Annotated in this window: 102 protein-coding genes and 1 pseudogene (1 of these 103 cut by a window edge); 45 read left to right on the top strand and 58 right to left on the bottom strand. The window is 72.5% G+C overall.

What is annotated here, in order from left to right; genetic code table 11:
• Positions 1-349: 349 nt before the first annotated feature.
• Positions 350-1009, bottom strand: coding sequence for a response regulator transcription factor (locus ACFZB3_RS00425; protein ID WP_089104714.1), 660 nt, complete (start codon positions 1007-1009; stop codon positions 350-352).
• A 323-nt stretch (positions 1010-1332) separates the two neighbouring features.
• Positions 1333-2019 carry a DUF3000 family protein gene (locus tag ACFZB3_RS00430; RefSeq protein WP_391367362.1) on the bottom strand — a complete coding sequence of 229 codons (687 nt, stop codon included), beginning with the start codon at positions 2017-2019 and terminating at the stop codon, positions 1333-1335.
• 108 nt (positions 2020-2127) lie between these two features.
• On the opposite strand from ACFZB3_RS00430, the gene hemE reads away from it, so the two are divergent.
• Positions 2128-3195, top strand: coding sequence for a uroporphyrinogen decarboxylase (gene hemE, locus ACFZB3_RS00435; protein WP_391367365.1), 1068 nt, complete (start codon positions 2128-2130; stop codon positions 3193-3195).
• A 9-nt stretch (positions 3196-3204) separates the two neighbouring features.
• Here the strand turns inward: hemE and ACFZB3_RS00440 are convergent, their stop codons facing one another.
• Positions 3205-4029 (bottom strand): rhomboid family intramembrane serine protease, encoded by an 825-nt coding sequence (locus ACFZB3_RS00440; protein WP_391367368.1) that lies wholly within the window; start codon positions 4027-4029, stop codon positions 3205-3207.
• Positions 4030-4150: 121 nt separating this feature from the next.
• Here ACFZB3_RS00440 and ACFZB3_RS00445 point away from each other — a divergent pair, with 121 nt between their 5' ends.
• On the top strand, positions 4151-4453 hold the full coding sequence (locus ACFZB3_RS00445; RefSeq protein ID WP_391367371.1) for a hypothetical protein: 303 nt from the start codon (positions 4151-4153) through the stop codon (positions 4451-4453).
• 78 nt (positions 4454-4531) lie between these two features.
• On the opposite strand, the gene ACFZB3_RS00450 is transcribed toward ACFZB3_RS00445, so the two are convergent.
• Together ACFZB3_RS00450 and ACFZB3_RS00455 are read right to left on the bottom strand one after the other, a co-directional pair.
• Positions 4532-5917, bottom strand: a complete 1386-nt coding sequence (locus tag ACFZB3_RS00450) for an FAD-dependent oxidoreductase (RefSeq protein WP_391367374.1) — start codon at positions 5915-5917, stop codon at positions 4532-4534.
• 70 nt (positions 5918-5987) lie between these two features.
• The gene (locus ACFZB3_RS00455; protein WP_391367377.1) at positions 5988-6890 is read right to left on the bottom strand and encodes a DUF4349 domain-containing protein; all 903 of its coding nucleotides are present in this window, start codon (positions 6888-6890) and stop codon (positions 5988-5990) included.
• Positions 6891-7044: 154 nt separating this feature from the next.
• Between ACFZB3_RS00455 and hemG the strand changes: the two genes are divergently transcribed.
• Both hemG and hemQ read left to right on the top strand, forming a co-directional pair.
• Complete coding sequence (gene hemG, locus ACFZB3_RS00460) at positions 7045-8496, top strand: protoporphyrinogen oxidase (RefSeq protein ID WP_391367380.1); 1452 nt, start codon at positions 7045-7047, stop codon at positions 8494-8496.
• Positions 8497-8501: 5 nt separating this feature from the next.
• Entirely contained in the window at positions 8502-9248 is a 747-nt protein-coding gene (gene hemQ / locus ACFZB3_RS00465; protein ID WP_391367383.1) for a hydrogen peroxide-dependent heme synthase, read from the top strand.
• A 6-nt stretch (positions 9249-9254) separates the two neighbouring features.
• Here hemQ and ACFZB3_RS00470 read toward each other — a convergent pair whose 3' ends face one another.
• From ACFZB3_RS00470 to ACFZB3_RS00495, 6 genes are all read right to left on the bottom strand, one after another.
• The gene (locus ACFZB3_RS00470; protein WP_391367385.1) at positions 9255-10901 is read right to left on the bottom strand and encodes an alpha/beta fold hydrolase; all 1647 of its coding nucleotides are present in this window, start codon (positions 10899-10901) and stop codon (positions 9255-9257) included.
• A 153-nt stretch (positions 10902-11054) separates the two neighbouring features.
• Positions 11055-11834, bottom strand: coding sequence for a TIGR04222 domain-containing membrane protein (locus tag ACFZB3_RS00475; RefSeq protein ID WP_391367388.1), 780 nt, complete (start codon positions 11832-11834; stop codon positions 11055-11057).
• Positions 11835-11930: 96 nt separating this feature from the next.
• The gene (locus tag ACFZB3_RS00480; RefSeq protein ID WP_391367391.1) at positions 11931-12728 is read right to left on the bottom strand and encodes a DUF4142 domain-containing protein; all 798 of its coding nucleotides are present in this window, start codon (positions 12726-12728) and stop codon (positions 11931-11933) included.
• A 175-nt stretch (positions 12729-12903) separates the two neighbouring features.
• The gene (locus ACFZB3_RS00485; protein ID WP_391369659.1) at positions 12904-14172 is read right to left on the bottom strand and encodes a DUF692 family multinuclear iron-containing protein; all 1269 of its coding nucleotides are present in this window, start codon (positions 14170-14172) and stop codon (positions 12904-12906) included.
• Positions 14173-14310: 138 nt separating this feature from the next.
• The gene (locus tag ACFZB3_RS00490) at positions 14311-15105 is read right to left on the bottom strand and encodes a DUF4142 domain-containing protein (RefSeq protein WP_391367394.1); all 795 of its coding nucleotides are present in this window, start codon (positions 15103-15105) and stop codon (positions 14311-14313) included.
• A gap of 106 nt (positions 15106-15211) precedes the next feature.
• The gene (locus tag ACFZB3_RS00495; RefSeq protein WP_391367397.1) at positions 15212-15973 is read right to left on the bottom strand and encodes a peptidyl-tRNA hydrolase; all 762 of its coding nucleotides are present in this window, start codon (positions 15971-15973) and stop codon (positions 15212-15214) included.
• Between the two features lie 60 nt (positions 15974-16033).
• On the opposite strand from ACFZB3_RS00495, the gene ACFZB3_RS00500 reads away from it, so the two are divergent.
• Together ACFZB3_RS00500 and ACFZB3_RS00505 are read left to right on the top strand one after the other, a co-directional pair.
• A complete protein-coding gene (locus tag ACFZB3_RS00500) occupies positions 16034-16906 on the top strand; it encodes an ATP-binding cassette domain-containing protein (protein ID WP_391367400.1) in 873 nt (290 codons plus the stop codon).
• Positions 16903-17574, top strand: coding sequence for an ABC transporter (locus tag ACFZB3_RS00505; protein ID WP_391367402.1), 672 nt, complete (start codon positions 16903-16905; stop codon positions 17572-17574). The genes ACFZB3_RS00500 and ACFZB3_RS00505 overlap by 4 nt, the downstream gene beginning before the upstream one ends.
• Here the strand turns inward: ACFZB3_RS00505 and ACFZB3_RS00510 are convergent.
• From ACFZB3_RS00510 to zapE, 7 genes are all read right to left on the bottom strand, one after another.
• On the bottom strand, positions 17566-17748 hold the full coding sequence (locus tag ACFZB3_RS00510; RefSeq protein WP_391367404.1) for a hypothetical protein: 183 nt from the start codon (positions 17746-17748) through the stop codon (positions 17566-17568). The two genes, ACFZB3_RS00505 and ACFZB3_RS00510, sit on opposite strands and share 9 nt — an antisense overlap.
• A gap of 19 nt (positions 17749-17767) precedes the next feature.
• Positions 17768-18622: a polysaccharide deacetylase family protein gene (locus ACFZB3_RS00515; protein ID WP_391367407.1), complete on the bottom strand. Its 855-nt coding sequence runs from the start codon at positions 18620-18622 to the stop codon at positions 17768-17770.
• 64 nt (positions 18623-18686) lie between these two features.
• Positions 18687-19526, bottom strand: a complete 840-nt coding sequence (locus ACFZB3_RS00520; protein WP_391369661.1) for an SPFH domain-containing protein — start codon at positions 19524-19526, stop codon at positions 18687-18689.
• Between the two features lie 156 nt (positions 19527-19682).
• Positions 19683-21137, bottom strand: a complete 1455-nt coding sequence (locus ACFZB3_RS00525; RefSeq protein WP_391367410.1) for a SulP family inorganic anion transporter — start codon at positions 21135-21137, stop codon at positions 19683-19685.
• Between the two features lie 8 nt (positions 21138-21145).
• The gene (locus ACFZB3_RS00530) at positions 21146-21724 is read right to left on the bottom strand and encodes a carbonic anhydrase (RefSeq protein WP_391367413.1); all 579 of its coding nucleotides are present in this window, start codon (positions 21722-21724) and stop codon (positions 21146-21148) included.
• 114 nt (positions 21725-21838) lie between these two features.
• Positions 21839-22237 carry a hypothetical protein gene (locus ACFZB3_RS00535; protein WP_391367415.1) on the bottom strand — a complete coding sequence of 133 codons (399 nt, stop codon included), beginning with the start codon at positions 22235-22237 and terminating at the stop codon, positions 21839-21841.
• A gap of 202 nt (positions 22238-22439) precedes the next feature.
• Complete coding sequence (gene zapE, locus ACFZB3_RS00540) at positions 22440-23546, bottom strand: cell division protein ZapE (protein WP_391367418.1); 1107 nt, start codon at positions 23544-23546, stop codon at positions 22440-22442.
• 163 nt (positions 23547-23709) lie between these two features.
• Here zapE and ACFZB3_RS00545 point away from each other — a divergent pair, with 163 nt between their 5' ends.
• The 4 genes from ACFZB3_RS00545 (at position 23710) to msrB (ending at position 27141) form a co-directional block, all read left to right on the top strand.
• On the top strand, positions 23710-24516 hold the full coding sequence (locus ACFZB3_RS00545) for a dihydrofolate reductase family protein (RefSeq protein ID WP_391367421.1): 807 nt from the start codon (positions 23710-23712) through the stop codon (positions 24514-24516).
• A 152-nt stretch (positions 24517-24668) separates the two neighbouring features.
• A complete protein-coding gene (locus ACFZB3_RS00550; RefSeq protein WP_089104693.1) occupies positions 24669-25142 on the top strand; it encodes an indole-3-glycerol phosphate synthase in 474 nt (157 codons plus the stop codon).
• A gap of 189 nt (positions 25143-25331) precedes the next feature.
• Positions 25332-26720, top strand: coding sequence for a UDP-N-acetylmuramate--L-alanine ligase (murC, locus tag ACFZB3_RS00555; protein ID WP_391367425.1), 1389 nt, complete (start codon positions 25332-25334; stop codon positions 26718-26720).
• A 13-nt stretch (positions 26721-26733) separates the two neighbouring features.
• Complete coding sequence (msrB, locus tag ACFZB3_RS00560; RefSeq protein ID WP_089104691.1) at positions 26734-27141, top strand: peptide-methionine (R)-S-oxide reductase MsrB; 408 nt, start codon at positions 26734-26736, stop codon at positions 27139-27141.
• Between the two features lie 15 nt (positions 27142-27156).
• Here the strand turns inward: msrB and ACFZB3_RS00565 are convergent, their stop codons facing one another.
• The gene (locus ACFZB3_RS00565) at positions 27157-27300 is read right to left on the bottom strand and encodes a hypothetical protein (protein ID WP_391367428.1); all 144 of its coding nucleotides are present in this window, start codon (positions 27298-27300) and stop codon (positions 27157-27159) included.
• A 32-nt stretch (positions 27301-27332) separates the two neighbouring features.
• Here ACFZB3_RS00565 and ACFZB3_RS00570 point away from each other — a divergent pair.
• Both ACFZB3_RS00570 and ACFZB3_RS00575 read left to right on the top strand, forming a co-directional pair.
• A pseudogene (locus ACFZB3_RS00570) lies at positions 27333-27483 on the top strand (ArsR family transcriptional regulator); the annotation flags it as partial.
• 58 nt (positions 27484-27541) lie between these two features.
• A complete protein-coding gene (locus ACFZB3_RS00575) occupies positions 27542-28813 on the top strand; it encodes a SpoIIE family protein phosphatase (RefSeq protein WP_391367431.1) in 1272 nt (423 codons plus the stop codon).
• Between the two features lie 20 nt (positions 28814-28833).
• Here ACFZB3_RS00575 and ACFZB3_RS00580 read toward each other — a convergent pair whose 3' ends face one another.
• Together ACFZB3_RS00580 and ACFZB3_RS00585 are read right to left on the bottom strand one after the other, a co-directional pair.
• Positions 28834-30312, bottom strand: a complete 1479-nt coding sequence (locus ACFZB3_RS00580) for an ATP-binding protein (RefSeq protein ID WP_391369664.1) — start codon at positions 30310-30312, stop codon at positions 28834-28836.
• A gap of 59 nt (positions 30313-30371) precedes the next feature.
• The gene (locus tag ACFZB3_RS00585) at positions 30372-31067 is read right to left on the bottom strand and encodes a response regulator (RefSeq protein ID WP_391367434.1); all 696 of its coding nucleotides are present in this window, start codon (positions 31065-31067) and stop codon (positions 30372-30374) included.
• Positions 31068-31218: 151 nt separating this feature from the next.
• Here ACFZB3_RS00585 and ACFZB3_RS00590 point away from each other — a divergent pair, with 151 nt between their 5' ends.
• The 3 genes from ACFZB3_RS00590 to ACFZB3_RS00600 are packed head-to-tail and all read left to right on the top strand — an operon-like array spanning position 31219 to position 33728.
• Positions 31219-32556: a ferric reductase-like transmembrane domain-containing protein gene (locus ACFZB3_RS00590; RefSeq protein WP_391367436.1), complete on the top strand. Its 1338-nt coding sequence runs from the start codon at positions 31219-31221 to the stop codon at positions 32554-32556.
• A 10-nt stretch (positions 32557-32566) separates the two neighbouring features.
• On the top strand, positions 32567-32983 hold the full coding sequence (locus ACFZB3_RS00595; RefSeq protein WP_391367439.1) for an FMN-binding protein: 417 nt from the start codon (positions 32567-32569) through the stop codon (positions 32981-32983).
• Between the two features lie 4 nt (positions 32984-32987).
• Positions 32988-33728 (top strand): FAD:protein FMN transferase, encoded by a 741-nt coding sequence (locus tag ACFZB3_RS00600; protein ID WP_391367442.1) that lies wholly within the window; start codon positions 32988-32990, stop codon positions 33726-33728.
• Between the two features lie 14 nt (positions 33729-33742).
• Here the strand turns inward: ACFZB3_RS00600 and ACFZB3_RS00605 are convergent, their stop codons facing one another.
• The 4 genes from ACFZB3_RS00605 to ACFZB3_RS00620 all read right to left on the bottom strand — a co-directional run bounded on the left by ACFZB3_RS00605 (position 33743) and on the right by ACFZB3_RS00620 (position 37897).
• Positions 33743-34432, bottom strand: coding sequence for an NAD(P)H-dependent oxidoreductase (locus ACFZB3_RS00605; protein WP_391367445.1), 690 nt, complete (start codon positions 34430-34432; stop codon positions 33743-33745).
• Between the two features lie 83 nt (positions 34433-34515).
• Complete coding sequence (locus ACFZB3_RS00610) at positions 34516-34848, bottom strand: helix-turn-helix domain-containing protein (RefSeq protein ID WP_391367448.1); 333 nt, start codon at positions 34846-34848, stop codon at positions 34516-34518.
• Positions 34849-34961: 113 nt separating this feature from the next.
• Positions 34962-37055 (bottom strand): glycosyltransferase family 39 protein, encoded by a 2094-nt coding sequence (locus ACFZB3_RS00615; RefSeq protein WP_391367452.1) that lies wholly within the window; start codon positions 37053-37055, stop codon positions 34962-34964.
• Positions 37052-37897, bottom strand: coding sequence for a glycosyltransferase (locus tag ACFZB3_RS00620; protein WP_391367455.1), 846 nt, complete (start codon positions 37895-37897; stop codon positions 37052-37054). Before ACFZB3_RS00620 ends, ACFZB3_RS00615 begins: the two co-directional genes overlap by 4 nt.
• A gap of 243 nt (positions 37898-38140) precedes the next feature.
• Here ACFZB3_RS00620 and ACFZB3_RS00625 point away from each other — a divergent pair, with 243 nt between their 5' ends.
• Genes ACFZB3_RS00625 through ACFZB3_RS00635 form a run of 3 tightly spaced genes read left to right on the top strand, consistent with a single transcriptional unit; the run spans position 38141 to position 40580 of the window.
• Positions 38141-39271, top strand: a complete 1131-nt coding sequence (locus ACFZB3_RS00625) for an ATP-binding cassette domain-containing protein (RefSeq protein WP_391367458.1) — start codon at positions 38141-38143, stop codon at positions 39269-39271.
• Complete coding sequence (locus ACFZB3_RS00630; protein WP_351497229.1) at positions 39268-39918, top strand: ABC transporter permease subunit; 651 nt, start codon at positions 39268-39270, stop codon at positions 39916-39918. The genes ACFZB3_RS00625 and ACFZB3_RS00630 overlap by 4 nt, the downstream gene beginning before the upstream one ends.
• Positions 39915-40580 carry an ABC transporter permease subunit gene (locus tag ACFZB3_RS00635; protein ID WP_391367462.1) on the top strand — a complete coding sequence of 222 codons (666 nt, stop codon included), beginning with the start codon at positions 39915-39917 and terminating at the stop codon, positions 40578-40580. Before ACFZB3_RS00630 ends, ACFZB3_RS00635 begins: the two co-directional genes overlap by 4 nt.
• A gap of 73 nt (positions 40581-40653) precedes the next feature.
• Here the strand turns inward: ACFZB3_RS00635 and ACFZB3_RS00640 are convergent, their stop codons facing one another.
• From ACFZB3_RS00640 to ACFZB3_RS00655, 4 genes are read right to left on the bottom strand one after another with little or no spacing between them, the layout of a single operon-like run.
• Entirely contained in the window at positions 40654-41250 is a 597-nt protein-coding gene (locus ACFZB3_RS00640; protein WP_217547088.1) for an ATP/GTP-binding protein, read from the bottom strand.
• Positions 41237-41647, bottom strand: coding sequence for a DUF742 domain-containing protein (locus tag ACFZB3_RS00645; RefSeq protein ID WP_391367466.1), 411 nt, complete (start codon positions 41645-41647; stop codon positions 41237-41239). The genes ACFZB3_RS00640 and ACFZB3_RS00645 overlap by 14 nt, the downstream gene beginning before the upstream one ends.
• A gap of 51 nt (positions 41648-41698) precedes the next feature.
• The gene (locus ACFZB3_RS00650; protein ID WP_351712298.1) at positions 41699-42175 is read right to left on the bottom strand and encodes a roadblock/LC7 domain-containing protein; all 477 of its coding nucleotides are present in this window, start codon (positions 42173-42175) and stop codon (positions 41699-41701) included.
• Complete coding sequence (locus ACFZB3_RS00655) at positions 42172-44682, bottom strand: ATP-binding protein (RefSeq protein ID WP_391367469.1); 2511 nt, start codon at positions 44680-44682, stop codon at positions 42172-42174. The genes ACFZB3_RS00650 and ACFZB3_RS00655 overlap by 4 nt, the downstream gene beginning before the upstream one ends.
• Positions 44683-45040: 358 nt before the next feature.
• On the opposite strand from ACFZB3_RS00655, the gene ACFZB3_RS00660 reads away from it, so the two are divergent.
• Both ACFZB3_RS00660 and ACFZB3_RS00665 read left to right on the top strand, forming a co-directional pair.
• Positions 45041-46003, top strand: coding sequence for a glycine betaine ABC transporter substrate-binding protein (locus ACFZB3_RS00660; RefSeq protein WP_391367472.1), 963 nt, complete (start codon positions 45041-45043; stop codon positions 46001-46003).
• A 39-nt stretch (positions 46004-46042) separates the two neighbouring features.
• The gene (locus ACFZB3_RS00665) at positions 46043-47488 is read left to right on the top strand and encodes an aromatic amino acid lyase (RefSeq protein ID WP_391367475.1); all 1446 of its coding nucleotides are present in this window, start codon (positions 46043-46045) and stop codon (positions 47486-47488) included.
• Positions 47489-47529: 41 nt separating this feature from the next.
• On the opposite strand, the gene ACFZB3_RS00670 is transcribed toward ACFZB3_RS00665, so the two are convergent.
• Positions 47530-48615, bottom strand: coding sequence for a DUF5937 family protein (locus ACFZB3_RS00670; RefSeq protein ID WP_391367477.1), 1086 nt, complete (start codon positions 48613-48615; stop codon positions 47530-47532).
• Between the two features lie 99 nt (positions 48616-48714).
• Between ACFZB3_RS00670 and ACFZB3_RS00675 the strand changes: the two genes are divergently transcribed.
• Entirely contained in the window at positions 48715-50004 is a 1290-nt protein-coding gene (locus tag ACFZB3_RS00675) for an MFS transporter (protein ID WP_391367479.1), read from the top strand.
• 101 nt (positions 50005-50105) lie between these two features.
• Positions 50106-51467, top strand: coding sequence for an MFS transporter (locus ACFZB3_RS00680; RefSeq protein WP_391367483.1), 1362 nt, complete (start codon positions 50106-50108; stop codon positions 51465-51467).
• Between the two features lie 40 nt (positions 51468-51507).
• Here the strand turns inward: ACFZB3_RS00680 and ACFZB3_RS00685 are convergent, their stop codons facing one another.
• Positions 51508-51963, bottom strand: coding sequence for a tellurite resistance TerB family protein (locus ACFZB3_RS00685; protein WP_132890095.1), 456 nt, complete (start codon positions 51961-51963; stop codon positions 51508-51510).
• Positions 51964-52137: 174 nt separating this feature from the next.
• Here ACFZB3_RS00685 and ACFZB3_RS00690 point away from each other — a divergent pair, with 174 nt between their 5' ends.
• From ACFZB3_RS00690 to tatA, 3 genes are all read left to right on the top strand, one after another.
• Positions 52138-52500, top strand: coding sequence for a metalloregulator ArsR/SmtB family transcription factor (locus tag ACFZB3_RS00690; protein ID WP_391367487.1), 363 nt, complete (start codon positions 52138-52140; stop codon positions 52498-52500).
• On the top strand, positions 52490-55009 hold the full coding sequence (gene mgtA / locus ACFZB3_RS00695; RefSeq protein ID WP_391367490.1) for a magnesium-translocating P-type ATPase: 2520 nt from the start codon (positions 52490-52492) through the stop codon (positions 55007-55009). Before ACFZB3_RS00690 ends, mgtA begins: the two co-directional genes overlap by 11 nt.
• Before the next feature lie 138 nt (positions 55010-55147).
• Entirely contained in the window at positions 55148-55420 is a 273-nt protein-coding gene (gene tatA, locus ACFZB3_RS00700; RefSeq protein ID WP_391367493.1) for a Sec-independent protein translocase subunit TatA, read from the top strand.
• 13 nt (positions 55421-55433) lie between these two features.
• On the opposite strand, the gene ACFZB3_RS00705 is transcribed toward tatA, so the two are convergent.
• From ACFZB3_RS00705 to ACFZB3_RS00715, 3 genes are all read right to left on the bottom strand, one after another.
• Complete coding sequence (locus tag ACFZB3_RS00705) at positions 55434-56435, bottom strand: sporulation protein (protein WP_391367496.1); 1002 nt, start codon at positions 56433-56435, stop codon at positions 55434-55436.
• Between the two features lie 242 nt (positions 56436-56677).
• Complete coding sequence (locus ACFZB3_RS00710) at positions 56678-57130, bottom strand: DUF6114 domain-containing protein (protein WP_391367499.1); 453 nt, start codon at positions 57128-57130, stop codon at positions 56678-56680.
• Complete coding sequence (locus tag ACFZB3_RS00715) at positions 57130-57828, bottom strand: DUF6230 family protein (protein WP_391367501.1); 699 nt, start codon at positions 57826-57828, stop codon at positions 57130-57132. The genes ACFZB3_RS00710 and ACFZB3_RS00715 overlap by 1 nt, the downstream gene beginning before the upstream one ends.
• Positions 57829-58437: 609 nt before the next feature.
• Between ACFZB3_RS00715 and ACFZB3_RS00720 the strand changes: the two genes are divergently transcribed.
• A complete protein-coding gene (locus tag ACFZB3_RS00720) occupies positions 58438-59082 on the top strand; it encodes a Tat pathway signal sequence domain protein (protein ID WP_391367504.1) in 645 nt (214 codons plus the stop codon).
• A 17-nt stretch (positions 59083-59099) separates the two neighbouring features.
• On the opposite strand, the gene ACFZB3_RS00725 is transcribed toward ACFZB3_RS00720, so the two are convergent.
• The gene (locus tag ACFZB3_RS00725) at positions 59100-60074 is read right to left on the bottom strand and encodes a lytic polysaccharide monooxygenase (RefSeq protein WP_391367507.1); all 975 of its coding nucleotides are present in this window, start codon (positions 60072-60074) and stop codon (positions 59100-59102) included.
• A 471-nt stretch (positions 60075-60545) separates the two neighbouring features.
• On the opposite strand from ACFZB3_RS00725, the gene ACFZB3_RS00730 reads away from it, so the two are divergent.
• Together ACFZB3_RS00730 and ACFZB3_RS00735 are read left to right on the top strand one after the other, a co-directional pair.
• Positions 60546-61193, top strand: coding sequence for a ScbR family autoregulator-binding transcription factor (locus ACFZB3_RS00730; RefSeq protein ID WP_391367511.1), 648 nt, complete (start codon positions 60546-60548; stop codon positions 61191-61193).
• 86 nt (positions 61194-61279) lie between these two features.
• Complete coding sequence (locus ACFZB3_RS00735; RefSeq protein WP_391367513.1) at positions 61280-62437, top strand: ARMT1-like domain-containing protein; 1158 nt, start codon at positions 61280-61282, stop codon at positions 62435-62437.
• Here the strand turns inward: ACFZB3_RS00735 and ACFZB3_RS00740 are convergent.
• Positions 62409-63674 carry a cytochrome P450 gene (locus tag ACFZB3_RS00740; RefSeq protein WP_391367516.1) on the bottom strand — a complete coding sequence of 422 codons (1266 nt, stop codon included), beginning with the start codon at positions 63672-63674 and terminating at the stop codon, positions 62409-62411. The genes ACFZB3_RS00735 and ACFZB3_RS00740 overlap by 29 nt on opposite strands.
• Before the next feature lie 196 nt (positions 63675-63870).
• On the opposite strand from ACFZB3_RS00740, the gene cyc2 reads away from it, so the two are divergent.
• Complete coding sequence (gene cyc2 / locus ACFZB3_RS00745) at positions 63871-66033, top strand: germacradienol/geosmin synthase Cyc2 (RefSeq protein ID WP_391367519.1); 2163 nt, start codon at positions 63871-63873, stop codon at positions 66031-66033.
• Between the two features lie 39 nt (positions 66034-66072).
• Here cyc2 and ACFZB3_RS00750 read toward each other — a convergent pair whose 3' ends face one another.
• The gene (locus tag ACFZB3_RS00750) at positions 66073-66807 is read right to left on the bottom strand and encodes a hypothetical protein (RefSeq protein WP_391367522.1); all 735 of its coding nucleotides are present in this window, start codon (positions 66805-66807) and stop codon (positions 66073-66075) included.
• Positions 66808-66894: 87 nt separating this feature from the next.
• On the opposite strand from ACFZB3_RS00750, the gene ACFZB3_RS00755 reads away from it, so the two are divergent.
• From ACFZB3_RS00755 to ACFZB3_RS00770, 4 genes are all read left to right on the top strand, one after another.
• Positions 66895-67779: a LysR family transcriptional regulator gene (locus ACFZB3_RS00755; RefSeq protein ID WP_391367525.1), complete on the top strand. Its 885-nt coding sequence runs from the start codon at positions 66895-66897 to the stop codon at positions 67777-67779.
• Between the two features lie 91 nt (positions 67780-67870).
• Positions 67871-68425, top strand: coding sequence for a PDZ domain-containing protein (locus ACFZB3_RS00760; RefSeq protein WP_391367528.1), 555 nt, complete (start codon positions 67871-67873; stop codon positions 68423-68425).
• Between the two features lie 219 nt (positions 68426-68644).
• Entirely contained in the window at positions 68645-69769 is a 1125-nt protein-coding gene (locus tag ACFZB3_RS00765) for a M24 family metallopeptidase (RefSeq protein ID WP_391367530.1), read from the top strand.
• 63 nt (positions 69770-69832) lie between these two features.
• Positions 69833-70780: a phosphotransferase gene (locus ACFZB3_RS00770; protein WP_391367533.1), complete on the top strand. Its 948-nt coding sequence runs from the start codon at positions 69833-69835 to the stop codon at positions 70778-70780.
• A 43-nt stretch (positions 70781-70823) separates the two neighbouring features.
• Here the strand turns inward: ACFZB3_RS00770 and treZ are convergent, their stop codons facing one another.
• Positions 70824-72569, bottom strand: a complete 1746-nt coding sequence (gene treZ / locus ACFZB3_RS00775; RefSeq protein WP_391367536.1) for a malto-oligosyltrehalose trehalohydrolase — start codon at positions 72567-72569, stop codon at positions 70824-70826.
• 176 nt (positions 72570-72745) lie between these two features.
• Here treZ and ACFZB3_RS00780 point away from each other — a divergent pair, with 176 nt between their 5' ends.
• The 3 genes from ACFZB3_RS00780 to ACFZB3_RS00790 all read left to right on the top strand — a co-directional run bounded on the left by ACFZB3_RS00780 (position 72746) and on the right by ACFZB3_RS00790 (position 75218).
• Positions 72746-73297 (top strand): FHA domain-containing protein, encoded by a 552-nt coding sequence (locus ACFZB3_RS00780; RefSeq protein ID WP_391367539.1) that lies wholly within the window; start codon positions 72746-72748, stop codon positions 73295-73297.
• A 140-nt stretch (positions 73298-73437) separates the two neighbouring features.
• Positions 73438-74805, top strand: a complete 1368-nt coding sequence (locus ACFZB3_RS00785) for a M14 family zinc carboxypeptidase (protein WP_391369667.1) — start codon at positions 73438-73440, stop codon at positions 74803-74805.
• On the top strand, positions 74802-75218 hold the full coding sequence (locus tag ACFZB3_RS00790; protein WP_391367542.1) for an SSI family serine proteinase inhibitor: 417 nt from the start codon (positions 74802-74804) through the stop codon (positions 75216-75218). Before ACFZB3_RS00785 ends, ACFZB3_RS00790 begins: the two co-directional genes overlap by 4 nt.
• A 64-nt stretch (positions 75219-75282) precedes the next feature.
• Here the strand turns inward: ACFZB3_RS00790 and ACFZB3_RS00795 are convergent, their stop codons facing one another.
• The 3 genes from ACFZB3_RS00795 to glgX all read right to left on the bottom strand — a co-directional run bounded on the left by ACFZB3_RS00795 (position 75283) and on the right by glgX (position 81482).
• Complete coding sequence (locus ACFZB3_RS00795) at positions 75283-76542, bottom strand: M14 family zinc carboxypeptidase (protein ID WP_391369669.1); 1260 nt, start codon at positions 76540-76542, stop codon at positions 75283-75285.
• Positions 76543-76805: 263 nt separating this feature from the next.
• Entirely contained in the window at positions 76806-79211 is a 2406-nt protein-coding gene (treY, locus tag ACFZB3_RS00800) for a malto-oligosyltrehalose synthase (protein WP_391367545.1), read from the bottom strand.
• A gap of 162 nt (positions 79212-79373) precedes the next feature.
• On the bottom strand, positions 79374-81482 hold the full coding sequence (gene glgX, locus ACFZB3_RS00805; RefSeq protein WP_391367548.1) for a glycogen debranching protein GlgX: 2109 nt from the start codon (positions 81480-81482) through the stop codon (positions 79374-79376).
• A gap of 196 nt (positions 81483-81678) precedes the next feature.
• Between glgX and ACFZB3_RS00810 the strand changes: the two genes are divergently transcribed.
• The 4 genes from ACFZB3_RS00810 to ACFZB3_RS00825 all read left to right on the top strand — a co-directional run bounded on the left by ACFZB3_RS00810 (position 81679) and on the right by ACFZB3_RS00825 (position 86046).
• Positions 81679-82494: a Tat pathway signal sequence domain protein gene (locus ACFZB3_RS00810; RefSeq protein WP_391367551.1), complete on the top strand. Its 816-nt coding sequence runs from the start codon at positions 81679-81681 to the stop codon at positions 82492-82494.
• A gap of 58 nt (positions 82495-82552) precedes the next feature.
• A complete protein-coding gene (locus ACFZB3_RS00815) occupies positions 82553-83869 on the top strand; it encodes a copper amine oxidase (RefSeq protein WP_391367554.1) in 1317 nt (438 codons plus the stop codon).
• Positions 83870-83971: 102 nt separating this feature from the next.
• Positions 83972-85213, top strand: coding sequence for an SAV2148 family HEPN domain-containing protein (locus tag ACFZB3_RS00820; RefSeq protein ID WP_391367557.1), 1242 nt, complete (start codon positions 83972-83974; stop codon positions 85211-85213).
• A gap of 113 nt (positions 85214-85326) precedes the next feature.
• Positions 85327-86046, top strand: a complete 720-nt coding sequence (locus ACFZB3_RS00825) for an exonuclease domain-containing protein (RefSeq protein ID WP_391367559.1) — start codon at positions 85327-85329, stop codon at positions 86044-86046.
• Between the two features lie 125 nt (positions 86047-86171).
• Here the strand turns inward: ACFZB3_RS00825 and ACFZB3_RS00830 are convergent, their stop codons facing one another.
• Positions 86172-87035: a phosphotransferase gene (locus tag ACFZB3_RS00830; RefSeq protein ID WP_391367562.1), complete on the bottom strand. Its 864-nt coding sequence runs from the start codon at positions 87033-87035 to the stop codon at positions 86172-86174.
• A 369-nt stretch (positions 87036-87404) separates the two neighbouring features.
• On the opposite strand from ACFZB3_RS00830, the gene ACFZB3_RS00835 reads away from it, so the two are divergent.
• Together ACFZB3_RS00835 and ACFZB3_RS00840 are read left to right on the top strand one after the other, a co-directional pair.
• Entirely contained in the window at positions 87405-87623 is a 219-nt protein-coding gene (locus ACFZB3_RS00835) for a helix-turn-helix domain-containing protein (protein ID WP_391367565.1), read from the top strand.
• A gap of 656 nt (positions 87624-88279) precedes the next feature.
• Positions 88280-89497, top strand: a complete 1218-nt coding sequence (locus ACFZB3_RS00840) for an RNA-guided endonuclease TnpB family protein (protein ID WP_391367568.1) — start codon at positions 88280-88282, stop codon at positions 89495-89497.
• Positions 89498-89763: 266 nt separating this feature from the next.
• On the opposite strand, the gene ACFZB3_RS00845 is transcribed toward ACFZB3_RS00840, so the two are convergent.
• Positions 89764-92010, bottom strand: a complete 2247-nt coding sequence (locus ACFZB3_RS00845; RefSeq protein ID WP_391367571.1) for an MMPL family transporter — start codon at positions 92008-92010, stop codon at positions 89764-89766.
• Between the two features lie 394 nt (positions 92011-92404).
• Between ACFZB3_RS00845 and ACFZB3_RS00850 the strand changes: the two genes are divergently transcribed.
• Together ACFZB3_RS00850 and ACFZB3_RS00855 are read left to right on the top strand one after the other, a co-directional pair.
• Positions 92405-92956: a DUF1697 domain-containing protein gene (locus tag ACFZB3_RS00850; protein WP_391367573.1), complete on the top strand. Its 552-nt coding sequence runs from the start codon at positions 92405-92407 to the stop codon at positions 92954-92956.
• A 51-nt stretch (positions 92957-93007) separates the two neighbouring features.
• Positions 93008-94024, top strand: a complete 1017-nt coding sequence (locus ACFZB3_RS00855; protein WP_391367576.1) for a 2-dehydropantoate 2-reductase N-terminal domain-containing protein — start codon at positions 93008-93010, stop codon at positions 94022-94024.
• A gap of 268 nt (positions 94025-94292) precedes the next feature.
• Here ACFZB3_RS00855 and ACFZB3_RS00860 read toward each other — a convergent pair whose 3' ends face one another.
• From ACFZB3_RS00860 to ACFZB3_RS00930, 15 genes are all read right to left on the bottom strand, one after another.
• The gene (locus ACFZB3_RS00860; RefSeq protein WP_391367578.1) at positions 94293-95033 is read right to left on the bottom strand and encodes a CbiX/SirB N-terminal domain-containing protein; all 741 of its coding nucleotides are present in this window, start codon (positions 95031-95033) and stop codon (positions 94293-94295) included.
• Between the two features lie 5 nt (positions 95034-95038).
• Positions 95039-95917, bottom strand: a complete 879-nt coding sequence (locus ACFZB3_RS00865; protein WP_391367581.1) for an ABC transporter permease subunit — start codon at positions 95915-95917, stop codon at positions 95039-95041.
• Positions 95904-96689 carry an ATP-binding cassette domain-containing protein gene (locus ACFZB3_RS00870; protein WP_391367583.1) on the bottom strand — a complete coding sequence of 262 codons (786 nt, stop codon included), beginning with the start codon at positions 96687-96689 and terminating at the stop codon, positions 95904-95906. Before ACFZB3_RS00870 ends, ACFZB3_RS00865 begins: the two co-directional genes overlap by 14 nt.
• A gap of 35 nt (positions 96690-96724) precedes the next feature.
• Positions 96725-97834, bottom strand: coding sequence for an aliphatic sulfonate ABC transporter substrate-binding protein (locus tag ACFZB3_RS00875; protein ID WP_391367586.1), 1110 nt, complete (start codon positions 97832-97834; stop codon positions 96725-96727).
• A gap of 231 nt (positions 97835-98065) precedes the next feature.
• The gene (locus ACFZB3_RS00880) at positions 98066-99403 is read right to left on the bottom strand and encodes a GTP-binding protein (RefSeq protein ID WP_391367589.1); all 1338 of its coding nucleotides are present in this window, start codon (positions 99401-99403) and stop codon (positions 98066-98068) included.
• Positions 99404-99405: 2 nt separating this feature from the next.
• Complete coding sequence (gene cysD, locus ACFZB3_RS00885) at positions 99406-100344, bottom strand: sulfate adenylyltransferase subunit CysD (protein WP_391367592.1); 939 nt, start codon at positions 100342-100344, stop codon at positions 99406-99408.
• Entirely contained in the window at positions 100341-100973 is a 633-nt protein-coding gene (gene cysC, locus ACFZB3_RS00890; RefSeq protein WP_391367595.1) for an adenylyl-sulfate kinase, read from the bottom strand. The genes cysD and cysC overlap by 4 nt, the downstream gene beginning before the upstream one ends.
• Positions 100970-101680, bottom strand: a complete 711-nt coding sequence (locus tag ACFZB3_RS00895) for a phosphoadenylyl-sulfate reductase (protein WP_391367598.1) — start codon at positions 101678-101680, stop codon at positions 100970-100972. Before ACFZB3_RS00895 ends, cysC begins: the two co-directional genes overlap by 4 nt.
• Complete coding sequence (locus ACFZB3_RS00900; RefSeq protein WP_391367600.1) at positions 101677-101856, bottom strand: hypothetical protein; 180 nt, start codon at positions 101854-101856, stop codon at positions 101677-101679. Before ACFZB3_RS00900 ends, ACFZB3_RS00895 begins: the two co-directional genes overlap by 4 nt.
• On the bottom strand, positions 101853-103550 hold the full coding sequence (locus ACFZB3_RS00905; protein WP_391367603.1) for a nitrite/sulfite reductase: 1698 nt from the start codon (positions 103548-103550) through the stop codon (positions 101853-101855). The genes ACFZB3_RS00900 and ACFZB3_RS00905 overlap by 4 nt, the downstream gene beginning before the upstream one ends.
• A 127-nt stretch (positions 103551-103677) precedes the next feature.
• Positions 103678-103761, bottom strand: coding sequence for a putative leader peptide (locus ACFZB3_RS00910; RefSeq protein ID WP_309500612.1), 84 nt, complete (start codon positions 103759-103761; stop codon positions 103678-103680).
• 92 nt (positions 103762-103853) lie between these two features.
• Positions 103854-104444, bottom strand: a complete 591-nt coding sequence (locus ACFZB3_RS00915; protein WP_391367605.1) for a GNAT family N-acetyltransferase — start codon at positions 104442-104444, stop codon at positions 103854-103856.
• A 42-nt stretch (positions 104445-104486) separates the two neighbouring features.
• Complete coding sequence (locus ACFZB3_RS00920; protein WP_391367608.1) at positions 104487-105821, bottom strand: hypothetical protein; 1335 nt, start codon at positions 105819-105821, stop codon at positions 104487-104489.
• A 157-nt stretch (positions 105822-105978) separates the two neighbouring features.
• The gene (locus tag ACFZB3_RS00925; RefSeq protein WP_391367611.1) at positions 105979-107250 is read right to left on the bottom strand and encodes a GAF domain-containing protein; all 1272 of its coding nucleotides are present in this window, start codon (positions 107248-107250) and stop codon (positions 105979-105981) included.
• A gap of 408 nt (positions 107251-107658) precedes the next feature.
• Positions 107659-109296, bottom strand: a complete 1638-nt coding sequence (locus tag ACFZB3_RS00930) for an acyl-CoA dehydrogenase family protein (protein ID WP_391367615.1) — start codon at positions 109294-109296, stop codon at positions 107659-107661.
• Positions 109297-109423: 127 nt separating this feature from the next.
• Here ACFZB3_RS00930 and ACFZB3_RS00935 point away from each other — a divergent pair, with 127 nt between their 5' ends.
• A protein-coding gene (locus tag ACFZB3_RS00935) for a YhjD/YihY/BrkB family envelope integrity protein (RefSeq protein ID WP_391367617.1) crosses the window boundary here: on the top strand, positions 109424-110262 show its 5' portion. The gene runs 310 nt beyond the window's last position; 839 of the gene's 1149 nt are visible here — the first part of the coding sequence; it begins with the start codon at positions 109424-109426; the stop codon falls past the right edge of the window.

The following is a 110262-nucleotide window of genomic DNA, read 5'->3' on the forward strand; positions in this document are numbered from 1 at the left end:
GGGGGGGCGGCTTTCTGTTTGGGGGGGGGGTTTGGGGGGCGGGGAAAACTTGCGGTGTTTTTGTTGGTGGGGGGGGGCCCGGCCGGGGGCCGGGGCCGCCCCGCCACGCCGGAGGGTCGTAAACCAGTCAGGCCGGTGAAAGATCAGGTCCACGAACGGGGGACATCAGGTTACGGCGTGATGCCGGACCAGCGGCCGGTCCGGTCATGTCGGTGAACGTATGACCGGTCGGTGACGGACGATCAGCGAGACCGGTCGGCGACCTCGGAGAGGGGGGAGCGGCGATCGGCCATCAGTGGTCGTGGGCCGGTGATCGGCCGTCGGTGACCGGCCGGCCGGTGCCGGTCGGTCAGTGGATGATGCCGGTGCGCAGGGCGACGGCGACCATCCCGGCGCGGTCGCCCGTGCCGAGCTTGCGGGCGATGCGGGCGAGGTGGCTCTTGACGGTGAGGGCGGACAGTCCCATCGAGACGCCGATCGCCTTGTTCGACTGGCCCTCCGCGACCAGCCGGAGCACCTCGACCTCGCGGCCGGAGAGCTCGCGGTAGCCGCCCGGGTGGCTCGGGGCACCCGGGGGGCGGCGGTGCATGCGGGAGGCGGCGCCGATGGGGGCGGCACCGGGTCGGGTGGGGAGCCCGATGTTGGTGCGGGTGCCGGTGACGACGTAGCCCTTGACGCCGCCGGCCAGGGCGTTGCGCACGGCGCCGATGTCGTCGGCGGCGGACAGGGCCAGGCCGTTGGGCCAGCCCGCCGCCCGGGTCTCGGACAGGAGGGTCAGGCCGGAGCCGTCGGGGAGGTGGACGTCGGCGACGCAGATGTCGCGGGGGTTGCCGATGCGGGGACGAGCCTCCGCGATGGACGAGGCCTCGATGACATCGCGCACGCCGAGCGCCCACAGGTGGCGGGTGACGGTGGAGCGGACGCGCGGGTCGGCCACGACCACCATGGCGGTGGGCTTGTTCGGGCGGTAGGCGACCAGGCTTGCGGGCTGCTCTAGGAGAACGGACACCAGGCCTCCTGGGGTGGGGGACGGGGCCGGCTTGCGGGGAAGAAGCCGGGACGAACCGTGCTTTCAAGGTCACAGTCGTCTTCGGCACCAAACCCGTCCGCCTTTAGAGAATGATCACGATCTGGTGAGTAACAATACGTGCAATTCGGACACGCGATCGATCATCCGAAGATCGAATCGGTTCGGGCCGTTGCCGTACGGGACAGAAAGTGGCCGTATCGACAAAGAGATGGTCAACGAAGGGTGAGTCGGCGGGACTCGGGTGGACGGGGTGAGCCGACGGGACCCGGGTGGACGGGTCCCTGATCTGCGACGGTGCGGGCTCAGCGCGCCTGCGGGTCGCGGCGCTGCGGCAGGGTGACCACCGAGGCGTCGCCGGGCGCGGCCGGCGGCAGGCCCGCCACCTGCGCCAGCAGGTCGCACCACGAGGCGAGGTGGGCGGCGGTGTCCGGGACGCCGGCGCGGCCCTCGCGGGGCGTCCAGGAGGCCCGGATCTCGATCTGCGAGGCGGCGGGGCGCGCGGACAGCCCGCCGAAGTAGTGCGAACTGGCGCGCGTCACGGTCCCGCTCGGCTCGCCGTACGACAGGCCGCGCGCCTGGAGTGCGCCGGTCAGCCATGCCCAGCAGACGTCCGGCAGCAGCGGATCGGCCGCCATCTCCGGCTCCAGCTCCGCCCGCACCAGCGTGACCAGCCGGAACGTGCCGTGCCAGGCCTCGTGCCCGGCCGGGTCGTGCAGCAGTACGAGACGCCCGTCGGCGAGATCCTGGTCGCCGTCGACGACCGCGGCCTCCACGGCGTACGCGAACGGGGCGAGACGCTGCGGGGCGGGCGTCGGCTCCACCTCGACCTGCGGCCGCAGCCGGGCACCGCGCAGCGCGTCGACCGCGGCCCGGAAGGCCGGCGGTACCGGTGGCGCCGTACTCCCGGTATGTCCTTCGTCCTCCTCGGTGTCCTTCCCCTCGCCCATCCCGCCAGCGCCGTCCGACAGTCGTCCCTGAGCCGCAGCCATGCGGGGAAGAGTAAGGGGAACGACGCCTTCGCGCAGGGAGAGACACCACCTAAGGACCATGTAAGGGCGCCGCGATGCCGGGTTCCGGGGCGTGCGAGACTTGCCGTCGTGAGTGCGAACGGAAGCCCCACGGGCCAGCAGCCGACAGCGACGTACGACAGTGCCTTCCTGAAGGCGTGCAGGCGCGAACCCGTGCCGCACACCCCTGTGTGGTTCATGCGCCAGGCCGGCCGTTCGCTGCCGGAGTACCACAAGGTGCGCGAGGGCGTCCCGATGCTGGAGTCGTGCACGCGGCCCGAACTGATCGCCGAGATCACCCTCCAGCCCGTCCGCCGGCACCACGTGGACGCGGCGATCTACTTCAGCGACATCGTCGTCCCGCTCAAGGCCATCGGCATCGACGTCGACATCAAGCCCGGCGTCGGCCCGGTCATCGCGCACCCGATCCGCACCCGCGCCGACCTCGCCCGGCTCCGCGACCTCACCCCCGAGGACGTCTGGTACGTCACCGAGGCGATCGGCCTGCTCACCGCCGAGCTCGGCCCGACCCCGCTGATCGGCTTCGCCGGCGCCCCGTTCACCCTCGCGAGCTACCTGATCGAGGGCGGCCCCTCGCGCACCTACGAGAACGCCAAGGCGATGATGTACGGCGACCCGGAGCTCTGGGCCGACCTGATCGACCGCCTCGCCGAGATCACGGCCGTGTTCCTCAAGGTGCAGATCGAGGCCGGCGCCTCCGCCGTCCAGCTCTTCGACTCCTGGGCCGGGGCGCTGGCCCCCGCCGACTACCGCCGCTCGGTGCTGTCCGCCTCCGCGAAGATCTTCGAGTCCGTCGCCGGTTACGGTGTCCCGCGCATCCACTTCGGGGTCGGCACCGGCGAACTGCTGAAGCTCATGGGCGAGGCCGGCGCGGACGTCGTCGGCGTCGACTACCGGGTCCCGCTCGACGAGGCCGCCCGCCGGATCGGCCCCGGCAAGGCGCTCCAGGGCAACCTCGACCCGACCGTCCTGTTCGCCGGCAAGGACGTGGTGGAGACCAAGGCCCGCGAGGTGCTCGACGCGGCCGCCGGTCTCGAAGGCCACGTCTTCAACCTGGGCCACGGCGTGATGCCGTCCACCGACCCGGACGCGCTGACCCGCCTCGTCGAGTTCGTCCACACCGAGAGCGAGCGCTGACCCGGTCCGCTACCAGCCGTGCCGGGGCCGGGCCCGCCTGCCGAACAGCAGGCCGCGCGGTTCCGGCGGCGGGGGTGTGCCCGGCTTGAGCGGCCAGGCGAGCACCATGCCCACCAGGAAGCCGACGATGTGCGCCGCGTACGCCACGGTCCCGGCGTCCGAGACGCCCTCGCCGGACGAGTACACGGCCTGGAGCACGAACCAGAAGCCCAGCACCAGCCAGGCCGGCAGCCGCAGCGGCAGGAAGACCAGGAACGGGACCAGCACCCAGACCCTGGCCGTCGGGTAGAGGACCAGATACGCGCCCAGGACGCCGGCGATCGCGCCGGAGGCGCCGATCAGCGGGTCGCCCGACGAGGCGTTGACGAGCGCGAAGCCGTAGCCGGCCGCGTACCCGCAGAACACGTAGAAGAGGAAGTACCGGATGTGGCCCATCCGGTCCTCGACGTTGTTGCCGAAGATCAGCAGGAAGAGCATGTTGCCCAGCAGGTGCAGCCAGCTGCCGTGCAGGAACATCGCCGTGAAGACCGACAGCACGGGCGACTTGTCGTAGCCGGGCGGCCCGACCACGCAGCCGGGGCCGTTCCGGCCGATGCCGACCTGGCCGGTCGGGACCAGCTGCGGCATCTGATGGTGGATCAGCTCCTTGGGAACCGCCGCGTAGTGGTCCATGAAGGCCTGGAGATGACACAGCTGCGACAGATCGCTGCCGCCGGCCACGGAGCCGGCTATGCCGGGCGTGAAGAGGAAGACGAGCACGTTCGCGGCGATCAGCGCGTACGTCACGTACGGCGTGCGACGCACCGGGTTCACGTCATGAACGGGGATGACCACAGCTGACTAGTGCCCAGGGAGGGGGCGCTCGATGCGCGGGGAGCTCCGGTGAACGTCGTCACGCGCGCGTGCGTATGTCCTTGCGACCGACGTGAGGTTCAGGCGACGTGAGGAACAGGCGATGAACGAGCGGGTTTCCCCCCAGGCATTCCCTCCCATGCAGGCCCTGCCCGACGGTGAGGCCGAGATCTCCCTTGTCGTACGGCTGCCCTGGGAGGACGTGGCGCGGCTCGGCCAGGAGGCGGGGCGGCTCGCCGCGCAGATGCAGCGGCCGGTGACGCTGGACGAGGCGGTGAGCAACCGGCTGCGGTCGACGCGACCGGTTGCTGCGCATGCCCGGCCGGGAACCGAGCAGCCCGCGGCGGCGGCTGCGCCGGGAGGGGCCGGGGTCACTTCGCTGCCGCGGATCAGCGGGACGGCTTAGGACGCGTTGCGGGGTGCGGGTGCGTGGGGGCTGGTCGCGCAGTTCCCCGCGCCCCTGGGTTGGTGACCTGGGCGCCCCTCAGAAAGCTCGCACCTTTGCTGTGGCTTTCCTCGCCGCGACCAGTACCGGGTCCCACACGGGGGAGAACGGTGGTGCGTAGCCCAGGTCCAGGGCCGTCATCTGTTCCACCGTCATGTTCGCCGTGAGGGCGACCGCCGCGATGTCGACGCGTTTGCCGGCGCCCTCGCGGCCGACGATCTGGACGCCCAGCAGGCGGCCCGTGCGGCGTTCCGCGAGCATCTTGACCGTCATGAGGGTCGCGCCGGGGTAGTAGCCGGCGCGGCTCGTGGACTCGATGGTGACCGTCTCGAACTGCAGGCCGACCCGGAGGGCGTCCTTCTCGCGCAGGCCGGTGCGGGCGATCTCCAGGTCGCAGACCTTGCTCACCGCCGTGCCGACGACACCCGGGAACGTGGCGTAACCGCCGCCCACGTTGGTGCCGATGACCTGGCCGTGCTTGTTGGCGTGGGTGCCCAGCGGGATGTACTGCTCCTGGCCGGAGACCAGGTTCAGGACCTCCACGCAGTCGCCGCCCGCCCAGATGTCCTCGTGCCCGCGCACCCGCATCGCCTGGTCGGTGAGGAGGCCGCCGTGCCCGCCGACGGGCAGGCCCGCCACCTGGGCCAGGCCGGTCTCCGGGCGGACGCCGATGCCCAGGATCACCACGTCCGCCGGGTACTCGGCGTCCTCGGTGGCCACCGCGCGCACCCTGCCGTCCTGGCCGGTGAGCACCTCGGTGACCGCCGCGTCGTTCACCATGGTGATGCCGAGGCCCTCCATGGCCTTGTGCACCAGGCGGCCCATGTCCGGGTCGAGCGTGGACATCGGCTCGCTGCCGCGGTTGACCACCGTCACCTCGTAGCCCCGGTTGATCAGCGCCTCGGCCATCTCGACGCCGATGTAGCCGGCGCCGACCACCACGGCCCGGCGGCCACGCGTGCGTGCCAGCGTGTCGAGGAGGGCCTGGCCGTCGTCCAGGGTCTGCACGCCGTGCACCCCCGGCGCGCCCGCGCCCGGCATGTCGGGGCGGATCGGGCGCGCGCCGGTGCCGATGACGAGCTTGTCGTACGACGTCCAGGACTCGGCGCCGGAATCGACGTCACGCGCGCGTACCCGCTGCCCGGCCACGTCGATCTCCGTGACCTCGGTGCGCATCCGCAGGTCGATGGCGCGGGCGCGGTGTTCGTCGGGGGAGCGGGCGATCAGATGGTCCCGCTCCCCGACGTCGCCGCCGACCCAGTACGGGATCCCGCACGCCGAGTAGGAGGTGAAGTGGCCGCGCTCGAAGGCCACGATCTCCAGTTCGTCCGGTCCCCGCAGCCGACGCGCCTGGGACGCCGCGGACATGCCCGCGGCGTCACCGCCGATGACGACCAGTCGTTCCCGCCCACCGTTCATGCTCATGCGAACACGCTACGGGGCACGGGCATTTCGGGCTCGCTCAGGGCTCGCTCAGGGCTCGCTCAGGACCGGCTCAGGTCTCGCTGCCGGGCTGCGCGGTGGTACGGCGCCGGCGGGCGAGCCGCCACCACAGCAGCGCCAGGACGGCCGCCAGGGCGGCGAACGGCAGGGCCGCGCCCAGCGCCAGGGCGATCCAGCGCAGCATGGTGACGAAGACGTGCCAGCCGCCGGACACGGCGTCCACGAACCCCGGGGAGTCGTCCTTCGCGGCTGCCTTCTTCGCGGGCGTCTGGGTGAGGGACAGCGTGATCGTGGCCATGCTCGTGCGGTCCTTCAGGGACGCCTGCTGGGCCAGCAGCGACTCCAGGTCGGCCTCCCGGCTGCTCAACTCCCCTTCCAGGGTGACCACGTCACTGAGCTTGGCCGCCCGGTCCATCAGCTCGCGGATCCGGGCCACGCTGGCCCGCTGCGAGGCGACCCGGCTGTCCACGTCGACCACCTGGTCGGTGACGTCCTGCGCCTTCGCGGTGCGGTCGATCAGCTTGCCGGCGCCCTGGAGGGCGCCGAGCACCTCGTCGTACTTCGCGGTGGGGACCCGGAGGACCACACGGGTGCGTTCACGGCCCCCGGAATCGCGGGTGGTGGTTTCGTTGCCGACGTAGCCGCCGGCGTCCTCGGCCGTGGTGCGGGCCGCGTCGAGGGCCTTGGGCACGTCCTTGACCTGCACGGTCAGGGAGGCGGTGCGGATGATCCGGGCCACCGTGAGGTCGGGCGCGGTCCTGCCGGTCCCGCTGCCGCTGTCCTTGGCGCCCGCCGAGCCCGCCGCCTCCTGGGCGGCGGTGCCGACATCGGCCTTGGCATCGCTGGCGGAGCCGCCGTCGGCGCTGTCGTTCGCCCCGCATCCGGTGAGGACGAGGGCGGCGGCGAGCAGGAGGCCGGCGAGGGCGGGTCGTACGGGTCGTACGGGATGGCGCATGGTTCCCCCCGGGGGTGGTGATGACTGACGCGACTTCGACGCCGGGGCGGGGCGGGACGTTCGGCGGCGGCGGTTCCGGTGCGGTCACGGTCCGGACGCGTACGGGTCACCGGGCCGGGGCGGGGGTGCCGGTGCCGTCTGAGAGAGTGAGGACATGAGCGCAACGGGTACGGGCACGGGCCAGGTCGTCGTCGTCGGAGCCGGGATCGCGGGGCTGGCCGCGGCGCACCGGCTGCTGGAGCGCGGCGCGCGCGTGACCGTGCTGGAGGCCTCGGAGAGAGTCGGCGGCAAGCTGCTGCCCGGTGAGATCGCGGGCGTCCGGGTCGACCTGGGCGCCGAGTCGATGCTGGCCCGCCGCCCCGAGGCGGTCGCCCTCGCCCGCGAGACCGGGCTCGGCGAGCGGCTGCGGACGCCCGCCACCGCCACCGCCGCCATCTGGACCCGGGACGCGCTGCGCCCCATGCCCAAGGGCCATGTCATGGGCGTCCCCGGCACCGCCGCCGCGCTGTCCGGGGTGCTGTCCGAGGAGGGCCTCGCCCGTGTCGAGCGCGACGCCGACCTGCCCCGCACCGAGGTCGGCGACGACGTGGCGGTGGGGGAGTACGTGGCCGCGCGCCTCGGCCGGGAGGTCGTCGACCGGCTGGTCGAGCCCCTGCTCGGCGGGGTCTACGCGGGCGACGCCTACCGCATCTCGATGCGCTCCGCGGTCCCGCAGCTCTACCAGGCCGCGCGGACCCACGACTCGCTGACCGAGGCCGTCCGCGAGATCCAGGCCAGGGCGGCCGCCGCCCAGCAGACCGGGCCGGTGTTCATGGGCATCGAGGGCGGCGTCGGCACCCTGCCGCTCGCGGTGGCCGAGTCGGTGCGGGCCCGCGGCGGCGAGATCCTCACCGGCACTCCCGTGACCGGACTGCGCAGGGAACCCCGGGGCTGGCGGATCACCACGGCCGACCGCGAGCTGCACGCCGACGCCGTGATCGTCGCCGTACCGGCGCCCGTCGCCGCCGGCCTGCTGCGTGCCGAGGCGCCCGCCGCCGCGGCCGAACTGGCCGCCGTCGAGTACGCCTCGATGGCCCTGATCACCCTCGCCTACCGCCGCGCCGAGGCCGGCCTCCCGGCCGGCAGCGGCTTCCTCGTCCCGCCCGTCGACGGCCGCACCATCAAGGCGTCCACCTTCGCCTCCCAGAAGTGGGGCTGGATCGCCGAGGAGGACCCGGACGTCGTCGTCCTGCGCACCTCGGTCGGCCGGTACGGCGAGACCGCGGTCCTCGGCCGCGAGGACGCCGACCTCGTGGACCTTTCCCGGCACGACCTGCGCGCGGCCACCGGCCTGGCCGCGGCCCCCGTCGCCACCCGCGTCACCCGCTGGACCGACGGCCTGCCCCAGTACCCGGTCGGCCACCACGCGCGCGTGGCCCGCGTCCGCGAGCACGTCGGCAAACTCCCGGGCCTCGCGGTGTGCGGCGCGCAGTACGACGGTGTCGGCATCCCCGCCTGCATCGCGAGCGCCTACGCCGCGGTGGACCAGCTGGCGGGCGACCTCGGCGGGGTCGAGGAGCTGACGGCCAACCCGGTGCAGAGCCTGCACGGCGGAGCGGGAGAATAGGGACCATGAGTGACGACGCCTCCACCACCGAGTCCGGCACCACCGAGTCCGGCAGGATCCCGAACAAGGGCAAGCTGGCCAAGGACCTCAACGAGGTCATCCGCTACACCCTGTGGTCGGTCTTCAAGCTGAAGGACGTGCTGCCCGAGGACCGCGCGGGCTACGCCGACGAGGTCCAGGAGCTGTTCGACCAGCTCGCCGCCAAGGACGTGACCGTCCGCGGCACCTACGACGTCTCCGGGCTGCGCGCCGACGCCGACCTGATGATCTGGTGGCACGCCGAGACCAGCGACCAGCTGCAGGAGGCGTACAACCTCTTCCGCCGCACGAAGCTGGGCCGCGCCCTCACGCCGGTGTGGTCGAACATGGCCCTGCACCGCCCCGCCGAGTTCAACCGCTCGCACATCCCGGCGTTCCTCGCCGACGAGACCCCGCGCAACTACGTCAGCGTCTACCCGTTCGTGCGGTCGTACGACTGGTACCTGCTGCCCGACGAGGACCGCCGCCGGATGCTCGCGGACCACGGCAAGATGGCCCGCGGCTACCCGGACGTGCGGGCCAACACGGTCGCCTCGTTCTCGCTCGGCGACTACGAGTGGATGCTGGCCTTCGAGGCCGACGAGCTGTACCGCATCGTCGACCTCATGCGTCACCTGCGCGGTTCCGAGGCCCGCCGGCACGTCCGCGAGGAGGTCCCGTTCTACACCGGGCGCCGCAAGTCGGTGGCCGAACTGGTCGCGGGCCTCGCCTGACGGTCGTCAGCGCTGGTCGGCCTTGCCCTTCAGGGAGTCCCGCAGGTTCTTCCGCCGGGCATGGTCGGCCGGTGCCGTCGCCTTCGGTTCCGGGTGCCCCGCGCACGAGGCGCGCCGGTGCGGGAGCCGGCCCTCCAGCAGGTAGGCCTCCAGGTAGCCGTTCACGCACTTGTTGGGGCCGCCGCCGATGCCGTGCGTGCCCGCGTCCCGCTCGGTCACCAGCACCGAGTCGGACAGGCGCCGGTTCATCTCCAGCGCGCCCGCGTACGGGGTGGCCGCGTCCCGCTCGGCCTGCAGGATGAGCGTCGGCGGCAGCTCACCGGGGCCCGTCCGCACGTCGAGTGGCTGCTGCCGGGGCACCGGCCAGTAGGCGCACGGCAGGTTCATGAAGGCGTTGTCCCAGGTCTCGAAGGGCGCCACGCGCGCGAGCCGGGTGTTGTCCCGGTCCCAGGTCCGCCACTTCGCCGGCCAGGACGCGTCGTTGCACTCGACGGCCGTGTACACCGCGTTGCCGTTCTCCGCCTCGGCGGCCGTCTCCGCCGTCGGTGCCGCCAGCCGGATCAGCGGCTTGGCATCCCCCTTCAGGAACTTCGACAGCGCCTCCGCCCGGCTCGGCCAGAAGTCGTCGTAGTACCCGGCCGACAGGAACGCGCCCTGCAGCTGTCCCGGCCCGACCTTCCCGCCGGCCGCCTTCTTCGCCAGCCGCTTGCTCGCCTTGTCGTAACTCGTCTGCACCTGCTCGGCCGTGTTGCCGAGCCGGTACACGGCGTCGTGCCTGGCGATCCACTCCCGGAAGTCCGCCCAGCGGCTCTCGAACGCGGCCGACTGCTCCAGGTTGTTCCGGTACCAGATCTGCGCCGGGTCCGGGTTCACCGCCGAGTCCAGCACCATCCGCCGTACGTGCGAGGGAAAGAGGGTCGCGAACAGCGCGCCGAAGTAGGTGCCGTACGAGGCACCCATGAAGGTCAGCCGGTTCTCGCCGAGCGCCGCGCGCAGCACGTCCAGGTCACGGGCGTTGTTGAGCGAGGTGTAGTGGCGGAGCCTGCTCCCGGAGCGCTTCAGACAGCCCTTGGCGTACGCCTTCGCCTCCTTGATCCGGGCCTTCTTGTACGCCTCGGAGGGATGCGCCGGGGACTGCGAGGGCGCCCTGTAGAAGTGCTTGGGGTCGACGCAGGACAGCGGGGCGGAGCGGTCGACGCCGCGCGGGGCGTAGCCGACCAGGTCGTAGGCGGCGGCGATGCGCTTCCACTCGGGCAGCACGCCGACCATCGGGAAGAGCATGCCGGAGGCGCCGGGGCCGCCCGGGTTGTAGACCAGGACGCCCTGCCGGGGCACCCTGCGCTTGCTGTTGTGCGGGTCCTTGTGGGTGGCCGCCACCCGGCTGACGGTCAGTCTGATCTGCTTGCCGTCCGGGTGCGCGTAGTCCAGCGGGACGCTCACCGTGCCGCACCGGAAGGTGTCCGGCGCCTCCAGGTCGGTGGCACACCTGCCGAAGTCGATGCCCGCCGCGCGCGCCCGCGCGGCGGCCACGGCGGTGCCGTGCAGTTCGGCCGCCGCCGTGTCCGGGACGCGAGGGGCGCTCCCGGCCGGGGCGGCGGCCAGGGTGGTCAGGATCAGGGACCCGGCGGCCGAGTACAGGGCGGGGGCTCTCATGGCGTATCCCTTCGGTGCAACGGCTGCGGTGGCGTGGCGGCAAGGCACCGCGGCGACTGCACGGCAGCAATAAAAGGGATATTTCGATCGGTTGTCGGCGAAGGCAAGCACCATCGGGCCGGTGTCGGCGCATTGCCCCCTATGCGCCCCCGCTCACTCCCGTGGCAGCTGGTCCCGGTGTGCGAAGGCCGCACGCAGCTCCGGCTCGCCGATCGCGCGGATGCCCCGGACGGCGACGGAGGCCAGCAGCGAGTGGTCGTCGGCCGCGCGGTTCGCCCGCCGGTTCAGCGTGCCGAGCAGCCGCAGGCCGGCCGGCGAGGCCCAGCGCGAATACGGGTGCGCCTCGACGCGGGCGATGGCCAGACAGCTGAGCGTCAGGGTGAGGGGCAGCGCGAACCAGACGGCGACCAGGTCGCGCGGCATCCCGGTCGGAGCGGGCAGCGTGAGCGCGACGACGCCGAGCCCGAGGACCGCCACCGCGGCGGCCCGGACCTGCCGGACACCGGAGGCGACCGTCGTCCGTGCCGCCGCGTCCGGCACCGCGAGCCCCGCCCGCACCAGCCCCTCGCCGAGACTGCGCACGGCGTCCGTGTCGGCCGCCGCCGAGCGCACCGGCGCTATCCGCGACTGCCCCTCGGGCCCGATGGCCCCTATCACCGACCGCTCCATGTCGTCCCGCCCCCGCGGGTCCACCACGGTCGCCCAGCCGGTGTGGGCGAGCAGCAGCCGCCGTTGCCGGGCCATGGACACCAGCGTCAGATCGGCGACCCGGGCGGGCCCGCCGGACAGGAACGCGGCCTCGTACAGCGTCAGATCGTGTCCGTGGCCCGTGCCCGTGTCGACGGCCGCCGTCCGTACGGCGGCCAGGCACAGCCGGGTGCAGGCGGTGCCGGCGACGGCCCAGGCCAGGAGCAGGAGAAGGACCCAGAACATGACTCGTTTCTATGCCAGGGTCCTGGCCACCGCCATGCCCTGTTCACATTCCGGACCGAGTGTTGTCGGTATGTGACGTTCCGCTTCCCGCGCAGGTCAGGGGGTCCCGGACGCCGGATCCGGGCTGGCGGTGGCGGGCGGCAGCGTGTACGTCGGGGACGGCGACGCCGCCGGGGCCGGCCCCGCCGCGACCGGGGTCGCATCGGCCGGGGCGACGACGGGAGGCGAGGGGACGGGGGAGGGGGTGGTGGCCAACTGCTGTGCCAGCGTGCCGAAGTCGACGTAGCCGGTCGCCTCCAGGACCTTGATGTGGTCCAGGACGGTGGTGTTGGCGTCGTCGGCGAGATCGCGGACCAGGGTGTTCTGGGTGGCGGCGCGGACCTGGGCGACCACGGAGAAGACCCGGCCGTGCGCCAGCCGCACGATGTTCGCGAACTCCCGGTCGAAGTCCTGCCCCTGCGCGGCGTTCAGCGTGGCGAGCCACTGCTGCTGCTGGACGTTCGGCGCGTTCGGGATCGGCACGCCGAGCTGGGTGGCGACGGTGCGGACGTGGGCGTCGAGGGAGGTGTGCCCGTCGACGAGGTGCTGCCCGGCCGTCCGTACGGCGGCCGTGGTGCCCTTCTGCTCCGCCATCTCCCCGGCCGGCAGCTCCCAGAGCCCGGCGAGCCGGACCTTGACGACGAAGTCGCGGTCCTGCGCGGACAGCGGGCCGTACGCCGTGGACACGGTCTGGGCGCTGAGCACGTTCACCGAGCCGGTGGGGTCCGAGCGGTCGGCGTACGACCAGATCGGGAACACCAGGGCGGCGAGGGTCGCCGCGAGACAGACGATGATCAGCCCGGTACCGCTGAACATGCCTCGTCCCTGGACGGGGGGTCGGGGTCGCGCGCGCATGATGCCTCCTGCACCGCACGGTGGGGCTTCGCCGTGCGGGACTGGCATATTACCGAGGGAGTCAGGACGGTCCTTCGGCCGCGGCCCGGAGGGGGCTGGTCGCGCAGTTCCTCCCCCGGCCGAAGGCTGGGGGAGGCACCCTGCAAGCGCCGGTAAGCGACCCCACCCCCGGCCGCTACCCCCGCCGCGGCAGCACCCTCCGGGTCAGTGATCGGCGGGGTGCCGTCCCCGCGCGCTCCAGCCACCACTGCTCCAGCCGCCGATGAGAGGGACCGCCTCCCGACCGCAGCAGCGTGCCCGCGAACTCCAGGGCGTCCCGCCGGTAGCCCCCGGCCATCGGCCGCTCCTGCGCGTACGCCAGGAACGCCGCCCGGTACCCCGCCCCCAGGATCTCCGGCAGCTCGGGCGCCACCTTCGCCACCACGTCCGCCCGCTTCGCCGCCAGCGCCCGCGCCTGCACCCCCATCCGCACCCGGTCGAACCCCTCGGGCACCGGCGTCCCCGCGACCAGCGACGACAGCACCGCGGTCTGCGCGAGCCCGACCCGCTGCCGGGCGGCGTCGGAGACCGCGGGCGCGGGAGCCGCCGGCGCGGGCTGCCACGGGCCGTCGGCCACCGCACCCCCTGCCGAGACCGCGGCCCGGATCGCCGCCACCTCCCGCTCCAGCTCGGCCGGCTCCGGGAAGTTCTCGTCCCGCTCCAGCAGCACACCCGGCGGCGCCACCCGCGAGGCGAGGCCGGCCAGGATGTCCAGGACCGCCGGGGGCACCGGGTGGGCGTGGCTGTCGTGCCAGACGCCGTCCCGCTCGAAGCCGCCCGCGACATGGACGTAGGCGATCGCCTCGACGGGGAGCTCGGCGAGCGCCTCGGCCGGGTCCTCGCCCCGGTTGACGTGGTTGGTGTGCAGGTTCGCCACGTCGATCAGCAGCCGTACCCCGGTGCGGTCCACGAGGTCGTACAGGAACTGCCCCTCGGTCATCTCCTCGCCCGGCCACGAGATGAGCGCGGCGATGTTCTCGACGGCGAGCGGCACGGGCAGCGCGGCCTGCGCGATGCGGACGTTCTCGCAGAGCACGTCGAGGGCGTCCCGGGTGCGGGGGACGGGCAGCAGGTGGCCCGCTTCCAGGACGGGCGAGGCCGTGCGCGGGCCGCCCGCGCGGACGAACGCGATGTGCTCGGTGACCAGCGGCGAGCCCAGCGCCGTCACCCGCTCCGCGAGTGCGGCGAGCCGGTCCTCGTCCGGCCGGTCCGCGCCGCCGAGACCCAGCGAGACACCGTGCGGCACGACGGTGACCCCGCGCTCGCGCAGCCGCCGCAGCGAGTCGGGGAGGTGGCCCGGACAGGTGTTCTCGGCCACGACCTCGACCCAGTCGATGCCCGGCATGCGTTCCACGGCGTCCGCGATCTCCGGCCGCCAGCCGATGCCCGTACCCAGCCGCGTCAGGGTCATGGTCCTCCCCCTCCTGCTCCGGCCTGTTCCGAATGACGGGGGTATGGCCCCGGAACGCGGCCGCGAACCGTGTTGTCTGCCGCTTCAGAGCAACATTTGAGGTTCGCGGCCGCGCTCCGGGGAGCTGGCGGGCTACCGGCCGAGGACGCCGCCCTCGGAGTCCTCCGGGTCCGGGCGCCCGGTGTTCACCGTGCCCGGCGCGCCGGGCGAGGGCTTGGACGTGGTCTGCACGTTGCCGCTGGCCTGGGCGGCCGGCGCGGAGGGCGCCACCACCCCGGGCGCCGGCACCGCCGGGCCGGTCGGGCTGGCCGTGCTCGCGTTGGCCACCTCGTTGGCGATCGCCTCGAAGTCGACCTTGCCGGTCTTCTCCAGGATCGTGATGTGGTCGAGCACGGTCTGGTTGGTGTCCGAGGCGAGCTGCCGCACCAGGGTGTTGCGGGTGGAGTTCCGCACCGCCCCGACCGCCGGGAAGATCTTGCCGTGCGCGGCCCGCAGCAGGTTCACGAACTTGTACTCGTACTCCGCGCCGGTCGCGGCCGACATCTCGTCGAGCCAGCCCTGCTGCTGCTCGTTCGGCACGTTGGGCAGCTCGACGCCCAGTTGCGCCGCGACGATCCGGACGCGTCGGTCGAGGTCCGTGTGGCCCACGATGAGGTGGTCGCCGGCCTCCTTGATCGCCGCGCTCGGCGCCCGCTGGATCGCCTGCTGACCGGCCGGCAGTTCCCACAGCCCGGCCAGCCGGACCCGCACGATCAGGTCGCGGTCGGAGGCCGTCAACGGACCCCACTCGGTCATCACGGTCCCCGCCGCAACATTGGCCTGCCCGGTGCCGGAGCGGTCGGCGTACGACCACACGGGGTACACGAGCGCGCCGACGGTACCGGCGAGGGTCGCCAGAATGAGGGCCGTTCCGTTCAAACGCCGCAAGGGAAGCCTCCCCGTGTCGCTGGTTCAGTGCCAGGACGTACGGGTGCCACGGCGGCGGTGTTCAAACAAACGGCAAAGTTTGTCAGGGGAGTCAAAAAAGCCCAGTTCAGCGCAGTGCCGGATGGTCCGCGACCACCGTGCAGCTGCCCGGCGCGATCTCGGTGAACCCGGCGTCCCGCACCAACGGCAGCCCGCTGTCCGTCAGTTCACGCCACTCGGCCGGATCGGCGGTCCGCACGGCGAGCGGGAACCCGGCGTCGCGCCACGCCTCCCGCTCCTCCTCCGGCAGCGCCCACCAGGCCAGTTGGGCCCCGTGCCCGGCCTGCGCCATCGCCTTGCCCGCCGACATCTCCAACTCCGGGTTCAGCCACAGCACGGGCGCGGACCGGTCGGCGCCCGTGGGCGGCTCGGGGTCGTCCAACTCGGTCCCGGACACCTGCAGCTTGGCCAGCTCCCTGGGCCACCCGTCCAGGGGAACCGGCGGAAACACCCGTACCTCCGCGGACTTCCCCGTGAGGGTGATCCCGGGCAGCTCCCCGGCCCGCCGCCACTCGGCCCCCCGAGCCCGCCGCACGACCTTCCGGATCCGCGCGTCCTCCCAGTCCCGGACGGCCTGCGCCCACTCGCCGTCCCCGAGGGCCCGCGGGTCACCGAGCAGCGTCAGGACAGCCCGAGCAGCCGTTTCGAGTGCATCGGTCCGGTCCGGCGGAGCCGACTTCTCTATCCGCACGACGAGAGGCAGCACAAACTGGGGTGCGTCGTCCCGGCTGTTGGCCGAGACCTGAAAAGGAGCGCTCACTGCACCAACCTTAAGGGGCGCGGGCCGTGTCGATTTGCGGCTCCGCCGCGTGGGCGCGACCAGCCACATACGACCCGCACCCCGCGGTGATGCGCATTACCCGCCCCTTCCCGGCACGACAATGTCCCCATGCACCGTGATCTTGAACTGGCCCGCGTAGGCCGCCGCTACGGCATACGCGGCCCCTGGGTGTTACGAGGCGTCGACCTCACTCTCACCCCCGGCTCCCTCACCCGCGTGGAAGGAGCGAACGGCACCGGCAAGTCCACCCTGCTGCGCATCGTCGCCGGCATAGACACCCCCACCGAGGGCCGTGTCACCGGCCGCCCCCGCACCGCGTACGTCCCCGAGCGCTTCCCCTCGGCCCTCCCCTTCACCCCCTCCGGCTACCTCACCCATCTCGGCACCGTGCACGGCCTCTCCCGCAGGTCGGCCACCGCCCGCGCGGCCGACTGGCTGGAGCGGTTCGGGGCCGCGGCCTACGCGGCGACGCCCATGGCCCAGCTCTCCAAGGGCACCAGCCAGAAGGTCGCGGTCGCCCAGGCGCTGCTCGCCGACCCCGAACTCCTGGTCCTCGACGAGGCCTGGACCGGCCTGGACGCCGAGGCCCGTGCCGAGCTGGAACGGGCCGTCGCCGAGCGCACCGCCGCCGGGGGAGCCGTGCTGTTCGTCGACCACGATCCCCGGCGGCTCGCGGGCGCACCCGACGCGATCCACCAGGTCGTCGACGGCACCCTCAGACCCCGTACCGCCCGGGCGGCTGCACCCGCCGGTCCGCTCACCGTGGTCTGCGTCCGGGGCCCGGCCGGCGGACGGCTGCCCGCCGACGCGATCCGCACGGCGGCCTCGGCGGCGGAACCGACCCCCGGCACCTACCGTCTTACGGTTCCCGCGTCCCACTCGGACGTGGTCCTGCGCGCCCTGCTCACGGCCCACCCACCCTGGCACGTGGTCTCCGTAAGCCCCTCGGACGTCCCGCCGGACGAGAAAGACCGCCCATGACCGCACTCCTGCGCTACCAGACCGCTCTCCTGCTGCGCTCCCAGCGCTGGCTGCCCCCGGTGATCCTGTACGCGGTGTTCCTGGGCGTGGGCGTGCAGAGCGGTCAGCCGGTGCTGGACTCGCTCGGCTACACGGCCGCCGCGCTGCTGCCGGTGGCCGCCTGGCTGGTGCGGATCTGCGTCACGGGCGAGCCGCCGGCCGCCCGCGCCTGCGTCACGGCGGCCCGCGGCCCGGCCAGGGCCCATCTGGCGGCCCTGCTCACCGCCCTCGCCGCCGCGGCCCTGCTCGGCACGGTGGCCACCCTGGTCGTGACGGTGATCAGCCACCACGCCACCAACGACCAGCGGCTCTCCGTACCCCCGGTGCGGGCCGGTGCCGCCGGACTCCTCGCGACCCTCGCCTGCGCGCTGCTGGGCACCGCCGTCGGCGCGCTCACCAACCGCCCGCTGCTGCGCTCGCCGGGCCGGGCAGTGCCCGCGATGCTGCTGGCCGCCCTTTTGTCCATGGTGGTCGCGGGCTCTCCGGCACACGCGGCCGTCAGCGGCCTGGTCACCGGCTCGGAGTCCGGCCGGGTCCCGGTCTCCCCGCTCCCGGTGGCCGCGGCGGCCCTGCTCACCGCCGCGGCCTTCACCCTGGCCTGCGCCTGCAACGGCCGCCGCTCATCCTGAACAGGCGGTCCGCTGCGCCTCCTGCCACTCGCACCGGGGACACATCGTGATCCCCTTGTACGACTCCGGGTACTCCGTCGGCTCCCGGCACAGCACGCACTCCGCATACGGCGGCCCGTCCGCCACCGGCGGCTTCGCGGCCCCGTCGATCGTGCAGTAGCCCTCGTCGCTCATGCCTCCAGCGTAGGACGGGTCACCGGTGACCGGGCGTCTGCCCGATCAGCTCGGAGACCTTCACGAACCGGAAGCCCCGCTTGCGCAGCTCCGGTACGACGGTCCGCACCACCTGCTCGGTGGTCGGGGCGGCGCTGCGGGTGCAGTGCATGACGACCACGGAACCGGGCTTCACCCCGTCCAGCACCTGCTTGGTCACCGCGTCGGCGTCCGTCGCGAACGCGTCCCCGCTCACCACGTCCCACTGCACCGCGGTGACCCCGAGCGCACCGACCGCGCGCAGCGCCTGCCGGTCGTAGCAGCCGCCGGGGAAGCGGAAGTACGGCATCGGGTGCGGCACCCCGGCGCGGAGCAGGGCGGCGTAGGCGCGCTCCACGTCCGACTTCATGTTCGCGGCGGCGACGGTCGGCAGGCCGTAGCAGTCGCCGGTGAAGGCGTAGTGGCTGTAGGAGTGGTTGGCGACCTCGAACTGCGGGTCGCGGCCGAGGGAGCGGGCCTGGGCCGGGTACTCGTCGGCCCAGCGGCCGGTCATGAAGATCGTGGCCGGCACCTTCAGCCTGCGCAGGGTCGCGATCAGCGCCGGGTTGTCGAAGTGCTCGCCCTTGGCCGCGCGCGGCCCCTGGTCGGCGGTCATGTCGGCGTCGAAGGTCAGGGCGACGGTCTTGCCCAGGGTGCGCGGACCGTTCGTGAAGACGGGGGCCGTGCCGCCGGGCCCGGGGGCGAGCGTCGGCGGCGGGGTGGCGGAGGAGGAGGCCTTGGCGGGGGCCGGGGGACCGGCGTGGGGGGCCTCGGTGGTGCCACAGGCGGCGAGCGCGGCGCCCAGGGCGACGCATACGGCGGTCGTACCGGAAAGACGGCGTGCTAGTCGGATCACCCTATGAAAGTAGATCGGTATGTCCGATTTTTCAGGGCGGCGTGGCGGACGGCGCGGTGCCGGGTCACCCGGGCGGCGGCCCCGTCCTTGCGGCGCTCTCCCCGATCCCGGCCGGGGCCGGGGCGTCGCCGTTCGGCCCCTGCTGCCCGCCGGCCCGCTCCAGGAACCGCAGCAGTTCCACCGGGAACGGCAGGACCAGCGTGGAGTTCTTCTCGGCGGCCACCGCGACGATCGTCTGCAGCAACCGCAGCTGCAGGGCCGACGGGGTGTCCGCCATCTGCTGCGCCGCCTCGGCCAGCTTCTTCGAGGCCTGGAGCTCGGCGTCGGCGTTGATGATCCGGGCCCGGCGCTCCCGGTCGGCCTCGGCCTGGCGGGCCATCGAGCGCTTCATCGTGTCCGGCAGCGACACGTCCTTGATCTCGACCCGGTCCACCTGCACGCCCCAGCCCACGGCGGGGCTGTCGATCATCAGCTCCAGGCCCTGGTTGAGCTGCTCGCGGTTGGAGAGCAGGTCGTCCAGGTCGCTCTTGCCGATGATGGACCGCAGCGAGGTCTGGGCCATCTGCGAGACGGCGAACTTGTAGTCCTCGACCTTGATCAGCGCGCTCACCGCGTCCACCACCCGGAAGTAGACGACCGCGTCCACCCGCACGGTGACGTTGTCGCGGGTGATGCCCTCCTGGGCCGGGACCGGCAGCGTCACGATCTGCAGGTTGACCTTGTGCAGCCGGTCCACGAACGGGATCACCAGATTGAAGCCGGGCGTCCGCACGTCACCGGAGACGCGGCCGAGCCGGAACAGCACGCCCTGCTCGTACTGCTTGACGATCCGCGCACCGGCGGCCAGGTACAGCGCGCCGACGCACAGCGCCGCCACCACCGCGACCAGCAGCTCCTGAATCATCACGACCCCCCAGGTAAAGAGGTCCGATACGTCTGTTTCTGTAACAATATGCCCGGCAGGAGGGTCGGGGCCACGGTCGCCGGGAGCAGGTTGGGCAGCAGGTCCGGGCCGGGATGCCGAGGGGCGTCGGCACCCCGGCCCGGGACGGCCGCCGGTTCAGGCGGCCGTGACCTTCACCGGCTCGGTGTCCGCGTCGCTGTGCCGCTGGGCCCAGCTCTCCAGCGCGGTCCGGCAGGCGTGATCGAGGTGGTGCAGCCCGGAGAGGTCCACCCGGATCGGGCGGTCCTGGGGCAGCGCCTCCAGGCTGTCGAGGATCTTCGGCAGCCGCAGGAAGGTCGCGTTGCCCGACAGGTAGGCGTCGATCGGCCCCGAGCCCTTGTCGACGACCTCCAGTTTGAGGTGCGAGGCCTCCCAGGCCGTCTTGACGATCGACAGGGCGAGCCCGATCAGCACGCCCTCGAACATGCTCACCGCGACGATCGACACCGCCGTCACGACGAGGACGACCGCCTCGCCCCGGTGCTCGCGCCAGAGCACGGCCAGCGCGCGCACCGGGATCAGCTTGGCGCCCGAGTAGACCAGGATCCCGGCGAGTGCCGGGATCGGTATGTAGCTCAGGACTCCCGGCAGCAGGGCCGCGAAGAGCAGCAGCCAGACGCCGTGCAGCACCCGGGACGCCTTGGTGCGGGCGCCCGCCTGGACGTTGGCCGCGCTGCGCACGATCACCGCGGTCATCGGCAGCGCGCCGAGCATCCCGCACAGCGCGTTGCCCGCGCCCTGGGCGATCAGCTCCTGGTTGTAGCGGGTGCGCGGACCGTCGTGCAGCCGGTCCACGGCCGCCGCGCTGAACAGCGACTCGGCGGACGCGATCAGCGTGAACGCGACGATCGTGCCGATCACTCCGGCGCTCGCCAGTTCGCCGAAGGCGCTCAGCGGGGGCGGCTGGACGGAGTCCAGCAGTCCGTGCACCTCGACGGTGGCGACCGGGAGGCCCAGGGAGAAGGCGGCCAGGGTGGCCAGGCCGACGGCGGCCAGCGGTCCGGGGAGCGTCCGCATCTTCGACGGTGCGTACTTCCACAGCACCAGGACCGCGATCGTGCCCGCGCCGAGGGCGAGCGAGGCCAGTGCCCCGCCGTCCCCGAGGGCGTCCAGGAACGCCCCGGGCAGCCCGGCGATCTTGCCGGGGCCGGACGCGGGGGCCTTGGCGGCGAGCGCCGGGTACAGCTGGCCGGCGATCAGCACCAGGCCGATTCCGGCCAGCATGCCCTCGACGACCGAGACCGAGATGGCCCGGAACCAGCGCCCCAGCCGCAGCACGCCCATGGCGATCTGGAGGAGGCCGGTGACCAGCACGATCACCCCGAGCAACGGCAGCCCGAACTCCCGCACCGCCTCGAAGACGAGCACGGTCAGGCCGGCGGCCGGCCCCGACACCTGAAGGCTGCTGCCCCGCAGCATCCCGGTGACGAGACCGCCCACGATGCCGGTGACCAGGCCGAGTTCGGCCGGGACACCGGAGGCGACGGCCACGCCCACGCAGAGCGGGAGCGCGACCAGGAAGACGACGAGAGAGGCGGCGAAGTCCTGGCGTATGTAAGGGAACTTGGTCATCGCGGTGCTCACAGGGCCTCGAAGGTGTCGGTGCCGGCGCGGTGTTCGCGCACGGCACCGGTGTGGACCTCGTAGTACCAGCCGCGCAGGGTCAGTCCGCCCGTGCTCAGCTTCTTGTCGATGCAGGGGTACGAGCGCAGCCGCAGCAGCTGGGCGAGCACGTGGTTCTGCACGCCCTCGGCGACGGCCGGGTCCTCGGCCGCCCCGCTCGGGCGCGGCTCGGCGCTGGCCAGCCAGTCCCGTACGGCGGGTACGGCGGTCAGGTCGTCGCCGCGCACCAGCGCGCCGACGGCACCGCAGTGCGAGTGCCCGCAGACGACGATGTCGCGGACGCCGAGCACCTCCACGGCGTACTCGATGGTGGCCGCCTCGCTGGTGGGGTGGACCGAGGCGTACGGCGGGACGATGTTGCCCGCGGTGCGCAGCTCGAAGAGCTCGCCCGGGCGGGCGCCGGTGATCAGGGCCGGGACGACCCGGGAATCGGAGCAGGTGATGAAGAGCACCTGCGGGGACTGGCCTTCGGCCAGTCCGGCGAACTCCTCAGGGCGCTGTCCGAACGTACGGGCGTTGTCGATGAGGGGCTGCATGGTGTGTGGACTCCTCCTGGCGCGCTACAGCGGCGCGTCGGGCTTGCACGACGGTTGTGGGGGGTGTGGTGCGGGATGGTGCGGCGGCATGGCGCCGGGGCAGAGCCCGTCCCGTCAGCAGCGGAAGACCTGCAGCGCGGCCGGTGAGTGGGCTCTCGACGCTCTCGACGTGCGGTGGTGCCCGGCTGTGGGAGGCACCGAGGTGCGTATGGCCTCGGTGTGCCGCGTGCTGGGCGGACGGTCGTCCGCGCAGCACGCGGTGGCGCTGCGATGGCGGTCGGCGTTCCGCGGCGGGCCGGGCGGCTCACCGCAGAGGCCGTGGAGGTCGCGGAGGGTGTGCGAGCCGGCGCGCACGGCCTTCACCGAGGACTGCGGCCCGGGCTGGGCTTTGGCCTCGACATGACCGAGGGTGTGCGCGGCTGCGAAGGTTGCCGCAGGCGCGAAGAACTGGACGGCGAGCAGGGTGGCGGTCAGGAGCGAGAGCACGGTCCGGGCCGTCGTACCTCGGAACATGAGCCCCCCTCGCGGCAGTTCACGCCTCTTGTGTGCACCAAGCACAGGTCAATGGTTGGTCAAGAAACACGTTAACCCTGCAAAGTTGTTTGCAGGGTTAACTCGGTGTTGCGAGCCGAAGAGAGCGTGGAAAGTGCCGGTGCCGTGGCCTGATCAGGCTCTTGACCTGTGGAGCTTGATCACATAGTGCGGTGCGCAGGGTTTACCCGGGAGCGACGAGCCCCTTGGCGTCCCTGGCCAGGGCGGTGAGCCGGGATATCGCGCGGAAGTACTTCTTGCGGTAGCCGCCGTTCAGCATCTCCTCGCTGAACAGCCGGTCGAAGGGCAGTCCGGAGGCCAGGACCGGTACCTCGCGGTCGTAGAGCCGGTCCGCGAGGACCACGAGCCGCAGTGCGGTCGACTGGTCGGGCACCGGCTGCACGTCCGTCAGGCAGACGGCGCTCAGGTCGTCGGTGAGCGCGCCGTACCGGCTGGGGTGCACCTTGGCCAGGTGGTCCAGGAGGCCCGGGAAGTCGTCGAGCGAGGCGCCCGGGGTGGCGTACGCCGCCTTGGTCACCTGCTCCTCGGAGAACGGGGCCGGCGCCTCGGGCAGGCCCCGGTGGCGGTAGTCCTCGCCGTCGATGCGCAGGGCGCGGAAGTGGGCCGACAGGCCCTGGATCTCGCGCAGGAAGTCGGCGGCGGCGAACCGGCCCTCGCCGAGCTTGCCCGGCAGGGTGTTGGAGGTGGCGGCGAGCGCGACACCCGCGTCCACCAGGCGGCCCAGCAGCGTCGACACCAGGACCGTGTCGCCGGGGTCGTCCAGCTCGAACTCGTCGATGCACAGCAGGCGGTGGCCGGAGAGGGTCTGCACGGTCTGCTGGAAGCCGAGGGCGCCGACCAGGTTGGTCAGCTCCACGAAGGTGCCGAACGCCTTCAGCGCGGGCTCGGCGGGGGTGGCGTGCCAGAGGGAGGCGAGCAGGTGGGTCTTGCCGACGCCGTAGCCGCCGTCGAGGTAGACCCCGCGGGGCCCGGCCGGTGCCTTGGGGGCCTTCGCCCGCCCGAAGCCGAAGAGTCCGCGCCTGCCGCCGGCCACCGCGTGCGCCCCGCCGAGACCGCCGGCGAAGCCTTCCAGGACCCGTACGGCCTCGGTCTGGCTCGGCTGGTTCGGGTCCGGGATGTAGGTCGCGAAGCGGACCGAGTCGAAGCGGGGCGGCGGCACCATCTCGGCGACCAGCCGGTCCGCGGGGACGTGCGGCGAACGGGCGCACAGCGACAGCGGGGCCGCGTCGGCTATGGGGCTGACCTCGGATGCGGCGGGAGAAGACGACACGGTTACCCATGCTAAGCGCTCCGCTGTCAGCGCCGCGATGTGCGGTGTGTCGACCGCGGAGCCGTCGTGGCCGGTCGCGCAGTTCCCCGCGCTCCTTCGGGGCGCTGCCGAACTGCGGCGGACCTCGTCGGACCCGCGTGGTCGCCGTGCCACACTGCACGGCATGCGACGCCTGTTCCCTGTGACCGAACGAACAACAGCCCAGGCCTCCGGCGGTGCGGCCGGACAGGAGCGCGAGGGGGCGGCGGGGGAGTGGAGTCCCGCCGAGCTGGCCCTGGCCTACGCCTACCCCGAGTCCGCCGGGCGGGCGGCCTGGCTGCGGGCCAACATGGTGTCCACGCTCGACGGGGCCGGGCAGCACGACGGGCGGTCGCAGCCCATCTCCGGTGCGGCCGACATGCGGATCTTCGGCACCCTGCGAGGGCTCGCGGATGTCGTCGTCGTGGGCGCGGAAACGGTACGCCAGGAGGGGTACCGGCCGGTACGCGAGCGGGCGGAGTTCGCGGCCGCCCGGGCCGCGGCGGGCCAGGCCGTGGTCGCCGCGGTCGCCGTCGTCAGCGCGAGCCTCGACCTCGACTTCTCGCTCCCGCTGTTCACCTCGCCGCTCGTGCCCACGCTGGTCCTCACCGGCGCGGCCGCCGCCCCCGACCGCGTCGCCGCGGCGGAGCAGGCCGGTGCCCGCGTGGTGGTCGCCGGTGACGGCGCAGGTGTCGACCCCGACCGCGCGGTCCGGGCCCTGGCCGGTCTCGGCCACACCCGGCTGCTCACCGAGGGCGGCCCCCGGCTGCTCGGCCAGTTCGTCGCCGCCGGTGTCCTCGACGAGCTGTGCCTGACGGTCTCCCCGATGCTCACGGCGGGGAACGCGCAGCGGATCGCCGGGGGGCCCGGTGTCGCCGTACCCCGACGCTTCGAACTAGTGTCCCTCCTGGAAGAGGCCGGATTCCTGTTCGGTCGCTACCGCCGGTCCTGAAATCAGCGGAATATTCCGTTCCGCTTAGCTTCCGGCGGGCAAACTGAATCCGGCAGTACCCGTGCGATCGCGGGGCAGGATGGTTTCCGCAGGGGTGCCGGCCCCACGGAGGACAGAGGGTCGAGCGACCCTCTAGGGAGAAGAGGCGCCTGGTGTTCACAAGCGTTCTGATGATCGAGAAGGCCCTGACGTCCGCCGACGTGGAGTTCGTCACCACCTTGCACGGGGACGAGCAGGTCGCCTTCCACGTACTGCTCCAGCCGCGCGGCGACCAGGCGGACCGCCTGCTGCGGGCCATCGACGACATCGCACTCGGCGAACTCGACGAGGCCGCGCGCGAGCGGGAGACGCCGGAGGGGGACGCGGCGAAGGGTCCCGCGGAGCAGGCGCTGGACGTGTCCCTGACGGCCCTGCGGGCGGCGGGGAGCACCGCGGAGGGTCGGATGGTCGAGGACCACCCGCTGGACGCGCTGCGGAAGCTGGTGGAAGAAGTGGGCGCGGACGAGGTGATCGTGCTGACCGATCCGCACTACGTGGAGGAGTTCTTCCACCGGGACTGGGCGTCGCGGGCGCGGCACAAGGTGGGGGTGCCGGTGCTGAAGCTGTTCTCGCACAGCAAGGCGTAGGCGTCGTAGGGGGCGGTGCGTCGGCGGGTGCGGGTGTGTGGGGGCTGGCCGCGCCCACGCGGCGGCAGCCGCATATCGATACGGCCCCGTGCCCCCAGGTGGGTGTCCCTGCGTCCCTTGCGAAGTGACCCGTGGGGCAGCACATAGGCTAGGGCTGCTTTCGCACGTCACCGTCTCTGGGAGAAACACATGGCACCCGGCCTTCCTTCCGCCATGGAGCGTCCGCACTTCATCGGGATCGGCGGCGCCGGGATGTCGGGGATCGCCAAGATCCTCGCCCAGCGCGGGGCCGCGGTGGCCGGAAGCGACGCCAAGGAGTCGGAGACCGCCGAGGCGCTGCGGGCGCTCGGCGTCACCGTGCACATCGGGCACGCGGCCGGGCACCTCGCCGACGACGCCAGCTGTGTCGTCGTGTCGTCGGCGATCCGGAAGGACAACCCGGAGCTGGCCCGCGCGGCCGAGCTGGGCGTCCCGGTGGTGCACCGTTCGGACGCCCTCGCCGCGCTGATGGACGGCCTGCGTCCGATCGCGGTGGCCGGCACCCACGGCAAGACCACCACCACGTCGATGCTCGCGGTGTCCCTGACCGCGCTGGGCCGCACCCCCTCGTACGCCATCGGCGGCGACCTCGACGCGCCCGGCTCCAACGCCCTGCACGGCGAGGGCGAGATCTTCGTCGCCGAGGCGGACGAATCGGACCGCAGCTTCCACAAGTACGCGCCCGAGGTCGCCATCGTCCTCAACGTGGAGCTGGACCACCACGCCAACTACGCCTCGATGGACGAGATCTACGAGTCCTTCGAGACCTTCGCCGGCCGGATCGTGCCCGGCGGCACGCTGGTGGTCAACGCCGACCACGAGGGGGCGCGCGAGCTGACCCGGCGGGTGGCCGGGAAGGTCCGGACGGTGACGTACGGCGAGGCCGCGGACGCCGACGTCCGGGTGCTGTCCGTCGTACCGCAGGGCCTGAAGAGCGAGGTCACCGTCGCGATGGACGGGGCCGAGCTGACGTTCACGGTGTCCGTGCCCGGCCGGCACTACGCGCACAACGCCGTCGCCGCGCTGGCCGCCGGTGCGGCTCTCGGGGTGCCGGCCGCCGAGCTGGCGCCCGCACTCGCCGCGTACACGGGCGTGAAGCGGCGCCTCCAGCTGAAGGGCGAGGCGGCCGGGGTCCAGGTCATCGACTCCTACGCCCACCACCCGACCGAGATGACGGCCGACCTGGAGGCCATGCGCGCCGCGGGCGGGGACGCCCGGATCCTGGTCGTCTTCCAGCCGCACCTCTTCTCCCGGACCCAGGAGCTGGGCAAGGAGATGGGCGACGCGCTGGCCCTCGCGGACGCGTCGGTCGTCCTCGACATCTACCCGGCCCGCGAGGACCCGATCCCCGGGGTCACCAGCGAGCTGATCATCGAGGCGGCGCGGGCGGCCGGGGCCGACGTCACGGCCGTGCACGACAAGGACGAGGTCCCCGCCGTGGTCGCGGGAATGACGAAGCCCGGTGATCTGGTTCTCACCATGGGCGCGGGAGATGTGACCGACCTGGGCCCGAAGATCCTGGAACGCCTGGCGAAGTGAGGGGCTGAGAGTCATGTCGTACGACGTCGAGAAGCCGGACGAGCAGTGGCGGGCGGAGCTGTCGCCGGCCGAGTACGCCGTGCTGCGTCAGGCGGCGACCGAGCCGGCCTTCAGGGGTGAGTACACCGACACCAAGACCAAGGGCGTGTACTCCTGTCGCGCCTGTGGTGCCGAACTGTTCACCTCCGGCACGAAGTTCGAGTCCCACTGCGGGTGGCCGAGCTTCTACGACCCGAAGGACACCGACGCGGTCGAGCTGATCGAGGACCGTACCCACGGGATGGTCCGCACCGAGGTGCGCTGCGCGCGCTGCGGCTCGCACCTCGGGCACGTGTTCGAGGGTGAGGGGTATGCGACCCCGACCGACCAGCGGTACTGCATCAACTCGATCTCGCTGCGGCTGACCGCCGACGAGAGCTGAGTCCGGCCGGGCCCGTCACCGGACGGGCCCGTGGGCCCGGCGGCGGGTGGCGAGGAGCACCACCGGGCCGCCCGCGACGGCCGGGCCCGTCAGGACCGCCGCGCAGACACTGGTGCCGTCGGCCGGTCCGACGGCGTCGCCGAGCCGGCCGGCCGACACCGGCAGCAGGCCCGCCGGACGTAACCGCCCCCCACTTCAGGGCCCTGCGCGAGGCGGGCGTCACCCGGCAGCGCCAGTACGTACGGACCGGAGCGCCGCGGCCAGGTCCGCGTCGACGACCTCGACGCGCGCTGTCCCGGCCTGCTGGACCTGGCCGCCGCGTGGCCGCCGGACGGGGTCTGACATCCCGTGCCCGCAGGCGGCTGGTGCCCGGACCGGCGCAGTTTGAGATTCTGTGAGGGTGTCGGGTGTCGCGCGATGGTTCCAGTCCCGCAGAGGACCCGCGTCCGCCGACGGCCCGGGCGGACCGGACGGGCTCGCCGCGCCGTTCAGGGCGTTGCGCACGGCCGCGGCCGGCATCGGAAGCAGCCTGGACGAGTCCACCACCTGTACGGAACTGACCCGGGCGGCGGTACAGCTGGGCGGCGGCTGCGCGGCCGTGATGCGGCGGGTCGGCGACACCGTCTCCGGCTACGAGTCGATCACCGGCGACGCCGATCTGCTGCCCGACGCCCGCTGGGCCACCGCGGTCGCCCGGGACGCGGGCACCCCGGCGGCCGACAACTGGGTGGACCCGTGGCTGTTCCGCCCGGTCGGCAGCCACTCCCGTCCGGCCCTGTGCGCGCCCCTGACCAGCGGCTGCGACCAGTACGGCGTCCTGGTCTGCGCCCGCGACGGGGCGGCGTTCGCCCGTGCGGAGGCCGAACTGCTCGCCCTCCTCGCCGAACGCGCCGCCTCCCACATCCGGCACGCCCGCGAGTACGACCAGGTCAACCGCACCGCCGCCGACCTGCAACGCGCCCTGCTCTCCGAGCCGGGCCGGCCGCACCCGAACCTGGACGTGTCGATCCGCTACCTCCCGGCCGGCGGCCGGGTGCTGGTCGGCGGCGACTGGTGCGAGACCGTACGACTGCACTTCGGGCGCACGCTGCTCGTCGTCGGCGACGTGATGGGGCACGGCCTGGAGGCCGCCGTCGACATGAACGCGTACCGGTCCTCCCTGCGCTACATCGCCTCCTCCGAGCTGCCGCCGCACCGGGTGCTGCGCCAACTGGACGACATCGCCGCCACCGAGGCGGACCGGAGACCCGCCACCTGCCTGCTGGTACGCGTCGACCCCAGCCGCGGACAGGTCACCCTGGCCAGCGCCGGCCACCTGCCGCCCGCGCTGATCACCGGGAGAGGCAGCACCGCACTCCTGCAGGTCCCCGTCGGCCCGCCGCTGGGCACCGGCTTCGGCGGCTACGAGTCGGCCACCCACCGGCTCGAACCCGACGAGGCGCTGGTGCTCTTCACGGACGGTCTGGTGGAACGCCGGGGCGAGGACATCGACCGCTCCCTGCACCGCCTCGCCGAACTGCACTTCACCCCCGCCGTCGACGTCGACGGCCTGCTGGAGTCCATCCTCACCCGCCTCGACGCCCGGCACGCCGAGGACGACGTCGCGGTGCTGGCGGCGCGCCCGCACCGCCGGCAGGGCGGGTTCAGCTCCGTGGAGGAGGCGGGGGGCTGAGCGCTCCGCCGGACGGGCCGTCAGTCGGCTGCGGCGCCGCCGTGGCTCGTCGCGCCGTTCCTCGTGCCCCTTCGGGGCGCTGCCGAACCCGCAGGTTTCCTCGGCAGGGACAAGGTGAACACCGTGCTGCCCGCGGTGCCGTCGGCCAGTCCGATGGTCCCGCCGTGCGCCTCCACCAGTGCCCGGGCCACCGACAGGCCGAGCCCGCTGCCACCGCGGTCCCGGCTGCGGGCCTTGTCGACCCGGTAGAAGCGGTCGAAGACCCGGGCGCGGTCGCCGGCCGGGATGCCGGGGCCGTGGTCGGTGACGCTCACCGACGCCGAGCCGGCGGTGACGGCGACCGCGACGGAGACCGGGGTGCCGGTGGGCGTGTGGACGGCCGCGTTGGTGAGGAGGTTGTCCAGGACCTGACGGATGCGGACAGGGTCGAGACGGAGCGGGACCGGGTCCGGGCCGGCCGTGACCGTCAGGGGGTGGTCGGTGTGGGCCGCGCGGAAGGCGTCGGCGGCCTCCCGGACCAGCTCCGCCAGGTCGGTGTCCTCCAGCCGCAGCGGGGTCTCCACCTCGGCCGCGTCGAGCCGGGCGAGGAGCAGCAGGTCGTCGAGGAGGACGCCCATCCGGGCGGCCTCCGCGCGCAGCCGGGCCAGGTGTCTGTCGCGTTCCCCGGGCTCGTTGGCGGCGGCGTACTGGAAGAGGTCGGCGTAGCCGCGTACCGACATCAGCGGGGTGCGCAGCTCGTGCGAGGCGTCCGCGACGAAGCGGCGCAGCCGCTGCTCGGCCTCGGCACGCACGGCCAGCGAGTCGTCGATGTGCTCCAGCATCGTGTTGAACGCGGTGCGCAGCTCCTCGACCTCGGGGCCGCCGCCCCGCTTCGCCGCGCGCAGCGGCAGCCGGGCCGCCGACTCCGTCAGGTTGTGCGAGGCGATGCCGTGCGCCGTGTGCGCCATGTGGCTCAGCGGTTCGAGACCGTGCCGCAGCAGCCGGCGGCCGAACACCACCAGCGCCAGCAGCGCCAGCCCGAACGCGACCACCTGGACGGTGACCAGCTGCCGTACCGTGGCGTCGATGCTGCCCGTCGGTGCCCCGCTGACCAGCACCACCCCCGGCTCCACCTCGCAGCCGCGCAGCCGGTACTCGCCCTCGCCGGTCAGGTCCTCGGTGCGCAGCACCTCGGTCCCCGCGGCGAGCTGGGCCTTCGCCACCGAGGTGAGCGGGGCGATGTCCGCGGGCAGGTCGCTGCTCTCCTCGGGCTTGCGCAGCACCGGGCTGCCGTGCGAGACGTCGTACACGGCGTAGTACCAGTGGTAGTACTTCTTGCCCTGGAGAGTGCCGTTCTGCGCGATGCTCTTGGACTGGGCGACCTGGGCCAGCCCGAGCTGGTCGTCCAGCTGGGCCGACAGGTAGTCCCGCATGTACATCGTCAGCGACGTGCCGACGACCGCGAACACCACCAGCGCCAGCGCCCCGAGCCCCAGCGCCAGCCGGGTGCCCAGCCGCATGGCCCGGTACGAGCGCCGCAGCCGGCCGATCCGGAGCAGGCCGGTCCGCAGCCGGGCGATCACTCCGCCGCCTGCTGCCGTATGACGTACCCGAAGCCGCGCACGGTGTGGATCAGCGGCTCCCCGCCGGCCTCGTCCATCTTGCGGCGCAGCCGGCTGACCACCAGCTCGACGACGTTGGAGCGGCCGCCGAAGCCGTACTCCCACACGTGGTCGAGGATCTGCGCCTTGGTCAGTACGGTCGGCGACTTGCGCATGAGGTAGCGCAGCACCTCGAACTCGGTGGGGGTGAGGGAGAGCATCCGGTCGGCGCGGCGGACCTCGCGGGTGTCCTCGTCCATCGTCAGGTCGGCGACCCGCAGCACCGAGCGCTGGAAGCCGGGCCCCGCACTGCGCCGCAGCACCGTGCGCAGCCGGGCCATCAGCTCCTCCACCGCGAACGGCTTGACCAGGTAGTCGTCCCCGCCCCGGGTCAGCCCCGCGACCCGGTCGGCGACCCCGTCGCGGGCCGTGAGGAACACCACCGGCACCATCGTCCCGGAGTGCCGCAGCCGGTCGAGGACGCCGAAGCCGTCGAGGTCGGGCAGCATCAGGTCGAGCACGACGATGTCCGGCCGGAACTCGGCGGCCCGCGCCAGCGCGTCCTCACCCGAATACGCGGTGACCGCGTCCCAGCCCTCGTACCGCGCGACCGTCGCGACCAGGTCGGCGATCGGCGGGTCGTCGTCCACGACGAGGAGTCGTACTTTTTCCACCCGCTCATACTGCGGCACCCGCTCACGGACGCCAGACCCGCGCTCACACAGAAAAGACATCGATAAGCAGTTGTAAGTAGTCCGACAGGAAAACGACAGCAGCCACGGGTGAAGCTCGACTCCCAGGACCCGATCAAGGAGCTGCCGACCCGTGACGACCGTCCAATCACCCCCTGCGCCCCCCACGGCGATACGCCCCAGGGTGGTGGCCCGCACGGGCCTGTACGCCGTGCTCGCCGCGAACGCGGCCGTGGTCGCCTACTTCTTCGCCCAGGCGGGCTTCGCCTCCAACGCCCTGATCGTCATCGGCCGCTTCTTCGGCCTGTACGGCGCCCTCGTCATGGCCTTCCAGCTGGTGCTGGTGGCCCGGCTGCCCTGGCTGGACCGCCGGATCGGCATGGACCGGCTGACCTCCTGGCACCGCTGGACCGGCTTCGCCCTGCTGTGGACGCTCCTCGCGCACGCCGTCTTCATCAGCTTCGGCTACGCCGACGGCGCGGGCGTCGGGCCGGTCGGCGAGCTGGTCGACCTCGCGGAGACCACGGAAGGCGTGCTCAGGGCCGTGGTCGCGCTCGGCATCATCCTCGTGGTCGGCGCCGTCTCGGCCCGCTACGCCCGCCGCCGGCTCGCCTACGAGACCTGGCACTTCATCCACCTGTACACCTACGTGGCCGTGGTGCTCGCCTTCAGCCACCAGGTCGCGGTCGGTACCACCTTCACCGCGTCGTCCGCCGCGAAGACGTACTGGTACGCGGTGTGGGGCGTGGCGCTCGGCGCGGTGGCCCTGGGCCGCCTGGTCCTGCCGCTGTGGCGCAACCACCGGCACCAGTTCCGGGTCTCCGCCGTCGTCCCCGAGTCGGACAACGTCGTCTCGGTGTACGTCACCGGCCGCGACCTCGACCGGCTGGGCGCCCGGGCCGGGCAGTTCTTCCTGTGGCGGTTCCTCACCCGGGACCGCTGGTGGCAGGCCAACCCCTTCTCCCTCTCCGCCGCCCCCGACGGCCGCACCCTGCGCCTGACCGCCAAGGCGGCGGGCGCCGGCAGCGCGGGCCTGCGCCACCTCAAGGTCGGCACCCGCGTCTTCGCCGAGGGCCCCTACGGCGCCTTCACCACCCTGCACCGGCAGAAGCCGGAGTCCCTGCTCATCGCGGGCGGCGTCGGCGTCACCCCCATCCGCGCGCTCCTGGAGGACCTCGACGGCCACGCGGTCGTCATCTACCGCGTGGGCACCGACCGGGACGCCGTCCTCTACGACGAGCTCCGCGACCTCGCCGTCGCCAAGGGCGCCGAACTCCACCTGGTCACCGGCCCGCCCGTGCCCGACAAGCTGGCCCCGCGCGAACTGGCCCGGCTGGTGCCGGACATCGCCGACCGGGACGTCTTCCTGTGCGGGCCACCGCCGATGATGAACGCGGTCCTGCGCACCCTGGGGGACCTGGGCGTGCCCGGGCCGCAGATCCACTTCGAGCGTTTCAGCCTGGCGGGATGAGAGAGACACCGTGAAGCGAGCCATACCTGTCGTCGTCCTGAGCATCGCGGGCCTGATCCCCGTCTGGCGCTACCAGCCGTCCATCGGCGGTACGACGTCCTCCGCCGCCGAGCCCGCCCCCGCGCCGTCGGCGACCTCGACCACGGCTTCGGGCGCGGCCGGGACGGCCGGGACGGTCGTCAAGGGCACCACCGTCACCACGGACAAGGGCCCCGTGCAGGTCCAGGTGACCTTCTCCGGGGACAGGATCTCCGTGGTGACGATGCTCCAGCAGCCGAACCATCCGCAGACGGCGGCCGCCGTGCCGGTGCTGGTGTCGGAGACACTGAAGGCACAGAGCGCGGACGTGGACACCGTGTCCGGGGCGACGATCACCAGCGACGCCTACAAGGAGTCCCTCCAGGCCGCGATCGACGCGAAGGGCTGAGGACATGCGGCGGGTCGAACACGTCATGGGCTTCCCCGTGTCCCTGCGGACGGACGACGAGGGAGACTTCGACGAGGCCGCGGACGCCGTGTTCGCCTGGCTGCGCGCGGTCGACCGGCGGTTCAGCCCCTTCCGGCCGGACAGCGAGGTCTGCCGGCTCGACCGCGGGGAGATCGCCGCGTCCGAGGTGAGCCCGGACCTGGCCGAGGTGCTCGCGCTGTGCGAGGAGTACCGGCTGGCGACCGGGGGCGCGTTCGACGTACGGCTGCCGGGGCGGGGCCTCGACCCGTGCGCGGTGGTCAAGGGCTGGTCGGTGCAGCGGGCGGCGGGCCTGCTGTCCGCGGCCGGCGCGCGCCGGTTCGTGCTGAACGCCGGCGGTGACGTGGTCGCCGCCGGCGGGCCCTGGCGGGTGGGGGTACGGCACCCCGAACACGCCGACCGGCTGTGCACGGTCCTCGAACTCACCGACGGGGCGGTCGCCACCTCCGCCCGCTACGAGCGCGGCGACCACATCATCGACGGCCGCACCGGGCGCCCGGCGACCGGCCTGCTCAGCCTGACGGTCGTCGCCCCCTCGCTGACCGAGGCGGACTCCGTGGCCACGGCCGCCTTCGCGATGGGCGCCGAGGGCGTCGGGTGGGCGGCCGCGCGCCCCGGCTGCGATGTGTTCGCCGTGGACGCCGGGCGGCAGGTGCTGCGGACGGCGGGCTTCCCGGTGGCGCAGGAGCCGTCGGCGGCCGCCTGAGGCGCCCCGGCGGTTCAGCGGACGGGGGAGGGGAGGTCCGCCGCGATGCGCGTGACGGACTCGACGACCGCGTCCAGGGCCGCCGTCCGCTCCTGGTCGGTCATGCGGGCCGGTGCGTGGGTGACCACCGGAGCCAGGACCTGGAAGCCGACGAACTCCAGCATCCCGCGGTGGATGTGGAACAGGAAGTCGTCCAGCGAGCCGAAGGCGCCGCCGGGCCGGAACGCCTCCCGGGACCCGCCGGTCGTCAGCAGCAGTACCGCGCGCTTTCCGGCGAGGGCCCCGTCGTCGAAGAGCCCGTGCTCCCCGCCGAAGACCCCGCCCATCACGAAGACCCTGTCTATCCAGCCCTTGAGGACGGCGGGCAGCGAGAACCACCACAGCGGGAACGACAGCACGAGCAGGTCGGCGGCGAGCAGCCGGTCGAGATGGGCCCGGACGGCCGTGTCGAGCGTCCCCTCCGCGACTGCCCGCAGCTGCTCGGCCTGCGGCTTGAACGGACCGTCCACCGGTGCGAACTCCTCGCGGCCGAGGACCGGGGCCCAGCCGTCGGCGTAGAGGTCGAGGACGTCGACCCGGTACCCGGCCTCGCGCAGGACCCGGGCGGCGGTGGTCATCTGTGCGGTGTTGAACGAGCGGGGCTCGGGGTGAGCGTGCACGATCAGGGCGGTGGGCGCGGCGTCGGCAGCGTCGGAGGTCGACATGGGGAGATCGTATCGACATATTGCGATGCGTCAATGCGTCGTGCTGATCAGACCTGTGGTGCTGATCAGACCCGTGGTGCCGGTCAGAGGGTGGTGCCGATCGTCTCCGCCAGTTGTGCCAGCCGCTCCTCGTCGCGTCGGTAGTGGGTGAACTTGCCCACCCTGGTGGGGCGCACGAGTCCGGCCCGTTCGAGGGTGCTCATGTAGCTGGAGACCGTCGACTGGGAGAGTCCGGACTTGGCCTGGATGTGCATGACGCACACCCCGACCGACCGGCGGTCCGCGATCGGCTCGTACGCGTCGAAGTGCAGGTCGGGATCCTTCAGCCACTGCATGATCTGCAGCCGGGCCGGGTTGCCGAGGGCCTTGAACGCCTCGATCAGGCCGTCCGGATCCAGTTCCGCCGTCGTCGCCATGTGCCACCGTTCCCGTCGATCACTCCGACACACCACGATATCTCGATACAAAGCCGGAACGGGCGGGCCGCCGGTGGGGAACACCGGCGGCCCGCCCGTTCCGGGGGAGAGGGTCACCCCACGTCGGAGGCGTCCAGGCGGTACAGGCCGCTGTACGCGCTCACCGCCGTGCCGTGCTTCTTCACCCAGGTCGCGATCTCCGAGTTCGTGCCCTGGCCGCCGTCGCTGCTGACCACGATGTAGTGCAGCTTGCCGGCCTTCACCAGGCTCTTGAGCTTGGCGAGGGTCATCGCGTCGTCGCTGCCGGACCAGCCGCCCATGGAGATGACGGGCTGACCGGACTCCAGGATGATCGAGGACGCGGTCTGGTCGGTGGCCACCGCGACCAGCCAGGTGGCGCCGTCCTGGTGCTTCTCGAGATACGTGATCATCGCGGAGCTGACCTGGGTGCCACCGCCCATGCCTCCGGCGGTACGGCCGGACTCCGACTGGCTGCTGGAGCTGGAGCTGGAGTCGGTTCCGGTTCCGGTTCCGGTGCTTCCCGTGCCGGTCGGCGGCTGCCCCATGGACTGCCCGCTGGAGCCGCTGGAGCCGCTGGAGCTGCCGGAACCGCCGGGGGCGGTCCCGCTCGGTGCGCTGCCGCTCGGGCGCTGGCCACCGCCGCCGCCCATGCCGCCACCGGTGTTCGGCCCCGCCGTCGGGTTGGTGCCGTTGGTGCTCGCGGTCGTGGCCGCCGAGACGGAGTAGGCGGCCGGGCCGGCCAGCAGGGCGACGACCGCCGCCACCGCCGCGAGGCCGATCAGCTTCTGCCGCCGCATGAACCGTCCGGCCAGCAGGCCGGCCACCGCCAGCGCACCGCCCAGCGCGGCCACCGCCTCGGCGACCGTGTAGACCGTGCCGGAGCCGGAGACCCGCTGGAGCAGCACGACCGCCCACACGGTGCTGGCGGCGACGGCCGCCGGAAGCACCCAGCCCCACTTGGCGACCGGGCCCTCCTTGAAGGCCTGGTACAGCATGACCCCGCCCGCGCCGGCCAGGGCGGCGATCCCCGGCGCCATGGCGGTGACGTAGTACGGGTGGAAGGTGCCCTCGGCGAGGGAGAAGGTCAGGAAGTGCAGGACGAACCAGCCGCCCCAGAGCACGAGGGCCGCCCGCCTGGCGTCGGTGCGCGGCGCCCGGCCGCGCAGCACCAGGCCGCCGGCGAGGGCGATCGCGGCGAACGGGATCAGCCAGGAGATCTGGCCGCCCATGATGTCGTTGAACATCCGGTACAGGCCCGAACTGCCGCCGAAGCTGGCGCCGTTGCCCTGCGAGCCCACCGAGGAACTCGCCCCGAAGATCCGGCCGAAGCCGTTGTAGCCGATGACCAGGTCCCACACGGTGTTGTCGGTGGAGCCGCCGATGTAGGGCCGCGAGGAGGCCGGGATCAGGTCGACGACCACCATCCACCAGGCGCTGCTCACGACCAGCGCGACCGTGGCGACGGCGAGGTTGCGGATGCGCCGGCCCAACGACAGGTTCGTGGCCCAGAGATAGACGACGAAGAACGCGGGCAGCACCACGTACGCCTGCATCATCTTGGTGTTGAAGGCGAACCCGATCGCGACCGCCGACCAGACCAGTGGCATGAGCCTGCCCGTGCGCACGGCCTTCAGCAGCGCGGCCGCGCCGAGCAGCATCAGGAAGACCAGGACCGGGTCGGGATTGGTGTCCCGGTTGATGGCGACGGTGATCGGCGTGAGGGTCAGGACGAGGGCGGCGATCGTGCCCGCGACGACCCCGAAGTCCCGCTTCACCAGCCGGTACAGCAGGGCCACCGAGCCGACGCCGACGGCGACCATGGGCAGCGTCAACTGCCAGGTGCCGTAGCCGAAGACGCGGGCGGACAGGCCCATCACCCACAGGGCGAAGGGGGGTTTGTCGACGGTGATGAAGCTGCCGGCGTCCAGGGCGCCGAAGAAGAACGCCTTCCAGCTCTTGGTGCCGGAGTAGACCGCCGCGTCGTAGAAGGTGTTGCCGGTGATCGAGGTGAGGTTCCAGGCGTACAGGGCGGTGGCCAGGAGCAGGATCGCCCACAGGGCCGGGCGGGCCCAGCGCGGGTCCTCGGGGGCGCCCAGGAACAGCCTTCTGGCACGGGAGACCGGCGGGGCGGCGGCCCGGTGCCGGCCGTCCTGGACCGGGGTGGGCGGCGGGGCGAGGGTCGTCATGACGCGTACTCCATGGGCTCGACGGCGGTGGCTGCCCCGGTGGGCAGGGCCGTGACGTTCTGGGGGACGGTGGTGCGGCGGGGTACGGCGTGGATGCGGGTGCGGCCGGTGACGGTGGCCCGGAGCATGCGGGCCATGCCCCTGAGGTCGTCGAGGGCGGTGCGGACGATGTCGACCCGGCTGTCGGGGTCGTCGACCCAGTCGACCGGGACCTCGTGAACACGGAGCCTGTTGCGCTGGGCGAGCACCAGCAGCTCGGTGTCGAAGAACCAGGCGGTGTCCTCGATGTGCGGGGCGAGGGCGCGGAACACCTCGGTGCGCACGGCCTTGAAGCCGCACTGCGCGTCCGAGAAGCGGGCGCCGAGGCCCGCCTTGAGGAGCAGGTTGTAGGAGCGCGAGACGAACTCCCGCTTCGGGCCGCGCACCACGGCCGACTGCCGGTGCAGCCGGCTGCCGACAGCGAGGTCGCTGTGCCCGGAGAGGAGGGGTGCGACCAGGGGCAGGAAGCCCTCCAGCCCGGTGGACAGGTCGACGTCCATGTAGGCGACGACGTCCGCGGTGGACCGGCTCCACACGTGCTTGAGGGCGCGGCCCCGGCCCTTCTGCTCCAGCCGTTGTGCGTGGACGTGCGGCAGGCGCAGGGTCAGGTCGGTCGCCACCGTCCAGGTGGCGTCCGTGCTCGCGTTGTCCGCGATGGTGATGCGGAACGGGAACGGGAAGGAGTCTTCGAGGTATGCGTGGAGACGGCCGATGCTGCCGGCGAGGACGTGTGCCTCGTTGTACACCGGCACCACGATCTCGACCGACCGGCGCCGGACGCCTCCCGCGTTCGTTTCGTTCATGGCCATGACGATCGGGGCGCTGTCTGGGGCGGTCCTGAGGCTTCACTGAGCGAGGAATGAGAATCAGGGAACTCACAGGCGGAGCACAGCGGACCACGGTCAGGTCACAAACTGAAGAGGATCAGTCAGCCGCCAAAGTGCTGAAACACTTCCGGTTTAAACTCTGTCCACAACAGCCTGCGCCACGGCGACCGTGGTCGATAACTGGGCACTCTCTGCCAAACCCGAAGGGTATTCGGCGTTTTGATACGGATAGATTCAGTCACCAAGCGGTACCCGGACGGTACGGTCGCCGTCGACCGGCTCTCCCTGGAGATACCGGATCGCTCGATCACCGTCTTCGTCGGCCCCTCGGGCTGCGGCAAGACGACGACCCTTCGGATGATCAACCGGATGGTGGAGCCCAGCGAGGGCCGCATCCTCCTCGACGGCGCCGACATCCACGCGCAGCCGGTCAACACCCTGCGCCGGTCGATGGGTTACGTCATCCAGAACGCCGGTCTCTTCCAGCACCGCACCATCATCGACAACATCGCCACCGTGCCCCGGCTGCTCGGCTGGAGCAAGCAGCGGGCGCGGTCCCGGGCGGCCGAGCTGATGGAGCGGGTGGGTCTCGACTCGGCGCTCGCCAAGCGGTACCCGTACCAGCTCTCCGGCGGCCAGCAGCAGCGCGTCGGTGTGGCCAGGGCGCTCGCCGCCGACCCGCCGGTGCTCCTGATGGACGAGCCGTTCTCCGCCGTCGACCCGGTGGTCCGCAAGGGTCTCCAGGACGAACTCCTGCGCATCCAGGACGAGTTGGGCAAGACCATCGTCTTCGTCACCCATGACATCGACGAGGCGATCAAGCTCGGCACGATGGTCGCCGTGATGCGCACCGGCGGCCACCTCGCCCAGTACGCCCCGCCCGCCGAACTGCTCACCGACCCCGCGGACGCGTTCGTCGAGGACTTCCTCGGCGCCGACCGGGGCATCCGGCGGCTCTCCTTCTTCCCGTCCGCGGATCTGGAGTTGCAGACCGCGCCGATCGTCGCGATCGACGCCGACGCCACCCGGCTCGGCGCCCGCGGCACCGCCGACGCCCCCTACCTCCTCGTGACGGACCTGGACGGCAGGCCGCTCGGCTGGGGCGAGCCGCGGAACCTCACCGCCGGCTCGGTCCGCCCGGAGCAACTGATCTCCTACGGACGGCCCTTCGTGCCCGGCCGGGACTCGCTGCGCGCAGCCCTCGACGGTTCCGTGCTCTCGCCGACCGGCTGGGCCGTGGCCGTGGACGGCGAGGGACGAGCCGTCGGTGTCGTCTCCCAGCAGGTCATCGGCGCCGCGATCCGCACCGCGCACGCCGAGGGCCGCGACGACGCGAAGGTCGGGGGATGAGCGGCTTCTTCGACATCCCGAGCGACCTCCAGAACACCTACTTCGGGCTGATCGGCCTCCACCTGCGCGAGGCCCTCATCCCGGTCCTGGCCGGTCTGCTCGTGTCCCTGCCCATCGCCCAGCTCTGCGTGCGCTTCCGCTGGCTGTACCCGCCGGTGCTGGGCGTGACCACGATCCTGTACGCCATCCCCTCGCTGGCCTTCTTCGTCGTCCTCATCGACTACACGGGCCAGACCGAGACGACGGTGATGATCCCGCTCGCGGTGTACAGCCTGGTGGTCCTGGTCCCGGCCATCGTGGACGGCGTCCGCTCCGTCCCGGCCGAGACCCTGGCCGCGGCGACCGCGATGGGCCTCGGCCCGGTACGCCGTTACTTCCAGGTCCAGTTGCCGATCGCGGTCCCCGCGATCATCGCGGGCCTGCGCGTCGCCACCGTCTCCAGCATCTCCCTCGTCAGCGTCGGCATGCTGATCGGCAACCAGGGCGCCCTCGGCAACCTGCTCAACGACGCGAACATCTACCACCGCCCCGAACTGGCGGTGAACTCGGTGGTGACCACAGCGGTGCTGGCCATCCTGGCCGACGCCGTCCTCGTCCTCGTACGCCGTGTGCTGACGCCCTGGATGCCGAAGGAGAGCACCCGGTGAACGTCCTCAACTACGTCCACGCCTTCTTCAGCGACAGCTCCCACTGGCACGGCTACGACGGCATCCCCACCCGCCTCTGGGAACACGTCCAGTACTCCCTGGAGGCGCTGGCCTACGCGGCCGTCATCGGCCTGCCCATCGGTCTGATCACGGGCCACTACGGGCGCGGCGGCAACACCCTCGCCCTGATCGCCACGGCCGGCCGGGCGCTGCCCAGCTTCGGCCTGCTGGTCCTCATGTTCATCTGGCTCGGCTTCGGCATGCTGCCGGTGATGATCCCGCTGGTGATCCTCGCCGTACCGCCGATCCTGGTCACGACGTACGAGGCGATGCGCTCGGTCGACCCGTCCCCGGTGGACGCGGCGCGGGGCATGGGAATGCCGGAGGCACGCGTCCTCTTCCAGGTCGAACTCCCGGTCGCCCTCCCGCTGATCCTCAGCGGCCTGCGCTCGGCGGCCATCCAGATCGTCTCGACGGCGACCATCGCGGCGTACGTCAGCCTGGGCGGCCTCGGCCGCTACATCATCGACGGCCTCTACCAGAAGAACTACGAGAAGGTCGTGGGCGGCGCCACCCTGGTGGCGGCGATGGCCCTGGCGACGCTGGGCATCTTCTGGGCGGTACAGCGACTGACGGTGTCTCCTGGAGTACGGCGGAGCTGACGCCCCGTTCTTTCAGGGGCGCGGGGAACTGCGCGACCAGCCACATACGGCCCGCAGTTCCCCACCCACCGCACTACCCCCCACTACGCGCCAGCGCCAGCTCCAGCACGACGAGCAGCGCATCCCGCACAGAACCCCGTTCACGCGCGTCGAAGACGACCAGCGGCGTCCCCTCGGCGACGTCCAGCGCCCACCGCACCTCGTCCAGCGTGTGCTCGACGCGGCCGTCGAACGCGTTGATCGCGACGGCGAACGGAATCCCCTTGTGCTCGAAGTAGTCGACCGCGGCATAGCAGTCGTCGAGGCGACGCGTGTCAACGATGACGAGCCCGCCGAGCGCCCCTTCGACGATGTCGTCCCACATGAAGCCGAACCGTTCCTGCCCGGGCGTGCCGAACAGGTACAGCTTCAGCGTCGGGTCGATGGTGATGCAGCCGAAGTCCATCGCCACGGTCGTGGTGGTCTTGCGCGGGGTGAGCGAAAGGTCGTCCACGCCCGCCGCGACCTCGGTGATCGACGCCTCGGTGGTCAGTGGCTCGATCTCCGAGATCGAGCCGACGGCGGTGGTCTTGCCCACGCCGAAACCGCCCGCGATGACCATCTTCACCGGCAGCGGCGGCCGGACGGCCGTACGCCCGGTGCCCCGGGTCAGCGAGTCAGTCGGTGTCACGGAGTACCCCTCGGGAGTCGGGGATGGCCCGCAGGCCATCGATAACCCTGCGCAGGACGGACGAGTCGTGGGTGGCCTCGAAGTCGGGCACGTGCACCGTCAGCTGTCCGGCCTCGCGCAGATCCTCGGCCAGCACCCGGACCACGTTCAGGTGCAGCCGCAGCCGGGCCGCCAGTTCCGCGAGCGACTGCGGAAGCCGGCACGCCGCGACGATGTCGTGCTGCTCGAAGGAGAGCCGGTCGAGCACGGCGAGCCCGGCGGTGGTGGCCACCACCTGGGTCTCGACGGGCATCGCCGGTCCGGAGGCGCTGTCCGCCACCCGGCCGGCGGTGACCAGGAACGGCCGTACGGCGGGGGCGGGGCCGACCGGGTCCGGGCCCGGAGGCGGGTCCGCCATGGCTGTGTCTTCCTCTCTCGGCCTTCTCGGCAACTCGACCGGCGGTGCCGGTCAGCGCGTCTGTGGGACGCCGACGCTGTTCTTCAGCTCCAGGACGAGCTGCGGACTGAGCGCCGCACCCGCGCGGTTGGCGAACAGCGTCATCTCGTAGGCGATGTTGCCGAGCTTGGCCTCCTTGTCGGCGACCACGCCGAGCACGGCGCCGCTGCCGATCGCGGAGACGATGACATGGCCGCCCTCCAGGTCGATGATGACCTTGTTGAGGCCGCCCAGGCCGTAGTTGCCGGACGCGCCGGCGGCCAGGCTGGTGATGCCGGAGACGATCGCGGCCAGCCGTTCGGAGTGGGCGCGCTCACGCAGTTCCGAGACCGCGATCAGCAGACCGTCGGAGGACACGGCGATCGCGTCGACCACGCCTGCGGTCTCGGTGGCGAAGCGGTTCAGCAGCCAGGTGAAGTCGGCTGCGGCCGCCTGCAGGTCGGTCGGCGTGACGCCGCCCGTCGGGGTGTCACCTGTCGACGTGCTCACTGCTCGGCTCCTTCCGGAAGGTGGTTCTGGTCCTGCGGGGGGTGCGTGGGGTCGATGTGCGGCAGCGGCCGCTCGTGGCTTCCGGTGTCGCTCTCGCGCCGGGCGCGCTCCACCGCCGCCTCGAACTCGTCCAGCGCGTCCCGCTCGGCCTCGGCATCGCGGGTGCGCGGTGCCTGGGCCAGGCTCTGGGCGGCGCCGACGGTGGTACGGAGGGTCGCGCCGCGTACCCGGCGGCGCAGCGGGCGGGTCCCGTCGGCCGAGTCGTCCTCGGCGTCGGCCGGGGGTTCGCCGGAGCGCGCGGCCGGGATCAGCGGGGGCTGCGCCGCCGCGGGCTCGGCGGCCGCCTCGCGGCGCGGCAGCCGGCGGGGGAGCGGGCTCTCCTGCTCCGCCCAGGACGGCACCGCGACGGCGGCGGTCGGGCCGGTCGGCTCGGCCGGTGCCGCGGGTGCCGCCGGTATGGCCGGTGTCGCCGGTACGGTCGTCGCCGCCGGTACCGCCGGTACCGCCGGTTCCGCGGCGAGCGCGGTGCCGGAGGGGTCCGCCATCGCGCTCATCGTCAGCAGCAGGCGGGAGGGCAGCGTCACTTCGGCGGTGACACCGCCACCCGGGGTCCGGGTCAGCTCGACGCCGATCTCCCAGCGCCGGGCCAGCGCACCCACCACGAAGAGGCCGAGCACCTTGGTCGGCACCAGGTCGAGGCGCTCACGGCGGATCAGCCGGCCGTTCTCCTCGGCCAGCCGCTCGGCGCTCATGCCGAGACCGTGGTCGGTGATGACGATGTGCGCGCCCGCGTCGCTGGAGCGGACGGTCACCTCGACCGGGCTGCCGGCGGGCGAGAACGACACCGCGTTCTCCAGGAGTTCGGCCACCATCAGCGTGAGGTCGCCGATGATGTCCGGCTCGATCATGGCATCCGTGCCGGCGTACAGCCGTACCCGCTGGTAGCCCTCGATCTGGCCGAGCGCGGCCCGGACCACGTTGGACACCGGGGTCGGGCCCGCCGCCAGCACGGTCTCGCGGATGCCGGCCAGCAGCATCAGGCTGTCGGCGTTGCGGCGCAGGCGCACGGCGATGTGGTCGATGGAGTAGAGGCGTTCCAGGAGGGCCGGGTCGGTCTCGGCCCGCTCCACCGCGTCGATGAAGGCGAGCTGGCGGGTGGTCAGGTTGCTGACGCGGCGGCCGACGTTGCCGAACATCTCGGCGGTGTTGCGGCGGCTGAGCACCTGGCGTTCGAGCAGCGCCGCGGCCGTGGTCTGCACCTGGTTGAAGGCCGCGGCCAGGTCGCCGATCTCGTCGCGGGCGGTGACCGGCATGTCCCGCAGCCGGGGCGGGCCGGAGTCCTCGGCGTCGTCGTCGGCGACCCGGGCGAGCTCGCGGCCGGCCACCTCGGCGACCTCGTGCGCGACCCCGGTCAGGGCCTGCACCGGGCGGATCACCGAGCGGCGGACCAGCGCCGCGAGGGCGAACCACAGGAGGAATCCGAGCACCGAACCGTTCAGGAGGTAGATCGCGCGCCACTTGGCCGACTCGGCGGCGGCGTCGGCGCGGTCGGCGATCTGGCCGATGAGCGAGGTGGTGATGGTCAGCCGGGCGGTGGCCTGCTGGAGGTAGGCCGGGTAGTCGGTGAGCGCGTCCTTGACGGCCTGCCGGATCTGGTCCTGGTTGCCGGACTGCAGCTTGGTCGGGTCGATCTGCAGCTCGGCGAAGGACTCGGCGATGGTGCTCTGGGCCTTGGTGTGCTCGACGTCGGCCAGCTGCCGGGCCTGCCCCTCGGTGGCGAACCGGGTGAACCGGTCGGCCTGGTGCTGGTAGAGGTCGTAGGCGCCGACCGCGTTGGTGAACTCGATCAGGGCGTTGGTGTCCCCGGTGGTCGCCGCGAGCACGTTGGTCTCGAAGGCGCCGTGGGCGGCGTCCGCGCGCAGCAGCGAGTCCAGCAGGTTGCCGGTGAAGGTGGACGCGAGGTTGGCGTCGCGGTCCAGGCCGAGACCGTCGATCAGGTCGTTGGACGCGTTGGTGTAGGCCGGGTCGATGTTGTCGGCCGGCAGGTAGGCCTCCTCGACGGAGTCCCGCAGGCTGGACAGGCCCTCGACCTGCCGCAGGGCGTCCGCCTCGGTGCCCGGCAGCCGGTCGCCGAAGGTGTCTCGTACCTTCTCGACCTGGGAGTTCACCGCGTCCTGGGCGGCGCGGTAGGCGGCCGCCGAGGGAGTGGAGAAGCCCGACTCGTAGCGCGCCGAGAGCAGGATCGCCTGCTGGTGCTCCGCCTCGACCTTGTCCACGAGGCGTGCCACCTGCGCGCTGTCCCGGACGGTCTGTGCCGCGTCCTCCGCGCTGGAGGACTGCTGCAGCAGGTCGGTGAAGACGTACGCCAGCAGTACGGCGATCACGGCGAGCGGTACACCGACCAGCAGGTTGAGCTTGCGCCGGAAGGGCCAACGGTCGGCGAAACCCCGTATCCCGCCCCGCGCCTGGGCGGGCCGGACGGGCGCGTCCACCTGGTTCGTGGACACCGGGCCTCCTTCATGAGGGTGTCTGGTCTGGGGGGCGTCTTCACCCCGAGCTGTTGCGGAACGACACCGAGTAGCGGGCCCCGTGCACCGCTGTGACCGATATCAACTGCGGTGAGACTACAGCGTTCTTGAAGCTCGGTTCCGCTTGCTCTTTATCAAGAATCCGTTACAAAGAGACCGCTCTCCGTCCACAACTGGCCACGGATTGAAGCCAATCGGTGACCCGGAGACACTTGACTCACCGAGAACCGGCTGGATTGGATCGTCCGGAGTGGTTCGCAACAGCCGCGCGGTGCGCAACATCTCCCACGCGGTTCGCAACACCCCCACCCTTCCCACAGCTCCCGGAACGGCAACCGTGACTTCCAACACCCTTCCCAGCAGGTCAATCCGGACATACCGAGGCGTGGCGGCCGTCGCGCTCGCCGCGACGACGGCCCTGCTGGCGGGCTGTTCCTCCTCCGACGACAGCAAGTCCGACCCGCTGTCGGACAGCAAGGCGAGCGGGGACACCGTTGTCGTCGGCTCCAACAACTTCGCCGAGAGCATCCTGATCGCCGACATCTACGGCGAAGCACTCAAGGCCAAGGGCGTCAAGGTCACTTACAAGTCGAACATCGGCAGCCGCGAAACCACCTACGGTCTGCTCAAGAACGGTTCGATCTCGGTCCTGCCCGAGTACAACGGCGCCCTGCTCGCCTACCTCGACCCCAAGGCGGCCCCGAAGACCGTCGAGGAGACCACCTCGGCCATCGAGGCCAAGCTGGACTCCAAGCTGACGCTGCTGAACCCGGCGGACGCGCAGGACAAGGACACGGTGACGCTCAACGCGACCACCGCCGCCAAGTACAACCTCACCGAGAAGTCGTCCATAGCCGACCTCAAGAGCATCGCCAAGGACCTGGTCATCGGCGCCTCGCCGGAGTTCCAGACCCGCCAGCAGGGCCTGGTCGGCCTGAAGTCCGTGTACGGCCTGGAGTTCAAGTCCTTCAAGGCGCTGGACGCGGGCGGCCCGCTCACCGCGGCCGCCCTGAAGAAGAACGCGGTGCAGGCCGGCGACATCTTCAGCACGGACCCGACCATCACCAAGGAGAAGTTCGTCGTCCTGCAGGACACGGAGAACCTCTTCGGCTTCGAGAACGTCCAGCCGCTCGTATACAAGAGCGCCCTGAACCAGACGGCCACCGACGCCCTCAACGCGGTCTCCGCCAAGCTGGACACGGCGACCCTGCTGGACCTGGACACCCAGGTGCAGTCGGACAACAAGGACCCGCTGGACGTCGCCCAGGCCTGGCTGAAGAAGGTCGGCCTCAGCAGCTGACCCGTGTCCGACCAGTCCCGGATCCTCCCTGGACCCTCCTTGGACCGTGTCGTGCTCGACGGCAACGGCCTCGGCCTGACCGGACTCGTCCGGCTCGCCGACGCCGTTGCCGGCCCCGTGGTAGCGGCCGGGGCGCTCGACCGGGTCCGCCGGGCCCATGAGACCGCCGGCCGCCTCGCCGCACGGGGCCACTGGTACGGCCGCGGCACCGGCGTGGGCGCCCACCGCTCCGTCGTGGTCGACCCCTCCGACGCGGCCGGCCACGGCCTGCGCCTGCTGCGCAGCCACGCCGGCGGCGCCGGACCGCTGCTGCCGGCCCGGCAGGCCCGCGCGCTGCTCGCCGTCCGGGCCAACCAGCTGCTGGCCGCCGGCTCCGGCATCCACCCCTCGTTCGTCACGGCACTGACCGAGGCCCTCCGGCTCGGCGTGCACCCCGCGATCAACGAGTACGGCGGTGTGGGCACCGGCGACCTCACCGCCCTGGCCCAGACCGGCCTCACCCTGATCGGCGAACGCCCCTGGCTCACCACGTCCCCAGACGCCGAACTGCCGGCCCCGGTCACCCTCCGCCCCGGCGACTCGCTGGCCCTGCTGAGCAGCAACGCCCTCGCCCTGGGCCGGGCCGCCCTGGCCTGCCAGGACCTCGACGTGCTGCTGCGGGCCACCCACGCGGTGGCCGCCCTCTCGCTGGCCGCCGTCTCCGGCTCCCCGGAGGCCTACGCCCCCGAGGTGCACGCCCTGCGCCCGTACCCCGGCCCGGCCCGGGCGGCGGCGGAGGTACGACGCCTCCTGGCGATCCCCGACCACCCGCTCACCACCGGCCGCCGCATCCAGGACCCCTACGGCTTCCGCGCCTTCCCGCAGGTCCACGGCGCGGCCCTGGAAGCCGCCGACAGGCTCCGCCACGTCGTCGAGACGGAGGTCAACTGCCCCACGGAGAACCCCGTGCTGGCCCCCGACGGCAACGTCTACCACCACGGCGGCTTCTTCGCGGCCCCGCTCGCCCTGGCCCTGGACGGCCTCGACCTGGCCCTCCTCCAGACCGCCCAGCTCTCCGCGGCCCGCCTCCAGGCCCTGACCCGCGCCGACCTCACGGGTCTGCCCGCCTTCCTGGCCACGGGACCGGCGAGCAGCTCCGGCATCATGGTCCTGGAGTACACCGCCAACTCGGCGCTGGCAGAGCTCCGTTCGAGCGCGACCCCGGCCTCGGCGGGCCACACCGTCCTCTCCCACGGCCTGGAGGAGGCGGCGAGCTTCGCGGGCCAGGCGGCGCGGCAGGCGGAGCGGGCCGCGGCGGCGTACCCGGTGGTACTGGCCTGCGAACTGGTGGCCGCGGTACGCGCGTTGCGGCTGGCGCCGGTGGAGCCGACGGTGCCGGCCTTCCGGATGGCGGCGCAGGCGCTGCCCGGAGGCATGGAGGACCGCTCGCTCACCGGAGACGTGACGGCGGCCATGGAGCTGCTGCCCCTCCTGGCCGACGTCTGAGCGGACGACCCCGACAGGCGTGCGTGCCGGGTGGAGGCAGCTCAGCGCAGTACGGCCGCCAGCAGGTCGGCCCCCAGTGCCGTCAGGTCGGGCACACTGAGGGTGTAACGGACGTACCGGCCGTGCCGCCGGGTCGTGAGCAGGCCGGCACGGCGCAGGACGGCGAGGTGGCGGGAAACCTCCGGGGGCGAGAGTTCCCAGGCGTGGGCCAGCTCACCGGTGGTGTGCGGGCCGCGGGCCAGGGTGCGCAGCAGCCGCAGCCGTACCGGGTGCGCGAGTGCCTCCAGCCGGAGCGTGACCGTTTCCAGCGACACCGGCTCCGGCGGACCCGCCTCGGCCACGGGGTACTGCAGCACCGGCTGCCACCCGGGCGCGTAGACCGCCACCAGGTGCGGGCGGCCGAAGACGCTGGGGAGGAAGGTGACCCCGGTGCCGTGTGCGGCGGTCGCGCTGTCCTGCAGCTTGTCCACGACGATGCAGTCGCCGTCCGGCGCGAGGGCCACGGCGCCGGAGACCGACGCGAGCGCCGCCCCGATGCCCTGGCGCTTCAGCAGGTCGTTCTTCAGGCGCAGGTCGGTGGCGAGCTGCACGGCGACGCCCGTCCAGGCGGCGTCGAAGAACGCCTCGGCGCACTGTTCGAGGGTGTCGCGCACCCGCGCCCGCACGGCGGCCGGGTCCGCGAGCAGCCGTTCCGCGAAGGCCTCCTGGAGCGCGCCGCGGGCCTGGGCCAGGTCCAGGGCCCGCTCCCGCGCCGCCGCGTCGGCGAGCGGCGACGGCGCGGCGAAGTGCACCCGGTTGCTGCCGCACGTGGTGATGAGCGCGGCGGTCACATAGGCCTCGTCGTCGATCCGGTCCACGTCGTCCAGCTCCTCCACGAGGGTGGGCCGCGGACGGGCGGGGACCAGGAAGTCGGCCCGCGAGGAACGCCAGAGGAACTCCGCCTCCCTGAGCCGTTCGGCCAGCTCCGGCCGCAGCCCGGCCCAGACGTCCCCGGCCCAGCCGGCGAGCTGCGGGTGGTGCCCGGGTTCGGCCAGCACGTGCAGCATCGCGGTCAGCTCGGCCAACGGGGAGGCAGCGAACCGCAGCCGCCCGGACGGCAGGCCGCCGATGTCGATCCTCAACGTCATCCCCTCATCATCGCTGGCCGCACGGCCGGCGACCGCGTCGATTGACGGTGTCCGTCAACCGGCGCGGCCGGACCGGCGGCCGAACGCACCGTTGACGCCATGGCAACCACCACCAGGATCCAGCCGCGCACCCTCGTCCGTGCCTCCGGAGGCCCCCGCTATGCCGTCGCCCTGGCCGTGGACGCGCTCGGCACCGGCTTGCTGCGGCCCTTTCTGCTGCTCTACGGGGTGACCGTGCTGAAGCTGTCCGCGCCGGCCACCGGCATCGCCCTGACGGCCGGCATCGTCGTGGGGCTGGCGTGCATGCCCGCGGTCGGCCGCTGGCTCGACCGGGGCGCACGCAGCACGGTCGTGGCGGCGTCGATGCTGGTACGGGTGGTGGGCGTGGCGCTGCTGCCGGTGACCCCGGCGGGGAACGTCCCGCTGTTCGCGACGGCGGCACTCTTCCTCGGCATCGGCAACCAGGCGTGGCCGGCCGCCCATGCGGCCCTCGTGGCCACGGTCGCCCACGGCCGCGAACGCGACGCCGCTCTCGCCGCGGGCCGCGCCCTGCGCAACGCCGGCCTGGGCGCGGGCGCCCTCCTGGCCACCGCGTGCCTGGCGGGCGGCACCACCGCACTGCAGGCGCTGGCCGCCGTCACCGGGCTCGCCTATCTCGCCGCGGCGGCCCTGGCCTGGTCGGTCCGCCTGCACACGCAGCCGGCCGCCGCCCCGGCCGAGGACAGGGCCGGCGCTCCCGCACCCCGGATGCGCGCACTGCTGGCCGCCAACGTGGTCTACGCCTTCTGCCTCAACGTCACCGAAGTCGGGCTCCCCCTCGTCCTGGTGACGCAGCTGCACGCCTCCCCGATGTGGTCGGCGGCCATCTTCGTGACGAACACGGTGCTGGTGGTCACCCTGCAACTGCCGGTCACCGTCCTGCTGTCCCGCTTCTCCCGGCGGACCGTGCTGGCTCTCGCCGGCGTGGTGGTCGCCGCCTCCTACCTCGGCTTCCTCGCGGTCACCGCACCGGGACACGGCTGGAGCGCCCCGGCCGTCGCCGCGGTGTCCGTGGTCTGCACGATCGGCGAGATCATCTACGCCGGCAGCGCCACCGCACTCGTCACCGCCCTCGCCCCGGCCCATGCCCTGGGACGCGCCCTCGCCCGCTTCCAGCTCTCCACGGGCTTCGGACTCGCCGTCTCCCCGGCGGTCATCACCACGCTCGCCTCCCACGGCCCGGCCGCCCTCTGGGGCAGCCTCACCGCCGCGACGCTCCTCTCCGCCACCGCCGTCGCCACCGAGAAGGACCAGGCGACGCGGGCGCGGCCCCTGGGCGGACGGGGCAGCGGCCGAGCGGTACCGGCATCCCGGTACACGTGCTCCGGCACGTCCGGTCGTCAGGGCTGAACGCGTGTGATTCCGTCACGAACACCGGGTCCGACGGAAGAAAACGGCGACCTTGCGCCCGAAACCGTCGGGCCCTTCGCGGAGCCCCGCACGCTGCCCCCATGAAAACCGCAGCCACGCACACCTCCGCCACCCCGGCCCCGCACCCCTGGCGCGGGCCCGCCCTCCTCGCCCTGCTCCTCGCCGAGGCGATGAACCTCCTGGACGCGACGATCGTCCAGGTCGCCGCCCCCGCCGTGCACGCCGGCCTCGGCGGCTCCGTCTCCGACGTCCAGTGGTTCAGCACGGCGTACACCCTGCCGTTCGCCGTCCTGCTGATCACCGGCGGACGGCTCGGCGACATCGCGGGCCGCCGCCGGGTCTTCGTCCTCGGCGTCACGTTCTTCGCCGCGGCCTCCGTCGCCTGCGCACTCGCGCCGACAGCGGGTCTGCTGATCGCCTTCCGCGCCGTGCAGGGCGCGGCGGCGGCCGTGATCATTCCGCAGACCGTCGGGCTGATCAAGGCGATGTTCGAGGGCGACGAGCTGTCCCGGGCGCTGGGCACCATCGGCCCGGTGATGGGCCTCGCGGCCGTCTGCGGTCCGGTCCTCGGCGGTGTCCTCACCCACGCCGACCTGTTCGGCCTCTCGTGGCGGGCCGCCTTCCTGGTGAACGTCCCCGTGGCCCTGGCCGTCCTCGCCCTGTCCCCGAGGCTCCCGGAGAACCGCGCCCCGCACCGGCCCGCCCTCGACTGGCCGGGCACCGCACTCGCGGCGACCGGCACGGGCCTGCTCGTCTACCCCCTGATCGGCACGAACCTCACCGAACTCCCGCCCCGCGACTGGGCGCTGGCGGCGCTCGGCCTGCTCGCCCTGACCGCCTTCGCCCTGCACCAGCGCCGCACCAGCACGCCCCTCCTGGAACCGTCCCTCTTCACCCACCGCGGCTTCCCGCCCGCCCTCGCCACCTCCACGGCGTTCTTCGCGGTGACCAACGGCCTGATGACCGTGGTCGTCCTCCAGCTGCAACTGGAGGCGGGCCAGGGCGTACTGGCGGCCGGCCTGAGCCTCACGCCGTGGTCGGCCGGGCTCGCGGTGTCGTCCTGGCTGTCCGGCCGCCGCGGTGCCCGGCGCGGCATGATGCCCTACGGCCTGGCCCTCGTGCTCACGGGCCTGACGGCCGCCGCGGTCGGGTACGCCACCACGGCCGACGGCGCCCCCTACCCCTGGCTGCTGCCCGCACTCGCCCTGGTCGGCCTGGGCGCGGGCCTGTTCACCCCCGCTTTCTTCACGCTGGCCCTGCAGCCCTTGCGCCCCCAGGAGGTCGGCTCGGCGGCGGGTGCGCTGAACGCCGTACAGCAACTGGGGGCGACCCTGGGCGTGGCGGTCCTGGGCAGTGCCTACCTGGACGGCTCGGCCACGGCGGCCTGCGGCGTGGCGATGGCCCTCACCGCACTCTGCTGGGCCACGAGCCGGCGGATGTGAGGCCGCCCCCGGCCCGCCGCCCCCGGCCCGACGGCGCCGGTCAGAGGTCGAACTCGTGCGGCGGCAGGTCCAGCGTGTAGCACGCCTCGCGCACCACCGCCTGCTCGGTCTTGTCGAAGTCGCCGTCCGCGCCCCCGATCACGATGCCGATCTGGATGACGGCACGCGCCTCGGCCGGCTTCTTCTTCGCCTTGGCGACCTCCTGGAGCACGCTCACCTTGCCGAAGGCGAAGTCGGTGGTCAGCTTGTTCAGGTTCTCCTCGAAGCGGCGGCGCAGGTCGTCCGCCGGGAAGTTCTGCAGCACCTCGTTGGTGGCGATGAGCTGGGCGACCCGCTGGCGCTCGGCCGGGTCGATGGTGCCGTCGGCGGCGGCCACGAGCGCGCACATCGCCATGCTCGCGTCGCGGAACGCACCGCTCTTCAGGTCGTTCTTCTTCGCCACCAGCTGGGTCTGCATCTGCGTCGCGGAATCCTTGATGCGGTCCCACAGGGCCATGCGCACTCACTCCTCGGTCGGTAAGAGGCCTTGCTTGCCGAAAACTTACTTCTACAACACCGTAGAAACTTGCGTGGCGGCCGATAAGTTCCCGCGCCCTAAACTGTCCCTCCGGCCCGCGACGGGTCGCTTCGACGCGGCGGACAGGACGCGGTGGACAGGAGGACCACGAAGGTGGCGACGGTGCCCGGCAGCGGCTACGAGGACCCCACCGCGGACGTGCTCACGGAGGCGGCCGCGGCCTTCGGGCTGCTCGCCTCGCCCGCCCGGCTGCACATCGTCTGGGCGCTGGCCCAGGGCGAGAGCGATGTCACGGGCCTCGCCGAGCGGGTCGGCGGCGCGCTGCCCGCGGTCAGCCAGCACCTCACCAAGCTGAAGCTAGCCGGCCTCGTCCGCTCCCGCCGGGAGGGCCGCCGCCAGGTGTACCTGGTCGACGACCCGGACGTCGTCGACGTCGTACGCCTGCTCGTCGGCCGCCTCACCGCCCGCACCACCGGCGCCGAGCTGCCCACCCCCCGACGGCTCCGTGGCCTCTGAGGGCGGGGCCGCCACCTCGCTGCAGGTGCTGCGCCGACTGGGCACGGGACCGCGCGGGCTGACCGAGGCCGAGGCCGCGGCCCGGCTCGCCGAGGTCGGCGAGAACTCCCCGCCCCTGCCGCACACCGCCTCCTGGCCGCTGCGCTGCGCCCGTGCGCTGCGCGACCCCTTCACCGCCGTCCTGCTCACCCTCGGCCTGGCCTCCGCCCTCGTCGCCTCCTGGGGCACGGCCGTCGTGATCCTCGCGCTGGTCGCGGTCAGCTGCGGACTGCGCGCCGCGGGCGAACACCGCGCCGACCGCTCGCTGGCCGCCCTGCGCGAACTCGTCGCCGGCACCGCCACCGTGCTGCGCCGCGCCGGCGCGGACGCGGAGCCGCGGGCCCGGGAGGTCCCGGTCACCGAGCTGGTGCCGGGCGACGTCGTCCGGCTCGGCCCGGGCGACCTGGTCCCGGCCGACGTACGACTGCTGCGCGCCCGTGGGCTCACCGTGCACCAGGCCGTGCTGACCGGCGAGTCGGCGCCCGTCGCCAAGGCGGCCGTCGACGTGCCCGCCGTCCCCGTCCCCGTCGCCGGCGCGGCCGATGCCGACGGCACCGGACCGTTCCAGGAGCCCTACCTCTGTTTCCAGGGCAGCGGGGTCGCCTCGGGCAGCGCCACGGCGGTCGTGGTGGAGACGGGGGAGCGGACCCGGTTCGCCGCCGCCCAGGGCCCCGCGGGCGGGCGGCGGGAGGCGAGCGCCTTCGACCGGTCCGTGCACGGCATCTCCTGGGTGCTCATCCGGTTCATGCTGCTCACCCCGCCGCTGGTCCTCATGGCCAACGCCGCCCTGCGCGGCCGCGGTCTTGAGACCCTGCCCTTCGCGGTCGCGGTCGCCGTCGGACTCACCCCCGAGATGCTCCCGGTGATCGTCACCACCTGCCTGGCCCGGGGCGCCGCGCTGCTGGCCCGCGCCCACCAGGTCGTCGTACGACGGCTGCCCGCGCTGCACGACCTGGGCGCGGTCGACGTGCTCTGCCTCGACAAGACCGGCACCCTCACCCAGGACCGGCCCGTCGTGGAACGCGCCCTCGGGCCCGACGGCGCCGCCGACCCGGAGGTGCTGCGCTGGGCGGCCGTAGGCGCCTGGTGGAGCCTGCAACTCGCCGAACTGCCCGCCCCCGACGCCCTCGACGAGGCCCTGCTCACGGCCGCCGGGCCGGTGGGGGAGGAGTACGACGGCGTCGGCGCCGTCCCCTTCGACGCCGAGCGGCGCACCGCCACCGCCGTCGTCGCCGGCACCCTGGGCACCCATGTCCTCGTCACCAAGGGTGCCGCCGAGGACGTACTGGACCGCTGCGACCTGGACCCCGCCGAACGCGAACGCCTCCTCGCCCTCGCCGCCCGCGAGGCCGCCGCCGGGCTGCGCGTCCTCGCCGTCGCCACCGCCGAGGCACCCGCCCGCATCCGCCCCTACACGACCGCCGACGAGCACGGCCTCACCTTCCGCGGCCTGGTCACCTTCCGCGACGCCCTCGCCCCCGGCGCCGCCGAGGCCCTGCGCACCCTCACCGGCCTGGGCATCACCGTCCGCGTCCTCACCGGCGACCACCCGGCGACCGCGGCCCGCGCCTGCCAGGACCTCGGCCTCGCCGCGGGGCCGGTGGCCGTGGCCGGTGATCCCCTCGACCTCGGCGCCGGCGTCGTCGCCCGCTGCACCCCCGCGGACAAGGCCCGGATCGTGGCCGGGCTGCGCGCCGCCGGGCACACCGTCGGGTTCCTCGGGGACGGCGTCAACGACGTCCCCGCCCTGCGCGCGGCCGACGTCGGGATCGCGCCCCGCACCGCCGTGGACCTCGCCCGCGAGACGGCCGACGTGGTGCTCGCCGCGAAGGACCTCGGCGCGATCGGGCACGCCGTGACCGCGGGCCGGCACAGCAGCGCCAACATCGCCTCCTATCTACGGGTCACGCTCTCCTCCAACCTCGGCAACGTCCTCGCGATGCTCGCCGCCGGTCTGCTCCTCCCCTTCCTGCCGATGCTCCCGGTCCAGGTGCTCGCCCAGAACCTCTGCTTCGACGCCGCGCAGCTCGCCTTCGCCCACGACCGCCCAGGGGCTGCGGCGCTGCGCCGCCCGACCGTGCTGCGGCCGCGTGCCTTCCTGCGGTTCATCACCGGCTTCGGGGTGCTCAACGCGATCGCCGACCTCGCCACCTTCGGCGTCCTCGCGCTCGCCCTGCGCGGCCCCGACGCCCTCGACGACCAGGCCGTCTTCCACTCCGCCTGGTTCACCGAGAACCTGCTCACCCAGGCCCTGGTGATGTTCCTGCTCCGCGGCGGCCCCCGCCCCGGGCCCGTCGGCCGCGCCGCCGCCGCCCTCGCCGCCGTCGGCCTGCTGCTGCCGCCCGGCCCGCTGGGCGCGGCCCTGGGCATGACCGGGCTGCCGCCCGCCTACCACGTGCTGCTCGCCGCCGTCCTGGGTCTTTACGCCCTCGCGCTGCGGGCGGTGCGGGCACGCCACGACCGGCGGTAGCGACTTGCGGCCGGGGCCGGGGAGCGTTCCGTACTCCGGGTTGTACAGTTGCGCAATGTAGCAATCGTCGCTGCCCGGCGGGGCGCATGCAGCGCCCTCCGTCGGCACGGAAAAACGTGAGAAAGGGAGGGGGCGGTCATGCTCCGCAACGGACTCGAACCCTGGCACCTGCTGGTCGTCGCGATCGTCTTCATCGTGCTCTTCGGTTCCCGGAAGCTGCCCGACACCGCCCGGGCCCTGGGCAAGTCGATGCGCATCCTGAAGAGCGAGGCGAAGGCCATGAAGACCGACGAAACGGCCGCGGCGGCGCCGGTGGAGCCGACGTCGGTACAGATGGCGGCGGAGCCGGCCGCGGCCCCCGCGCAGCCGGAGCCCAGGACGGTCGGCGAGCCGACCGCCTCCCCGAGCTGACCCCGCCCCCGGGTCAGTCCTCGTCCCCCTCGAAGAAGTCACCGATCTCGTCGACCACCTCGGCCGCCACCATTCCGCCGACCACGCCCAGCGCGAGGCCCGCCGCACCCGCGGCGACCGCCGTGCCGAGGCCCGGCCCGGAGCGGTGGTGGCCGTCGTGGTGCTCGCCGTACCCGTCGTAGTGCTCCCCGTGCTCGTCCTGGTGCCCGCCGTGGCCGTACGCGGCGTGGCTGCCGTAGGCCTCGCGGTGCGCGATCAACTGGCGGATCCAGCCGTCGACCTCGCCGGTCCAGTCGAGGGCGGGGGCGTCCTCGTGGCGGACCGTGAACCGGGTCAGCGCGTCGTGTCCGGCGGAGAACAGCCCGCCGCGCTTGTCCGCCTCCAGGACCACCTCCAGGCCCGCCGGTGAGGCGAGGAAGGTCAGCTCGATCTCGGTGACCGCGTGCGCGTACTGCGGCGCCGGGGTCAGCTCGACCTCCTGGTAGAACGGCAACCGCTGGCCGGTGCCGCCGATCCGGCCGTACTCCAGATCCGCCGAACGGAAGCCGAAGCCCAGCCGGCCCAGGGCCTCCAGGACCGCTTCCTGCACGGGCAGCGGCCCGACGGCGAGCGGGTCCAGATCGCCCTTGTCCCGGGCACCGGCCACCCCCACCTCCGTGCGCACCCCGAGCACGATGCCCAGCGGCTGGCCGTGCAGCTCGGTGACCGGCGTCTCCCACGGCACCGGCACACTGAACGGCACCTCCCGCTCCTCCTCCGCACCGAGCCGGAAGCCGCCGCCCACGGTGAACCGCTCGAAGACGACCGCGCCCTCGCTCTCGCCCTCCTCGTGCTCCGCCTCCACGCGCGCGAGTAGTTCGAGGCCGACGTGCTCGACGTCCACGGCCGCCGAGCCGCCCTTCAGCCACACCCGTCCCGACAGCACCCCGCCGGGCGCCACCGCACCGCCGTCCAGCACCGTGTCCACGGAAGGGCCACCGACCCCGATCGCCCCAAGCAGCCGTTTGAACACCATGAAGCCGCCGCTCCTTCGCCGCACTCGTCACACACACCCCGGCCGGCCAGGCGCCGTCCGGCTGCCCGATGAACTCACGGCAACGGCAAAGAAGTTCCCAAGTCACCTGTTCGGAGGAGCGCGCCCCGCAGCGCACGGCGGGCACACGCAAGAAGTGCACACGCAAGAAGAGCGCACACAACAAGTGCGCACACGAGAAGAGGCGGACCGGGAATCACCGGTCCGCCTCTTCTCGCGAACATTCAGACCGCTTCGGCACCCTCGCCGAACCCCTGCGCGGCAGCCCGCGCGGCCTTGCGCCGCTTGCGCCGGCTCACCCGCGGCTCCTGGTCCGGCAGCCAGCCGAAGATCATGCAGCTGCCGACGGCCCCGAGGGCGAGGCCGACGAAGAAACCGCCCAGGTTGGAGGTGACCCAGGAGCCCAGTGAGCACAGGACGCCGAGGATGGAGTAGAAGAGGCGCTGCGAAGGGTTGAAGAGGGTCAGCAGGCCGCACAGCACCATGACCACCGGCAGCAGGTAGCCCACCAGGCCCTGCATGCCGATGTGTATGACGACCTTCAGCGAGGCCTTCTCGGTGAGCAGGATCCACGTGCCGCCCAGGGTCAGCAGCAGCCCGCCCACGAACGGCCGACGGGCCCGCCAACCGCGGAAGGCGGGCCGCCACCCCTCATGGGGAGTGTCTGTGCCGGACATCAGCAACCCGAGCTGCTGAAGCTGAGTTTCAGGCCGGGCAGCTTGAACACCCCGGCGGTCGTCGCGTAGTTGGTCTGCCGCAGGTTGTCGATGTGCACGGTGTCGGCCTGCTGGCTGAAGACGCCGATGGGTCCCTTGACCCCGGCCTTGGTGAGCGTGCTCGCGTCGTTGCCGATCTCGATGTTGTTGAAGGACGCGTCGCCCGACAGCTCGGTCGAGTCGGTGGTCAGGTTGGTCGCCTGCACCTTCGACGAGCCGCTGCCCGCCTTGATGAGCAGGTTGGTACCGCCGAGGTCGACGCTCTGGCACAGGCTGTCCAGGGTCGCGTTCTTGATCGCGGAGGTGACGACCAGCACCTGCCCGCCGGTGTCACCGGCGTTCGGGCTGCCGTCCGCCATGCTGTCGAGCGCGCCGAACTGCTCGAAGCCGGTGCCGTCCAGCGACTTGGCGGTGACCGTGAAGGGCATGCCGGAGATGGAGAACGACACCCCCAGCGCTCCCTGGGCGGTCAGGACCGCGAGGCCGGCGAGGCCCAGGGTGGCCGGCACGGCCATCACGGCGGCCCGGCGTGCCCGGACCCGTCCGCGTCTCGGTGCCCCTCCGGTCTCCCCGGTGGTGTCTGGTGTTGCGGAAAGAGAACCGCTTCCCGGGTTCTCAGGCGTGTTGTCGGCGGACGGAACGTCCGGGGACTCGGCCATGTCTGCTCCCATGCATTAGTCACGCGGGTTGGGCTTCAGTGGCACGTTGTCCTGGCGCGGACAGCGGCTGCCGCGCACGCCTCCTCACAACTCCCGGCGGGCGCAAGGGCTTTCTCGTTACGCAGCAGTAGCCAAGCCGCAAGTTACCGGCGGTTACTTTTCAGGGTCAAGACAGTTGTGAAAAAAGGGTGTTGAATTCGCGTCAATTATGTTCCGACCATGCATTCCCATGATCGAATGCTCAACTCCCTTGATCGGCCTTGACGTTGACGGCTGATCAGGTCTACAACTCTCCCTGGTTTCCTTCGGATCCGTGGCGCCGGATCCGCCGAGCGGCATCGACCGCTTCCCGGCCTCTTCGATCACCGCTCCGCTCAGCGGCGTCGGCACGGTCGCTTCCCCCCAGGGACCGTGCCCGAACGCCTTTGACCGGCCCGGCCGGAGGCCTAACCCCCCCAGGCTTCCGGCCGGTGTCCGGCCTGGCTGCCGTTGCCGGCCCGTCACGTACGGAGAAGGCGTGACGAGCCGGCAACGGCCGGCGCCGCATTCGGCGCCCCGAACCCCCCACTTCACCCCACGCAGGACCCCCCTAAGAAAGAGGCAACCCGCATGCGTACGCGATCCCTCCTCGCCCTCGCCGGTACCGTCGTCGCCCTCTCGGTCGCGGCCACCGTTCCGGCCTCCGCCGACGGCGCCGTGCTCACCACGGGCAGCGCCGGCGGCACCGCCGTCGCGGTCGGCGACACGCTCACCGCGTCGCTGGCCAGCGGCACCACCGCCACGCTCTACTCCAGCGCCACCAGCACCAGCGGCATCACCTGTGCCGCCTCGACCTTCACCGCGACGGTCACCAGCAACCCGGCCGCTTCCGGCACCGCCGTCGAGTCGGCCACCGCGCAGACCTTCAGCAGCTGCACCAGCAACGTGGTCGGCGTGACCGGTGTCTCCAGCATCACGGTCGACAACCTGCCGTACACCACCGCGGTCAACTCGGACGGCACGGTCGCGGTCACCTCGGCGAGCGGCGCGAACATCCAGACCACGGTCAAGCTGACCACCCTGCTGGGCAGCATCACCTGCGTCTACCAGGCCGCCAGCCTGTCCGGCACGAGCTCCAACACCGACAACAGCCTCGCCTTCAGCAACCAGGCGTTCGCGAAGTCGTCCGGCTCGATCCTCTGCCCCTCCGCCGGCTACTTCACCGCCAAGTACGCCCCGGTCAGTGACAACGGCGCGGCCGTCTTCGTCAACTGACCTTCTTACAAAGGTCGTTAGCGTCGACGCAGACGCAACGCCAGGGCGGCGCCGCCGGTGAGTACCAGCACCGCGGCGGCGCCGCCCGCCACCAGTGGCGCCGACGGGCCCGAGCCGGGGTCCGTGTCGGAGGCCACGGGAGTGCTGTCGGCGGCGGTGGTCGCGGTCGTTGGGGCGACCGGGGTCGCGGCCGCCGTCCGCTGTGCCCGCGCGGCACCGCTCTTCGAGGCGCCGGGATCCGGCGTCCCGCTCGACCGCGCCTTCGCGCCCGCCGTCGCACCGCCGTCCTTCTGCCCGCCCGCTGCCGCGTCCTTCGCGGCTCCCTTCTTCGACGCCCCCTTCGACGACGTCTCCTTCGCCGTGAACACCACGTCGGAGCACGAGTAGTAGGTGTCCGGCGTGCTGCTGGTCTGCCAGACGGTGTACAGCACCTGACGCCCCGTCCGGTCGCTCGGCAGGGTCGCGCCGAAGTGGTACGCGCCGTTCGTCAGCGGCGGGTCCTTGATCTCCGCGAAGGGCTGCGCGGGCAGTTCGGACCACGTCAGCGGCTTCGCCGGGTCGTAGCCGGGCTTCGTCAGATACAGCCTGAACGTGCCGGAGTGCGCGATCGTCGCGGCGTACGTCATCGTCATCCGGGCGCCCGGGGCCAGTTCCGTCGCGGGCCAGTCCGTGCGCGCCAAGTCGAGCCCCTTGTACGCCGGCAGACTGCCGCTGCACAGCCTGCCGTCCGGAATCACCTGCCGGTCCCGGCCGTCGACCCCCGCCACCCGCACGTCGTCCCACGCGACGAAGTTCTGCCCGCTCGCCGCGGTCGCCGCCTTGCAGGCCGCCGTCGCGGCGCTGCCGCCGCTGGGGGAACAGCCGTAGGCCCGGCTGACGGGATAGGTGGGCGCGCCGTGCGCCCGGGCGGACCCCGCCGCCCACGACAGGAGCAGGAGCGGGGCCGCGACGGCGGCTCCCGCGACTCTCAGGCGGGCGGTCGTCCGAGTCATGCGGGACTTCTCCTCGGCGGGCACGGGTACGGGCTTCTGCCGAGTTGAGTACGGGAATCGGCGCCGCACCGTTCAGCTCGGTTGGTCACAGGGCCGGTCGAAGTGCGCGCCACCGACTGGATCGTCCGTTTTGCCGACTTTCCGGGCGCCATTGAGAACCAACCGCGCGGCTCGTATCGTGGCGATCATCGATGGCCGCCCGGTCGGCCGCGCCGCTCGCGGAAACCGGCGCGAACGCGAGGGAGGGGTGCGTTCCGATCTCGTCCGTTCGTGCACTGCGGACCCCTGTTCGCGTGGTCGCGTGCGGGACTTACACGTGTCCGCCGTCAGGTCCGCACAGTTGCCTCCCGTTGCCGCACGGTGAGCTATCGTGTGCACGGGGTAAAGAAACAAACCGCATGCCCCGTCGGTTTGGAACCGAGGCGTCGTTGAAGCCGTGAAGTCGTGAAGCCGTGAAGGAGCGTCGAGTCGATGGCGAGGCAGTTACGTGCGGAGCAGACCCGTGCCACGATCATCACGGCCGCCGCCGACCTCTTCGACCGGCACGGGTACGAATCCACCAGCCTGAGCGAGATCGTCGAACACGCGAAGGTCACCAAGGGGGCGCTCTACTTCCACTTCGCCGCCAAGGAGGACCTGGCGCACGCCATCATGGAGCTCCAGTCCCGCACCTCCAGCCAGTTGGTGAGGGAGATGGACAGCCGCGGCTACTCCTCGCTGGAAGCCCTGATGCGTACCACGTTCGCGATCGCCCGGCTCTCCGTCGACGGCCCGATCCCGCGCGCCGGCCTGCGCCTCGCCACCGCGGACGTCACCGTACGGCCGCCGCTCAGGCACCCGTTCACCGAGTGGCTGGAGTTCTCCACCCGCAAACTCCTCGGCGCCGTCAAGGAGTCCGACGTGCACCCGGACATAGACGTCGGCGCGGTCGCGCACTCCCTGGTCTGCTTCTTCGTCGGCACCCGGGTCGCCGGCCGCAATCTGGAGCCGGTGGGGCGGCTGCCGCGCAGGGTCGCCGAGATGTGGTACCTGATGATCCGCGGCCTGGTCCCGGTGCACCGGCGCGCCCGCTACCTGACCCTCGCCACCCAACTGGAGCGCGAGATCAGAACGGCGTGAGGAACGAGGTGGCACGGCGTGGGGCGGCGTGACAGGCGTCCCGCGGTTCGGCGGAGCCGGGCGGCCCGCGCGATAGCGTGGCGCTCATGCCCGATTCCGCCGAACCGCCCGTGATCCTCGGCACCACCGGCCCGTTCCCGCACAGCGTGCTGGCCGACCGGCACCCCGCGATCATCCGCCAGGTCCGGGACGCCTTCCCGTACGGCCCCGGGCAGCAGCGTGCCCTCGACGCGCTGCTGCACAACTGCACCGAGGGCGAGATCGAACCGCTGCCCGCAGACGCGAGCGGCTGGCGGGACTGGGGCCTGGACACCTACACCGGCCGGTCCTGGTTCGACGTGCCGTGGCTCTGGTCGGAGAGCTATTTCTACCGCCGCCTCCTGGACGCCGTCGGCTACTTCGCCCCCGGCCCCTGGCAGGGCGTCGACCCCTTCCGCCCCGTCAAGCTCGCCGAACTCGACGCCAAGGAGACCGACGAGGAACTGGCCGCGCTGGACGACCTCGGCGGCGACCCGGACCAGGCCCTGCTGCACGGTTCCCTCTGGGGCAACCGCGCCGACCTCGGCTTCCGGCTCTCCGCCGCCGAGTCGGGCGAGGCCGTCGCCGCCCTGGTCGCCGACGACAGCGCCGTCCTGTGGCCGCTGCTGCACGGCGGCACCCTGTGCCTCGTCGCCGACAACGCGGGCCGCGAACTCGTCCCGGACCTGCTGCTGATCGCCCACCTCCTGGACACCGGCCGGATCGCACACGCGGTCCTGCACATCAAGCCCTACCCGTACTACGTCTCCGACGCCACGACCGCCGACGTGCTCGACGCCCTGCGCAGGCTGACCGCGGCCCCGGGCGCCGCCGCCGGGTACGGCCGCACCCTCTGGTCGGCGATGGGCGACGGCCGCCTCACCGTGCGCGCCCACCCCTTCTCCTGCGCCCCGCTGCCGTACGCCGACATGCCCGGCGACCTGCGCGCCGAGTTCGCCGCGGCGACGCTGACGATCTTCAAGGGCGACCTCAACTACCGTCGCCTGGTGGGCGACCGGCTCTGGTCTCCGACCACCCCGTTCGCCGAGGTCACCGCCTGGTTCCCGGGCCCGGTGGCGGCGCTGCGCACCCTCAAGTCCGATGTGATCACCGGGCTTTCCGCGGCCACCGAGGCGGCCCTGGACGCGGCCGGGGCGGAGCGCTGGCGCACGGCCGGCACCCATGCCCTGATCCAGGTCAACCCAGGGACACCGGCAGCGACTTGAGCCCGTTGATGAAGTTCGACACGAGCCGCTCGGCAGGGCCCGCGGGCGTCAGCGCGGCCGGCGCCTGCGCATAGAGCGTGCGCAGCTGGAGCCGGGCGAAGTGGGCGCCCAGGCAGACGTGCGGGCCGTCCCCGAAGGACACGTGCGGGTTCGGGGCCCGGGTGAGGTCGAGGCGGTCGGGCCCGGCGAAGGCCCGCTCGTCACGGTTGGCCGAGGCGTGCAGGACGACCACCTTGTCGCCCTTCCTGATGCGCCGCCCGCCCAGCTCGGTGTCCCGCGCGGCGGTACGGCGGAAGGTCAGCACCGGGGGATGCCAGCGCAGCAACTCGTCCACGGCGCTGTCCACTCCGGCCTTCCCCGCGCGCAACAGGCGGTACGACCGCGGGTGTTCGGCCAGCGCCAGCAGTCCGCCGGGGGCGGCCGAGCGCACCGTGTCGTTGCCCGCGACGGTCAGCAGGAAGAAGAACATCTCCAGTTCGCCGTCGCCGAGTTCCGGGTCGTGGGCGAGGGCCGTCATGACGTCGTCGGCCGGGTTCCGGCGCTTGTGCGCGGCGAGCTGCCGGGCGTACCCGAACATGTCCCCGAGCATGGCCGGCGACCGGGGATTCACCGGCCTGCCCTCGCCGTCGAGCGTCCCGGGCCCGGCCTCGTCCGGGTCCTGGTAGCCGATCACCCGCCGCGTCCAGTGCAGCAGCAGTCCCCGGTCGCTCTCCGGGACCCCCAGCAGATCGGCGAGGTTGAGCAGCGCGTACTCGTCGGTCACGGCGGCCACCAGGTCCACCGTGCCGTTCCCCGCCCGGGCCGTCTCCAGCGCCCGGGCGAACAGGGTCCGGGCCCGCTCCCGGACCGCCGCCCCGAACCGCTCGATCCGCCCCGGCGTGAAGGCCCGGCTCACCGTCCGCCGCAGCCGCCCGTGCCCCGGCGGATCCTGGTTCAGCATCATGCGCCGGACGAACGGCAGGTCCGCCGGATCCGGATCCCGGATCTGGGTCGCGCCGAGCCGTGACGAGTACGTCCCCGGGTCCTTGAGCACCCGCACCACGTCCGCATGCCGCGCCACCGCCCAGAACCCCGGCCCGGCCGGCCATCCCAGCACCTCCGGCTCCCGCTGCCAGGCCACCGGGTGGTGGTCGCGCAGGATCCGGTAGTCGGCGTACGGCACGGCGACCGCGTACCGGCGCGGATCGAACACATCGGGGACGGGCGGGGCTTCACCGCCGTCTGCGGAGGTGGTCATGCGACCACCGTGGCCCTTGCGGCGGGTCCGGGCAAGACGGGCCCCGGCAGGGCCGCGGCCCGAAGACGCGCGCCGCGAAAGGGCCGTAGGAGCCCTGTCCGCCCGGAGTTCCCGGATTCCGCCACGGTTCACGCGATGGTGTGATCATGTGCCACGCGCCGGATGGTCCCCGGGGCGCGCGGGTAGGGCCCCGGCCATGACGCAGCCGTTCGAACTCCCGCACTTCTACATGCCGTATCCCGCGCGGCTCAACCCGCACCTGGCGGAGGCCCGGGCCCATTCCACCGAGTGGGCCCGCGAGATGGGGATGCTGGAGGGTTCCGGGATCTGGACCCAGGCCGACCTGGAGGCACACGACTACGGCCTGCTGTGCGGCTACACCCACCCCGACTGCGACGGCCCCGCCCTCTCGCTGATCACCGACTGGTACGTGTGGGTGTTCTTCTTCGACGACCACTTCCTCGACATGTACAAGCGCACCCAGGACCGCGCCGCCGGCAAGGCCCACCTCGACCGGCTCCCGCTGTTCATGCCGCTCGACCCGGCGACGCCCGTGCCGGAACCGCGGAACCCGGTGGAGGCGGGCCTCGCCGACCTGTGGGCGCGCACGGTGCCGTCGATGTCGGTCGACTGGCGGCGGCGCTTCTCGGTCGCCACCGAGAACCTGCTGAACGAGTCGATGTGGGAGCTGTCCAACATCAACGAGGGACGGATCGCCAACCCCGTCGAGTACATCGAGATGCGCCGCAAGGTCGGCGGCGCCCCCTGGTCGGCAGGGCTGGTCGAGTACGCGACGGCCGAGGTGCCCGCCGTCGTCGCCGGCTCGCGGCCGCTCCGGGTGCTCATGGAGACCTTCGCCGACGCCGTCCACCTCCGCAACGACCTGTTCTCCTACCAGCGCGAGGTGGAGGACGAGGGCGAGAACAGCAACGGCGTGCTGGTCCTGGAGACCTTCTTCGGCTGCACCACCCAGGAGGCCGCCGACGCGGTCAACGACATCCTCACCTCCCGCCTCCACCAGTTCGAGCACACCGCCCTCACCGAAGTCCCGGCCCTCGCCGCCGAGAAGGGCCTCACCCCCGGCCAGGCCGCCGCGATCGCCGCCTACGCCAAGGGCCTGCAGGACTGGCAGTCCGGCGGCCATGAATGGCACCTGCGCTCCAGCCGCTACATGAACAAGGGTGCCGTCCCGGCCTCGCCCTGGCAGCAGCTCACCGGCGCCGGCACCTCCGCCGCGGACGTCGGGGCCTTACTGGCCGCGGCCGCCGCGGAGCGCCTGCGCGCCTACTCCCATGTGCCCTTCCAGCAGGTCGGCCCCTCCCTCCTGCCTGACTTCCACATGCCGTACGAGGTCGAGGTCAACCCGAACCTCGACGCCGCCCGGCCCCGCCTGACCGCCTGGATGCACGGCACCGGCATGCTCTCCGAGGGCGTCTGGGACGAGGACCGGCTCGCCGCCTCCGACCTCGTGCTCTGCTCCGCCGGCCTCGACCCCGACGCCGGCCCCGGGGAACTCGACCTCAGCGCCCAGTGGCTGGCCTGGGGCACCTATGCCGACGACTACTACCCGCTCTGCTTCGGCACCCGGCGCGACCTGGCCGGCGCCCGGCTCGCCACGGCCCGGCTCTCGGCGTGCATGCCCCTCGCCGACGAGCCCGTGCCGGTACCGGCCACCGGCATGGAACGCGGCCTGACCGACCTGTGGGCCCGCACCACCGCCGGGATGGGCCCCGAGGACCGGCTCGCTCTCAAGGAGTCCGTCGACCGGATGACCGAGAGCTGGCTCTGGGAGCTGTCCAACCAGCTCCAGCACCGCATCCCCGACCCGGTCGACTACCTGGAGATGCGCCGGTCCACCTTCGGCTCGGACCTCACCCTCAGTCTGGCCCGCCGCGGCCACGGCCCCGCGATTCCCCCGGAGGTGTACCGCAGCGGCCCGGTGCGCTCCCTGGAGAACGCCGCCATCGACTACGGCATGCTCGTCAACGACGTCTTCTCGTACCAGAAGGAGATCCAGTACGAGGGCGAGCTGCACAACGCCATCCTGGTCGTGCAGAACTTCTTCGGCGTCGACTACCCGACCGCGCTCCACGTCGTGAACGACCTGATGACCCAGCGGATGCAGCAGTTCGAACACGTCGTGGCGAGCGAACTCCCGGTCGTGTACGACGACTTCGAGCTCTCCGCCGAGGCGCGCGGGGCCGTGGACGCCTACGTCCGCGACCTGCAGAACTGGATGGCCGGCATCCTCAACTGGCACCAGCACGTCGAGCGCTACCAGGCGGACCACCTCGCCCGCCGGACCCACGGCTTCGTCCCGGACCGCCCACCGCTCGCTCCGGTGCTTCCGGTCGGCTGACGGCGCTCGCCGCGCGGCTCCCGCCGGGGCGGCCCCGCCTCACACCGACGCGCGCGCCCGCTCCACGGCGTGGGCGACCGCCGCCCGGGCCAGCGCCCGGACCACCGGATGCGGGCGCGAGCCGTCACCCGACAGCTCCGGCTGGAAAAGGGTCGCCAGGAAGAAGGGATGCCCGGGCAGTTCGGCGACGCGGACATGCCCGTCCTCGTCGTGGCCCGACAGCCGCAGCCCGTGGGCGCGCAGGGTGTCGAGGTGGCGGGTGGGGCCGTACGAGCAGAAATACCGCTCGACCGTGCGCCCCGAGCCGATCGCCGACTCGGCCAGCGTGCCCGGCTCGACGTGCACCGCGGCCTCGTGGCCCACCAGCGAACAGGCCAGCGGCTCGATGAGGAGGTCCTCGGCGTCGGGGTCGTTCTCGGCGTGTGCGACCCGGGTCAGGCCGCACACGTTGCGGGCGTACTCCAGGAGCGCGTGCTGGAAGCCCCCGCAGGTGCCCAGGAACGGGATGCCCTCCTCACGGGCGGTGCGGATCGCGCGCAGTACGCCCGCCTCGCTGCGGTACGGGCTGCCCGGCAGCACCCACACCGCGTCGAAGCCGCGCACCGCGTCCGCGTCCTCGGCGTCCCCGGACGGGACCCAGTAGGCGTCGAGGACCAGCCGGTCGCGCCGGGCGAGGGCGTCCAGGAGGAGCGGGATCCGGGTGTGCGAGACGACGTTGGGGGAGCGGTCCCCGACCAGGGCGACCGTGGCGGTCCGAGCTGCGGAGTTCGTCATGGGCCCATACTGGGCGCCCGCTCCGGTTCACGTCCAACGATGATCGGTGCACTCTCGATAAGCGTCGCTGATGCCATCCTGTGCGGCATGGACCCGCACCTCCTGCGCACGTACGTCACCGTGGCCCGCCTCGCCTCCTTCTCGGAGGCCGCGCGCGAGCTGGGCTACACCCAGTCCGCGGTCTCCCAGCACATCGCCGCCCTCGAACAGGACCTCGGCGCCCCTCTGCTCACCCGGCGTCCGGTGACCCCGACGGCGGCCGGCGAAAGGCTCCTGGAACACGCGGCCCCGCTGCTGCTCCGCCTGGAGGCGGCCCGCGCGGACGTCGTACGGATGGCCGCCGCACCCGCGCCCGGCCTGACCCTCGCCGCCACCCCGACCGCACTCGGCCCCGCCGTCCTCGCCGCGCTCCCCGCCGACGGCGTCACCCTGCGCGTCCTGCCCCGCGACGGGATCCCGGCCGCGGTGGCCACCGGCACCGCCGACCTGGGCCTGCTCGACGGCCTCGCCGCCCCCAGCGATCCCCTGCGGCTGCCCGACGTGGCGCCCCTGACCACGCACGGCGCCGGCGAGGAACCCGTCGCCGTCCTGCTGCCCGCCGGGCACCCGCTCGCCCGCCGCCCCGGCCTGCGCCTGGCCGACCTCGCCGACGCCCGCTGGCTGGACGCACCCGACGCGGCCCCGCCGCTGGACCAGTTGCGCACCGCGACCGGCGGTGGCGCCTTCCGCCCGGCCCTGCGCTACGACGGCTCCGACGTCCGCACCCTCACCGCCCTGACCGCCGCCGGCCACGGCCTCACCCTGCTGCCCCTGCGCACGGCCACCGGCGTCCCCGGCACCGTCGCGGTCCCCGTCACCGAACCGCGCCTCGTCCACCGGGTGGAACTGGTGTACGGCGGGACCCCCACGGGAGCGGCGGCGGACCTGGTGGCGAGCCTCCTCGACGGTGCCCACGGCGCAGGTGAGGGCTAGGACTTCCCGCCGTCGACCCGCATCCAGTCTCACTCGTTCGTGTCTCGTCGCGCCCGCGTGCGCCGGGTAGGGCTCGGGGTGGAGGCGAACCATGGAACAGACCGCATTGCGTCCCAAGCCGATCCCCGGTCAGGAGCGCGGGGACAGCCCCGCACCCGACCCGGCCCGCCGCCCGCACGCCGCACGCCGGCGCGGCCGCCACATCAGGACCCTGCTGTTCGGATCGTTCGTCGGCACGGTCCTGGTGCTGTCCGGGGTCGGACTGGGCACGGTGGGCGCCACGGTGATCGGCATGAGCAGACTGGCGGAACTGCGGCAGCAGACCCCGCCGGCCACACCGCGCCCCGCACCCCCGGCCACCCCCGCCCCCGCGCCGGCGGCCGCCGCGACCCTGGGCGTGGAGGCCGTGGACGCCGAGAAGGTGGGCGCGCTGGTGACGGGCGTCCATGTGCCGGGGCCGGGCTATACGGCGGGGCTGGTGCGCGGCGACGTCCTGCTCCAGTTCGGCGACCGGCGCATCGACAGCGCGGCCGACCTGGTCCGGGCGGTGGCCGACGCCGCGCCGGGCAGGGAGGCCAAGCTCACGGTGCGGCACACGAGCGGGGGGTATCAGCAGCTGACCGTGGTGCCGGGCGTCGTCACGTGAGAACGCCCGCACGGACGCGCCCCTTTGGGGCGCTGGGGGTACCCCCGGCCGAAGGCTGGGGGAGGAACTGCGCGACCCGCCACGACCCACCTGCACCGGCACCACAACCCCAGCCCGCAACGGCGGCTTCGCCCGAACCGGCTCGCGCGGCCCCGCCGCACCCGGCAGGATGCTTCCGGAGGCACCCTCACCCGCCTCACCCGCGCAAGGAGGCCCTGGATGACCGGCACCGCCGCCCCCTTCACCGCCGGCGACTACAAGTCCCGCATGGCGCGCGCAGCGCACACCGCGGCGGACGCCGGACTCGCCGGCCTCCTGATCGCCCCCGGCCCCGACATGGTGTGGCTCACCGGCTACACCCCCACCGCGGTCACCGAACGGCTCACCCTCCTCGTCCTGGCCCCCGGCAGGGACCCGGTCCTGATCGTCCCCACCCTGGAGGCCCCCGACGCCGAGAAGGCCGACGGCGCGGCCGTGCTGTCCCTGCGGGACTGGACCGACGGCACGGACCCCTACGCCGTGACCGCCGACCTGCTCGACGCGACCGGCCGGTTCGGCATCAGCGACAACGCCTGGGCCATGCATCTGCTGGGCCTGCAGAAGACGCTCCCCGGCACGTCCTACGCCTCCCTCACCGACGCGCTGCCCATGCTCCGTGCCGTGAAGGACGCGGCCGAACTCGAACTCCTCGCCGCCGCCGGGGCGGCCGCCGACGCGACGTTCGAGGAGATCCGCAAGGTTCCCTTCGCCGGCCGCCGCGAGTCCGACGTCGGCCACGACCTCGCCGACCTGCTGCGCCGCTTCGGCCACGACCAGGTCGACTTCACCATCGTCGGCTCGGGCCCCAACGGCGCCAACCCGCACCACGAGGTCGGCGACCGGGTCATCCAGGACGGCGACATGGTCGTCCTCGACTTCGGCGGCCTCAAGGACGGCTACGGCTCCGACACCACCCGCACCGTGCACGTGGGCCCGCCCGGCGCCGAGGAGCGCGAGGTCCACGACATCGTGCGCGCCGCCCAGGAGGCAGGCTTCCGGGCCGTACGCCCCGGCGTCGCCTGCCAGGAGGTCGACCGGGCGGCCCGCGCGGTCATCGCCGGCGCCGGGTACGGCGAGTTCTTCATCCACCGCACCGGGCACGGCATCGGCGTCACCACGCACGAGCCGCCGTACATGATCGAGGGCGAGGAACAGCCGCTCGTGCCCGGGATGTGCTTCTCCGTGGAGCCGGGCATCTACCTGCCCGGCCGCTTCGGGGTGCGGATCGAGGACATCGTCACGGTGACCGAGGACGGCGGCCGTCGTTTCAACAACACCACCCGTGAGATGGTCGTCGTGGGCTGACCGACCCGGTCCCGGCACCATCCGCTCGCCCCCACCCCATCCGGAACGGCAACGGCGCGATCCATGACCCAGGCACCGACTCCCACCGCGGACACCGTCCGCCGACTGGTCCGTTCGCTGCTCAAGGAGAGCGCGGACGGCGCCTCGGGCCCCGAGGTGCGGCCCGTCGCGGAGGGCGGTGAACACTCCACCTGGTGGGTCGGCACCCGGCACGTGCTGCGCCTCGCCCCCGACCGGGACGCTTCCGTCCGCCGGCGCCGCGAACTGCGCCTGCGCGACCTGATGCGGCCCCACCTGCCGGTCGCGGTCCCGGCCTGCGTGGCGCACGGCGAGTGGGCGCCGGGGCTGACGTACACGCTGGACACCGTGATCCCCGGGGGCACGGCGGAGCAGCACGACGTCTCCGCGGTCGGCGAGGCGGACCTGGCCGGCCTGCTCACCGGGCTGCGCGAGGTGCCCGTACGGCAGGCCGAGACGCTCGGCGTGCCGCGCACCCCGCCGCGCTCCCTGGAGGCGCTGCGCCGGATGGCCGTGCCCGCCGCCGAACGCCTCGCCGCCGCCGACGAGTTCGACCCCGCCCGCCTGCTCCAGCTCACCCCGCCCGGAGCCGCCCAGCTCGCCGCCCAGCCCGGTACCGCCGTCCTGGTCCACCACGACCTCAAGGGCGAGCACCTGGTGGTCAGCGCCGACGGCAGGGTGCGCGGCGTCCTCGACTGGACCGGCGCGGCGGTCGGCGACCCCGCGGAGGACATCGCCGGGCTCGCCCTCGCGGTCGGCTCCGGCGCGGCCGTCCGCGCGGCGACCCTCGCCGGCTACGGCGCCCGCCCCTGTCTGCGCGGCCTGTGGCTGGCCCGCTGCGACACCGTCATCCGCCTCTCCGACCGCCTCGAAGGCCGCGACGACCGCCCCCTGCCGCTGCTCCGCACCCAGCTCCGGCGCGCCTGGGAGGCGATCCTGCTGGAGCGGGTGACGGAACTGCGCGAGGACACCGAGGACGACGAGGAGCTGTAACGGGTCGGCCGGCGCTCGCGCCTCTCCCGGGACTCGGTCGGGCTCAGGCCTGGGTCAGGACCACGCACGACTCGCCCGGCACCCGCAGCACCCCGTCCGTGTCCGGTGCCGCCACGGCGTCCCACGCGGCCAGGACCTCCACCCTGCCCGTGCCGAGCGGGATCGCCGCCGGCTCCTTGCCCAGGTTCACCGCCACCCGCACGTCCCCGCGCCGGAACGCCAGCCAGCGTGCCGCCTCGTCGTACGCCACCTTGGTGTCGGCGAGATCGGGATCGGTGAGGTCCGGCTGCTCGCGGCGCAGGGAGAGCAGGCGGCGGTACCAGGCCAGCACGCGCGCGTGCGGCTCGCGTTCCGGCTCGGACCAGTCCAGGCAGGACCGCTCCCGGGTCGCCGGGTCCTGCGGGTCGGGCACGTCCTCCTCGGCCCACCCGTGCGCCGCGAACTCCCGCCGCCTGCCGCGCCGTACGGCCTCCGCGAGGTCCGGGTCCGTGTGGTCGGTGAAGAACTGCCAGGGGGTGCCCGCGGCCCACTCCTCGCCCATGAACAGCATCGGCGTGAAGGGCGCGGTCAGGGCCAGGGTGGCGGCGCAGGCCAGCAGGCCGGGGGAGAGGGCCGCCGAAAGCCGGTCGCCCTGGGCGCGGTTGCCGATCTGGTCGTGGGTCTGGGTGTAGCCGAGCAGCCGGTGCCCGGCCACCCGCGCCCGGTCCAGCGGGCGGCCGTGCCGGCGGCCGCGGAAGCTGGAGTACGTGCCGTCGTGGAAGTAGCCGCCGGTGAGCGTCTTGGCGAGGGCGGCGAACGGGGCGCGGGCGAAGTCGGCGTAGTAGCCCTGGGACTCGCCGGTCAGCGCGGCGTGCAGGGCGTGGTGGAAGTCGTCGTTCCACTGCGCGTCCAGGCCGAACCCGTGCTCCGTACGGGGGGTGATGACCCGCGGGTCGTTCAGGTCGGACTCGCCGACCAGGAACAGCGGCCGGCCCGACTCGGCCGCCAGCGCGGCCACGGCCGCCGACAGCTCCTCCAGGAAGTGGCACGCGCGCGTGTCCCGCAGGGTGTGCACCGCGTCCAGGCGCAGCCCGTCGATCCGGTAGTCCCGCAGCCAGGCCAGCGCGCTGCCCAGCAGATAGGCGCGCACCTCGTCCGACCCGGGCGCGTCCAGGTTCACGGCGGAGCCCCAGGGCGTCTGGTGCGTCTCCGTGAAGTACGGCCCGAACGCGGGCAGGTAGTTGCCGGACGGGCCGAGGTGGTTGTGCACGACGTCCAGGACGACACCCAGGCCGAGCCCGTGGGCCCGGTCGACAAAGCGTTTCAGTGACTCCGGGCCGCCGTACGGCTCGTGCACCGCCCACAGCGAGACGCCCTCGTACCCCCAGCCGTGCCGGCCGGGGAACGGGCACAGCGGCATCAACTCGACGTGCGTGACGCCCAGTTCCCGCAGATGGCCGAGACGGTCGGCGGCCGCGTCCAGGGTGCCCTCGGGGGTGTACGTGCCCACGTGCAGCTCGTAGAGGACCGCGCCGGGCAGCGCCCGCCCCGGCCAGGCGGCCCGCCACTCGTGGCGCTCGTGGTCGACGACCGCGCTGAGCCCGTCCGGGCCGTCCGGCTGGCGGCGCGAGCGCGGGTCGGGCAGCACCGGGCCGTCGTCCAGCGCGAACCCGTACCGGGTGCCGTCCTCGGCGTCCGCCTCCCCGGTCCACCAGCCGGACCGCTCCGGGTCGCGCTCCAACGCGCGCGTGGCGCCGTCGCAATGGAGCGTCACACGGTCTGCCTGCGGTGCCCACACCTCGAACTGCACGGACGGTCCCCTTCGTCTGGCTCATCGTGAGGTAGTGCGTCCATCGTGCCGTGAAAAGAGATCAATCCGCTTTGAATCCCGGCTTTGCGGAACGGGTGTCGCCGTACGTACGCGCGCGTGACGGCCGTTCTCCCGTTTTCTGGACACCCGGGGTTCACTGACCCAGAATCGGCAGCGTGACGTCGTCCTTCGAGTTCCACACCTACCCCGCGCGGCTGTCCGACGCGGAGCGCGACAAGGCGCTGAGCGTGCTGCGTGACGGCGTCGCCATGGGACGGCTGTCGCACGACACGTTCGTGCGCCGCATGGAGCTGGCGCTCGCCGCCCGCCGCGCCGACGAACTCGCCGCGCTCACCGCCGACCTGCCCCAGGAGAACCGCTTCGCGCGCGTGCTCTTCGGCACCGTCGAGGCCGTCTCCGGCTTCACCGTGCGGCTGCGCCGGGCCTGGCAGGCCGAGCGGCTGCCCAAGCTGCTGCTGCCGCATCCGGGCAACGGCCACCCGCTGCGCATCGGCCGCGACCCCGCCAACGGGCTGCGGCTCAACCACGAGACGGTCTCCCGGGTGCACGCCGAACTCCGCCGCCAGGGCGGCCTGTGGGTCCTCAGGGACCTCGGCTCCACCAACGGCACGACCGTGAACGGCCGCCGGGTGACCGGTGCCGCCGTCGTCCGCGAGGGCGACCAGGTCGCGTTCGGCCGGATGGCCTTCCGGCTCGCGAGCGACTGAGCCCGGGCCGGTCCGCCGCCACCTGGGCGGGTCCCGCGCGATGGCTGAAAAGTGTTTGTCCCTCGCGGTGTTGACGTACCTCCCGAGTCGTGACTGACTGTGCGTACACCATGCACACCATGTGAATCGACGGCGCCGCTCTGTGGAGGTGTGACCTGCCGCCCCTCCTCCGCTACCCGTCCGTCGACGAGCTCGCCTCGCGGGCGGCCGCCCTGGTCGCCGACCGTCCCCGGGACGCCCGGCTGCGCAGGGCGGGGACCTCCCGCGCGGGCACCCCGATGTGGCTGCTTTCCATCGGTCACGGCACCCGGCACGCCCTCGTCGTCGCAGGCCCGCACGCCAACGAACCCGTCGGCGGCGCCACCGTGCTGCGCCTCGCCGACCGGCTCCTCGCCGACTCGCGGCGCACCGAGGACGCCGACGTCACCTGGGACCTGCTGCTGTGCCTGGACCCCGACGGCGCCCGGCGCAACGAGGGCTGGCTGGCCGGGCCGTACACCCTGGGCCACTACTTCCGGAACTTCTTCCGGCCCGGCTTCCTGGAGCAGCCGGAGTGGCTGCCCGACGGGGCGGCCGCCGCCGCGCTGCCCGAGACCCGGGCACTGCTCGACCTCCAGGACGAGCTGCGGCCCTTCCTCCAGTGCTCGCTGCACGGCGTCGACGTCGGCGGCGGCTTCGTCGAGCTGACCCGCGAGCTGCCGGGCCTCGACCGGCGCCTCGCGCACACCGCGACCCGGCTCGGCATCCCCCGCGAACTCGGCGCCTACGACACCCTGTACTGGCCGACCCTGGGCCCGGCCGTCTACCGCGTCCCGCCGCCCCGCCACGGCGACCTGGCCGCCGCCATCACCGAGGCCGCCGTCGAGTCCACCTGGTTCCACCCGTACCGGCACGGCACCGTCACCGCCATCGTCGAGGCGCCCATGTGGGGCGTGGCCGCCGTCCAGGACGGCACACCGCCCGCCGACCGGGACGCGGCGCTGCGCTCCGTCAGCCGGACCCTGCGGCGCGACACGGACCTCCTGGACGGCATCCTGGCCCGGGTCAGGACGCAGCTGTCCGCGGCGCCGGACGCGGCCCGGCTGCTCGCGCCCGTCGACGACTACCTGCTGGTCTGCCCCGGCCTCGCCGACGCCTGGGACCCCGACACGGACGCCGGCAGCGCCCGCCCGCTGCCCCCGCTCAGCTCCGCCCACCTGGCCGCCCTGCGCATCGCCGGGCGGCGGCTGGCCCTGCGCACCGCCGGGATGCTGCACCAGCTCCTGCGCAGCACCGGCCACGACCCGGCCGCCGCCCTGCCCGACCTGGACCGGCTGATCGACACCTGGTGCGCGGACTATCACGACGCCCTCGGCGCGCGCTGGATCCCGGTCGCACGCCAGGCCGAGTACCAGACCCGGATCGTCCTGAGCGCCTTCGAGCTGGCCCACCGCCACGCGCGCGTACGTGCCCGATCGGGTGAGTCGGGCTGGGGGAGCGAGCCCGCCGTGCCGATGCACGGAGAATGACACAACTCAGCAAAGCGACAGCGGCCGGCGCCGCCCTGCTGGCCGCGGCGGCCCTGCTCGCCGGCGGCCCCGCCCAGGCCGCGCCGGGCGGGACGAGCGGCGGCGACTACCTGTACCTGACCGTCAGCAGGGGCGAGAGCCAGTCCGGCGACTCACACGGCGCCGTCCTGCTCTGCGACCCGCCCCAGGGGTACTCCCGCGCGGCCGAGGCCTGCGCCGAGCTCGCGGCGGCGGGCGGTGACATCGCCCGCGTCACCCCGGCCACGGACGCCCTGTGCCCGATGATCTACGCCCCGGTGACCGCCCAGGCCAGCGGGCAGTGGAACGGCCGGCCGATCGAGTACCGCGAGACGTTCTCGAACTCCTGCCAGATGGCGGCCCGGACCGGTCCGGTCTTCGCCCTGGACGACTGAGCCCGAGGGCGGCGTGCCGCCCCCCGGGACCGGGTCCACCAGGACCGGGTCCCGGGGCCGGACCTCACGCCGCCTGCTCACGCGCGTGCTGCGCGGCCGCCAGCACCGTCCGGGACTGGTGCTCCACCTGGCGCTCCAGCGGCACCCAGCGGGCCCCGAAACGCTCGCCGTAGGCCTCGCACCAGGCGGCCACCAGCTCCTCCAGCCTCGGCGCCGCGCGGTCGTCAGCCTCCCGCAGCACCCGCAGCAGCATCGACGCGGCCCGCAACGGCAGCCGCCGCCCGAAGGCGTCCACGCTGCCGACGTAGGCCATCGTGGTGTCGACCGGCGGCCGCTGGATCCAGTCCTCGGCAAGGCCGGGGATCAGCCCCAGCGCCCACCGGGCGGCCCGCAGCAGCGGCCCGTCCAGGCCGCCCAGGCCGTCCAGCCGGGGCAGCGCCTCGGCCAGCACCCGTTCCACCTCCCGCGAGTCCCGCAGCAGCCGGCGCGCCAGCCGCCGCATTGCCGCCGCCGGTGCCGGGTGCGGCGCCGGGTCGTCGACCAGGTCGCTCGCCCACATCGGCACCTCGACCACCGCCGTGAGACCGCCGTAGCGGTGCGCGTGGTACCAGGTGCTGTGCCGTGCGTCGTCCGGCATGCTCGGGTACGCCACCCCCGTCTCCGGACCCGGCATCACCCGCACCCCGGGCCCGGAGTGCGGCCAGCCCGCGGCGTCCGAGGCGCCCGTCTCCACCGGGATGTGCAGCTCCGCCGCGGACTTGGCGAACGGCTCGGCGAGCCCCGGCACGTCCCTCGTCAGCTGCACCCAGCTGCCGCCCAGATCGGTGCCGTGCAGGGTCACCTGGAGGTAGGGGCGCAGTTCGTCGATCACCCCGAGCAGGGCCCGGGTCTCGGGCGGCAGCCGGTCCGGCGGCAGCACCGAAGGCGACCACTCCGGCTGCTCCGGGCCGGCCGGCCGGTAGAAGCCGAGGTGGTAGTCGAACAGGCTGCGCGGGGCCGGGGTGACGTGCAGGCTCGCCCCGTCCGGGTCCGCGCAGAGCAGGAAGTGCCAGGAGTTCTCGGTCCGCAGTTCCCGCTCGTGCAGCACCCGCTCGGCCAGTACCTGGAGGGTGCCGCCCCCGGTCGGCTCGTTGGCGTGGGCACCCGCCACCACCAGGACCGCCCGCCGGGCGTGTCCGACGGACAGCAGGTGCAGCGGTCTGCCCGCGCGGGAGACGCCGATCTGCCGCAGCGTGCACAGGCCGGGCCGGTGAGCGGCCAGCGCCCGGGCGGTAGCGACGAGTTCGGGAACACTGGGGTAACGCAGCTCCGGCAGGAGACTCACCCCCGACTTGTCCGCCCGGCTTCGCATTCCCCAGTCCCGCACGGCATAGGTGAACTGTCAAGAACCTCCCGGGGGAGGCTCCAGGGGGCGCCCGGAGGCGTGTGCGGACGGCCGACGGGACGGTTGGCGCCGGGCGGGGGTGCGAAGCCATTACGGGGCGCGGAACGGCTCCGCGCGCCGATAACCGACGCGGTGCGCGCCCGGCGAGTTTCAGCAAACCGGCGGATCGGCCACATATTCACTCGTACGAGTGAATTTCGCTCTCAGTTATCGACCGCTGCTCCTACTCCTACTCCTACTCCTGCTTCTGCTTCTGCTTCTGCTTCTGCTTCCACCCGCTCCAGCAGCGCCACGGGCAGCCCCTCGAAGAGCTCGCCCACGCGCGCGTGCCCCGTGAACTCGCGCCCCGGCGCCAGCACGTCGGCCCACCGCCCCGGCGGCAGCGGCAGGACCGTGTCCCGCCAGCCGCCCTCGGCCGCCAGCCGCAGCGACAGCCGGGTCACCGCCGTGACCACCTCCCCGGAGCGCGCGAACGCCAGACAGTGCGCCGCGGCCGGCCCCTCGGCGGCCAGCGGCGCGTACGTCGCCGTGCCGCCGAAGACGTCCGGGCGCCGCGCCCGCAGCCGCAGGGCCGCCGCGGTCACCACGTCCTTCTCGCCCGGGTGCGCCGGCGGGAAGGAGACCGGCCGCCGGTTGTCCGGGTCCACCAGCGCCCGGTACTCGCCCTCCGTGCCCTGGTAGACGTCCGGCACCCCCGGCATCGTCAGGTGGACCAGGGCCGTGCCCAGCACGTTCGCCCGCACATGCGGCCCCAGCGAGGCCCGGAAGGCCGCCACGCGCTCTCCTGGCGCCCCGCACGGCCCCGCCGCGACGAACGAGACCACCGCCTCCTCGTACGGCGGCTCCTGCTCCGTCCAGCTCGTGTACAGGCCCGCCTCGCGCACGTGCTTCACCAGTGCCCCCCGCACCCGCTCCGGCTCCGCCGGGCCGAGCCCGAACACCGTCTGCCAGGCCGCCCAGGCCAGCTGCGCGTCCGGTACCCCCTCCTCGTCCCGGGTCACCTCGGCCACCATGTCCGCCCACCGCTCCGGACACTCCGTCAGCACCGCCAGCGCGGCCCGCACGTCGGCGCTGCGCTTGGTGTCGTGCGTCGACACCACCGTCCCGGTGAGCGGCCAGTCGCGCTGCACGCGCGCGCAGTACGCGTGGAAGACGTCGGGCGGGACACCCGGACTGCCCGGGTCGCCGCCCACCTCGGTCGCCGACAGCAGCGGCACGTAGCGGTAGAACGCCGTGTCCTCCACGGACTTGGCCCGCAGCGCCGACGCGGTCTGCGCGAACCGCGTCCGGAACTCCGCGCGCCCCGGGCCGTCCCCCGCCAGGAGCAGCCCGCGCACCACGTCCACCGCCCCGCCCTCCGCGGGCACCACGAAGGCCCGCCGGGCCTCCTCGGCGGCCTCCGCGGTCACCACGGCGGCCGCGTCACCGGAGGCGTACGGCCGGTACACCCGCATCCGCACCAGCAGCTCCTGCAGCGCGGTGCGCAGTGCCCAGGGCGCCCGGTCGCGCAGCGCGGGATCCGGCGACGTCGCGCACAGGCGCGTGGCCGCCCGCGTCAGGCGGTCCGTCTCGGCTGCCAGCTCGTGCGTGATCACCTTGTACGCCGCCCGCCGCACCGTGGCCGCCCAGTCGCCGCCCCGGTCCGTCTGCGGGGCCGCGAACCTCCGGTACGCGCTCACCAGTTCACCGGCGCCCGCGGTATCCGTGAACAGGCCGTCCACGTGCCGCAGGGCGTCGTACCCGGTGGTCCCCGCGACCGCCCAGCCGGGCGGCAGGTGCTCGCCGTCGGCCAGGATCTTCTCCACGACCGTCCAGCGCCCGCCGGTCGCCTCGTGCAGCCGCGCGAGATAGCCGTCGGGGTCGGCGAGGCCGTCGGGATGGTCGACGCGCAGGCCGTCCACCACGCCCTCCTGCAGCAGCTGGAGGATCTTGGCATGGGTGGCCTCGAACACCTCCGGGTCCTCCACCCGCACCCCGATCAGCTCCGAGATGCTGAAGAACCTGCGGTAGTTCAGCTCGGTGCGGGCCAGCCGCCACCACACCGGGCGGTACCACTGGGCGTCCAGCAGCTCCGGCAGCGGCAGGTCCGCGGTGCCGTCGCGGAGCGGGAAGGCGTGCTCGTGATAGCGCAGCACGTCCCCGTCGACCACCAGCTCCCCGAGCACCTCGCCGACCGGCCCGCCCAGCACCGGCACCAGCAGCTGCCCGCCCTGCGCCTCCCAGTCGACGTCGAACCAGCGCGCGTAGGGCGACTTGGGGCCCTCCCGGAGCACCTCCCACAGGGCGTGGTTGTGCCGGGGGGACATCGCCATGTGGTTCGGCACGATGTCGACGACGAGGCCGAGGCCGTGGTCCCGCGCGGTGCGCGACAGCGCCCGCAGTCCCTCCTCGCCGCCGAGTTCCTCGCGCACGCGCGCGTGGTCCACGACGTCGTACCCGTGGGTGGATCCCGGGACGGCCTCCAGGACGGGGGAGAGGTGGAGATGGGAGACGCCGAGCGAGGCGAGATACGGCACGGCGGCTTCGGCGGCCGAGAAGGGGAAGCCGGGCTGGAGCTGGAGTCGGTAGGTGGCTGTCGGCACGGTGAGGGCGGTTCGCTCGGCTGTCATGCGGACGTATGTACCCGTCTCGTCGGTTTCTGTGTCACGGGGTGTGGTACCCCGCCCTAAAGGGGCGCTGGGGGGAACCCCCGGCCGAAGACTGGGGGAGGAACTGCGCGACCGGCCCCCACCGGTCCGCACCTGCCCAACAGCCCGTCGGAGCACGCATCCCTACGCCGGCCTCTTCAACACGGTCAGGCTCCGGCCCACCAACGTCAGGCGTTCGCCGCCGTCCACCTTCAGGCCGGGTGGCACCGGCTCCACCTGCGCGGTGTCGACCACCACCTCCCACTGCCGGCCGTGGTTCACCGGCACCACGAAGTCCAGCGGGTCCGGCGACGCGTTGAACATCAGCAGGAACGAGTCGTCGGCGATCCGCTGCCCCCGCGTGCCCGGCTCCGAGATCGCGTTGCCGTTGAGGAAGACCGTGAGGGCCGAGGCCTGGGCCGAGTCCCAGTCGCGCTGGGCCATCTCGTGGCCCTCGGGGGTGAACCAGGCGATGTCGGAGAGCTCGTCGTGGGTGCCCTCCACCGGGCGGCCGTGGAAGAAGCGGCGGCGCCGGAAGACCGGGTGCTCCTTGCGCAGCCGCGCCATCGCGCGCGTGAAGGCCGGCAGGTCGCTCTCGTCGCCGGGGGCCGGCCAGTCCACCCAGGACACCTCGTTGTCCTGGCAGTACGCGTTGTTGTTGCCCTGCTGGGTGCGCGCGAACTCGTCGCCGTGGCTGATCATCGGCACGCCCTGGGACAGCATCAGCGTGGCGACGAAGTTCCGCATCTGCCGTTCGCGCAGTTCGAGGATCGCGGGGTCGTCGGTGTGGCCCTCCACCCCGCAGTTCCACGACCGGTTGTGACTCTCGCCGTCCCGGTTGTCCTCCCCGTTGGCCTGGTTGTGCTTGTCGTTGTAGGAGACGAGGTCGTGCAGGGTGAAGCCGTCGTGGCAGGTGACGAAGTTGATGGAGGCCAGCGGGCGGCGGCCGTCGTCCTGGTACAGGTCGGAGGAGCCGGTCAGCCGGGACGCGAACTCCGCCAGCGCGCGGGGCTCGCCGCGCCACAGGTCGCGCACGGTGTCCCGGTACTTGCCGTTCCACTCGGTCCACAGCGGCGGGAAGTTGCCCACCTGGTAGCCGCCCTCGCCCACGTCCCACGGCTCGGCGATCAGCTTGACCTGGGAGACCACCGGGTCCTGCTGCACCAGGTCGAAGAACGACGAAAGCCGGTCCACCTCGTGGAACTGCCGGGCCAGGGTCGCCGCGAGGTCGAAGCGGAAGCCGTCGACGTGCATCTCGGTGACCCAGTACCGCAGCGAGTCCATGATCATCTGGAGGACGTGCGGGGACCGCATCAGCAGCGAGTTGCCGGTGCCGGTGGTGTCCATGTAGTAGCGCGGGTCGTCGGTGAGGCGGTAGTACGACTGGTTGTCCAGGCCGCGGAAGGACAGGGTCGGGCCGAGGTGGTTGCCCTCGGCGGTGTGGTTGTAGACCACGTCGAGGATCACCTCGATCCCGGCCTCGTGCAGTGCCCGGACCGCCGACTTGAACTCCAGGACCTGCTGGCCGCGGTCGCCCCAGGAGGCGTACGCGTTGTGCGGGGCGAAGAAGCCGATGGTGTTGTAGCCCCAGTAGTTGTTCAGGTCCATGTCGACCAGCCGGTGGTCGTTCACGAACTGGTGGACCGGCATCAGCTCCAGGGCCGTGACGCCCAGCGCGGTCAGATGGTCGATGACGGCCGGATGGGCCAGGCCCGCGTAGGTGCCGCGCAGCTCCTCCGGCAGGCCCGGGTGGCGCATGGTGAGGCCCTTCACATGGGCCTCGTAGATCACCGTGTGGTGGTACTCGGTGCGCGGCCGCCGGTCGTCGCCCCAGTCGAAGTACGGGTTGATCACCACCGAGGTCATGGTGTGCGGCGCCGAGTCCAGGTCGTTGCGCTTGTCGGGGTCGCTGAAGTGGTAGCCGTACACCTCCTCGCCCCAGCGCACCGAACCGCCGATCGCCTTCGCGTACGGGTCGAGGAGCAGCTTCGCCGAGTTGCAGCGCTGCCCGCGCCCGGGGTCGTACGGGCCGTGCACCCGGAAGCCGTACCGCTGTCCCGGCATCACGCCCGGCAGGTAGGCGTGCCGCACGAAGGCGTCGCTCTCCCGCAGCTCCACCGCGGTCTCGGAGCCGTCGTCGTGCAGCAGACACAGCTCCACTCGGTCCGCGGCCTCCGTGAAGACCGCGAAGTTGGTCCCGGCGCCGTCGTACGTGGCACCGAGCGGATATGCCTCTCCAGGCCAGACCTGCATGAAGTCGACTCTTCCAGGTGTGTCCCGCGCCCGGGGGCGCCTTGGTCATGAGTCTGCCCGAAAGTAATGGAACCCCATGTGACTTACACCCCTCTTACCCGGCGACCAGTGCACACAGCGGCCCATGTGGCGAAGTGTGCCGAACCAGTGGGGCAATCACGTACTCCCTGTGACCAAGGGGGAGTAGGGGGAAGATGTGCGCAAGATAGTGCACCGCCATCTGGGCAAGGTGGTGGCCGGTGCGGGACTGGCGGTGGCGGGGACCGCCGTGATGGTCGGGATCACCCTGCCGGGCACGGCAGGGGCGAACGAGTCGGGAGGTGCCGACGGGAGCGCGGCGGCGGCCGCGCAGCAGGCGGGGCAGGGCCAGGACGCCGTCAAGCCGGGCGTGGTGGAACAGGCGCCGGCCGAGGGGAAGAAGGGCACGGGCAGCGACCCGCTGACCGACGACGAGACCAGGCGCGTCGAACAACTCGCTCTGACCAAGCAGATGTTCAGCGCCGGGGAGAACGTCGAGGGCCGCCGCGGCCCGCAGCGGCTCAGCGTCGATCTCGCCGAGCCGGACGCGAGCGAACTGGACGCCACGAACGCGCCGCGCCGCGCGGACGTGACGTTCTACGACTACCGGGACGACACCCTCGTCACCCGGACCGTCAACCTCGACACCGGCAAGGTGGAGCAGACCACCAGCCGCACGGGCGTCCAGCCGCCGCTCAGCCACGACGAGAACGTCGAGGCCCTCAAGCTGCTGATCGCCGACCCGCTCGGCGCCGGCCTGAAGGCGGACTTCAAGGACGCCACCGGCAGCGAGCTGACCGACCCGGAACAGCAGCTGCTGCTCAACAGCGCGGTCTACCGCGCCACTCCGGGCGCCCAGCCGGCCGCGCTCGACAAGTGCGGCGAACACCGCTGCGTGCGGCTCTTCCCGAAGGTCAAGAACGGCCCGTGGATCGACGCCAGGTCGCTCATCGTCGACCTGAGCGCGCGCAAGGTCGTCAAGCTCGGCAGCTGAGCCGGCCCCTTCGTTCACCCTTCCGCCCTGCATCTCCCGTACCAGGAGTCACTTCGTCATGCACCCGAACAGAATCCGCCGTGCCCGCAGGACGGCCGCCGTCGGCCTGTCCGCGGCCGCGCTGGCCGCCGGCGTGACCACCGCGGCCGGGCCCGCCGTCGCCCAGCCGAAGCGGGCCGCCGCGGCCGCCGCCGACTGCTCCGCCGCCTACCGCATCGAGCAGAAGCTCTCCACCGGCACCACCTGGCGGATGTGCTGGCGCTACGACAGCAAGGCCGGGCTGGTCCTGGAGCACATCTCCTACCAGCCCAAGGGCGAGTCGGCCCCCATCAAGGTGCTCTCCAGCGCCCGCCTCGCCCAGATCGACGTCCCCTACGACGACGGCAGCGTCGAGTACGACGACCTGACCGGCTTCGGCTTCGCCCAGGGCCTGGTGCCGCTCGACTCGGCCGAGTGCCCCGGCGGCACCATCAAGACCGTCAAGGTTCCGGAGGCCTGGGACCCGGCCCACCCCAATGTCAACGGCCTGTGCACCACCACCCGTTCGCGCGGTCACGCGTACCGGATGCAGGCCGACACCGGCAACAAGGTGTACCAGGCACAGGGCAAGGACCTGCTGATCTACACCGTCAACAAGGTCGGCTGGTACGAGTACATGACCGAGTGGCGGTTCCAGGACGACGGCACGATCAACATGAACGTCGGCGCCACCGGCAGCCTCTCGCCGGGCGACTACGACGCCGGGGACGGCCGCGGCTGGCCGATCGGCAAGGGCGCCCACGCCTACGCCACCAGCCACAGCCACAACGTCTTCTGGAAGCTGGACTTCGACCTCGACGGCTCCTCCAAGAGCCGCATCGAACAGTACGACTCGGCGGTCAGCGCGCCCGTGCACGGCCAGGAGGCGCCCACCAACAAGACCACCCGCACCGACGTCACCAAGGAACTCGCCGGCGACGCCAAGAACATGCGCTGGTGGCGGGTGGTCAGCACGGCCGGCAAGAACAAGGACGGGCACGCCCGGTCGTACGAGATCGTCCAGGGCGCCAGCAACAAGTACCCGGGCCACCCGTTCACTTCGCACGACGTCTACTTCACCCAGTACGACAAGTGCGAGCAGTTCGCCAGCAACAACCCGGGCTGCGCGACCGGTCACCCCAAGACCGTCGACAAGTTCGTGAACGGGCAGACCCTCACCAACCCCGTGGTCTGGGTGAACGTCGGCTTCCACCACATCGCGCGCGACGAGGACCAGCAGCCGATGCCGGTGCACTGGCAGGGCTTCTCCATCGCCCCGCGTGACGTCACCGCTATGAATCCGCTCACTCCGGCCGCCCTTGCTGATCAGAACGGACAGCCCGGAAACGGTAGTTGAGAAACGACCTGTCCATCCGGCTGCACCGCCGACCACTCCCGGAGTACCCTTCCTTGATCGTTGGCACAGGGAGAGCTCGGGGGAGCGGAAGGCGGTGCACGGGTGGGCTCGGGAGGCCTGGAGCTGCCCCCTGGTGACGAGGGTCACGAGGGGAACTCCACAGACGTCCCGCCCGGCGCGGTGTCCCTGGCCCGGCCGATGGACGCCACGGGCTCCATCGGGCCGGAGCTGGAGTGGGACGCCGACGCCTGGCTGGAGGTGCGTACGCGCGCCCAGCGGGCCGGCCGGGCCTACATCTGGCTGAACCTCGTCGAGCAGCGGATGCGCACGGTCGTGGCCGCCGTGCTGCGGCCCATCTACGAACCCGTCCACGGCGACGAGTGGGTGGTCGCCGCGGCCGGTCCGGCCGGCCAGGAGTGGGTCCAGCGCGCGGTCGCCGTGCGCGAGGTCAGCCGCCGCAAGGGGTACCTGCTCGACCCGGCCGACGACAACGTGCTCAGCTTCCTCACCCTGCCCCAGCTGCGCGAGCTGATGGTGCAGCACTGGCCGTGCTTCGAGCCGTACTTCGACGAGCGCCGGGACGTCGAACTCGCCCTGGACGAGCTGGAGGTGACCCGCAACATCGTCTCCCGCAACCGGGCGCTGTCCGGGGCCGTCCTGGACCAGGCCGAGCGCGCCTCCGCCCGGCTCCTGGAGATGCTCGGCGCGGGCGGCGACGTGCCCTCGGCGCGCCGGCTGCCGGTGGACGCGGTGGAGGACCTGGTCGGCGACCGCTACGCGGACGTCGTGGCCGTCCACCCCGACCGGGTCCGCCTGATGCGCCAGTTCCCGGCCGAGGACCTCTTCGGCGGCGCCCGCCGCCTGGACGCCATCGGCATCGGCCTCAACCTGCTCGTGCAGAACTTCTCCGGCCGCCGCCTGGTCCGCCTCGCCGAGACCGGCTGCCGGGTCCGTCTCCTCTTCCTCAACCCCGCCTCCAGCGCGGTCAAGCGCCGCGAGCGCGAACTCGGGATGAAACGGGGCGAACTGGGCCGCTCGGTCGAGATGAACATCCTCCACATGCGCCGGGTCCGGTCGCGACTGCGCGATCCGGGCGCCTTCGAGATCCAGGTGTACGACGACACCCCGCGCTTCTCCGCCTACCTGGTGGACGGGGACGGTGCCGACGGGGTCGCGATCATCCAGTCCTATCTGCGCGGGGCGCGGGGGATGGAGTCGCCGGTGCTGGTGCTGCGCAACGGCAGCAAGGTGGTCAAGTCGGACGACGTGGTGGAACCGGGACTCTTTCCGACCTACCGCGAGGAGTTCGAGACGGCTTGGGCGGATTCGCGCCCGGTGTCCTGACGCGTGCGCGACGGGGACGCGCCGGAAAGCGGAACGCGGTCCTCTGATTGTCAGTGGGGCATGCGAGGGTGGAGACCACTGGGGGAAAGCACCACCAAGAAGGGGGGCCGCCCATGGGCTGGCACCAGGAGCTCCTGATCGGCTTCGACCTGGAGACGACGGGTACCGATCCGCGCGAGGCACGGATCGTCACGGGAGCCGTGATCGAGGTCAGGGCCGGGCAGGAACTGGGCCGCCGCGAGTGGCTGGCGGATCCGGGCGTGGAGATCCCGGCCGACGCGGTGGCGGTGCACGGCATCAGCAACGAGCGGGCGGCGGCGGAGGGCAGACCGGCCGACCAGGTCGCGGACGCCCTCGCGGACGTCCTCACCGGCTACTGGAAGACCGGCGTCCCGGTCGTCGCCTACAACGCGACCTTCGACCTCACCCTGCTCTCGGCGGAACTGCGCCGGCACGGACTGCCGTCCCTCTCCGACCGCCTCGGCGGCCTCGAACCCGGGCCGGTCGTCGACCCGTACACCATCGACCGCTGGGTCGACCGCTACCGCCGCGGCAAGCGCAACCTCGAAGCGGTCTGCGCCGAGTACGGCATCACCCTCGTCGCCGCCCACAACGCCTCGGCCGACGCGCTCGCCGCGGCGCGCCTCGCCGGCGCGATAGCCGAGCGGCACCCGAAGATCGCGGCGCTCGGTCCGGCGGAGCTGCACCGGCGGCAGGTGGAGTGGTACGCGGAGTGGGCCGCGGACTTCCAGCAGTTCCTGCGGCGCAAGGGGGAGGCCGACGCGGTGGTGGACGGGGCATGGCCGTTGCGGGAGCTGGCCGAAGCCGTCTGAGCGTTCCGCTGGTTACGCGGTTCGAGTGCCGCGGGCCGGTGGGGGCTGGTCGCGCAGTTCCTCCCCCAGCCTTCGGCCGGGGGTACCCCCAGCGCCCCTTTGGAGCGCTCCTCGGCGGGCGCTTCTCAGAAGGGATACCAGCGCACCGACTCGTCGCCCTCGCGTAGTGACGCCACCCGGCGTTCGAACTCCGCCAGTGCCTTCGGGTTGGTCGGTGCGTGCTGGGCTACCCATGCGCAGCTGGCCGTCTCCCGGGCCCCGCGCAGCACTCCGCAACCCTCCCACTCGCGTACGTCCCACCCGTAGGCCGTGACGAACGAGTCGTAGGCCTCGGTGGGCATCCCGTACCGGTCCCGGGACAGGGCCATCACCACCAGGTCGTGCTCGCGCAGGTCCGCGGAGAAGGTCTCCAGGTCGACCAGGACCGGCCCGTCCGGGCCGACGTGCACGTTGCGGGGCAGGGCGTCCCCGTGGATCGGCCCCGGCGTCAGGCGGGGCGTCAGCGCGGCCGCGGCCGCCGCGAAGCCGTCCCGGCGCTCACGGAGGTAGGCCGCGTCGGCGGGGGCGATCGCGTCGCCGGCCAGCCGCAGCCAGCGCTCCACGCCGCCCAGCAGCTCGCGGGGCGGCAGCCCGAAGGGAGGTGACGGCAGTGCGTGCACGATCCGCAGCAGTTCGGCCAGATCCCGCGGCTCGGCCGCCCGTACCGGATCCGGCAGCCGGTGCCAGACCGTGACCGGGTGGCCGTCGACGAGCAGCGCCTTCGGCTCGGCGGCCCGTACGGCCGGCACGCCCGCCTCCGCCAGCCACCCGGCGATCTCCAGCTCCCGCCGGGCCCGGTCGAGGAGTTCGGCGTCCCGGCCGACCTTCACCACCAGGTCACCGGCGGCGAACACCGCGTTCTCGCCCAGGGCCAGGAGCGCGGCGCCGGCCGCCGCACCGGGCAGTACCCCCGCCGCGGCCAGTACGTCCCGCGCCCTTGCCTCGTCCATCGTCCGCCTCCGTGTCCGTCGCCGACGCCCGCGCACCCGCGGCTGTGCGGGTGCACACGGCGCCGACTCTCCGTCGCCAGGCGGCCAGTTTCGCATCCACCTTGCTCTCGGGCAGGGTGCCCGGTCCTTCACGGCCGGGGTGAATGCCCGCTCCCGCCAAGCGGGGCAGAAGAGACCGAATCGCCGTCGGGGCGATTCGGCGTCGCCGCCCATGGTGCAAAGGGTGGCCTCGCACAGGAGGTGGTGACAGGGAGCCGAGCATCTGGTGGCTGGTGGTCGGCCGGGTCAGTAGGCGGGAGTGGTCTCTCACTTGGGTGCGGTTGGTCGATGGTGTGCGCGGGTGGGGAACGTGGTGGCTGGGTTCGCGGCATGGCACGTTGTCGGATGTACCCGACGCCCGCGCAGGCGGAGCAGATGCTTCTGCACTGCGCGCACGCCCGGTACGTCTGGAACCTGGCTGTCGAGCAGCACGGGCACTGGAGGCCGGGCCGCGAGACGGCGCCCGGTTTCGCGGAGCAGTGCCGCCGACTCACCGAGGCCCGGCGGGACAATGAGTGGCTGGCCGCTGGGAACGCGGATGCGCAGTAGCAGGCGCTGAAGGACTTTGCCAACGCCAAGAGCGCTCGCTTCACGTCCGGTTTTGGTGAGCCGTCCTGACGCAGTAAGCATGTGCACGAGGGCTTCAGGGCCGTCGGTACCGGCCGTGTCCCGGAGTTCGAGCCGGACGGCAGCCCGAAGCTGAACGCCAGGGGCAGGCAGGTCATTGGGCCGCTCGGTCGTGGTGCAGAGGTTGAACCGGCGGTGGGCGCGGGTCAAGGTGCCCGGCTGCGGCTGGTTCCGTTTCCGCCTCAGCGCCCGGGGCAAGGGTGCGTGGCTTCCCGCTGCGAAGACGTTCTGGGTCACCTGTCGCAACGGTCAGTGGCACATCGCGTTCCCGGTCGTCCCCGACCCGGTCGAGAAGCCCGGCACGGGCGAGGCCATCGGTATCGACCGGGGCGTGAGGATCACGGCGGCCCTGTCGGACGGGCGGGCGGCGAGTACAGCTGGGCCACCGGTACCGCACTCGCCGCCCGCCTCAGCCCGGCCCCGCCCAGACGGTGCGTGGCTACCGGGATTCACCTGTGGTCGCGGCGCGGAGCGTCGCGGTGGCGTTCCGGCGCAGCCGGACCCTGCTTCGTGACGGTGACGGGTCGCTCGCATGTTCCCAGTGACGACGTGGGTTCGATGTGCCTAATGTGATCGTCATGCAGCTCCGGTACGCCTTCAGGTTGTACCCCGATGCCGCTCAGCAGGCCGCGCTGGCCAGGGCGTTCGGGTGCGCCCGCGTCGTGTTCAACGACGCGGTCCGCGCCCGTGAGGACGCCCGCAAGGCCGGACAGGCGTTCCTCACGGCGGGCGAGCTGTCCCGGAAACTGATCACCGAGGCGAAGAAGACCGCCTCGCGGTGCTGGCTGGGAGAGGTGTCCGCGGTGGTGCTCCAGCAGTCCCTGCGGGACGCCGAGAGTGCGTACCGCAACTTCTTCGCCTCCCAGAGGGGAACCCGCAAGGGCCCGAAGCTGGGCTCGCCCCGCTTCAAGCCCCGCAAGGACGCCCGGCAGTCGATCCGGTTCACCGCCAACGCCCGCTGGAACATCACCGGCAGTGGCCGCCTGAACCTGCCGAAGATCGGCGCGGTGAAGGTGAAGTGGTCCCGCACTCTGCCCGCCACCCCCACCTCCGTCACCGTCATCAAGGACGCGGCCGGACGATACTTCGCCTCCTTCGTCATCGACACCGACCCCGCCACCGACCAAGCGCGCATGCCCGCAACCGACCGCACCATCGGCATCGACCTCACCCACTTCGCGGTCCTGTCCGACGGCACGAAGATCGACTCCCCGCGCTTCTTGCGCCGCGCGGAGAAGAAACTGAAGAAGGCCCAGCGGGAGCTGGCCCGCAAGGAGAAGGGATCGAAGAATCGGGCCAAGGCCCGTTTGAAGGTCGCCCGCGCCCACGCCGAAGTCGCCGACGCGCGCCGTGAGTTCCACCACCAGCTCTCCACCAGGCTGATCTCCGAGAACCAAGGGATCGCCGTGGAGGATCTGTCGGTGAAGGCTCTGGCCCGCACGAAGCTGGCCAAGTCCGTGCACGACGCCGGATGGTCTTCGTTCATCGGCATGCTGGAGTACAAGGCAGAGCGTTACGGCCGTACCCTGGTCAGGATCGGCCGGTTCACACCGACCTCCCAGACCTGCTCCACGTGCGGCGCCGTGGACGGACCCAAACCCCTGCACGTGCGGGAGTGGACCTGTACCGCCTGCGGCACCGTCCACGACCGGGACCATAATGCCGCACTCAACGTCAAACAGGCCGCTGGACTGGCGGTATCGGCCTGCGGAGCGCCGGTAAGACCAGGAGTGATCCTGGCACAGCGTGAAGAAACAGGAAGCCACGGATTCCCGACCGGAAACCGTGCCGCGTAGCGGCACAGCGACCAGTCAAGGAAGGCCAGAATCCTCGCCCTTCAGAGCGAGGAGCATGTCAACCCGAGTGGAAGGACAAGGTCGCCACCCCGGCCCTCCAGGAGTACTACAGCGGCGCCATCGGCCTCGCCGGACTCCGCCGCCGCCTGGAGAAGGACGGCAACCTGGTACTGGCCCGCTACCAGCGCTGAGGCCCCGAAGAGACAGGGCCCGTTGGCTCCCCCGGAGACCAACGGACCCTGTGTCGAAGGGCGTTACCGCGCGGTTCAGACGCGCAGCCGCTCCTGCTCTTCCCGTGCCGCCGGTGCGACCGCCTCCGGCGACTCGTCGTGCGTCAGGTCCGGGAGCCAGCGCAGCCAGCTCGGCAGGTACCAGTTGCGCTCGCCGAGCAGTGCCATCACCGCCGGGAGCAGCACGCCCCGGATGATCGTCGCGTCGATCAGGACCGCGGCCGCCAGGCCGACGCCCATCTGCTTCATGGACTGCATGGACAGCGTGCCGAAGATCGCGAAGACGGCGACCATGATGACGGCGGCGCTGGTGACGACCCCGGCCGTGGTGACTACGCCGTGCTGGATCGCGTCCTTGGTGGACCGGCCGCGCAGCCGGGCCTCGCGGATCCGGGAGACCACGAACACGTGGTAGTCCATGGACAGGCCGAACAGGATCACGAAGAGGAACAGCGGCAGCCAGGTGACGATCGCACCGACCCCCTCGGCGCCCACCAGCGAGGCGCCCCAGCCATGCTGGAAGACGGCGACGAGGATGCCGTAGGCGGCGCCCACCGAGAGCAGGTTGAGGACGATCGAGGTCACCGCGACCGTCAGCGAGCGGAACGAGAGCAGCATCAGGAGGAAGGCGAAGACGACCACGAAGGCGAAGACCGGGACGACCGAGCCGAGCAGCTGGTCGTTGAAGTCCTGGTTGCCCGCGACGTTGCCGGTGATCGGCGCCTGCACGCCGGCGACCTTGCCGAGGGTGGCCGGCCGTACCTCGTCGCGCAGCTTCTCCAGGCTCTTGCCGGCCTTGTCCAGGTCGGAGCCGCCGACCAGCGGCACGGAGATCAGGGCGACGTTCTGGGCGTCGTGCAGCTTGATGTCGACCGGGCCGCGCGAGGCGCCCGAGCTGATCGCCCGCTCCTTGAAGTCGGTCAGCGCCTGCCGGACCTCGGGGGCGTTGATGTCCTTCGCCCTGACGACCACCTCGGCGGGCTCGGAGCCGCCCGGGAAGGCCTGGTTGACGCGGTCGTAGGTCTGCACGATCGGCAGCGAGTTCCCGAACTCCTGGTCCAGGGTGAGCTGCGAGGTCTTCATGCCGAGGGCGGGAGCGGCGACCGCGAGCAGCGCGCCCACCGCGACGAGCACGGAGACCAGCGGCTTGGCGAGCACGCCCCGAAGGACGGCCGTCCAGAAGCGGCTCTCGGACGGCCCCTCGGCCCGCTTGCGACGGCGCAGGAAGGGGAGGCGGCCCTTCTCGACCCGGTGGCCCAGCAGGGAGAGCAGCGCGGGCAGCACGGTCACGGAGCCGACCATGGCGACCGCGACGACCATCAGCGAGGCGAGGCCCATCGCCTCGAACTCGGCGAGGCCGGTGAAGAGCATGCCCGCCATCGCCACGCACACCGTGACACCGGAGACGATGATCGCCCGGCCGCTGGTGGCCGCGGCGATGCGGAGCGCGGCGCCCGCGTCCCGGCCGGCCTCCCGCTCCTCGCGCTCCCGGCGCAGGTAGAACAGGCAGTAGTCGACGCCGACCGCCATGCCGACCAGCAGCATCACGGAGTTGGCGGTGTCGCTCATCGGCTGGAGGTGGCTGACCAGGCCCATCAGGCCCATCGTCGCCATGATCGCGGTGATCGCCAGACCCACCGGCAGCAGGGCGGCCACCAGGGCGCCGAAGGCGATCAGCAGGATGCCGAAGGCCACCGGCACGGCGGAGTACTCGGCCCGCTGGAAGTCCTTGCCGAAGGCGTCGGAGTACTGCTTGTTCATGCTGGCGCCGCCGATCTCCTCGATCCGCAGCGTGCCGTGCGCCTTCTGCACCCCGGCCACCGCGTCCAGGACCGGCTGGACCCGGTCGCCGGCGGTCTCGGAGTCGCCGCGCATGTCGAACTGGACGAGCGCGCTGCGGCCGTCCTTCGAGATCGTCCCGGTGACGTACGGCGAGGTGACGTCCGTGACCCTGCCGGTGCCGTCGACCGCCTTCATGACGTCGGCGACGGCGGCCCTGAACCCGGCGTCCGTGGCCTTGCCCGACGGGTTCCTCGACTGGATCAGGACCGTCTCGCTCGCCGGTTCCCTGATGCCCGCGTCGGCGATGATCCGCGCCGCGGTGTGGGTCTCGCCCTTCAGCTGGTCGCTCTCGTCGACGTCGACCCGGCCGGCCGCCGAGCCGAGCCCCATCGCCAGGACGACGAACAGCACCCATATGCCGACGGCGGCCCAGCGGTGCCGGGCGCTCCAGCCGCCGGCCCGGGCGGCCAGCCCCCGCACCCGCGTCTCTCCGTTCCCCATGACGGGATCCATGACGGAAATGCCCCCTCGTGTGCGGTGACGGCCCCGGCCGCCACGAACTCTTCACGACTTCCTTCGTTCGATTCGAAGGTATGGGCCGGACAAGACCGACTCCTCGTGCTGCCCGGTGAAGTCCGGCGGCCGTCCCTCGTCGCCTGGGAGGATGTCGGGCCCTTACATCTATCCACCCATCTCGGGGGTGATGATCAGGGACGTCCCTTCCGACGACGCGGATCCCGTTTGTGATTGCGAAACCTTGTTGAACAAGTCACAGGTGCGTGTAGGAGTTGATCCGGACCGGTCCGATCGGCCAGAGTTTCGGGCAGCCCGGCTTGCCCGGCACGGCCGTCGTGCCAACCCCCACGGGGCACGACGGCCGTTCTAAGGTGTTCGAATGACGACGTATGCGGCGCTGCTCCGCGGGATCAACGTGGGCGGCAACAAGAAGCTCCCGATGGCCGAACTGCGCGCGCTCATGACCGGGTTGGGGTACGGCTCCGTCCAGACCTACCTGCAGAGCGGACAGGCCGCCTTCACGGCCGGCCACGGGGACACCGAGTCCCTCGCGGCGGAGCTGGCCGAGGCGATCGAGAAGCGGTTCGGCTTCTCCGCCGACGTCCTCGTCCGCGACCACGCCTACCTGAAGGCGGTCGTCGAGGCCTGCCCGTTCCCGGCCGCCGAACTGGCGGCCAGGCAACTGCACGTCACGTACCTCTCCGCGCCGGTCACCGCGGAGCGCTACGCCGGCATCGACCCGGCCGCCCACCTCCCCGAGGAGTTCCGGCTGGGCGACCGCGCCCTGTACCTGTACGCCCCGGACGGCCTCGGCCGCTCCAAGCTCGCGGAGGCGCTGTCCCGGCCCCGGATCCACCAGGGGCTGACCGCCACCACCCGGAACTGGAACACCGTCGTCAAGCTGGTGGAGCTCACGGCCGGGGACGCGTGACCCCCGGCCCCGCCCCGGTGGCGGGGCCGACGCCTGTGCGAGGCTCGTCCCATGCGCTACATCATCATCGGAGCAGGGGCCGTCGGCGGTGCGATCGGCGGGCGGCTGGCCGGCGCGGGGCACGAGGTCGTCCTGGTGGCGCGGGGCGCGCACCACGCGGCGCTGCGCGACCGCGGGTTGCGGCTGACGGTGCCGGACGGCGAGTACACGTACCGGCTCCAGGCCGTCACCGGGCCCGGGGAACTCGGGGAGCTGCGGGCGGACGACGTTCTCGTCCTCGCCGTCAAGACGCAGGACACCGTGGCCGCCCTGCAGACCTGGGGGCCCGCGCCGGTCGCGGGCGGTGGCACGGCGGCGCAGCGGCTGCCCCTGTTCTGCGCCCAGAACGGCGTGGAGGGCCAGCGCCTCGCCCTGCGCGTCTTCCGGCACGTCTACGGCGTCTGCGTCTGGCTGCCGTCGACCTTCGTCGAACCCGGCGTCGTCTCCGCGGGCGGCGCCCCGCTCACCGGCATCCTGCACCTGGGCCGCCACCCCCACGGCACCGACGCGACGGCCCGGCTGGTCGCCGCCGACCTGGAGAAGTCCCGCTTCGAGGCGCCGGTCGTGCCCGACGTGGCGCGCTGGCAGTACGCCAAGCTCCTCTCCAACCTCGGCAACGCCCTGGAGGCGGTCGCCGGGTCCGTCGCCGACGAGGAGACCGCGGCGCTGTTCGCCCGAGTGCGTGCCGAGGGCCGGGCCGTGCTCGACGCCGCCGGGATCGGCTACGCGAGCGTCGAGGAGCAGCGGAAGGTGCGCGGCCACAAGGTCGACCTGGTCCCGCTGGCGGGCGCCCCGCGCGGCGGCGGCTCCTCCTGGCAGTCCCTCAGCCGCGGCACCGGCACCATCGAGGCCGACTACCTGAACGGCGAGATCGCCCTGCTGGGCCGCCTGCACGGCGTGCCCACCCCGCTCAACGACCTCCTGCAGCATCTCGCCAACACCTTCGCACGCGAGCGCCGGGCACCCGGCTCGATGCCGTTCGGGGAACTCGTCCGGCTCGCCGGTGAGGCCGCCTCCACAACTGGCTGAGACAGGGAGCTGGTCACGTGCCGCGCCGTCGTGGCTGCTCGCGCAGTTCCCCGCGCCCCTTCAGGGGCGCGGGGAACTGCGCGAGCAACCCCAGCGGCGCGGGGGTTCGCGCGAACCGGTGCAGTCCCTGGTGTGACGCGTTCGCCGGACGCGGCGCAGAAGTAGGTGTGCCGGCCACGGCGCGGCGCTCGCGAGAGCCCGCGCGGGCCGGCTTGTTCGCGGTCCGACGGACAGGGGAGCGCCGGACCGCGAACACCGGGCCCGTCGCTCAGGCCCCCACGGCCGCCAGGGCCGGGGTGCGCGCCGCGTCGTACCGCTCCAGCAGGACCCGCGCCACCTCCGGTGCCGGGCCGAGCACCTCGGCCAGCACGTCCGCCTCTGCCGCGCCCCGCGCGATCCGGTCCGGCAGGAAGCCGGGAGCGAGGACGTACGGGGCCACGGCCACCCGGGCACAGCCCAGTTCCCGCAGTTCCCGGACCGCTTCCTCGGTGCGGGGCAGGGCTGCGGAGGCGAACGCGGGCCGCACGGCGAGCCAACCGGTGCGCCGCCACTCCCGCGCGATGTCCGCGATCACCGCGATCGCCTCCGGGTCGGAGGAGCCCGCCGAGGCCAGCACGACCCCGGTCGAGGCCTTGTCGGCGGGGGTCAGCCCCGCCTCGTACAGCCGCCGCTCCAGGGCCGACACGAGCAGCGGGGACGGGCCCAGCACCTCCGCCTGCCGGATCCGCAGCTGCGGCGGCGCGTCCCGCAGCACCGCCGGGATGTCCGCCTTCGCGTGGAACGCGCGCGTCAGCAGCAGGGGCAGGGCCACGACGTCCCGGACGCCCTCCGCCGCCAGCGACTCCAGCACCCCGTGCACCGACGGGATGTTGAAGTCCAGGAAGCCCGTCTCCACGCGCAGCCCGGGCCGCAGCGACCGTACCCGGCGCACCAGGGCGTGGACGGTCGCGGCGTGCCGCGGGTCGCGGCTGCCGTGGGCGATGACGAGGAGAACGGGCTTCGTACGCATGGACCTCAGCTCTTCACCAGCAGACCTCGGCTGCGCAGCACCCACCGCTCCAGCGGACTGAAGATCAGCAGGTCGATCGCGATGCCGACGAACAGGATCAGGATGATGGCCTCGAACACCATGGCCATGTCGCTGGCGGTGCGCGCGTTCTCCAGGAGCTGGCCGAGACCCACGCCGAGGTCCGGGAAGCTCGCGATGATCTCCGCCGCCATCAGCGAGCGCCAGGAGAACGCCCAGCCCTGCTTCAGGCCCGCCACATAGCCGGGCATGGCGGCCGGCAGCACGACGTGCCAGATGCCCTTGACGCCGGTCGCGCCCATGGTGCGCCCGGCCCGCAGGAACAGCGGCGGCACCTGGTCGACGCCGGACACCAGGCCGTTGGCGATGGAGGGGACCGCGCCGAGCAGGATCACGGCGTACATCATCGAGTTGTTCAGGCCCAGCCAGATCACGGCCGGCGGCACCCACGCCACCGACGGCAGCGACTGGAGACCGGACAGGATCGGGCCGATCGCCGCGCGCACGAACCTCACCCGCGCCACCAGCAGCCCCAGCGGGGTGCCGATGAGGAGCGCGAAGAGGAAGCCGAGCAGGCCGCGGCTGACGCTGGTCCAGATGTAGCCGAGCAGGTCGCCCTTGAGCCAGGCGTCCTTGAAGGTGTCGCCCACCGCGGCCGGGGAGGGCAGCTTGGACGGGTCGTCGACGACCGGGACGAGCAGCGTCCAGACCACGAGGACCACCGCGAGGGCGATGATCGGCGGCAGGATCTTGCTGGTGAAGGTCTGGCGGAGGGTCGGGCGGCTGGTGGCCGTCGTCTCCAGGGCGTCGAGGCCGGCCTCGACACTTCCGGCGTCCTTGGCCGGCGTCGTCTCAGTGCTGGCCATGGCGGCGGATCTCCCCACGCAGTACATCGGTGATCTCAAGGGACAGTTCGGCCACGGGCGCGTCCTCGATGCGGCGCGGCTGCGGTATGCCGACCTCCCACTCGCGGGCTATCCGGCCCGGCCGGGACGACAGCAGGATCACCCGCTGGGCGAGCCGTACCGCCTCGCGCACGTTGTGCGTGACGAACAGGACGGAGACGCCGGTCTCCTCCCAGATCCGGGTCAGCTCGTCGTGCAGGACGTCGCGGGTGATGGCGTCCAGGGCCGAGAACGGCTCGTCCATCAGCAGCAGTCTGCTCTCCTGGGCGAGCGCGCGGGCCAGGGCGGCCCGCTGGCGCATACCGCCGGACAGCTCGTGGACGCGCTTGCCGTACGCGCCCTTCAGCCGGACCAGTTCGAGCAGCTGCTCGGCCTTGTCCCGGCGGTCGTTCTTGGCAACCCCCCTGAGCTTCAGGGCGAGTTCGATGTTCTTGCCCGCGGTCAGCCACGGGAACAGGGCGTGCTCCTGGAACATCAGGGCGGGCCGCCCGTCCGTCGCGATGGCGCCCGCGGTGGGCTTGTCGAGCCCCGCCACCAGGTTCAGCAGCGTGGACTTGCCGCAGCCCGAGGCCCCCAGGAGGGTGACGAACTCACCCGGCGCGACATCGAGGGTGATGTCGTCCAGGACGAGCTGCTGCCCGCCCGGAGTCGCGAAGGACTTCGAGACATGCTCAAGGCGTGCCGCGTACTCGACCGACTCGTCGGCCTTGGCGAGTGTCGTGGTCGTGGCCATGGTCGTCACCTCCTGGGAACTCGTCGGGACCGGGGTCAGCTGCTGCCGAGACCGGCGGCGTCGACCGCGCTCTGGCCGTCGGCCTTCAGCACCTTGTTGAGGAGCGTCAGGTCGTAGATGTTCTTCAGCAGCGGGTCGGTGAGCAGACCGGCCTTGACGGCGTGCTGGGCCTCGGTGTTGAGGGTGGAGGCCAGCGGGTCGTCGGTGAACTGGATGGACGACCAGGCGGAGTTGAGGACGTCGTCGGGCAGCGCCTTGCCGGAGTCGACCGCCAGCTGCTTGTTGGCGGAGGCCTTCGCCGCGTCCGGGTTGGCGTTGATCCACTTGTTGGTCTCGACCGAGCCCTTGAGGACCGCCTCGACGACCTTCGGGTGCTCCTTGAGGAACTTCTGCGACACGATGATGTTCGTGATCACGAACTTCTTGTCGGGCCACAGTGTGGACTCGTCGAGCAGCACCTTGCCGCCCTCGGCGACCAGCTTGGACGCGGTCGGCTCCGGCACCCAGGCGCCGTCGATGGAGCCGGCCTTGAAGGCGTCCGGGGTGATCTTGTTGTCGGTGCGGACGACCGTGACGTCACCCTTGCCGCTCTGCGCGTCGACCTTCCAGCCCTGGTCGGCGACCCAGTTGAGGAACGCCACGTCCTGCGTGTTGCCCAGCTGAGGCGTCGCGATCTTCTTGCCCTTGACGTCCGCGAGCGACTTGATCTTCTTCGGGTTGACGACCAGCTTCACGCCGCCGGACGCCGAACCGCCGATGATCTTCAGGTCGGTGCCGTTGGACTTGGTGTAGCCGTTGATCGCCGGGGAGGGGCCGATCCAGCCGATGTCGATCGAGCCGGAGTTGAGCGCCTCGATCTCGGAGGGCCCGGCGTTGAAGATCGCGTACTTCGCCTTGGTGGCGCCGAGCTCCTTCTGGAAGAAGCCCTTCTGGTTGCCGACCAGGGCGGTCGCGTGGGTCAGGTTGCCGAAGTAGCCGATCTTGACGGAGTCGAGACCGTCGATCTTCTCGGCCCCGGCGGCGACCTTGGCGGTGTCGGTCTTGTCGGAGTCCGACCCGTACCCGCAGGCGGCGAGCGTGAGCAGGGGGAGCGCGGCGAGCGCGGCTATGCCGCGGCGAAGGAGCTTGGAGCGGTTGGCAGGCACGGGAGGCTTTCCTCTCGTTGGCCCGGCGGTCACGGTCTCTCAGGTCGTGGCCGGGAGGTCGGCAGGTCTTCGTCGCATCCGGGACGTCGGGTGGGGGGCCAGGGCGCGCAGGCAGTGCGCGTACGTCAGCACGCACATCGCGCCACCCCGCCCTGCCCGCTCCCGAGGTCGCCGCTGCCGACGCGGCCGCCCTCCTTCGCGAACGTCGCGTAGACGTCGGTCATCGTCATGTCAGAAGTCCCAGCCGTCGTCTTCGGTCTCGTCCTTGACCGGCTCGGGGGAGGCGAACGACTCGCCGACCATGCCCGCGGTGAGCGTGGTGCCGTCGGCGGGGTCGATCAGGATGAACGAGCCGGTGCGGCGCGAGTCGGCGTAGGAGTCGACCGGCAGCGGCTCGGCGGTACGGATCTTCACCCGGCCGATGTCGTTGGCGACGAGCTGTCCCGGGTGCGGGTGCAGGGACAGGTCGTCGAGCGTGAGCCGGGACGGGATGTCCTTGACGACCGCCTTGACCGTGCGGGTGCCGTGCTTGAGCAGCACCCGGTGGCCGACGGTCAGCGGCTGGTCGGCGACGTGGCAGACGGTCGCCTCGACGTCCTGGGTGGTCGCCGGGGCGTCCTTCGTCGGGACGATCAGGTCGCCGCGCGAGATGTCGATGTCGTCCGCGAGCAGCACCGTCACCGACTGGGTCGTCCAGGCCGTGTCGACCGGCTTGCCGAGGAGGTCGATGCCGGAGATCGTCGACGTACGGCCGGACGGCAGCACCGTGACGGCCTCGCCCACGTGGAACGTGCCGGCCGCGATCTGGCCGGCGTAACCGCGGTAGTCCGGGTGCTCGGCGGTCTGCGGGCGGATCACGTACTGCACGGGCAGCCGGGCGTGGCAGTGCGCCAGGTCGTGGCTGACCGGGACGGTCTCCAGGTGCTCCAGGACGGTCGGGCCGCCGTACCAGTCCATGTTCGCGGACGGCTCCACGACGTTGTCGCCGACGAGCGCCGAGATCGGGATCGCGGTGACCTCCGGGACGCCCAGCTCGGTGGCGTACGCCGTGAACTCCTCGGCGATCCCGGCGAAGATCGACTCCTGGTAGCCGACCAGGTCCATCTTGTTGACGGCGAGCACCACGTGCGGGACGCGCAGCAGGGCGGCGATCGCGGCGTGCCGGCGGGTCTGCTCGACGACGCCGTTGCGGGCGTCGACCAGGACCACGGTCAGCTCGGCGGTGGAGGCGCCGGTGACCATGTTCCGGGTGTACTGCACGTGGCCGGGGGTGTCGGCGAGGATGAACCGGCGCTTGGGGGTGGCGAAGTAGCGGTAGGCGACGTCGATGGTGATGCCCTGTTCGCGCTCGGCGCGCAGGCCGTCGGTGAGCAGGGCCAGGTCGGGGGCGTCCTGGCCGCGCGAGGCGGAGGCGCGTTCGACTGCTTCCAGCTGGTCGGCGAGGACCGACTTGGAGTCGTGCAGCAGCCGTCCGACGAGGGTGGACTTGCCGTCGTCGACGGAGCCGGCGGTCGCGAACCGCAGCAGGGTCGTCTCGGCGAGGCCGAGTTCCGTGGTGCTGGTGCTCATGGCTAGAAGTACCCCTCGCGCTTGCGGTCTTCCATCGCGGCCTCGGAGAGCTTGTCGTCGGCACGCGTCGCGCCGCGCTCGGTGAGCCGGGAGGCGGCGATCTCGGCGATCACCTTCTCGATGTCGTCGGCGTCGGAGTCGACCGCGCCGGTGCAGGACATGTCACCGACGGTCCGGTAGCGCACCTGCCGCTTCTCGACGGTCTCACCGTCCTTCGGGCCGCCCCACTCGCCGCCGGTCAGCCACATCCCTCCGCGCATGAACACCTCGCGCTCGTGCGCGAAGTAGATCTGCGGCAGTTCGATCTCTTCGCGGGCGATGTACTGCCAGACGTCGAGTTCGGTCCAGTTGGACAGGGGGAAGACGCGGACGTGTTCGCCGGGGGCGTGGCGGCCGTTGTAGAGGTTCCACAGCTCGGGGCGCTGGCGGCGCGGGTCCCACTGGGAGAACTCGTCGCGCAGGGAGAAGACGCGTTCCTTGGCGCGGGCCTTCTCCTCGTCGCGGCGGCCGCCGCCGAAGACGGCGTCGAACTTCTCGCTCTGGATCTTCTCGGTGAGGGGGACGGTCTGGAGCGGGTTGCGGGTGCCGTCGGGGCGCTCCCGCAGGACGCCACGGTCGATGTAGTCCTGCACCGAGGCAACGTGCAGGCGCAGGCCGTGCTCTGCGACGGTGTGGTCCCGGTACTCCAGGACCTCGGGGAAGTTGTGCCCGGTGTCCACATGGAGGAGCGAGAAGGGGATCGCGGCGGGGGCGAAGGCCTTCAGCGCCAGGTGGAGCATGACGATGGAGTCCTTGCCGCCGGAGAACAGGATCACCGGCCGTTCGAACTCGCCCGCCACCTCGCGGAAGATGTGGACCGCCTCGGACTCCAGCGCGTCCAGGTGGGACAGGGCGTACGGGGTGCCCGTGCCCTCCCCGTGCGCTGCCACGGTCGTCGTCATGCCAGTCCCTTCCCGCTCAGCAGGGCGTGCACGGACGCCGCGGACTCCTGCACGCTCTGGTGCTGCGACTCGATCCGCAGATCGGGCGTCTCGGGCTCCTCGTACGGGTCGTCGACGCCGGTCAGGCCGGTCAGCTCACCCGCGGCCTGCTTGGCGTACAGACCCTTCACGTCCCGCTCGCTGCACACCTCGACCGGGGTCGCCACGTGCACCTCGACGTACGCGGTGCCGTTCTCCGCGTGGCGCTTGCGCACCGCGTCGCGGCTGTCCGCGTAGGGGGCGATCACCGGGACGAGCGCCTTGACGCCGTTGCGGGCCAGCAGTTCGGCGACGAAGCCGATGCGCTGCACGTTGGTGTGCCGGTCCTCGCGGCTGAAGCCGAGGCCCGCCGAGATGAACTCGCGGATCTCGTCGCCGTCGAGCACCTCGACGAGGTGGCCCTCCTCGCGCAGCCGGGCGGCCAGCTCGTACGCGATGGTGGTCTTGCCGGCACTCGGCAGACCCGTGAGCCAGACGGTGGCTCCGGTCGTCACGTCGTTCTCCTGGTTCGTCGATGGGGTCGTCGATGGGTTCGTGGACGGGATCGCGGACGGGATCGTCCGGGTCGTCGAAGGCCCGGTGGTCGTCATCCGTGCAGTCCGCACTCGGTCTTGGCGCGTCCCGCCCAGCGGCCGGCGCGCGCGTCCTCGCCCTCAAGGACCCGGCGGGTGCAGGGAGCGCAGCCGACGGACGTGTAGCCGTCCATCAGCAGCGGGTTGGTCAGGACGCCGTGTTCGGCGACGTAGTCGTCCACGTCGTCCTGGGTCCAGCGGGCGATCGGGGAGATCTTGACCTTCTGCCGCTTCTCGTCCCAGCCGACGACCGGGGTGTTCGCCCGGGTCTCGGACTCGTCGCGGCGCAGTCCGGTAGCCCAGGCCGTGTAGTTCGCCAGGCCCCGCTCCAGGGGCAGGACCTTGCGGAGCCTGCAGCACAGGTCGGGGTCGCGGTCGTGCAGCCTGGGGCCGTACTCGGCGTCCTGCTCGGCGACGGTCTGGCGCGGGGTGAGGGTGATGACGTTGACGTCCATCACGGCCTCGACCGCGTCCCGGGTGCCGATGGTCTCCGGGAAGTGGTAGCCGGTGTCGAGGAAGACGACGTCGACGCCCTTCTGGACGCGGGAGGCGAGGTGGGCCACCACGGCGTCCTCCATGGAGGAGGTCACGCAGAAGCCCCTGCCGAAGGTGTCCACCGCCCACTGGAGGATCTCCAGGGCGGAGGCGTCCTCCAGGTCGCGGCCGGCCTGCTCGGCCAGCGCCTTCAGTTCGTCGGTCGTCCGGTCTTCCTGAGCCGTGGTCATATCCGTTCCCCTCCAGCTTCGGAGTGCTTCAGCCCCCGGGCGAGCAGCCCGAGGAACTTCAGCTGGAATGCGCGGTTGCAGGCCGCGCATTCCCAGGCGCCGTGGCCCTGCTCGCTGGGACGCAGGTCCTCGTCGCCGCAGTAGGGGCAGTAGAAGGGGGCGGCCCGCTCGCTCATGAGAGGGCCTCCTCACTGGCGCGGGACGCCCAGGCGGCGAACCGCTCGCCGTCCTCGCGCTCCGCCTGGAAGCGCCGGAGCACCCGCTCGACGTAGTCGGGCAGTTCCTCCGAGGTCACCTTGAGACCGCGGACCTTGCGGCCGAACCCGGCCTCCAGGCCGAGCGCGCCGCCCAGGTGCACCTGGAAGCCCTCGACCTGCTCGCCCGCGTCGTTCAGGACCAGCTGGCCCTTGAGACCGATGTCCGCGACCTGGATACGGGCGCAGGCGTTCGGGCAGCCGTTGATGTTGATGGTGAGCGGCTCGCCGAAGTCCGGCAGCCGGCGCTCCAGCTCGTCGATGAGCGAGGCACCGCGCGCCTTGGTCTCGACGATGGCGAGCTTGCAGTACTCGATGCCGGTGCAGGCCATGGTGCCGCGCCGGAACGGGGACGGCTCGGCGGTCAGGTCGAGCGCCTCCAGGGCCTCGACCAGCGAGTCGACCTGGTCCTCCGTGACATCGAGGACGATCATCTTCTGCTCGGCGGTGGTACGGACCCGCCCGGAGCCGTGGGCCTCGGCCAGGTCCGCGATCTTCGCCAGGGTGGCGCCGTCCACGCGGCCGACGCGCGGGGCGAACCCGACGTAGAAGTTGCCGTCCTTCTGCCGGTGCACACCGACGTGGTCGCGCCAGCGCTCGACGGGCTGCGCCGGGGCCGGCCCGTCGACGAGCCTGCGCTTCAGGAACTCGTCCTCAAGGACCTGGCGGAACTTCTCCGCGCCCCAGTCGGCGACCAGGAACTTCAGCCGGGCGCGGGTGCGCAGCCGCCGGTAGCCGTAGTCGCGGAAGATCGAGATGACGCCCTCGTAGACGTCGGGCACCTCGTCCAGCGGGACCCAGGCGCCGAGCCGGACACCGATCTTGGGGTTGGTGGACAGGCCGCCGCCGACCCACAGGTCGAAGCCCGGGCCGTGCTCGGGGTGGTCCACGCCGACGAACGCGATGTCGTTGATCTCGTGCGCCACGTCGAGCAGCGGCGAGCCGGAGATCGCGGACTTGAACTTGCGGGGCAGGTTCGAGAAGTCCTTGTTGCCGATGACCCGGCGCTGGATCTCGTCGATGGCCGGGCTGCCGTCGATGATCTCGTCGGCGGCGATGCCGGCGACCGGCGAGCCGAGGATCACCCGGGGCGTGTCACCGCAGGCCTCGGTGGTGGACAGGCCGACGGCCTCCAGCCGCTGCCAGATCTCGGGCACGTCCTCGATCCGGATCCAGTGGTACTGCACGTTCTGCCGGTCGGTGAGGTCCGCGGTGCCGCGCGCGAACTCCTGCGAGATCTCGCCGATCACCCGCAGCTGCTGCGTGGTCAGCCGGCCGCCGTCGATCCGCACCCGCAGCATGAAGTACTTGTCGTCCAGCTCCTCCGGCTCCAGGATGGCGGTCTTGCCGCCGTCGATGCCGGGCTTGCGCTGCGTGTACAGGCCCCACCAGCGCATCCGTCCGCGCAGGTCGTTGGGGTCGATCGAGTCGAAGCCGCGCTTGGAGTAGATCGTCTCAATGCGTGTCCGTACATTGAGACCGTCGTCGTCCTTCTTGAACTGCTCGTTGCCGTTGAGCGGGGTGAAGTGCCCCATGGCCCACTGACCCTCGCCACGGTGACGGCTCACCTTGCGGCGGGGCGCGGAGGCAGCAGGGTTCTGCGGGGTGGCGGCCATGGCGATATACGTCCTTCAGACAGCGGGTAAGCGGCTCTGACCTGCGCCTACGGGCGCGCGAGGGCATGTCTGCGCGGCACTGCGCAAGGGGGAGGTCCGGACACGGGAACGCGGCGGTGCTGTGCTCTCAGCCCGCCGGACAGATGGCGCTGGACATGCGGCCGAGGTCGACGTGGCGCCGACTCACCAAGGCAATCCCAGTTCCAGACATGACGGAAGCGTGTCACGCGGATCTCCGGCCAGTCCACCATTGTCCGCGATTCGGACCGATCTATTCTGAATAGTGAGACGAGGTGGTGTGGGTCACGCTCCGTCCCGCGCGCTGGTGTACGCCCCGGGCCACGGTCCGGGCGCCGAGACGTCCGGTTCGTCCTCGACCTTCGTGTCGAAGAGCCGGAAGCCCCGCCGCTGATAGTTCGCCATCGCGTGCTCGCCGTCCAGACTGCACGTGTGCAGCCACACCCGCTTCGTCGGCGGCCGCCCGTCCCACCGCTCCGCCAGGTCCCAGGCGCGCGCGGCGCCGTAGGAGAGCAGGTGGCCGCCGATGCGGCGGCCCCGGAAGGCCGGGATCAGACCGAAGTAGACGATCTCCACCACACCGTCGTCCTGCGGTTCGAGTTCCACGTAGCCCGCCGGGGTGCCCCGGTCGTACGCGACCCAGGTCTCCACGCCCGGCCGCGCCAGGTGCTGCTGCCAGCGGGCGTGGCTCCAGCCCAGCCGGTCGGTCCAGCGGATGTCACCGCCGACCGAGGCGTACAGGAAGCGGCTGAACTCGGGGGAGGGGACCTCGGCGCGGACGATCCCGACCGTGCCGCCGTCCGGGGCGGCGGCGGGCAGGAGGTCGGCCGCGGAGGTCTGCTCCAGGGACCAGGTGGTCACGACGATGCTGCTCATGGGGCCAGGCAATCATCCCGGCCCCGGACATGTCGACGGCTGTTATCCGAGCGACGCGTCGATCGAGCGCAGCGGGACCGCGAACAGCATGCGGTCCGTGACCGACCACACCTCGCCGGTGTCGGCCGCGTAGGAGAGCGAGCCGGTGCCCTCGCCCCAGCAGCGGTGCGAGGCGTCCGAGCCGCAGCGGGCCGCCTGTGCGCCCCTGGTGTCCTGCCGCCACAGGCTGCCGTGCCCGTCCATGGCGCCGGGCAGGTGCCCGATGTACCACTCGGAGTCCGTCGCACCCGGCGGCCGGTACGACAGGACGCCCCGGATCTCCGAGGCCCCGGTCCGGTACGCCTCGACCGCGTCGGCCCGGCCGAAGGTGTCCGTGGCCAGCAGTCCGTCCCGTTTCGGGCTCTCGTCGAACGCGTACCGCCACAACCGGGCGTGCTGGTCGCTGTCGGCGGGCGTCCACTCACCGAGGACCAGGCTGTCCGGCGCCGTCCCCCGGTCCACGGAGAGCGCGCTCGGACAGGGCGCGCCGGTCCGGGAGCAGGCTCCGGCGGAGTAGCGGTACGAGCCCACGGCCGGCATCACGTACCGGAGGCCGTCGGCCGACCAGCCGCCGGACACCCGGCCGACCGCGTCGGTCAGCACCGAGGTGCGCTGGATGCGGTTCAGGTCGTAGACGTAGAGCGCGTCGGCGCTGCCCTGGGCGGTGGTGACCAGGAGCTTGTCCTCGTACCAGGCCATGCCGGAGATCTCCGAGGTCAGGCCCCGGTAGGTCGAGCCGTCGGCGCTGGGCACGGTCAGCAGGACCCAGGAGTAGGAGGGGTGGGCGGGGTGGTTCGCGTTGATCACCGCGACCCTGGCCAGGCCCCGGGAGGCGGCGGGGCCGGTGGAGGTGCTGTGCGTCCAGCCGGCCAGGACGACGCGGTTGGCGCCCCACAGGCCGTCGTCGTCCGCCTCCGACGAGGTGGTCACCGAGGCCGGCCGCCAGTCGTCGGTGAGGGTGTCGGTGGGGTCCCAGCAGTACGCCTCGGCGGCGGCCGGGGTGACCGGCAGCGAGTCCCGGTCGTCGGAGTCGCAGTCGGCCGCCGCACGCAGGGTGTGGTCGGCCTCGGCCAGCACGTCGGTCACCCCGACCGTGCCGCCCATCGCGGAGGCGAGCCGGTCCAGCGAGCGGCGCGGTACGAGGTGCTCCCGCAGTTGCAGCGGGGCGGTGTCCGCGGCGGAGGTCAGCGGCTTCAGCCTGCCGGGGTCCTCGGCGACCGTGGCCTGCGAGGCGCTCACGATCGTGGCCGTCGCGGTGAGCGCCAGCGCGGTACCGGCCAGGGCCGCGCGCAGGGCCGCACCCCGTCTGCGCCGCCGGTGTCTGCCGCGATGCTTCATGTCTCCTCCCGAGGCGGGCCAACTGCGCCTGGTGGTCGAAGCGTTGACCAAGGAGCAGGTGGGGAGCCCGTACCGGGATGCTACGGCAGCCGGAGCCGCCGTATCTCGAAGACCCCGCAAATATGCGGAAGATACCTCCTCGGATGCCCCGGATGCGTTAAATATGTCCGGGTGGCCGGGACGCCGTCACCGCGGGGGCGGTCGAGTACGGCAGCAGGTCGCGCGGGTCGTCGGGGAGCAGCACCTCGACCTCCGCGTCCTCCCGGAAGCGGTACGGCCGGTGTTCCAGAAGCGCCCCGAGATACCGCCGGATCCTGGACATCTCGGCGCGTACGGTCACGGTCCGCGAGGCGTCCCCGAACACGTCCTCGGCCAGCCCGGCCGCGCTGCGCCCGCCCCGCCGTACCGCCAGCAGGTACAGCAACTCGGCGTGCCGGGGACTGAGTTCACGGGACCACGAGCCCGCGCCGCCGCCGACCGTCACGGAGGGCCTGCGCGGCCGGGCCAGGTCCAGCACCAGCCGGCCGCCGCCCACCGGTGCCGGCTCGTCCACCGCCCGCAGCAGCCAGCCCCCGGCCAGCGGCTCCACCGCGCACAGCCCGAGCGCGGGCAGCCACCGGCGGCCCGGCGAGAGCGACTTGGGCAGCGCGAGCCGCCGCGGATACGGCATGCCGGTGACCGCCGCGGTCCAGCCGTCGGCGTCCACCACCACCGCCCGCCCGCCCAGCCGGGCCAGCACCGGCGCCGCGACCGCCCGCAGCCGCTCCAGCGCGTCCAGGTGCAGCTCCCGCAGCCGGGCCTCGGCGAGCTTCGCCACCGCGTTCACCCAGGCCAGGGTCGCCGGATGCATCGTCTCCAGCGGGCCGCTGACATCGACCACCCCGAGCAGGGTGCCGTCCCGGGGATCCGTGATCGGGGCGCCGGAACACGTCCAGGAGACGTGCGAGCGGACGAAGTGCTCGGCGGCGAAGACCTGCACGGGCCTGCGCACCACCGCCGGGGTGCCGACCCCGTTGGTCCCGACGACGTCTTCGCGCCAGTCGGCGCCGAGTTCGAAGCCCAGCCCGTCCGCCTTGCGCAGCACCGGCGAGGATCCCTCCCGCCACAGCACCCGGCCGTCGGCGTCCGCCACCACCATGATGTGCTGGGCGACGTCCGCGACCGAAAGCAGCCCCTCGCGCAGCACCGGCAGCACGTCCTTGAGCGGTGACTCCTCACGTCTGCGCCGGACTTCGTCGGCGGAGAGCAGCCCCGAGCGGAAGTCGTGGTCGGGGTCCACGCCGCTGCGCAGCATCCGCCCCCAGGACTGTTCGATCACCGGTCGGGGCGAGACGCGCCCCCGCTGTCCGGCGAGTCTGGCCTCGCGCACGTCGTTCAGTACCCGCGCCGCCTGCGCCGCGTCCTTCGCGGCGAGTCGCGCCACGTCCATCGGCGGGTTCCCCACTGAGGTCCTCCCGGATAGGCCTCGGAAAAGGCATCGATGAGTCGCTGTCAAGCCGTCCGGGCGGCGGTTTCCGGTCCGACTGCGCGTCTTATACTGCCGTTTTCCGGTGCCGGAGGCACACAGTCCACGCACAGTCACCGATATGTTGCAACCCCTTGCAACCCTGGTGAACGGGCCGGGGGTGGCCGAAACTTGAGCCGACGCCGTGGCGTCGGAGGCCTGACATGGGCCGAAGAGGTGGGGGTGGTGCCGTGTCGGCGCAGCACCACCCCCACCTGCGGTGCGTTGGCCGTCGCGCAAGGGGGTGCGTTGTCTGGTGCGTTGGCGGCTGACGGTTGTGGGGGCTGGTCGCGCAGTTCCCCGCGCCCCTTTAGGCAGGGCAGCTCCCGTGTCTCAAGAAGTCACCCGGGCTCGGTCTACCACCGCCGTGAGGTCCAGGTTGCCCGGCAGGGTGCCGAAGGTTGCACCCCAGTCGTTGCCCAGCCTCGATGCGCAGAAGGCGTCCGCCACCTCCGCCGGTGCGAAGCGGACCAGCAACGAACCCTGGAGGACCGTTGCCAGGCGTTCCACCAGGCGTCTGGCCCGGGTCTCCATGCCCTCCAGGTCGGCCAGTTCGGAGAAGAGGTCCTTGACCGCGCGGTCCAGGCGGTGGTCGGCGCCGTGGGCGCGGCCGATCTCCCGGAGGTAGGCGTCCAGGGCGCCCGGTTCGCGTTGCAGGGCGCGGAGCACGTCCAGGGCCTGGATGTTGCCGGCGCCCTCCCAGACCGAGTTGAGCGGGGACTCGCGGACCAGCCGGGGCAGACCCGACTCCTCCACGTAGCCGTTGCCGCCGAGACACTCCGCGGCCTCCACGACGAGGGGCGCGCAGCGTTTGGTCACCCAGTACTTGGCGGCCGGCAGGGCCAGCCTGAGCAGGGCCTGTTCGGACTCGCCGCCGTCGTCGTAGGCGGCGGCCAGCCGCAGCGCGAGCGTGGTCGCGGCCTCCGACTCGATCGCGAGGTCGGCGAGGACGTTGCGCATGAGCGGCTGGTCGGCGAGGGCCGAGCCGAAGGCCTTGCGGTGGGTGGCGTGGTGCACGGCCTGCGCCACCGCCTGCCGGATCAGCCCCGCCGAGCCCAGCACACAGTCCAGCCGGGTCGCCGCGACCATCTCGATGATGGTCCGCACCCCGCGCCCCTCCTCACCCACCCGGCGCGCCCAGGTCCCGTCGAACTCGACTTCGCCCGACGCGTTCGACCGGTTGCCGAGCTTGTCCTTGAGCCGCTGGAGGAGGAAGGCGTTGCGGGTGCCGTCCGCCAGGACGCGCGGCACGAGGAAGCAGGTGAGGCCGTCCGGCGCCTGGGCCAGCACCAGGAAGCCGTCCGACATGGGTGCCGAGCAGAACCACTTGTGTCCGGTCAGGGTGTACGTCCCGGCCTCGGCGAGCGGGGCGGCGGCGGTCGTGTTCGCCCGGACGTCGCTGCCGCCCTGCTTCTCCGTCATGCCCATGCCGAACAGGGCGCCGGCCTTCCGGGCGGCGGGCCGCAGTCCGCGGTCGTAGACCGTGGAGGTCAGCAACGGCTCCCACACGGCGGCCAGCTCCGGGTCGGTGCGCAGCGCGGGCACCGCCGCGTTGGTCATCGACAGCGGGCAGCAGTTGCCGGCCTCCACCTGGGTCCAGACCAGGAAGGCGGCGGCACGCCGGACGTGCCCGGACGGCCGTACCCAGCCGGTGGTCAGGCCCGCGCCGACGCCCTTGCCGAGCAGCCGGTGCCAGGCGGGATGGAACTCGACCTCGTCGATCCGGTGCCCGTAGCGGTCGTGGGTGCGCAGCCGCGGCGGGTGCTCGTTCGCCTGGGCGCCCCACTCCTGCACCTGCGCCGAGCCGGCCGAGGCGCCGATCCCCGACAGCTCGGTGCGCACCTCGTCGAGCAGCTCCGGCTCGGTGTGCCGCTCGACGGCCTCCACCAGGGCCCGGTCGGCGGCGAACAGGTCGTACCCGACCAGCGGGGGCGGCTGGTTGGTCACGGTGTGCGTGGTGTTGCCTGCCATGTCTGCGAACCTAACCGGGAAGGCGGCGGTGGCGTCCAGCCTGACACAACGGCCCCGGTCACCGCGCCCGCCCCGGCCGTGGCCCCGTGAGGTGAGGACGGCCCCGGACGGCGGATACCGTTAGGGCGTGCAGCCAGCAAGCGATACTCCCGAGCGGCCCTCCGGCCGGCTCCACCGGGCCAGGGCCCTCTACCGGAACGTCTCCAAGCGCAGGACGGCCTGGCTGCTGATCAAGGACACCACCAATTCCTGCATGGAGTACCGCATCCTCGGCCTCGCCGCCGAGGCCGCCTTCTTCACCCTGCTGTCCGTCCCGCCGCTGCTGCTCAGCCTCATCGGACTGCTCGGCTACGTCGACGCCTGGACCGGCGCGCACACCATCGCCAGCCTGGAGACCAACCTCCTGGACGCCTCCCGCACGGTCCTGTCCGACAAGGGTGTGAAGGAGATCGCCGAGCCGATCCTGCACGACGTGGTGCGCGGCGGGCGCCCCGACGTCATCTCCATCGGCTTCCTGTTCGCCCTGTGGTCGGGCTCCCGCGCGGTGAACGTCTTCATCGACACGATCACCGTGATGTACGGCCTCGACGGCGTCCGGGGCATCGTGAAGACCCGGATCGTCTCCTTCCTTCTCTTCATCGCCGCGCTGCTGATCGGTTCGGTCGCGCTCCCGCTGATGGTGGCCGGGCCGGACGCGGTGGTCGGGATCGTGCCCTGGTCCGAGACGCTCGTACAGGTCCTGTACTGGCCGGTCGTGATCGTCCTGTCCATCGTCTTCCTGACCACGCTGTACCACGTCTCCGTGCCGGTGCGCTCGCCGTGGGTCGAGGACGTCCCCGGCGCCCTGGTCGCCCTGGCCATGTGGGTTCTCGGCAGCTTCCTGCTGCGCATCTACCTGACCAACACCATCGAGGGCGCGACGATCTACGGCTCACTCGCCGCGTCCGTCGCCGTGCTGCTGTGGAT

The organism is Streptomyces sp. NPDC008092, from assembly GCF_042957285.1.
In the GTDB taxonomy this organism is placed as follows: Bacteria; Actinomycetota; Actinomycetes; order Streptomycetales; family Streptomycetaceae; genus Streptomyces.

Excerpts from the sequence above, each read along its gene's own strand:
- ACFZB3_RS00430 (WP_391367362.1), bottom strand. The coding sequence starts at position 2,019 with ATGGCTGCGGCTCAGGGACGACTGTCGGACGGCGCTGGCGGGATGGGC.
- ACFZB3_RS00445 (WP_391367371.1), top strand. The coding sequence starts at position 4,151 with ATGAACGAGCGGGTTTCCCCCCAGGCATTCCCTCCCATGCAGGCCCTG.
- ACFZB3_RS00450 (WP_391367374.1), bottom strand. The coding sequence starts at position 5,917 with ATGAGCATGAACGGTGGGCGGGAACGACTGGTCGTCATCGGCGGTGAC.
- ACFZB3_RS00455 (WP_391367377.1), bottom strand. The coding sequence starts at position 6,890 with ATGCGCCATCCCGTACGACCCGTACGACCCGCCCTCGCCGGCCTCCTG.
- hemG (WP_391367380.1), top strand. The coding sequence starts at position 7,045 with ATGAGCGCAACGGGTACGGGCACGGGCCAGGTCGTCGTCGTCGGAGCC.
- hemQ (WP_391367383.1), top strand. The coding sequence starts at position 8,502 with ATGAGTGACGACGCCTCCACCACCGAGTCCGGCACCACCGAGTCCGGC.
- ACFZB3_RS00470 (WP_391367385.1), bottom strand. The coding sequence starts at position 10,901 with ATGAGAGCCCCCGCCCTGTACTCGGCCGCCGGGTCCCTGATCCTGACC.
- ACFZB3_RS00475 (WP_391367388.1), bottom strand. The coding sequence starts at position 11,834 with ATGTTCTGGGTCCTTCTCCTGCTCCTGGCCTGGGCCGTCGCCGGCACC.
- ACFZB3_RS00480 (WP_391367391.1), bottom strand. The coding sequence starts at position 12,728 with ATGCGCGCGCGACCCCGACCCCCCGTCCAGGGACGAGGCATGTTCAGC.
- ACFZB3_RS00495 (WP_391367397.1), bottom strand. The coding sequence starts at position 15,973 with ATGTGGCTGGTCGCGCCCACGCGGCGGAGCCGCAAATCGACACGGCCC.
- ACFZB3_RS00500 (WP_391367400.1), top strand. The coding sequence starts at position 16,034 with ATGCACCGTGATCTTGAACTGGCCCGCGTAGGCCGCCGCTACGGCATA.
- ACFZB3_RS00505 (WP_391367402.1), top strand. The coding sequence starts at position 16,903 with ATGACCGCACTCCTGCGCTACCAGACCGCTCTCCTGCTGCGCTCCCAG.
- ACFZB3_RS00510 (WP_391367404.1), bottom strand. The coding sequence starts at position 17,748 with ATGAGCGACGAGGGCTACTGCACGATCGACGGGGCCGCGAAGCCGCCG.
- ACFZB3_RS00520 (WP_391369661.1), bottom strand. The coding sequence starts at position 19,526 with ATGATTCAGGAGCTGCTGGTCGCGGTGGTGGCGGCGCTGTGCGTCGGC.
- ACFZB3_RS00525 (WP_391367410.1), bottom strand. The coding sequence starts at position 21,137 with ATGACCAAGTTCCCTTACATACGCCAGGACTTCGCCGCCTCTCTCGTC.
- ACFZB3_RS00530 (WP_391367413.1), bottom strand. The coding sequence starts at position 21,724 with ATGCAGCCCCTCATCGACAACGCCCGTACGTTCGGACAGCGCCCTGAG.
- ACFZB3_RS00535 (WP_391367415.1), bottom strand. The coding sequence starts at position 22,237 with ATGTTCCGAGGTACGACGGCCCGGACCGTGCTCTCGCTCCTGACCGCC.
- ACFZB3_RS00545 (WP_391367421.1), top strand. The coding sequence starts at position 23,710 with ATGCGACGCCTGTTCCCTGTGACCGAACGAACAACAGCCCAGGCCTCC.
- murC (WP_391367425.1), top strand. The coding sequence starts at position 25,332 with ATGGCACCCGGCCTTCCTTCCGCCATGGAGCGTCCGCACTTCATCGGG.
- msrB (WP_089104691.1), top strand. The coding sequence starts at position 26,734 with ATGTCGTACGACGTCGAGAAGCCGGACGAGCAGTGGCGGGCGGAGCTG.
- ACFZB3_RS00580 (WP_391369664.1), bottom strand. The coding sequence starts at position 30,312 with ATGCGGCTGGGCACCCGGCTGGCGCTGGGGCTCGGGGCGCTGGCGCTG.
- ACFZB3_RS00600 (WP_391367442.1), top strand. The coding sequence starts at position 32,988 with ATGCGGCGGGTCGAACACGTCATGGGCTTCCCCGTGTCCCTGCGGACG.
- ACFZB3_RS00605 (WP_391367445.1), bottom strand. The coding sequence starts at position 34,432 with ATGTCGACCTCCGACGCTGCCGACGCCGCGCCCACCGCCCTGATCGTG.
- ACFZB3_RS00610 (WP_391367448.1), bottom strand. The coding sequence starts at position 34,848 with ATGGCGACGACGGCGGAACTGGATCCGGACGGCCTGATCGAGGCGTTC.
- ACFZB3_RS00615 (WP_391367452.1), bottom strand. The coding sequence starts at position 37,055 with ATGACGACCCTCGCCCCGCCGCCCACCCCGGTCCAGGACGGCCGGCAC.
- ACFZB3_RS00620 (WP_391367455.1), bottom strand. The coding sequence starts at position 37,897 with ATGAACGAAACGAACGCGGGAGGCGTCCGGCGCCGGTCGGTCGAGATC.
- ACFZB3_RS00630 (WP_351497229.1), top strand. The coding sequence starts at position 39,268 with ATGAGCGGCTTCTTCGACATCCCGAGCGACCTCCAGAACACCTACTTC.
- ACFZB3_RS00645 (WP_391367466.1), bottom strand. The coding sequence starts at position 41,647 with ATGGCGGACCCGCCTCCGGGCCCGGACCCGGTCGGCCCCGCCCCCGCC.
- ACFZB3_RS00670 (WP_391367477.1), bottom strand. The coding sequence starts at position 48,615 with ATGACGTTGAGGATCGACATCGGCGGCCTGCCGTCCGGGCGGCTGCGG.
- ACFZB3_RS00675 (WP_391367479.1), top strand. The coding sequence starts at position 48,715 with ATGGCAACCACCACCAGGATCCAGCCGCGCACCCTCGTCCGTGCCTCC.
- ACFZB3_RS00680 (WP_391367483.1), top strand. The coding sequence starts at position 50,106 with ATGAAAACCGCAGCCACGCACACCTCCGCCACCCCGGCCCCGCACCCC.
- ACFZB3_RS00685 (WP_132890095.1), bottom strand. The coding sequence starts at position 51,963 with ATGGCCCTGTGGGACCGCATCAAGGATTCCGCGACGCAGATGCAGACC.
- tatA (WP_391367493.1), top strand. The coding sequence starts at position 55,148 with ATGCTCCGCAACGGACTCGAACCCTGGCACCTGCTGGTCGTCGCGATC.
- ACFZB3_RS00705 (WP_391367496.1), bottom strand. The coding sequence starts at position 56,435 with ATGGTGTTCAAACGGCTGCTTGGGGCGATCGGGGTCGGTGGCCCTTCC.
- ACFZB3_RS00710 (WP_391367499.1), bottom strand. The coding sequence starts at position 57,130 with ATGTCCGGCACAGACACTCCCCATGAGGGGTGGCGGCCCGCCTTCCGC.
- ACFZB3_RS00715 (WP_391367501.1), bottom strand. The coding sequence starts at position 57,828 with ATGGCCGAGTCCCCGGACGTTCCGTCCGCCGACAACACGCCTGAGAAC.
- ACFZB3_RS00720 (WP_391367504.1), top strand. The coding sequence starts at position 58,438 with ATGCGTACGCGATCCCTCCTCGCCCTCGCCGGTACCGTCGTCGCCCTC.
- ACFZB3_RS00725 (WP_391367507.1), bottom strand. The coding sequence starts at position 60,074 with ATGACTCGGACGACCGCCCGCCTGAGAGTCGCGGGAGCCGCCGTCGCG.
- ACFZB3_RS00730 (WP_391367511.1), top strand. The coding sequence starts at position 60,546 with ATGGCGAGGCAGTTACGTGCGGAGCAGACCCGTGCCACGATCATCACG.
- ACFZB3_RS00735 (WP_391367513.1), top strand. The coding sequence starts at position 61,280 with ATGCCCGATTCCGCCGAACCGCCCGTGATCCTCGGCACCACCGGCCCG.
- ACFZB3_RS00740 (WP_391367516.1), bottom strand. The coding sequence starts at position 63,674 with ATGACCACCTCCGCAGACGGCGGTGAAGCCCCGCCCGTCCCCGATGTG.
- cyc2 (WP_391367519.1), top strand. The coding sequence starts at position 63,871 with ATGACGCAGCCGTTCGAACTCCCGCACTTCTACATGCCGTATCCCGCG.
- ACFZB3_RS00750 (WP_391367522.1), bottom strand. The coding sequence starts at position 66,807 with ATGACGAACTCCGCAGCTCGGACCGCCACGGTCGCCCTGGTCGGGGAC.
- ACFZB3_RS00755 (WP_391367525.1), top strand. The coding sequence starts at position 66,895 with ATGGACCCGCACCTCCTGCGCACGTACGTCACCGTGGCCCGCCTCGCC.
- ACFZB3_RS00760 (WP_391367528.1), top strand. The coding sequence starts at position 67,871 with ATGGAACAGACCGCATTGCGTCCCAAGCCGATCCCCGGTCAGGAGCGC.
- ACFZB3_RS00765 (WP_391367530.1), top strand. The coding sequence starts at position 68,645 with ATGACCGGCACCGCCGCCCCCTTCACCGCCGGCGACTACAAGTCCCGC.
- ACFZB3_RS00770 (WP_391367533.1), top strand. The coding sequence starts at position 69,833 with ATGACCCAGGCACCGACTCCCACCGCGGACACCGTCCGCCGACTGGTC.
- ACFZB3_RS00790 (WP_391367542.1), top strand. The coding sequence starts at position 74,802 with ATGACACAACTCAGCAAAGCGACAGCGGCCGGCGCCGCCCTGCTGGCC.
- treY (WP_391367545.1), bottom strand. The coding sequence starts at position 79,211 with ATGACAGCCGAGCGAACCGCCCTCACCGTGCCGACAGCCACCTACCGA.
- glgX (WP_391367548.1), bottom strand. The coding sequence starts at position 81,482 with ATGCAGGTCTGGCCTGGAGAGGCATATCCGCTCGGTGCCACGTACGAC.
- ACFZB3_RS00815 (WP_391367554.1), top strand. The coding sequence starts at position 82,553 with ATGCACCCGAACAGAATCCGCCGTGCCCGCAGGACGGCCGCCGTCGGC.
- ACFZB3_RS00825 (WP_391367559.1), top strand. The coding sequence starts at position 85,327 with ATGGGCTGGCACCAGGAGCTCCTGATCGGCTTCGACCTGGAGACGACG.
- ACFZB3_RS00830 (WP_391367562.1), bottom strand. The coding sequence starts at position 87,035 with ATGGACGAGGCAAGGGCGCGGGACGTACTGGCCGCGGCGGGGGTACTG.
- ACFZB3_RS00835 (WP_391367565.1), top strand. The coding sequence starts at position 87,405 with ATGGCACGTTGTCGGATGTACCCGACGCCCGCGCAGGCGGAGCAGATG.
- ACFZB3_RS00840 (WP_391367568.1), top strand. The coding sequence starts at position 88,280 with ATGCAGCTCCGGTACGCCTTCAGGTTGTACCCCGATGCCGCTCAGCAG.
- ACFZB3_RS00845 (WP_391367571.1), bottom strand. The coding sequence starts at position 92,010 with ATGGGGAACGGAGAGACGCGGGTGCGGGGGCTGGCCGCCCGGGCCGGC.
- ACFZB3_RS00850 (WP_391367573.1), top strand. The coding sequence starts at position 92,405 with ATGACGACGTATGCGGCGCTGCTCCGCGGGATCAACGTGGGCGGCAAC.
- ACFZB3_RS00855 (WP_391367576.1), top strand. The coding sequence starts at position 93,008 with ATGCGCTACATCATCATCGGAGCAGGGGCCGTCGGCGGTGCGATCGGC.
- ACFZB3_RS00860 (WP_391367578.1), bottom strand. The coding sequence starts at position 95,033 with ATGCGTACGAAGCCCGTTCTCCTCGTCATCGCCCACGGCAGCCGCGAC.
- ACFZB3_RS00865 (WP_391367581.1), bottom strand. The coding sequence starts at position 95,917 with ATGGCCAGCACTGAGACGACGCCGGCCAAGGACGCCGGAAGTGTCGAG.
- ACFZB3_RS00870 (WP_391367583.1), bottom strand. The coding sequence starts at position 96,689 with ATGGCCACGACCACGACACTCGCCAAGGCCGACGAGTCGGTCGAGTAC.
- ACFZB3_RS00880 (WP_391367589.1), bottom strand. The coding sequence starts at position 99,403 with ATGAGCACCAGCACCACGGAACTCGGCCTCGCCGAGACGACCCTGCTG.
- cysD (WP_391367592.1), bottom strand. The coding sequence starts at position 100,344 with ATGACGACGACCGTGGCAGCGCACGGGGAGGGCACGGGCACCCCGTAC.
- cysC (WP_391367595.1), bottom strand. The coding sequence starts at position 100,973 with ATGACGACCACCGGGCCTTCGACGACCCGGACGATCCCGTCCGCGATC.
- ACFZB3_RS00895 (WP_391367598.1), bottom strand. The coding sequence starts at position 101,680 with ATGACCACGGCTCAGGAAGACCGGACGACCGACGAACTGAAGGCGCTG.
- ACFZB3_RS00900 (WP_391367600.1), bottom strand. The coding sequence starts at position 101,856 with ATGAGCGAGCGGGCCGCCCCCTTCTACTGCCCCTACTGCGGCGACGAG.
- ACFZB3_RS00905 (WP_391367603.1), bottom strand. The coding sequence starts at position 103,550 with ATGGCCGCCACCCCGCAGAACCCTGCTGCCTCCGCGCCCCGCCGCAAG.
- ACFZB3_RS00910 (WP_309500612.1), bottom strand. The coding sequence starts at position 103,761 with ATGTCTGGAACTGGGATTGCCTTGGTGAGTCGGCGCCACGTCGACCTC.
- ACFZB3_RS00915 (WP_391367605.1), bottom strand. The coding sequence starts at position 104,444 with ATGAGCAGCATCGTCGTGACCACCTGGTCCCTGGAGCAGACCTCCGCG.
- ACFZB3_RS00920 (WP_391367608.1), bottom strand. The coding sequence starts at position 105,821 with ATGAAGCATCGCGGCAGACACCGGCGGCGCAGACGGGGTGCGGCCCTG.
- ACFZB3_RS00925 (WP_391367611.1), bottom strand. The coding sequence starts at position 107,250 with ATGGACGTGGCGCGACTCGCCGCGAAGGACGCGGCGCAGGCGGCGCGG.
- ACFZB3_RS00930 (WP_391367615.1), bottom strand. The coding sequence starts at position 109,296 with ATGGCAGGCAACACCACGCACACCGTGACCAACCAGCCGCCCCCGCTG.